Origin of the sequence: Cerasibacillus terrae, from assembly GCF_008039555.1 — a bacterium.
Taxonomy (GTDB): Bacteria; Bacillota; Bacilli; order Bacillales; family Amphibacillaceae; genus Cerasibacillus; species Cerasibacillus terrae.
This window is the reverse complement of sequence record NZ_VDUW01000010.1, coordinates 1-102,900: the sequence shown is the minus strand read 5'-3', so window position 1 is coordinate 102,900 and position 102,900 is coordinate 1. Positions and strand designations below refer to the sequence as shown.

General features: G+C 34.9%; 104 protein-coding genes, 11 tRNA genes and 1 other annotated feature. Of the genes, 76 read left to right on the top strand and 39 right to left on the bottom strand.

Annotation, left to right across the window (positions count from 1 at the left end; all coding sequences use genetic code 11):
- Positions 1-141: 141 nt before the first annotated feature.
- The gene (gene lipA, locus FHP05_RS12895; RefSeq protein ID WP_147668901.1) at positions 142-1,092 is read right to left on the bottom strand and encodes a lipoyl synthase; all 951 of its coding nucleotides are present in this window, start codon (positions 1,090-1,092) and stop codon (positions 142-144) included.
- Positions 1,093-1,130: 38 nt separating this feature from the next.
- Positions 1,131-1,943: a lipoate--protein ligase family protein gene (locus tag FHP05_RS12890; RefSeq protein WP_407923441.1), complete on the bottom strand. Its 813-nt coding sequence runs from the start codon at positions 1,941-1,943 to the stop codon at positions 1,131-1,133.
- 260 nt (positions 1,944-2,203) lie between these two features.
- Here FHP05_RS12890 and FHP05_RS12885 point away from each other — a divergent pair, with 260 nt between their 5' ends.
- Positions 2,204-2,479, top strand: coding sequence for an SHOCT domain-containing protein (locus FHP05_RS12885; protein WP_147668896.1), 276 nt, complete (start codon positions 2,204-2,206; stop codon positions 2,477-2,479).
- Positions 2,480-2,667: 188 nt separating this feature from the next.
- Here the strand turns inward: FHP05_RS12885 and FHP05_RS12880 are convergent, their stop codons facing one another.
- Together FHP05_RS12880 and FHP05_RS12875 are read right to left on the bottom strand one after the other, a co-directional pair.
- Positions 2,668-4,776, bottom strand: a complete 2,109-nt coding sequence (locus FHP05_RS12880; protein WP_147668893.1) for a heavy metal translocating P-type ATPase — start codon at positions 4,774-4,776, stop codon at positions 2,668-2,670.
- Between the two features lie 2 nt (positions 4,777-4,778).
- Positions 4,779-5,153: an ArsR/SmtB family transcription factor gene (locus tag FHP05_RS12875; protein ID WP_147668891.1), complete on the bottom strand. Its 375-nt coding sequence runs from the start codon at positions 5,151-5,153 to the stop codon at positions 4,779-4,781.
- A 194-nt stretch (positions 5,154-5,347) separates the two neighbouring features.
- Between FHP05_RS12875 and FHP05_RS12870 the strand changes: the two genes are divergently transcribed.
- Both FHP05_RS12870 and ddlA read left to right on the top strand, forming a co-directional pair.
- Positions 5,348-5,551 (top strand): hypothetical protein, encoded by a 204-nt coding sequence (locus tag FHP05_RS12870; RefSeq protein WP_147668888.1) that lies wholly within the window; start codon positions 5,348-5,350, stop codon positions 5,549-5,551.
- Positions 5,552-5,653: 102 nt separating this feature from the next.
- Positions 5,654-6,754 (top strand): D-alanine--D-alanine ligase, encoded by a 1,101-nt coding sequence (ddlA, locus tag FHP05_RS12865; protein WP_147668885.1) that lies wholly within the window; start codon positions 5,654-5,656, stop codon positions 6,752-6,754.
- A gap of 66 nt (positions 6,755-6,820) precedes the next feature.
- Here ddlA and FHP05_RS12860 read toward each other — a convergent pair whose 3' ends face one another.
- The gene (locus tag FHP05_RS12860; RefSeq protein ID WP_147668882.1) at positions 6,821-7,135 is read right to left on the bottom strand and encodes a DUF378 domain-containing protein; all 315 of its coding nucleotides are present in this window, start codon (positions 7,133-7,135) and stop codon (positions 6,821-6,823) included.
- Positions 7,136-7,527: 392 nt separating this feature from the next.
- Positions 7,528-8,088: a nitroreductase family protein gene (locus tag FHP05_RS12855; protein ID WP_147668879.1), complete on the bottom strand. Its 561-nt coding sequence runs from the start codon at positions 8,086-8,088 to the stop codon at positions 7,528-7,530.
- Positions 8,089-8,375: 287 nt separating this feature from the next.
- On the opposite strand from FHP05_RS12855, the gene FHP05_RS12850 reads away from it, so the two are divergent.
- From FHP05_RS12850 to FHP05_RS12830, 5 genes are all read left to right on the top strand, one after another.
- Positions 8,376-9,413, top strand: a complete 1,038-nt coding sequence (locus FHP05_RS12850) for a PTS transporter subunit IIC (RefSeq protein ID WP_147668876.1) — start codon at positions 8,376-8,378, stop codon at positions 9,411-9,413.
- 93 nt (positions 9,414-9,506) lie between these two features.
- Complete coding sequence (locus tag FHP05_RS12845) at positions 9,507-9,797, top strand: cupin domain-containing protein (RefSeq protein WP_230974006.1); 291 nt, start codon at positions 9,507-9,509, stop codon at positions 9,795-9,797.
- A gap of 151 nt (positions 9,798-9,948) precedes the next feature.
- Positions 9,949-10,401 (top strand): DUF2269 family protein, encoded by a 453-nt coding sequence (locus FHP05_RS12840; RefSeq protein ID WP_147668870.1) that lies wholly within the window; start codon positions 9,949-9,951, stop codon positions 10,399-10,401.
- Positions 10,402-10,774: 373 nt separating this feature from the next.
- Entirely contained in the window at positions 10,775-11,326 is a 552-nt protein-coding gene (locus tag FHP05_RS12835) for an HD domain-containing protein (RefSeq protein ID WP_147668867.1), read from the top strand.
- A 123-nt stretch (positions 11,327-11,449) separates the two neighbouring features.
- Positions 11,450-11,830, top strand: coding sequence for a rhodanese-like domain-containing protein (locus FHP05_RS12830; protein WP_230974005.1), 381 nt, complete (start codon positions 11,450-11,452; stop codon positions 11,828-11,830).
- 67 nt (positions 11,831-11,897) lie between these two features.
- Here the strand turns inward: FHP05_RS12830 and FHP05_RS12825 are convergent, their stop codons facing one another.
- The gene (locus tag FHP05_RS12825) at positions 11,898-12,941 is read right to left on the bottom strand and encodes a D-alanyl-D-alanine carboxypeptidase family protein (protein WP_147668864.1); all 1,044 of its coding nucleotides are present in this window, start codon (positions 12,939-12,941) and stop codon (positions 11,898-11,900) included.
- An 81-nt stretch (positions 12,942-13,022) separates the two neighbouring features.
- Positions 13,023-14,255, bottom strand: coding sequence for a peptidase T (gene pepT, locus FHP05_RS12820; RefSeq protein WP_147668861.1), 1,233 nt, complete (start codon positions 14,253-14,255; stop codon positions 13,023-13,025).
- A 692-nt stretch (positions 14,256-14,947) separates the two neighbouring features.
- On the opposite strand from pepT, the gene FHP05_RS12815 reads away from it, so the two are divergent.
- From FHP05_RS12815 to FHP05_RS12805, 3 genes are all read left to right on the top strand, one after another.
- On the top strand, positions 14,948-15,796 hold the full coding sequence (locus FHP05_RS12815; protein WP_147668859.1) for a sulfurtransferase: 849 nt from the start codon (positions 14,948-14,950) through the stop codon (positions 15,794-15,796).
- On the top strand, positions 15,780-16,358 hold the full coding sequence (locus FHP05_RS12810; RefSeq protein ID WP_407923442.1) for a DNA-3-methyladenine glycosylase I: 579 nt from the start codon (positions 15,780-15,782) through the stop codon (positions 16,356-16,358). Before FHP05_RS12815 ends, FHP05_RS12810 begins: the two co-directional genes overlap by 17 nt.
- Positions 16,359-16,542: 184 nt before the next feature.
- On the top strand, positions 16,543-17,478 hold the full coding sequence (locus FHP05_RS12805; RefSeq protein ID WP_147668853.1) for an MBL fold metallo-hydrolase: 936 nt from the start codon (positions 16,543-16,545) through the stop codon (positions 17,476-17,478).
- Positions 17,479-17,498: 20 nt separating this feature from the next.
- On the opposite strand, the gene FHP05_RS12800 is transcribed toward FHP05_RS12805, so the two are convergent.
- Positions 17,499-18,698 carry a DUF4129 domain-containing protein gene (locus tag FHP05_RS12800; protein ID WP_147668850.1) on the bottom strand — a complete coding sequence of 400 codons (1,200 nt, stop codon included), beginning with the start codon at positions 18,696-18,698 and terminating at the stop codon, positions 17,499-17,501.
- The gene (locus tag FHP05_RS12795; protein WP_191126348.1) at positions 18,688-19,899 is read right to left on the bottom strand and encodes a DUF58 domain-containing protein; all 1,212 of its coding nucleotides are present in this window, start codon (positions 19,897-19,899) and stop codon (positions 18,688-18,690) included. The genes FHP05_RS12800 and FHP05_RS12795 overlap by 11 nt, the downstream gene beginning before the upstream one ends.
- Positions 19,900-20,137: 238 nt before the next feature.
- On the opposite strand from FHP05_RS12795, the gene FHP05_RS12790 reads away from it, so the two are divergent.
- The 9 genes from FHP05_RS12790 to murB all read left to right on the top strand — a co-directional run bounded on the left by FHP05_RS12790 (position 20,138) and on the right by murB (position 29,649).
- Positions 20,138-21,073, top strand: coding sequence for an AAA family ATPase (locus FHP05_RS12790; protein ID WP_230974004.1), 936 nt, complete (start codon positions 20,138-20,140; stop codon positions 21,071-21,073).
- A 141-nt stretch (positions 21,074-21,214) separates the two neighbouring features.
- Positions 21,215-22,270, top strand: a complete 1,056-nt coding sequence (fni, locus tag FHP05_RS12785) for a type 2 isopentenyl-diphosphate Delta-isomerase (RefSeq protein WP_147668841.1) — start codon at positions 21,215-21,217, stop codon at positions 22,268-22,270.
- A 163-nt stretch (positions 22,271-22,433) separates the two neighbouring features.
- Positions 22,434-23,162 carry a DsbA family oxidoreductase gene (locus tag FHP05_RS12780; RefSeq protein ID WP_147668838.1) on the top strand — a complete coding sequence of 243 codons (729 nt, stop codon included), beginning with the start codon at positions 22,434-22,436 and terminating at the stop codon, positions 23,160-23,162.
- 246 nt (positions 23,163-23,408) lie between these two features.
- Positions 23,409-24,362 carry an ABC transporter permease gene (locus FHP05_RS12775; protein WP_147668835.1) on the top strand — a complete coding sequence of 318 codons (954 nt, stop codon included), beginning with the start codon at positions 23,409-23,411 and terminating at the stop codon, positions 24,360-24,362.
- Positions 24,352-25,302 carry an iron chelate uptake ABC transporter family permease subunit gene (locus FHP05_RS12770; RefSeq protein WP_147668832.1) on the top strand — a complete coding sequence of 317 codons (951 nt, stop codon included), beginning with the start codon at positions 24,352-24,354 and terminating at the stop codon, positions 25,300-25,302. The genes FHP05_RS12775 and FHP05_RS12770 overlap by 11 nt, the downstream gene beginning before the upstream one ends.
- Positions 25,296-26,051, top strand: a complete 756-nt coding sequence (locus FHP05_RS12765) for an iron ABC transporter ATP-binding protein (protein WP_147668829.1) — start codon at positions 25,296-25,298, stop codon at positions 26,049-26,051. Before FHP05_RS12770 ends, FHP05_RS12765 begins: the two co-directional genes overlap by 7 nt.
- 285 nt (positions 26,052-26,336) lie before the next feature.
- Complete coding sequence (locus FHP05_RS12760) at positions 26,337-27,308, top strand: siderophore ABC transporter substrate-binding protein (RefSeq protein WP_147668827.1); 972 nt, start codon at positions 26,337-26,339, stop codon at positions 27,306-27,308.
- A gap of 173 nt (positions 27,309-27,481) precedes the next feature.
- The gene (locus FHP05_RS12755) at positions 27,482-28,177 is read left to right on the top strand and encodes a SurA N-terminal domain-containing protein (RefSeq protein WP_191126347.1); all 696 of its coding nucleotides are present in this window, start codon (positions 27,482-27,484) and stop codon (positions 28,175-28,177) included.
- Between the two features lie 551 nt (positions 28,178-28,728).
- Positions 28,729-29,649, top strand: coding sequence for a UDP-N-acetylmuramate dehydrogenase (murB, locus tag FHP05_RS12750; protein ID WP_407923440.1), 921 nt, complete (start codon positions 28,729-28,731; stop codon positions 29,647-29,649).
- 57 nt (positions 29,650-29,706) lie between these two features.
- On the opposite strand, the gene ehuA is transcribed toward murB, so the two are convergent.
- The 4 genes from ehuA to ehuB all read right to left on the bottom strand — a co-directional run bounded on the left by ehuA (position 29,707) and on the right by ehuB (position 32,864).
- Positions 29,707-30,471, bottom strand: coding sequence for an ectoine/hydroxyectoine ABC transporter ATP-binding protein EhuA (gene ehuA / locus FHP05_RS12745; protein WP_330998094.1), 765 nt, complete (start codon positions 30,469-30,471; stop codon positions 29,707-29,709).
- Positions 30,472-30,545: 74 nt separating this feature from the next.
- Positions 30,546-31,253 (bottom strand): ectoine/hydroxyectoine ABC transporter permease subunit EhuD, encoded by a 708-nt coding sequence (gene ehuD, locus FHP05_RS12740; RefSeq protein ID WP_147668819.1) that lies wholly within the window; start codon positions 31,251-31,253, stop codon positions 30,546-30,548.
- On the bottom strand, positions 31,250-31,900 hold the full coding sequence (gene ehuC / locus FHP05_RS12735) for an ectoine/hydroxyectoine ABC transporter permease subunit EhuC (protein WP_147668817.1): 651 nt from the start codon (positions 31,898-31,900) through the stop codon (positions 31,250-31,252). Before ehuC ends, ehuD begins: the two co-directional genes overlap by 4 nt.
- Before the next feature lie 85 nt (positions 31,901-31,985).
- Positions 31,986-32,864 carry an ectoine/hydroxyectoine ABC transporter substrate-binding protein EhuB gene (ehuB, locus tag FHP05_RS12730; RefSeq protein WP_147668815.1) on the bottom strand — a complete coding sequence of 293 codons (879 nt, stop codon included), beginning with the start codon at positions 32,862-32,864 and terminating at the stop codon, positions 31,986-31,988.
- A 439-nt stretch (positions 32,865-33,303) separates the two neighbouring features.
- Here ehuB and ytzI point away from each other — a divergent pair, with 439 nt between their 5' ends.
- Positions 33,304-33,465: a YtzI protein gene (gene ytzI / locus FHP05_RS12725; RefSeq protein ID WP_147668813.1), complete on the top strand. Its 162-nt coding sequence runs from the start codon at positions 33,304-33,306 to the stop codon at positions 33,463-33,465.
- 522 nt (positions 33,466-33,987) lie between these two features.
- On the opposite strand, the gene FHP05_RS12720 is transcribed toward ytzI, so the two are convergent.
- Entirely contained in the window at positions 33,988-34,962 is a 975-nt protein-coding gene (locus tag FHP05_RS12720; RefSeq protein ID WP_147668811.1) for a ring-cleaving dioxygenase, read from the bottom strand.
- A 187-nt stretch (positions 34,963-35,149) separates the two neighbouring features.
- Here FHP05_RS12720 and FHP05_RS12715 point away from each other — a divergent pair, with 187 nt between their 5' ends.
- Positions 35,150-35,632: a DUF456 domain-containing protein gene (locus tag FHP05_RS12715; protein WP_147668809.1), complete on the top strand. Its 483-nt coding sequence runs from the start codon at positions 35,150-35,152 to the stop codon at positions 35,630-35,632.
- Between the two features lie 28 nt (positions 35,633-35,660).
- Positions 35,661-36,500 carry a bifunctional hydroxymethylpyrimidine kinase/phosphomethylpyrimidine kinase gene (gene thiD, locus FHP05_RS12710; RefSeq protein ID WP_147668807.1) on the top strand — a complete coding sequence of 280 codons (840 nt, stop codon included), beginning with the start codon at positions 35,661-35,663 and terminating at the stop codon, positions 36,498-36,500.
- Positions 36,501-36,598: 98 nt separating this feature from the next.
- Here thiD and FHP05_RS12705 read toward each other — a convergent pair whose 3' ends face one another.
- Positions 36,599-37,234 carry an NUDIX hydrolase gene (locus FHP05_RS12705; RefSeq protein ID WP_147668805.1) on the bottom strand — a complete coding sequence of 212 codons (636 nt, stop codon included), beginning with the start codon at positions 37,232-37,234 and terminating at the stop codon, positions 36,599-36,601.
- A 233-nt stretch (positions 37,235-37,467) separates the two neighbouring features.
- Between FHP05_RS12705 and FHP05_RS12700 the strand changes: the two genes are divergently transcribed.
- The 11 genes from FHP05_RS12700 (at position 37,468) to FHP05_RS12650 (ending at position 48,868) form a co-directional block, all read left to right on the top strand.
- Complete coding sequence (locus tag FHP05_RS12700) at positions 37,468-38,010, top strand: GNAT family N-acetyltransferase (RefSeq protein ID WP_147668803.1); 543 nt, start codon at positions 37,468-37,470, stop codon at positions 38,008-38,010.
- A 50-nt stretch (positions 38,011-38,060) separates the two neighbouring features.
- Positions 38,061-38,297: a binding site (T-box leader), on the top strand.
- Positions 38,298-38,346: 49 nt separating this feature from the next.
- Positions 38,347-39,786 (top strand): proline--tRNA ligase, encoded by a 1,440-nt coding sequence (gene proS, locus FHP05_RS12695; protein ID WP_147668801.1) that lies wholly within the window; start codon positions 38,347-38,349, stop codon positions 39,784-39,786.
- A 204-nt stretch (positions 39,787-39,990) separates the two neighbouring features.
- Positions 39,991-41,100 carry an ABC transporter ATP-binding protein gene (locus tag FHP05_RS12690; protein WP_147668799.1) on the top strand — a complete coding sequence of 370 codons (1,110 nt, stop codon included), beginning with the start codon at positions 39,991-39,993 and terminating at the stop codon, positions 41,098-41,100.
- Complete coding sequence (locus FHP05_RS12685; RefSeq protein ID WP_147668797.1) at positions 41,097-42,035, top strand: carbohydrate ABC transporter permease; 939 nt, start codon at positions 41,097-41,099, stop codon at positions 42,033-42,035. The genes FHP05_RS12690 and FHP05_RS12685 overlap by 4 nt, the downstream gene beginning before the upstream one ends.
- Positions 42,032-42,850: a carbohydrate ABC transporter permease gene (locus FHP05_RS12680; protein WP_147668795.1), complete on the top strand. Its 819-nt coding sequence runs from the start codon at positions 42,032-42,034 to the stop codon at positions 42,848-42,850. Before FHP05_RS12685 ends, FHP05_RS12680 begins: the two co-directional genes overlap by 4 nt.
- Before the next feature lie 15 nt (positions 42,851-42,865).
- Positions 42,866-44,236 carry an ABC transporter substrate-binding protein gene (locus tag FHP05_RS12675; RefSeq protein WP_147668793.1) on the top strand — a complete coding sequence of 457 codons (1,371 nt, stop codon included), beginning with the start codon at positions 42,866-42,868 and terminating at the stop codon, positions 44,234-44,236.
- A 162-nt stretch (positions 44,237-44,398) separates the two neighbouring features.
- Positions 44,399-45,241, top strand: a complete 843-nt coding sequence (locus FHP05_RS12670; RefSeq protein ID WP_147668791.1) for a glycerophosphodiester phosphodiesterase — start codon at positions 44,399-44,401, stop codon at positions 45,239-45,241.
- Positions 45,242-45,503: 262 nt separating this feature from the next.
- Positions 45,504-46,691, top strand: a complete 1,188-nt coding sequence (locus FHP05_RS12665) for a M20 family metallopeptidase (protein ID WP_147668789.1) — start codon at positions 45,504-45,506, stop codon at positions 46,689-46,691.
- Positions 46,688-47,470, top strand: coding sequence for a transporter substrate-binding domain-containing protein (locus FHP05_RS12660; protein WP_147668787.1), 783 nt, complete (start codon positions 46,688-46,690; stop codon positions 47,468-47,470). The genes FHP05_RS12665 and FHP05_RS12660 overlap by 4 nt, the downstream gene beginning before the upstream one ends.
- Positions 47,471-47,493: 23 nt before the next feature.
- Entirely contained in the window at positions 47,494-48,153 is a 660-nt protein-coding gene (locus FHP05_RS12655; RefSeq protein ID WP_147668785.1) for an amino acid ABC transporter permease, read from the top strand.
- Complete coding sequence (locus FHP05_RS12650) at positions 48,146-48,868, top strand: amino acid ABC transporter ATP-binding protein (RefSeq protein WP_147668783.1); 723 nt, start codon at positions 48,146-48,148, stop codon at positions 48,866-48,868. Before FHP05_RS12655 ends, FHP05_RS12650 begins: the two co-directional genes overlap by 8 nt.
- A gap of 258 nt (positions 48,869-49,126) precedes the next feature.
- Here the strand turns inward: FHP05_RS12650 and FHP05_RS12645 are convergent, their stop codons facing one another.
- Positions 49,127-50,014, bottom strand: a complete 888-nt coding sequence (locus FHP05_RS12645) for a LysR family transcriptional regulator (protein ID WP_147668782.1) — start codon at positions 50,012-50,014, stop codon at positions 49,127-49,129.
- A gap of 215 nt (positions 50,015-50,229) precedes the next feature.
- Between FHP05_RS12645 and FHP05_RS12640 the strand changes: the two genes are divergently transcribed.
- Entirely contained in the window at positions 50,230-51,198 is a 969-nt protein-coding gene (locus FHP05_RS12640; RefSeq protein WP_230974003.1) for a DMT family transporter, read from the top strand.
- A 119-nt stretch (positions 51,199-51,317) separates the two neighbouring features.
- Here the strand turns inward: FHP05_RS12640 and trhO are convergent, their stop codons facing one another.
- Positions 51,318-52,298 carry an oxygen-dependent tRNA uridine(34) hydroxylase TrhO gene (trhO, locus tag FHP05_RS12635; protein ID WP_147668780.1) on the bottom strand — a complete coding sequence of 327 codons (981 nt, stop codon included), beginning with the start codon at positions 52,296-52,298 and terminating at the stop codon, positions 51,318-51,320.
- 218 nt (positions 52,299-52,516) lie between these two features.
- Between trhO and FHP05_RS12630 the strand changes: the two genes are divergently transcribed.
- The gene (locus FHP05_RS12630; protein WP_147668778.1) at positions 52,517-52,867 is read left to right on the top strand and encodes an ASCH domain-containing protein; all 351 of its coding nucleotides are present in this window, start codon (positions 52,517-52,519) and stop codon (positions 52,865-52,867) included.
- Between the two features lie 124 nt (positions 52,868-52,991).
- Here FHP05_RS12630 and dhaM read toward each other — a convergent pair whose 3' ends face one another.
- The 5 genes from dhaM to FHP05_RS12605 all read right to left on the bottom strand — a co-directional run bounded on the left by dhaM (position 52,992) and on the right by FHP05_RS12605 (position 57,449).
- On the bottom strand, positions 52,992-53,372 hold the full coding sequence (dhaM, locus tag FHP05_RS12625; RefSeq protein WP_147668776.1) for a dihydroxyacetone kinase phosphoryl donor subunit DhaM: 381 nt from the start codon (positions 53,370-53,372) through the stop codon (positions 52,992-52,994).
- 6 nt (positions 53,373-53,378) lie between these two features.
- Entirely contained in the window at positions 53,379-53,996 is a 618-nt protein-coding gene (gene dhaL / locus FHP05_RS12620) for a dihydroxyacetone kinase subunit DhaL (protein ID WP_147668774.1), read from the bottom strand.
- Between the two features lie 14 nt (positions 53,997-54,010).
- On the bottom strand, positions 54,011-55,009 hold the full coding sequence (gene dhaK, locus FHP05_RS12615) for a dihydroxyacetone kinase subunit DhaK (protein WP_147668772.1): 999 nt from the start codon (positions 55,007-55,009) through the stop codon (positions 54,011-54,013).
- Positions 55,010-55,093: 84 nt separating this feature from the next.
- Positions 55,094-56,587, bottom strand: a complete 1,494-nt coding sequence (glpK, locus tag FHP05_RS12610) for a glycerol kinase GlpK (protein ID WP_147668770.1) — start codon at positions 56,585-56,587, stop codon at positions 55,094-55,096.
- A 19-nt stretch (positions 56,588-56,606) separates the two neighbouring features.
- Complete coding sequence (locus FHP05_RS12605; RefSeq protein ID WP_147668768.1) at positions 56,607-57,449, bottom strand: MIP/aquaporin family protein; 843 nt, start codon at positions 57,447-57,449, stop codon at positions 56,607-56,609.
- Positions 57,450-57,852: 403 nt separating this feature from the next.
- Between FHP05_RS12605 and FHP05_RS12600 the strand changes: the two genes are divergently transcribed.
- The 4 genes from FHP05_RS12600 (at position 57,853) to FHP05_RS12585 (ending at position 59,764) form a co-directional block, all read left to right on the top strand.
- A complete protein-coding gene (locus tag FHP05_RS12600) occupies positions 57,853-58,137 on the top strand; it encodes a hypothetical protein (RefSeq protein WP_147668766.1) in 285 nt (94 codons plus the stop codon).
- A gap of 311 nt (positions 58,138-58,448) precedes the next feature.
- A complete protein-coding gene (gene cspD, locus FHP05_RS12595; protein WP_147668764.1) occupies positions 58,449-58,646 on the top strand; it encodes a cold-shock protein CspD in 198 nt (65 codons plus the stop codon).
- 128 nt (positions 58,647-58,774) lie between these two features.
- A complete protein-coding gene (locus FHP05_RS12590) occupies positions 58,775-59,464 on the top strand; it encodes a class I SAM-dependent methyltransferase (protein WP_230974002.1) in 690 nt (229 codons plus the stop codon).
- Between the two features lie 15 nt (positions 59,465-59,479).
- Positions 59,480-59,764 carry a hypothetical protein gene (locus tag FHP05_RS12585; RefSeq protein WP_147668912.1) on the top strand — a complete coding sequence of 95 codons (285 nt, stop codon included), beginning with the start codon at positions 59,480-59,482 and terminating at the stop codon, positions 59,762-59,764.
- Positions 59,765-59,827: 63 nt separating this feature from the next.
- On the opposite strand, the gene FHP05_RS12580 is transcribed toward FHP05_RS12585, so the two are convergent.
- Positions 59,828-60,700, bottom strand: coding sequence for an NAD(P)-dependent oxidoreductase (locus tag FHP05_RS12580; RefSeq protein WP_147668760.1), 873 nt, complete (start codon positions 60,698-60,700; stop codon positions 59,828-59,830).
- Positions 60,701-60,860: 160 nt separating this feature from the next.
- On the opposite strand from FHP05_RS12580, the gene FHP05_RS12575 reads away from it, so the two are divergent.
- Positions 60,861-61,544, top strand: coding sequence for a TraR/DksA C4-type zinc finger protein (locus FHP05_RS12575; RefSeq protein WP_147668758.1), 684 nt, complete (start codon positions 60,861-60,863; stop codon positions 61,542-61,544).
- Positions 61,545-61,631: 87 nt separating this feature from the next.
- On the opposite strand, the gene FHP05_RS12570 is transcribed toward FHP05_RS12575, so the two are convergent.
- Positions 61,632-62,945, bottom strand: a complete 1,314-nt coding sequence (locus tag FHP05_RS12570; RefSeq protein ID WP_147668756.1) for a S1C family serine protease — start codon at positions 62,943-62,945, stop codon at positions 61,632-61,634.
- Between the two features lie 196 nt (positions 62,946-63,141).
- On the opposite strand from FHP05_RS12570, the gene FHP05_RS12565 reads away from it, so the two are divergent.
- The 3 genes from FHP05_RS12565 to typA all read left to right on the top strand — a co-directional run bounded on the left by FHP05_RS12565 (position 63,142) and on the right by typA (position 67,204).
- Positions 63,142-63,831, top strand: coding sequence for a response regulator transcription factor (locus tag FHP05_RS12565; RefSeq protein WP_147668754.1), 690 nt, complete (start codon positions 63,142-63,144; stop codon positions 63,829-63,831).
- Positions 63,828-65,171, top strand: a complete 1,344-nt coding sequence (locus FHP05_RS12560) for a sensor histidine kinase (RefSeq protein WP_147668752.1) — start codon at positions 63,828-63,830, stop codon at positions 65,169-65,171. The genes FHP05_RS12565 and FHP05_RS12560 overlap by 4 nt, the downstream gene beginning before the upstream one ends.
- Positions 65,172-65,377: 206 nt before the next feature.
- Positions 65,378-67,204: a translational GTPase TypA gene (gene typA / locus FHP05_RS12555; RefSeq protein WP_147668750.1), complete on the top strand. Its 1,827-nt coding sequence runs from the start codon at positions 65,378-65,380 to the stop codon at positions 67,202-67,204.
- 15 nt (positions 67,205-67,219) lie between these two features.
- On the opposite strand, the gene FHP05_RS12550 is transcribed toward typA, so the two are convergent.
- The 3 genes from FHP05_RS12550 to FHP05_RS12540 all read right to left on the bottom strand — a co-directional run bounded on the left by FHP05_RS12550 (position 67,220) and on the right by FHP05_RS12540 (position 69,368).
- Positions 67,220-67,411: a hypothetical protein gene (locus FHP05_RS12550; protein ID WP_147668748.1), complete on the bottom strand. Its 192-nt coding sequence runs from the start codon at positions 67,409-67,411 to the stop codon at positions 67,220-67,222.
- 81 nt (positions 67,412-67,492) lie between these two features.
- Positions 67,493-68,446 (bottom strand): ABC transporter permease subunit, encoded by a 954-nt coding sequence (locus FHP05_RS12545; RefSeq protein WP_147668746.1) that lies wholly within the window; start codon positions 68,444-68,446, stop codon positions 67,493-67,495.
- Complete coding sequence (locus FHP05_RS12540; RefSeq protein WP_147668744.1) at positions 68,439-69,368, bottom strand: ABC transporter ATP-binding protein; 930 nt, start codon at positions 69,366-69,368, stop codon at positions 68,439-68,441. The genes FHP05_RS12545 and FHP05_RS12540 overlap by 8 nt, the downstream gene beginning before the upstream one ends.
- Before the next feature lie 141 nt (positions 69,369-69,509).
- Here FHP05_RS12540 and FHP05_RS12535 point away from each other — a divergent pair, with 141 nt between their 5' ends.
- Positions 69,510-70,667, top strand: coding sequence for a CapA family protein (locus FHP05_RS12535; protein ID WP_147668742.1), 1,158 nt, complete (start codon positions 69,510-69,512; stop codon positions 70,665-70,667).
- 101 nt (positions 70,668-70,768) lie between these two features.
- Positions 70,769-71,581 (top strand): DUF368 domain-containing protein, encoded by an 813-nt coding sequence (locus FHP05_RS12530; protein WP_147668740.1) that lies wholly within the window; start codon positions 70,769-70,771, stop codon positions 71,579-71,581.
- Positions 71,582-71,771: 190 nt separating this feature from the next.
- Here the strand turns inward: FHP05_RS12530 and FHP05_RS12525 are convergent, their stop codons facing one another.
- The gene (locus FHP05_RS12525; protein WP_147668738.1) at positions 71,772-72,413 is read right to left on the bottom strand and encodes a VOC family protein; all 642 of its coding nucleotides are present in this window, start codon (positions 72,411-72,413) and stop codon (positions 71,772-71,774) included.
- A 124-nt stretch (positions 72,414-72,537) separates the two neighbouring features.
- Between FHP05_RS12525 and FHP05_RS12520 the strand changes: the two genes are divergently transcribed.
- From FHP05_RS12520 to FHP05_RS12510, 3 genes are all read left to right on the top strand, one after another.
- Positions 72,538-73,233 carry a response regulator transcription factor gene (locus FHP05_RS12520; protein ID WP_147668736.1) on the top strand — a complete coding sequence of 232 codons (696 nt, stop codon included), beginning with the start codon at positions 72,538-72,540 and terminating at the stop codon, positions 73,231-73,233.
- Positions 73,230-74,567: an ATP-binding protein gene (locus FHP05_RS12515; protein ID WP_147668734.1), complete on the top strand. Its 1,338-nt coding sequence runs from the start codon at positions 73,230-73,232 to the stop codon at positions 74,565-74,567. The genes FHP05_RS12520 and FHP05_RS12515 overlap by 4 nt, the downstream gene beginning before the upstream one ends.
- Positions 74,568-74,655: 88 nt before the next feature.
- The gene (locus FHP05_RS12510; RefSeq protein ID WP_191126346.1) at positions 74,656-75,276 is read left to right on the top strand and encodes a PepSY domain-containing protein; all 621 of its coding nucleotides are present in this window, start codon (positions 74,656-74,658) and stop codon (positions 75,274-75,276) included.
- A 33-nt stretch (positions 75,277-75,309) separates the two neighbouring features.
- Here the strand turns inward: FHP05_RS12510 and FHP05_RS12505 are convergent, their stop codons facing one another.
- The 5 genes from FHP05_RS12505 to phnD form a co-directional block, all read right to left on the bottom strand.
- Positions 75,310-76,884 carry a bifunctional metallophosphatase/5'-nucleotidase gene (locus tag FHP05_RS12505; RefSeq protein ID WP_147668730.1) on the bottom strand — a complete coding sequence of 525 codons (1,575 nt, stop codon included), beginning with the start codon at positions 76,882-76,884 and terminating at the stop codon, positions 75,310-75,312.
- Between the two features lie 77 nt (positions 76,885-76,961).
- Positions 76,962-77,762 carry a phosphonate ABC transporter, permease protein PhnE gene (phnE, locus tag FHP05_RS12500; RefSeq protein WP_147668728.1) on the bottom strand — a complete coding sequence of 267 codons (801 nt, stop codon included), beginning with the start codon at positions 77,760-77,762 and terminating at the stop codon, positions 76,962-76,964.
- Positions 77,763-78,578, bottom strand: a complete 816-nt coding sequence (gene phnE / locus FHP05_RS12495) for a phosphonate ABC transporter, permease protein PhnE (protein WP_230974001.1) — start codon at positions 78,576-78,578, stop codon at positions 77,763-77,765. It abuts the gene before it with no gap.
- Positions 78,565-79,350 carry a phosphonate ABC transporter ATP-binding protein gene (gene phnC / locus FHP05_RS12490; protein WP_147668727.1) on the bottom strand — a complete coding sequence of 262 codons (786 nt, stop codon included), beginning with the start codon at positions 79,348-79,350 and terminating at the stop codon, positions 78,565-78,567. Before phnC ends, phnE (FHP05_RS12495) begins: the two co-directional genes overlap by 14 nt.
- Positions 79,351-79,531: 181 nt before the next feature.
- Positions 79,532-80,470 carry a phosphate/phosphite/phosphonate ABC transporter substrate-binding protein gene (gene phnD, locus FHP05_RS12485; RefSeq protein ID WP_147668725.1) on the bottom strand — a complete coding sequence of 313 codons (939 nt, stop codon included), beginning with the start codon at positions 80,468-80,470 and terminating at the stop codon, positions 79,532-79,534.
- 149 nt (positions 80,471-80,619) lie between these two features.
- Here phnD and FHP05_RS12480 point away from each other — a divergent pair, with 149 nt between their 5' ends.
- The 4 genes from FHP05_RS12480 to FHP05_RS12465 all read left to right on the top strand — a co-directional run bounded on the left by FHP05_RS12480 (position 80,620) and on the right by FHP05_RS12465 (position 84,078).
- Positions 80,620-81,324, top strand: coding sequence for an ABC transporter ATP-binding protein (locus FHP05_RS12480; protein ID WP_230974000.1), 705 nt, complete (start codon positions 80,620-80,622; stop codon positions 81,322-81,324).
- Positions 81,321-82,730, top strand: a complete 1,410-nt coding sequence (locus FHP05_RS12475; RefSeq protein WP_147668721.1) for a hypothetical protein — start codon at positions 81,321-81,323, stop codon at positions 82,728-82,730. Before FHP05_RS12480 ends, FHP05_RS12475 begins: the two co-directional genes overlap by 4 nt.
- Positions 82,731-82,767: 37 nt before the next feature.
- The gene (locus FHP05_RS12470) at positions 82,768-83,232 is read left to right on the top strand and encodes a YppG family protein (protein ID WP_191126345.1); all 465 of its coding nucleotides are present in this window, start codon (positions 82,768-82,770) and stop codon (positions 83,230-83,232) included.
- A 105-nt stretch (positions 83,233-83,337) separates the two neighbouring features.
- On the top strand, positions 83,338-84,078 hold the full coding sequence (locus tag FHP05_RS12465; protein ID WP_147668717.1) for an alpha/beta hydrolase: 741 nt from the start codon (positions 83,338-83,340) through the stop codon (positions 84,076-84,078).
- 20 nt (positions 84,079-84,098) lie between these two features.
- Here the strand turns inward: FHP05_RS12465 and FHP05_RS12460 are convergent, their stop codons facing one another.
- Both FHP05_RS12460 and FHP05_RS12455 read right to left on the bottom strand, forming a co-directional pair.
- Entirely contained in the window at positions 84,099-84,953 is an 855-nt protein-coding gene (locus FHP05_RS12460; protein ID WP_147668715.1) for a DegV family protein, read from the bottom strand.
- 207 nt (positions 84,954-85,160) lie between these two features.
- Positions 85,161-86,072, bottom strand: coding sequence for a DMT family transporter (locus FHP05_RS12455; RefSeq protein ID WP_147668713.1), 912 nt, complete (start codon positions 86,070-86,072; stop codon positions 85,161-85,163).
- 357 nt (positions 86,073-86,429) lie between these two features.
- Between FHP05_RS12455 and FHP05_RS12450 the strand changes: the two genes are divergently transcribed.
- Positions 86,430-87,896 carry a DEAD/DEAH box helicase gene (locus tag FHP05_RS12450; RefSeq protein ID WP_147668711.1) on the top strand — a complete coding sequence of 489 codons (1,467 nt, stop codon included), beginning with the start codon at positions 86,430-86,432 and terminating at the stop codon, positions 87,894-87,896.
- 50 nt (positions 87,897-87,946) lie between these two features.
- Here FHP05_RS12450 and FHP05_RS12445 read toward each other — a convergent pair whose 3' ends face one another.
- The gene (locus tag FHP05_RS12445; protein ID WP_147668709.1) at positions 87,947-88,738 is read right to left on the bottom strand and encodes a rhomboid family intramembrane serine protease; all 792 of its coding nucleotides are present in this window, start codon (positions 88,736-88,738) and stop codon (positions 87,947-87,949) included.
- 235 nt (positions 88,739-88,973) lie between these two features.
- Here FHP05_RS12445 and acpS point away from each other — a divergent pair, with 235 nt between their 5' ends.
- The 10 genes from acpS (at position 88,974) to FHP05_RS12395 (ending at position 98,224) form a co-directional block, all read left to right on the top strand.
- A complete protein-coding gene (acpS, locus tag FHP05_RS12440; protein ID WP_147668708.1) occupies positions 88,974-89,327 on the top strand; it encodes a holo-ACP synthase in 354 nt (117 codons plus the stop codon).
- A 305-nt stretch (positions 89,328-89,632) separates the two neighbouring features.
- Positions 89,633-90,658 carry a LolA family protein gene (locus FHP05_RS12435; protein ID WP_147668706.1) on the top strand — a complete coding sequence of 342 codons (1,026 nt, stop codon included), beginning with the start codon at positions 89,633-89,635 and terminating at the stop codon, positions 90,656-90,658.
- Between the two features lie 153 nt (positions 90,659-90,811).
- A complete protein-coding gene (gene alr, locus FHP05_RS12430) occupies positions 90,812-91,951 on the top strand; it encodes an alanine racemase (RefSeq protein WP_147668704.1) in 1,140 nt (379 codons plus the stop codon).
- A gap of 175 nt (positions 91,952-92,126) precedes the next feature.
- A complete protein-coding gene (locus FHP05_RS12425; protein ID WP_147668906.1) occupies positions 92,127-92,411 on the top strand; it encodes a CopG family ribbon-helix-helix protein in 285 nt (94 codons plus the stop codon).
- Positions 92,412-92,415: 4 nt separating this feature from the next.
- Positions 92,416-92,784 carry a type II toxin-antitoxin system PemK/MazF family toxin gene (locus tag FHP05_RS12420; RefSeq protein WP_147668702.1) on the top strand — a complete coding sequence of 123 codons (369 nt, stop codon included), beginning with the start codon at positions 92,416-92,418 and terminating at the stop codon, positions 92,782-92,784.
- 263 nt (positions 92,785-93,047) lie between these two features.
- On the top strand, positions 93,048-94,049 hold the full coding sequence (locus FHP05_RS12415) for a SpoIIE family protein phosphatase (RefSeq protein ID WP_147668700.1): 1,002 nt from the start codon (positions 93,048-93,050) through the stop codon (positions 94,047-94,049).
- A gap of 82 nt (positions 94,050-94,131) precedes the next feature.
- The gene (locus FHP05_RS12410) at positions 94,132-94,476 is read left to right on the top strand and encodes an STAS domain-containing protein (RefSeq protein ID WP_147668698.1); all 345 of its coding nucleotides are present in this window, start codon (positions 94,132-94,134) and stop codon (positions 94,474-94,476) included.
- Complete coding sequence (gene rsbW / locus FHP05_RS12405; protein WP_147668696.1) at positions 94,463-94,945, top strand: anti-sigma B factor RsbW; 483 nt, start codon at positions 94,463-94,465, stop codon at positions 94,943-94,945. Before FHP05_RS12410 ends, rsbW begins: the two co-directional genes overlap by 14 nt.
- Positions 94,914-95,699: an RNA polymerase sigma factor SigB gene (gene sigB, locus FHP05_RS12400; RefSeq protein ID WP_147668694.1), complete on the top strand. Its 786-nt coding sequence runs from the start codon at positions 94,914-94,916 to the stop codon at positions 95,697-95,699. Before rsbW ends, sigB begins: the two co-directional genes overlap by 32 nt.
- 359 nt (positions 95,700-96,058) lie before the next feature.
- Entirely contained in the window at positions 96,059-98,224 is a 2,166-nt protein-coding gene (locus FHP05_RS12395; RefSeq protein ID WP_147668693.1) for a Tex family protein, read from the top strand.
- Positions 98,225-98,552: 328 nt separating this feature from the next.
- On the opposite strand, the gene FHP05_RS15775 is transcribed toward FHP05_RS12395, so the two are convergent.
- The gene (locus FHP05_RS15775; RefSeq protein WP_147668904.1) at positions 98,553-98,711 is read right to left on the bottom strand and encodes a helix-turn-helix domain-containing protein; all 159 of its coding nucleotides are present in this window, start codon (positions 98,709-98,711) and stop codon (positions 98,553-98,555) included.
- Between the two features lie 55 nt (positions 98,712-98,766).
- Complete coding sequence (locus FHP05_RS12385) at positions 98,767-100,236, bottom strand: catalase (protein ID WP_147668691.1); 1,470 nt, start codon at positions 100,234-100,236, stop codon at positions 98,767-98,769.
- 168 nt (positions 100,237-100,404) lie between these two features.
- On the opposite strand from FHP05_RS12385, the gene FHP05_RS12380 reads away from it, so the two are divergent.
- From FHP05_RS12380 to FHP05_RS12325, 12 genes are all read left to right on the top strand, one after another.
- Positions 100,405-100,866, top strand: coding sequence for a SprT family protein (locus FHP05_RS12380; RefSeq protein WP_147668689.1), 462 nt, complete (start codon positions 100,405-100,407; stop codon positions 100,864-100,866).
- 373 nt (positions 100,867-101,239) lie between these two features.
- Positions 101,240-101,314, top strand: a tRNA-Asn gene (locus FHP05_RS12375).
- 3 nt (positions 101,315-101,317) lie between these two features.
- Positions 101,318-101,408 (top strand) — tRNA-Ser (locus FHP05_RS12370).
- A gap of 8 nt (positions 101,409-101,416) precedes the next feature.
- A tRNA-Glu gene (locus FHP05_RS12365) sits at positions 101,417-101,488 on the top strand.
- Between the two features lie 22 nt (positions 101,489-101,510).
- Positions 101,511-101,587, top strand: a tRNA-Asp gene (locus tag FHP05_RS12360).
- A 6-nt stretch (positions 101,588-101,593) separates the two neighbouring features.
- Positions 101,594-101,667 (top strand) — tRNA-Gln (locus tag FHP05_RS12355).
- A gap of 149 nt (positions 101,668-101,816) precedes the next feature.
- Positions 101,817-101,889 (top strand) — tRNA-Lys (locus tag FHP05_RS12350).
- Between the two features lie 85 nt (positions 101,890-101,974).
- A tRNA-Leu gene (locus FHP05_RS12345) sits at positions 101,975-102,057 on the top strand.
- Between the two features lie 50 nt (positions 102,058-102,107).
- Positions 102,108-102,184, top strand: a tRNA-Arg gene (locus FHP05_RS12340).
- A gap of 13 nt (positions 102,185-102,197) precedes the next feature.
- Positions 102,198-102,274, top strand: a tRNA-Pro gene (locus FHP05_RS12335).
- 57 nt (positions 102,275-102,331) lie between these two features.
- Positions 102,332-102,405 (top strand) — tRNA-Gly (locus FHP05_RS12330).
- A gap of 6 nt (positions 102,406-102,411) precedes the next feature.
- Positions 102,412-102,485, top strand: a tRNA-Ile gene (locus FHP05_RS12325).
- Positions 102,486-102,900 lie beyond the last annotated feature (415 nt).

The window sequence follows — 102,900 nt, the reverse complement described above, 5'->3', positions numbered from 1 at the left end:
AGGTTACCGCCATAAAGAACAAATCCATGATAGATGATGGAAATAACCATACAAAAAAATGGTTCCGAGCAATTTTTAATGCTTGGAACCATTTTTTATACTATTTTGAGCTAGTTTTGTCCCAGCCCCAATTTTAAATTATTAAGAAAAAATAGAAGGGTCTACTTCAGTATTCTCTTGTTTTTCATAACCCTTCATATACTTAATTCTACGTTGTGCACTTGCTTGGCTTACTTGTTCATCGGCATGGTAAGAGGAACGGACAAGTGGTCCTGATTCACAATGCTCAAAGCCCTTTTCAAGCGCAATTTCTTTTAATTCAAGAAATTCATCTGGATGGTAATACTTTACAACATCAAGGTGTTTTCTTGTTGGTTGTAGGTATTGGCCAATTGTCATAATGTCAACATCATGTGCTAAAAGGTCATCCATTGCTTGGATAATCTCTTCTTTTGTTTCTCCTAATCCGACCATAATACTTGATTTTGTTGGTGTATTTGGTGCGATTGATTTTACACGTTTTAATAATTGTAAAGAGCGATCATATGTTGCACGTGCACGTACACGTTTTGTTAGTCTTCTTACTGTTTCAATATTATGGTTAAAAATATCTGGCTTACTATCCATTAACGTATGTAGACTTTCATAGTCACCTTTCATGTCTGATGGAAGTACTTCGATTGTACAAGCTGGGTTCTTTCTACGGATAGCACGAACAGTTTCAGCAAAAACAGCTGCACCACCATCATTTAAATCATCACGAGCAACAGCAGTAACAACAACATGACGTAATCCCATTAGTTGAACAGAATCGGCAACTCTTTCTGGCTCGTTCCAGTCCAGCTCATTCGGTAAACCTGTTTTAACAGCACAGAAGCGACAACCTCTTGTACAGGTATCTCCTAAAATCATAAATGTCGCTGTTTTTCGTTCACTCCAACATTCATAAATATTTGGACATTTTGCTTCTTCACAAACCGTATTTAAATTGTTTTCACGCATTATTTTTTTTAAATCATTATATGATTTATTCGTATTAATCTTCGTTTTTAGCCACTTTGGTTTTCTTGAAATTTCTGTTTTGTTTTTCATGGAATTCGCCCCTTTATGGTCAATGATAAACGTGCAAATTAATGTTGAACAGGAATTGTTTGTTTATATTTTTCCTTTGCTAATTGATACACTTCTTCCCACTGGTTATCATCCAATTCAAATGGCTTAAAAGATACCCCAAGTGAGGATTGAAAGCCATTATAAAATGCTTCTTGAACTTCTTTATATGTATATCTTTTTCCAGTGATTTGCTCAATAGTAGTTGCTTTTTGGCGAAATGCTCGTCTATTTACTTCACGTTTTCTTTCTGATGGGAATGCAAATAAATCAAAAAGCATATCTTCATTCATCGTAATTGGAATGGAACCGTGCTGTAAGAGGACCCCTTTTTGTCTTGTCTGTGCATTACCAGAAACTTTCTTTCCATCTACAACAAGTTCGTAAAAGGCTGGTTTTTCGAAACAGACAGCTGTTCGATTCTTACCTTTTTTCCGCTCAGGAATAAAATATTCTGCCTCAATTCCTAAGTTTTTATAACCTACCTTGATTCCTTGTGATAACACATGGTATGCTTCACGGATTGTCTTAGGTATTTTTGGATGACTTTCTGATACAACAATACTATAGGTTAGTTCATCATCATGTAAAACAGCACTACCACCAGTTAATCTTCGGACAAGTTGACATCCATGTTTTTCAAGACCTGGAAAATGAATGGACTTTTCTTTTTGGAAATGCCCTAAGGATAAGGTGGGAGTTGACCAACCATAAAAACGTAATGTTGGTGGAATCTTTCCCTCACTATGCCAACGAAGTAATGCTTCGTCAAGTGCCATATTAATAGATGCTTCGTGAAAATCAGTTTTTAGAATGTTCCACGTTTCTTGCAACATATTTCCCCCTCGAGTATATGTGACATTTATCGCAGGTTAACTGGCTGTAAGGTCCCTGCTAATTGAAGTTTCACTTTAATTGGCTCCCCAGTGCTTGACTCCTACTTTAGTACCTACATATATAGCTCTATCTTAACGATGATTTTATGGATTGTAAAGCGATACAAGAAAGATAAATATGAGTTGAGTTAGTTTCATTTTTCATGTAATCATGGTTAAATAAATGTAAGTAAATGAATGGAAATGGGGGCATTTGGATGCAAGGTGGAGATCAATTTGGGGTTTTATGGCTTGTCATGATTGTGATTACCATTCTTGCCGTCGTTATCATCATTCGTAAAGATAAAAGGCAGGAAAAGAAAGGACTTAATATGCTTCAAGCTAGTCTTGAAAAAGGTGAAATAACAAAGGAAGAATATAAAGAATTATATTTAAAATTTAAAGATGATACGTGTGACACTTGTCCAAATATTAAAGCATATTTAAGTGAAATTCGCAGAAATGCATATGATGCAAACAATACAAACAAGTAAAAAGGAGTTTGGACATAACTAGTCAAATATAACTTAAAAATGGTTCCAATCATCATCTTTTAATGATTGGAACCATTTTTTTTCTAGATTATTTTTATTAGTTGTAGTTAGATTGCTGTTTATGGCGATATACTTTCTCAAGTTTACCACCGTAAATACAAACCCTAATTCATTTCTCCTTTCCATCTTTAACTATTTGTTCGAATAAGTCTTAAAGAGTTCATTGTAACAAGAAGGGTCGCTCCCATATCGGCAAAAATAGCAATCCATAGTGTGAGCCACCCTGGAATCACTAATAATAAGGCAATGAGTTTTAATCCCAATGCAAAGGAGATATTTTGTTTAATAATTGTTAATGCTTTCCGGCTAAGGGCAATCGTAAATGGAAGCTTTTCTAAATCATCTCCCATTAACGCGATGTCTGCTGTTTCTAAGGCCGCATCTGTACCAGCTCCACCCATAGCAATTCCGACAGATGCTCCAGCGAGAGCGGGTGCATCATTAATTCCATCACCGACCATAGCAGTTTTACCATGTCGTTGTTCAAGCTGTTTTATAATATTTAACTTCTCATCAGGCATGAGCTCTGCCTTTACTTCAGTTATACCCAACTGATTTCCAATAGCTTTTCCTGTTTTATGGTTGTCACCCGTTAACATAATGGTGTTTTTAATTCCTAATTGGTGTAATCTTTGAATAACATCTTTACTACTTGTTCGTACCTGATCTGCAACAGCAATTAATCCGAGGATATCTTTTTTTGTGCCAAGTAATGTTACTGTTTTTCCGTCTCCTTGCATGGCTCTTATTTTTTCTTGGATTGTAGTAGGTATCAATTGATCCTTTTCAAAAAATGCGGGACTCCCAACAAAGTATTCCGTGTCATTAATGGTTGCTTTTGCTCCTTTACCAGTAATGGATTGGAATTTTTCAGCAGTATAATATGTTGCTTTTTCTTCTGTTGCTTTATGTGTAATAGCTGTTGCTAATGGATGCTGGGAAAAAACTTCAATAGCATTGGCAATTGATAGAATTTTCTTTTCTTCACCATTTTTTATTGAAATTACATCTGTTACATGTGGTTTTCCTTCTGTTAATGTGCCAGTTTTATCAAATGCAATTGCTTGTAAATGTCCAGTTTCTTCTAAATGTACTCCACCTTTAATGAGTACACCTTTTCTAGCGGCATTTCCAATTGCTGTAACAATTGCAACCGGGGTGGAAATGACCAGTGCACAAGGGCAACCTACAACAAGAACCGCTAACCCACTATAAATCCACGTATTCCAAGATGCTCCAGCAATTAATGGTGGTCCAATTGCAACAAAAAAGGCAATCAGCATAATCATTGGCGTATAATACTTTGCAAATTTATCCACGAATTTCTGTGAAGGAGCACGCTCTGCTTGAGCTTCTTCTACAAGATGAATGATTTTGGCAATAGTAGTATCTTCTACATGTTTCGTTACTCTTACCTCTAAAAAACCCTCTCCATTAATAGAGCCAGCAAAGATTTCATTTCCAGTCAATTTATGAACAGGAATGGATTCTCCTGTTATAGCTGCTTCATTGATAGAAGATTCACCGCTTATTACTTCTCCATCCATGGCAATACGTTGTCCGGGTTTAACAAGCATTATGTCTCCAATTTGAATTTCCTCAACATCTAGTTCTACTTCACTGTTTCCTCTTCTAATCAGCGCCTTATTTGGGGCGATATCTATTAACGAACGAATGGAGTCGCGTGCTTTATCAATGGAGTAGCTTTCTAATGCCTCGCTAATAGCAAATAAGAAAACGACGACAGCAGCTTCTCCCCATTCTCCAATAATTGCTGCTCCAATAATGGCAATTGTCATCAATGTTTTCATATCGAAGTCTAATTTAGTTAAATTTTTAAATCCTTCTATAAAAATATTGTACCCACCAATAACAATTGCAAGAAGAAATAAACTAATTGTTAGAATATGTTTCTCCCCGATTAGAAAATAAGATAAATAACCAGTAAATACAAAAATAAGAGAAATCATTGCAGGTATATTATCTTTGTTTTTCCAAAAGGGTTCTTTTTTGCGTTCTAATTGCTGGTTTTCGGTATATACTTTAATTCCATCGAAAGCACCGGCTTTTTCTAACTGTTCTATAGATGCTTCCCCTTGTACGGTTATTTTAGATGCACCGAAATTTAATTCCACATCTTGAACACTATCAATTTCACGAATGTTTTTTTCAAATTTAGCTGCACAATTTGCACATGACAAACCTTGGAGTCGATACGTATGTTGTTGTTTAGACATGTTTATCCCTCCTCATTAGCGTGAATGATTGCGATATATATTAGCTGCCTAACATGATCATCTTTTAAAGAATAAAAAACGAGCTTTCCTTTTTTTTCACTTTTCGCAAGGTCCATATTTCGTAATAAACGTAGATGATGAGAAGCCGTGGCACTAGTGGCTCCAATGATATGTGCGACATCACAAACACATAATTCCTTTTCTATTGTTAGCGCATAAGCGATTTTTAAACGGGTGGGGTCTGCTAATGCTTTGAAAATTTGTTCAACCCCATTAATTTGTTCTATTTTTGGCTTTATTTTATTAACGATCTCTTCATCATAGCAAAACGAATCACAAGTATGTTTTGAATCATCAATGGTTTGCCTTTTATTCATTTTAACACCTCACTCAAATATTCATTTGATTATATTGTATGCTGTGTATTTTTTTATGTCAATCAAATAGTCATATGAATGTTTGAATGTCACGGTATTATTCCACATTTTAGATAAGATTTTGAAGGTAGAAACTTCTTATTGATTATGCTTAAATAAATACAATGGAGAAAAAATGAAATGAGGTGATATACATGTTGGCTCTTTGGTCTATTCCACTTCCACTACAAATATTATTAGCCGTTCTTGTTTTTGCTGTTTTGATTTATATCCTCATTCGTTTTCGTGCAGATAAACATCCATCCCCAGATTCCTTACAACTTTTAGAAGAGCGCATGGAAAATGGAGAAATTAGCTTTAAAGATTATTTACAAGCAAAAAGAAGTAGAGGAAAATAACTTTTCATGATATTTTAAAGGTAGATGAATTTTAATGGTTACTTTTTGCTTCCTATTGAATAGGATGGCAATAAGCCTAGTTTTAAAGAGAGGATAAAGAGAATGAAGAAAATACGGGTAGGAATTATTTTTGGTGGAAAGTCAGCAGAGCATGAGGTTTCATTACAGTCGGCAAAGAATATTGTAGATGCAATTGATAAGGAAAAATTTGCTGTGACATTACTTGGAATTGATAAAAATGGAAATTGGCATGTATATGACGAAGATTCTTATTTAAAGAATGCAGATGATCCAAAACGGATTGAGTTGAACGAGTCAGAAGATGTTGTTGGTATTGTTCCAGGTTTAACAGAAGAGTCATTTATTCATGCTAAAACAGCGGAAGTGATGCAGAAGTTAGATGTTATCTTCCCGATTGTCCATGGTACATTAGGTGAGGATGGAAGTTTACAGGGGATGTTGCGTTTGATAAATCTCCCTTTTGTTGGTCCAAATGTCCTTAGTTCTTCTATTTGCATGGACAAAGATATTGCCAAAAAACTACTACAGATAGCTGGAATTAAAGTAGCAAAAGGATTCGTTTTTACAAAAGCGAAAAGAGATTACATTGATTATTCAACCGTTGTAGAACAGTTAGGGGAAACTGTATTTGTTAAACCAGCAAACCAAGGTTCCTCTGTTGGAATTAGTAAAGTATCTACAGAAGAGGAATTTATGACAGCAGTTGATTTTGCTTTTCAATATGATCATAAAATTGTTGTCGAAGAGACAATACAGGGAAGAGAAATTGAATGTTCTGTGTTAGGAAATGATGAACCAATGGCATCTTTACCTGGAGAAATCTTACCGAAGACAGATTTTTATTCTTATGAATCGAAGTATATCGATGAAAAAGGTGCAGAGTTATCTATACCGGCAAATCTTCCTGATGAACATATCAAAATGGTACAAGAAACAGCAATCCATGCTTATGAAACTTTACAATGTGAAGGCCTAGCACGAGTAGACTTTTTCTTAACAGAGAACAATGAACTTTATGTTAATGAAATTAATACATTGCCAGGATTTACGAAAATTAGTATGTATCCAAAGCTTTGGGAAGTAAGTGGTATTTCTTATACTGATTTAATTACAAAGTTAATTGAATTGGCAATGGAACGTCATCAGGAAAATAAAGCATTAAAGGGTTCTGTTTGGGAATAATTATTTTTACAAAAACAACTGTCCCATCCTAGTTTATATAAAAGGATGGGACAGTTGTTCATTTGGTTATATGTCTTCACGGTTATTCTCCACTGTGTTTTCTCCTGTTAATGATTTGTCTTCACTAAACTCCGTACCATATTTTAATGTATGATTTGCATCTAGATAATCGTCATCGGTTACATTATTGGCACGTTCAAATAATAATGGAATGACAACCAAGCCACTTAGCCCAACAATACCATATAAAATTCGTGCTAAAGCAGTATCTTGTCCACCAAAGGCTCCAGCAATAAAATCAAAATTAAAAAATCCAATCAATCCCCAATTTAATGCACCAATGATGACAAGGATTAAGGCAATACGTTGGAATGCAGTCAATTTTTTCCACCTCTTTCTTATTTGATATAGGAATATATACATGTTAGTTTTGTGTTTTTTATCAATTTTATACGGTACTTAAGATAAAGAAAAAAATGGAAAATTGTATATCTATTTTATTAAGTAATTCCTTTTCAAGGGATGAATAAATTATCATAAGGGGAATGAAGGACGAAACTAGCATGGTGTCGGTGGAAGGGTCCATCTTGTTATTTGAAATATATATAAGTAGGCACTACATATCTGAAATCAATTGTTAAATAAATCGTAATCATTCATGTTATTTTTAAACAAAAAATAGCATGTGAATGAGAAAACTTCCACATGCTATCAGCTGTTTTGATTAGGGTAATTGTATTCTTTTGCTATTTCAGAAATGTATCTACAGGTTTCTATCCTTTGTATACGGTGAATTTTTCTTCGGCTGAAACTCTCCCTTTATCAGCTGGTATTTCATCAAAATAGCCTAGGTGTATGAATCCTACTATTTTTTCATGTTCTTGCACATCTAATAACTCTTTTACTTTTTCGTTATAAATATGTGGGTTTGTTTTCCAAACCATACCAAGTTGTTTTTCCCATGCTAAAAGCCATAAATTTTGAATCATGCTTGAAACGGCACCGAAGTTTTCGTCCCATTGTTTTGGTAATGGTGGTGCTTCCATAATAACGACTAATATGGCATTTGGCTCCATTAAGTATTGCCTACGATTTTCTTGACTTTCTTCTGGATAGGTGCGAGATACTTTTTCAGCGAAATAGGGTAATTGATCTTGCCCGACAAAAATAAACCGCCATGGTTGTCTGTTTCCATGGGTAGGTGCATAAATAGCATCATTTAGTAAATCCAATACAAGTTCTTTTTTTACTTCTTTATTCGTGTATCCTTTTTTAACGGAACGCCTTTCCCGAATAATTTCAGCAATACTGGATTTTTTTTCCGTTGTATCCATCTTTTTTCTCCTTTCATAACATGTCTTCTAATTGATAATCGTTATCAAATAGTATATATGATATGACAGGTTATTGCAAAATTACTAACTCGGTGGGTTTACAGAGGGGATGTCTGTTGGGGAGTATCATACATTATGATTTGAAAATCCCCTTATTTCAAAACGAAACAATTATCTAGTCATTGGAAATTTCTTGATTTTTTAAACAAATTCACCTATAACTATAAATAGTTCTAATAATTTCATGGTATATATGTGAAAAACTTCACAATGGAGGAGTGGATAATATGAAAGAATTTCTAAAGAAAAAAGGGGTCTCTTTGTCTGCAAAGGAATATCTCATCACAGCATTAAGTTATATGGCATTAGGATTGTTTTCCTCCCTTATTATCGGATTAATTATTAAAACACTTGGAGAACAATTGGTTGCTTTGGATATTCAGACCATTGGAACCTATTTTATTGAGATGGGTGCCTTTGCCATGGATAATAAAATAATGGGTGGAGCGATTGGAGTTGCTATTGCCTACGGATTAAAAGCACCACCACTTGTTTTATTCTCCACTTTATTTGCAGGAGCTTTTGGAGCAGAACTAGGTGGTCCTGCGGGAAGTTATGTTGCCGCCTTATTTGCTACGGAATTTGGAAAAATGGTCTATCAAACAACACGGGTTGACATTATTATCACCCCATTTGTTACTATTTTTATTGGCTTTTTCACAGGGACAATTATTGGAAAACCAATTAATACTTTTATGACGGGTTTTGGGAGTGTCATTAATTGGTCAACAGAACAACAACCATTTATCATGGGAATTCTTGTTGCTGTGTTGATGGGGTGGGCTTTGACTGCTCCTATTTCAAGTGTGGCGATCGCACTTATGCTTGGATTAGACGGACTTGCTGCGGGTGCTGCTACTATCGGTTGTTCTGCCCAAATGATTGGATTTGCTGTTTCCAGTTATCGGGAAAATGGAATCGGTGGCTTAGTTGCTCAAGGTTTAGGAACATCCATGTTACAAGTAGCCAATATCCTTAAAAAGCCGATTATTCTTATCCCACCAACAATCGCGGGTGCTGTTTTAGCACCATTTTCCACTGTTATATTCGAATTAACTAATAATCCATCTGGAGCTGGGATGGGTACAAGTGGATTGGTCGGTCAGATTATGACATTTGAATCAATGGGTTTTTCTCTCGATGTTTTCTGGATTATTATTGGTTTACATATTATCGCACCAGCAATTATCAGCTGGATACTTTCTGAATGGTTCCGGAAAAAGGATTGGATTCAGTCAGGGGATATGAAGATCATGTATGAATAGATAGGATAAAAGGATGATTCCTTGAAAAGTGTATTGCTTATGGTATAAGTAATAGGGAGACGTATGAAAATCTGGATGAGGGTTGTGAATAAAATGGAAATGATTTCTGTCAGTCACACGTTTGAAAAACTAATTCAAGCAAAAAAGTTGTTTAGCCAACATGATAAGGAAATTGTACAGATTAAATTAAAAGCGGGAGAAGTCATTAAAGAGCATCGCTCCCCAAAACATGTATTTATATTTGTTGCACAAGGTGAAGTTGAATTCACGGTAAATGGTGAAGAAGTGGAAGTAAACCAAGAACGTATTTTATATATGGAACCAGATGAATTACATGCACTAAAGGCAATTACGGATGTATCCTTATATGTAGTTAAATGCTAATGAACAGAAATCGTCGCTGAATTACTAGCGGCGTTTTGGTTTTTTATTTCATTTGTAAGTGATTTATTTCATAGCATATGAAGAGATGTTTCTTTAAAATAGAGATAGAAAAGGAATACGTTAAGGACTGTCCACCAAGGGGAGAATTTATATGAGTTTTTACAGCTTTTTATTATTTATCCACATCATTTCTGCAATTCTAGGATTAGGTCCAGGATTTGCTATGATCCCGATTGTCAAAAATGCAAAAAACATGACTGAGCTTCGCCATGCCTATTTTATTAGAAATCGAATTCATATATTTGTAATGATTGGTGGAACTTTATTATTATTAACAGGGCTTGGGATGGGGATATTACGACCATCTTTATTTACAACTGGCTGGTTTGTCGTGAGTTTAATCCTATATTTACTTGCCTTAGCTATTGGGCCGATTGTACTTTCGCCCAAATCAAGACCAATTAAGGAATTGTTAAAGGAACATCCAACAGAAGAAATACCCGATACGTATTATGAGCTTGCTAAACGGTTATTTTTCTACGAGCGAATTGAAAATGGTATATTTTTACTTGTCATTATATTGATGATTATAAAACCATTTTAAAAGAAATGCGACCTGTTTTGAAAGGAACTGGGTCGTTTTTCTATTACCGCAGATTAACTGGCCGTAAGACCTCCACATCAAAATTCGAGATACTGAAGAATTATAAGTGGAGGTTCAACAGCCAGTAAAGGCCCGATTCGTTCAACTAACAACCAGTGGGAAAAGAAAAAAGGCTCCCACTGGTTGAAGTTTCACTGTATTTGTAAACAGGGTTTTAACTTTTTAAAAAATATCGAATTATTGTTGCAATTAAGGTTATGACATGCTATATTCAATCAAAGATTTATTTATAATCTGTATGTACGAAGGGAAATTCGCTCTTGATAACAGTTTTGTAATGTTGCGGAAGTAAAAAGCGAAAGGGGGATATAATATGCGAACCGTTACATTGGAAGACGTGTTTACACATCCAACAACACAGAAATATTTACGACGCTCGGGGATAGCGCATGCTATTCAAGTTGCAGAAAATGCTTACTTAATATCGAAGCGTTTTAAAGTAAATCCAGATCTTGCTACGAAGGCTGCACTGCTTCATGATGTAGGACATTATACATGGTATAAAAATGGACAATGGGATTATAATTTGTATAAGGAAAATGATATTCATGCCATTAAAGGTGCAAATCGAGCGCATAAGTTATTAATTGAAATTGGTGAAGAACCTCGACATGCAAAGGAGATTGCGATAGCAATTTTACTTCATACTGATTCCTATTTGCCAGATGGCTACTTACATTTAAATCCATTACAACAAGTCGTAACACTTGCCGATGAAGCGGATGAAGAAGTGGGAGGCAATCATCATTATAAACAAATAGATGATACCATTGCACTAGAGCGAATTCGTGTCTTAGATATAAAAATAGATGAAGTATTACATGAACCTGTCAAGCAATTAAACAAAATGAAACAAATCTTCTAATCCTATCCAACAGCCTTGTATATCCTCCAGTAATATTCGAAACAAATCAGTTGACGTTTGAATCTATTATCATATATCATACCCATGCATGTCAGTTTTTTTACAAAAGGGAGTTATATGAGAATGAAAATATATGCATTTGCATTTTTAGTGTTATTAGCGATTGCTTTACGAATGATTTATAAACGGTATGTTCCTGTATACGGAATTAAGAAATTAGATAAAATGCTTCTATCCGAAGAAATTACCCTTATTGATGTAAGGGAATATAATGAAGTATATTATACAAAGGATGCCTCTGTTCTTCATATGCCGATTCCTTATTTAGGTAGAAATTATCGCGATATTCCAACAAAACAAGTAGCCATCATTGCTTCGGATCGTATCTCACGCAATGTTAGTATTCGTGAATTACGTAAATATGGTTTTCAGGTTATTGGGTTTTACTGTGTGGCTGAAAGGGAAGTAATGACTAAACGAGTTGCAACATCTACCTGTTCTTAAAAGGAAAAAAGGCGAAGAATCCTAAACCTAAGGATTCTTCGCCTTTACTATTTATACTAGAAAATAACTATTGTTTTAACGTGGCTAAATACTCTTCCAATGTGATGTCATTGTTCATAATTTCTTTTGCAGCTATTTTTCCAACATAACGAATATGCCATGGTTCATATTGGTATTTCGTGATATTTTCTTTTCCCTTCGGATAACGGATAATAAAGCCATATGTACTACAGTTTTCTTCCAGCCATTTACCTTCCTCTGTATCACCAAAGCTTTCATTTAATAGAAATTCAACAGCCGGACTAGTAACATCCATTGTTAACCCACTCTGATGTTCACTTTCCCCGGGTTTTGCACTATACTTATTTGCAGCCTCTTCCCCGTCACGTTCTATATAAGAAGTAAATAATGCTTCTTGTCTTTCATAGGAACGATAGCCAGATTGGGCAAATAGTTCTAGCCCCTCATTTTCTGCTGCTTGAAACATTTCTTCCATTGCAATCGCCGCTGGTTTACGCATCATCTTTTTAGGTAAATCTTCTGTGAATGGAAATGGAACATCAGGAATAACAAGATCTTCAGGGATGAAATCTGCTGGTAATGCATGTTCTTTATTAACTAAAACGAGCATGTCATATGGATTAGATGTAATAGTAGAGTGATCTTCCGTCTGTTCTTCTTTTTCTGTATATGGAATATCTTCACCTGGTGTGATATCTATGTTATCTGCTAATACTTCTTCTAATGCACGCTTTGTTTTTTCTTCATAGGCACCTGTAACAAATAAATCTTCCTGTTGCATTTGAAAATCGGTTACTGCCCAAGTTGTATCTTTATCATATGTTCCAGATGCAGTGATAGAATAACCAATATTGTTGAGGATGTTTTGTAATGCAATCACTTCTTCCCCTTGACTTCCCTTTTGCAAGGTTTTATCAGGCAATTCATTTTCCGTCGGCTTTGTACTTGCTTTTGTTGTATCACTTTTATTTGTCGTTTCGTTTGATTGATCTACTTCATCCGGTTGGATAGAGTCTTTATCTTGGCAAGCAGTGTTTGAAAGTAAAATAATCATAATGAAAATAAATAATCTTTTTTTATGTGAAAACATGATTGTCTCTCCCTAAATACTTTAAAAAACAATATATTTTTATCGAAAAGGCTAAGAACATTCCATCTTTTCGGCAAAACATTATACTCTTTCAGCAAATCGTTGGCAAATAGATACAATGACTTGAACAGCCTTTTCCATATTATTTACAGAAATATATTCATATTTTCCATGGAAGTTTTCTCCACCTGTAAAAATATTAGGAGTAGGTAGTCCCATATAAGATAATTGTGAACCATCTGTTCCGCCACGGATTGGTTCAATAATTGGGTCGATGTTTAGGTCTCTCATTACTTTTTCTGCAATATCAACAATTTCCTTTACAGGTTCAATTTTTTCACGCATATTATAATATTGGTCGTGCATCTCTAATACGACATTAGATTCTCCATATTTTTCTTGCATTTCGCCTACAAATTGTTGAATGGTTTCTTTTCGTTTTGCAAAAGCGTCTTTGTCAAAATCGCGAATGATATAATACACTTCTGCCTTTTCTACATCCCCTTGAACAGAAATGAGATGATAAAAACCTTTATATCCATCTGTGTGTTCTGGTGCTTCTTGTTTAGGAGCTTTTCCGATAAACTGTGCAGCCATTTTTCCAGCGTTAACCATTTTGTCTTTCGCTGTTCCTGGATGAACACTATTCCCTTTAAAAGTAACTTTCGCTGCAGCTGCATTAAAGCTCTCATATTGTAATTCTCCAAGTGGTCCACCATCGATTGTATAAGCGAAGTCTGCATTAAATCGTTTGACATCAAATTTTTTCGGACCACGTCCAATTTCTTCATCAGGAGTAAAGGCAACTCTAATTTTCCCATGTGGTATTTCCGGATGATGGATCAAATATTCCATTGCTGTCATAATTTCTGTTACTCCGGCTTTATCATCCGCTCCCAGTAATGTCGTACCATCGGTTGTAATTAGTGTGTGTCCTTTGTAATTAGATAGTTCTGGGAAATCTTTTGGAGACAGAACGATTTGTTTTTCTTGATTAAGTGTTATATCATTTCCATTATAATTTTTTACGATTTGAGGATTGACATTTTTTCCTGTAAAATCTGTTGCGGTATCCACATGGGCTAAAAATCCAATCGTTGGAATGTCCTTATCTGTATTGGCGGGAAGGGTTGCCATTAAATACCCATTTTCATCAATAGATACCTCTTCCATTCCAATTTCTTTTAATTCCTTTTCAAGAACATGTAGTAGATCCCATTGTCCAGGGGTAGAAGGGGTTGTTTGACTATCTTCATTTGATTGTGTATCAATTTTGGCATATGTAGTTAGACGTTTTATTAAAATATCTTTCACCATATTCATCTCCTTATCTATTTTTTATCGAATATATTGAATCTATATGAATGAATTATTTATACCCTTTATTTTATCATTATTCCTTTAAATAATGTAGATATGCTCTACATGTAAAAAGACATTTCATATGTAATCGTGACTAAAAATAAGGAAGTTGCGGAAAGTGGTCATGATTAATGACTAATTGTACCTATAAATTAGGAATATACGAAAAGATGTCACGAATAAGGGCTAATCGTTACTGTGTACCGCAATATCTCATAAATTGGTCATGAATAAGAGCTAATCGTTACCGTGTATCGCAATATCTCATAAACTGGTCACGAATAAGAGCTAATCGTTACCGTGCATCGCAATATCTCATAAACTGGTCACGAATAAGAGCTAATCGTTACCGTGTATCGCAATATCTCATAAACTGGTCACGAATAAGAGCTAATCGTTACCGTGTATCGCAATATCTCATAAACTGGTCACGAATAAGGGCTAATCGTTACCGTGTATCGCAATATCTCATAAATTGGTCATGAATAAGGGCTAATCGTTACCGTGTACCTCAATGTCTCATAAAATAGTCACGAATATAAGACTTATCGTAATTTTTAGCGAGTTTAGTTACAGGTTATAAGGATAAGTTTATATTGATATGAATCTATGGCAAAATGATATTAAAGGAATGGGGGATTAAGATGAAAACTATTATTAAGGTAGAAGAATTAAAACAAATGTTGGAAAAAGATGAACAGATTGTTCTTATTGATGTACGTTTCGATTTATCAGATCCAGCATATGGAGAAAAAGCGTATCATAATGGTCATCTTCCGGGGGCAGTACTTTTAGATATGGACGAAGATTTATCAGGAACAATCCAACAACATGGTGGGGCACATCCATTACCAAACATAGAAAAATTCACGAAGACATTAGGAAAAATAGGTGTGGATACAAAAACAACGGTAGTGATTTATGATCAAAGCAACGATATGTTTGCTTCGAGGTTGTGGTGGATGTTAGATGCGATTGGTCATGAGAAGGTATTTATGTTAGATGGCGGTCTTGAAGCATGGGTGAATGCAGGCTATTCTCTAGAAACAGAAATTCCACAACCATTAACAAAAGAATATATAGCAAAACAAGCTTTCGCTCCTATTGTGTCTATAGAACGAATGAAAGAAAAAATCAGGAAAGACGAAGCGATTTTAATTGATTCACGAGCAAGGGAACGATATTTAGGGAAGATAGAACCACGTTATCATAAAGCAGGCCATATCCCAGGAGCAAAGAATTATTTTTGGAAAGATGTTTTTTCAACAGAAGGTACTTGGAAAACTGCAGAAGAATTAAAGGATCACTTTGCGACTTTACCAAAAGAGAAGGAAATTATCGTTTCTTGTGGGTCTGGAGTTTCTGCTTGTCCAAATATATTGGCTTTAAAGTTAGCTGGGTTTAATAACATTACCTTATATCCAGGTGGATATAGTGACTGGATTTCCTATGATGATAATCCAGTTCAAACAAAGGATGAAAACGATGGATAGTAAGCAGCGCTGTTCTTGGGTAACTGATGATCCGATTTATATAGAATATCATGACAAAGAATGGGGAAGACCGGTATATGATGACCGAAAATTATTTGAAATGCTCTGTTTAGAAGGTGCACAAGCTGGTTTGAGTTGGATAACAATCTTACGGCGCCGAGAAAATTATCAGGAAGCTTTCAATTCTTTTCAGGTTGAAAAAATTAGCCAGTACGATGCATCAGATGTAGAACGATTGGTTAAGAATGAAGGAATTATCCGTAATCGAAGGAAGATTGAATCGGTTATTAAAAATGCAAAAGCAGTATTACAAATCCGTGAACATTATGGGACTTTCAGTGCGTATATATGGAAATTCGTTGACGGTAAGCCGATTATCAATCAATGGAAAGATGATGAGGAAGTTCCGAATCAATCAGAACAGTCCATTGCAATGAGTAAAGATTTGAAAAAACGTGGCTTTTCCTTTGTTGGCCCTGTTATTTGTTATGCTTTTATGCAGGCGACAGGGATGGTTAATGATCATACAAGTGATTGCTTTTTACATAATCATCAGAAATAAAATTAATGCAGGCTGTCGAGAAATATCCTTCAGCCTGCATTAACTTTATTATTCCACAATAACTGCTGTTTTCTGGTGAAGTTGTAAAATAAAAATGGCCGTTTATGGGTAATCTGAATTATAATAAAGAGAAAACATTCTCTTTACTATTTGAAATGCTGAATGAAAAAGGGATTGATCATATATGAAACGAACACGTTATCAAAATCTAAATCAAGTTCAAATGAATAATTCGTGGAAAAACCTTTTATTATGGTATAAAGAACGGATGAAAAAACAGAAGGATTTATCTTTTCAAGTTCCACATGTAGAGCAACCGAATATGTCTTATTTAAATCAGAATCGAAACGAACCAACCATCACATGGGTTGGACATTGTACATTTCTCATTCAATTAAAAGGGATAAATATCATTACAGATCCTGTTTGGGCAAATCATTTATTTACATATAAACGACTATCTCCACCAGGTTTACCTCTTCATGAAATGCCTCCAATTGATATTGTATTAATTTCACATAGCCATTATGATCACTTACATGCCAGAACAATAAAAAAACTGCCTGGTAATCCACTTTATCTTGTTCCAGTTGGTTTAGGGAAATGGTTTTTGAGAAGGGGCATACAACATGTTGCCGAATTTAATTGGTGGGGGACATGGAAAACAAAAGGTTTGGAATTTACCTTTGTTCCAGCACAACATTGGACAAAGCGTACCCTATTCGACACGAATACCTCTCATTGGGGTGGTTGGGTGATCGAAGGAAAAAACAGTCCATCTATTTATTTTTCAGGAGATAGTGGCTATTTTAGAGGGTTTTCAGAAATCGGAACGCGTTTTCAGCTTGATTATGCATTGATGCCAATTGGTGCTTATGAACCAGAGTGGTTTATGCACTTGCAACATGTTAGTCCAGAAGAAGCGGTGCAAGCATTTATTGATACAGAGGCAAAGTACATGATTCCAACACATTATGGGGCATTTATGTTAGCAGATGATACACCGAAAGAAGCATTGGACCGATTGTATACGGAATGGCAACGTCGTGAAATAAATAAGGATAAATTATATGTTCCAAAGTTAGGGGAGATTATCATTTTAAGAAATAAGCCAAAGTAACACTCTATGAGAGAGGGGTGTTATTTTGGCTTATTGTCATTTTCTATTTGCGCGGACATCTTTTTTAGTTGGTTTTTTAATTGTCTTTTTTCTATTTCGGTTACCGTTTCATTTCCGTAGCGTACCTTTTGGTAAGTATTTAAATATGTTGTAAAGCCGATTCGTGTTAGCCATTCTTCTAATGTTTCAAATGGCTTTCTTTCTTTTCCGCTTTTTGCTGCTCGTTTTTCAAATTGATGTACTAATTTCCGGATAGGATGATTTGGGGCATGGAAATATCGTTTTGAGAAAAACACCCCTTTCCTGTTTTTCTGCTTATCTAGTAAATGTTCATAAGTAATATTATGATGGGAAACATACTCAGGTCGATCAGGGAGCTTCTTTTTAAAATGGCGAACGATCAGTAAGGTGACTGCTATGAAGGCTAGGATAGCAATAATCCAATAAAAAAAATCCACATTATTTTCAATAATAGATGAATCCATGGCCGGTTGTTGCTCGTTCATCCTTTCTTCTTTTATTTGCTGATTTTCTGGTGGTTCATAATCCGTATGATAATCAAAATTTAAAAATTCTAGTAAGTACAATGGTAAGCTAAGAATAAACGCGATAATGGAACTGAGTATCCACCAGATTGTCTGAAAAGCTGTTTTTATATAGTTAGAAACAAATAACAATCCCCCAGCACCAATTACAAAAGTTAACAGAATATATATCCAGATACGAAAGTCTATCCGTTTTCTATCTTTCTTTTCTACTGTTATGAGATCTCTAATCATCTGAACCGTAATACCAAGTAATAATTGCAAAAAAGGAAAAATAAGAACAATATTTTCCGCGTAAACTAGTATATGGAAAATGCTTAATAACAGGATTAGTTTTACATATAATCGGTCACGCTCAATATCTTTTTTATTCTGTATATGAATATACCTCCAAGTTAATAGAACAGTGAAAAGGAAAGATAATGCGAAAGGAAAGCCACATAAGGAAAATAATACTAGAATACCTACACCTGCAATCATGAAAATGGCGTATCGCTTTGTTCTCATATGGATAAGGGAGAATAGAACCGTTATAACGATTGCTAATGCTAAATAAAGTAGATATGGTTTCCATTGATAAAAGGTATTTATGATTGGCAAGATGATTAGAAAGCTAATGATAGCTTCACTATAAAAGTAGTATCCATACGTAATGGTTAGTTGTTTATTCTGCATGACCTATCACCCCTTTGTTCCAGAGGTTGATAAAGGCTCCATCTGTTGTCATATGTGTGTAAAAGATATGGTGTTGTTTACTCCATAAATACAACATCTTTCTATCCTTTGGTTGTATGTCGCCAACAATAATAACTGTTCGTGGCTTTCCTAAGCGTTGTCCCACTTGGTAGATCATATGATCAAATGGATAAATAAGTGTATACTTCCGAACTCTAGCTAGCATTTCGAGTGAATGAGCATAATGAGGTTTTCCTTCTCCTTCAGGTAAATGAGCGTAATTAGCTTTTCCAAGTCTCCTATCATTCATATAGATTTCATAGAGATGCCCTTCTTTTGTTGCATGGTGACATAAATATGCAGTATAGGAAAGTATATCTTCTTGATATTGACTTGTTTTCATAGAATCCCAACGACACTTTGATTGCAAATTTACAATAAACAAGAAGGAATGTTCTACTACCTTGTCGTAAACATTCGTTTGTAGTTGTTGTGTTTTAGCAGTAGCTTTCCAATTAATTCGTTGAAAGGAATCACTAAATTCATAATTTCTAGTTCCAATTGGACTTAAGATATCTTCAAATGGAGAATAATACGTACGCTGATTACCATCTTGTACTTGAGTCAATTCTTCTAGTCCCTGAACCGGTTTTAATTTAGGGTACACAATGATTTCTTGATGATAATAAGGTAAATAATGTAAACGAACGATATTAAAATTAAATAAATGTGGAAATTCATAGGAAATCCGTGTTATTGTGACTGTCCCTCTTCTAATTGCAGTGATTGGTAACTTTAAGGTTGTTTTTCCTTTTCCAGTTATTGAAAAGGGAACCTTAACTGACCTCAATTTTTCTTCCGTTTTATGCCCATCTATTTCTATCTCAGAGCCTATTTGAAATTCGAATACCCCATTTAAAAAAGGGATCCTTGCATGATTCTCAAATTGAAACATGATTTCGTCATGCTCACCTTGAAATAGGCGAATATTATTCTTCTTAGTATTATATAGAAATAAATTACGTGCTAATACGGCATCATACCATTTACTTAGTAAAAGATATGCCGTAAATAAACCAATAATCGCAAATAAATATATCTTCTTTGAAAAAATACTGATGATGAGAAGAAAAGTCATCGCATATAAGAGGAAGTTAATATAATGGGTATAATTTGAATCAAACTCTTTACGCCATTCCATACCTTTCACATCCTTCATTCGCGTCAATCACTAACTATCGTTATTATGACATATTTTCACAGGAATCGGTAGTAGTAAATTTATTAAATTAATAATTTTCAGTTTATAATTGAATGATTTTTGATATAGTTAATGTAAATAAGTTTGCCTAAAAAATATATGGATAAGAAAAATCCAACAAGGTTCTCATCAAATGTAAATGAAAAAGGAAGAAAATAAGTACAATGGGGGGATCAACTTGGAAGAAATACAACATGCAAAACAGTCATTAAATAACGTAATTTTTGGCAAAGAAGAAGTAGTTGACTTACTATTTATCGCACTTTTAGCAGAAGGTCATGTTTTATTAGAAAGTGTGCCTGGAACTGGAAAAACAAAATTAGCCAAAAGCTTCGCTAAAGTCATCGATGGGGACTTTAATCGGATTCAATTTACTCCTGATGTGTTACCTAGTGATGTAACTGGAATTCGTTTTTTTAATCCGAAAACACAAGAATTTGAACTACGAGAAGGTCCAGTAATGGCAAATGTTCTGCTTGCAGATGAAATAAATCGTGCCACACCAAAAACGCAATCCAGTTTATTAGAGGTTATGGAAGAATATCAGACAACAGTAGATGGAGAAACAATGGGGATTAGTAAACCATTTATTGTCCTAGCTACACAAAATCCAGTAGAAAGTAATTACGGAACATTCCCATTACCAGAGGCACAACTAGACAGATTTTTATTTCGTATTGATTTAGGCTATCCCTCTAAAGAAGAAGAAAGACGTATTTTACAGACGTATCGTGTGGATGATCCGTATGATGACATCATTCCAATACTTTCGTTGGATAAAATTCGTTCACTCCTGGAAGAAATAAAGGAAGTAGTACTGTCAGATGTTGTTTCTGATTACTTACTAAATCTCGTTCATGCATCAAGGGAGCATCCAGATGTAGAGTTAGGTATCAGTCCTCGTGGCTTATTGGCTCTTATGCGTGCTGCTCAAGCAAAGGCTTTTATCGAAAATCGGAAATATATTCGTCCTGATGACATCAAATCTTTAGTACCATATGTGTTTCCCCATCGTTTAATTTTGACAATGGAAGGGACGATTAAAAAAACACCAGAAGAGGTGGTGGAAGAAATTATTCACAATGTTCCTGTACCAGTTGAGGAAGGTTCATAACTTTGACATCTCTGTAATTTCACTTTCAGTTAATTTTTGATATGATGTAGGTACTTAAAGAAGTTATATTTAATATGAAAGATATAGATAAAATGAATTTTTACAAGAAGTATATTTGAAAAAATCATAGGATGTGAAAGTATGTCAGAATCGGGAATTAATAAACGAAAAACAGAGCATATTCGCCTTTGTTTAACAGATCAGGTGGAAGGTGTTAATAAATCCACAGGGTTAGAAGGAATATCTTTTATTCATAATGCACTACCTGAAATTAACTTTCATGATATTACATTAAGAACATCTTTTTTAGGAAAAACAGTCCAAGCTCCTTTTCTAGTAAGTTCAATGACAGGTGGTTCTAAATTAGCAGCTAAAATCAATCAAAATCTAGCAATTGCTGCTGAAGAAAAAGGATGGGCAATTGCTCTAGGTTCAACGAGGGCATTATTAGAAAGTACAGCACATCAAGAGTCGTTTCTCATTCGCAAACAAGCTCCGAACTCACCACTCATTGCCAATTTGGGTGCTGTTCAATTGAATTATGGTTATGGGGCAGAAGAAGCAGAACGTATTGTGGAAATGACAGAGGCAGACTCGCTTGTACTACATTTAAATAGTTTACAAGAAATTTTTCAAGATGAAGGCGATGTAAATTTTGAAAATTTATTACCTAAAATAGAAGAAGTATGTAAAAAGGTATCTGTTCCTGTTGGTGTGAAAGAGGTTGGTTTTGGGATTGATGGTCATATAGCAAAACAATTACACCAGGTAGGTATTTCTTACATTGATGTTGCGGGAGCCGGTGGAACATCATGGAGTCAGGTTGAAAAGCTCCGTTCAAATGATCCATTACGAAAGGCTGCTGCTGAAAGTTTTAATCAGTGGGGAATTCCAACGAAGGATTGTCTTGTTTCTGTCCGTAGTCATCTTCCGGATGTTCCTTTGGTTGCAAGTGGTGGAATGAAAACAGGTCATGATGCCGCAAAAGCAATCACAATTGGTGCAGACATGATTGGATTTGCTCGGGTTTTATTAGAAGCTGCTACGGAATCTGTTGAATCGGTCCTACAAGTGATGGAACAGATTGAATTAGAGTTAAAAATTACGATGTTTGGAATCGGTGTTAAAACACTAACAGATTTAAAAGAAACAAACCGTGTAGAAATTATGGGAAAATCATTAATGGAAAAAAGCTAGAGAGCACTCTCTAGCTTTTTTAGTGGTCATGTTTTACAAAGTAATTTCTACTGTATAAATAGTGTAAAGTTATCAAATCAGGGAATGATTTCCTTTATAAGCACAATATTATAAAACTAGGCATCTCTATGCTAAAATACATGAAAGAAAAGAGGTGCACAAAATGAAAATTGAAATTTGGTCTGACTTTTCTTGCCCGTTTTGCTTTATTGGGAAACGTCGTTTAGAAAAGGCATTAGAAGATTTTCCTCATAAAAATGCTGTTACTATTAAATTTAAAAGCTACGAACTAGATCCCCAAGCAAAACATATTCCTGGAAAGAATTATGCGGCCCTCTTGGCTGGAAAGTATGGAATGAGCTTGCAAAAGGCAAAAGAAATGATAGAACAAGTTAAACAGCAAGCGAAAGAGGTTGGCCTTACGTATGATATGGATAATCTCCAGAACACGAATACATTTGATGCTCACCGCTTAGTTAAATTTGCAGAGAAAAAAGGAAAAGGAAAGGAAATGGCTGAACGCTTATTTCATGCCTTTTTCACAGAAGCAAAATTAATTAGTGACCATCATACTTTAGAAGAGCTTGCTCATGAAGTTGGCTTAAATCGCAGGGAAGTATTAGACACGTTAGCATCTTGTAAGCATTCTAAGTATGTTCGAGAAGAGGAAGAACTAGCACGAGAAATAGGTGTTCAAGGTGTACCTTTTTTTGTATTTAATGAAAAATATGCCGTATCAGGTGCACAACCTTCACAAGTATTTCTTGATGTGCTTCAACAAGTTTGGGAACGAGAAAATGAAAAACCAATATTACAAACACTTACACCTGAAAATCCAGAAACAAGTTATTGTACGGATGAAGGGTGTACAATAAAAGAAAAGGATAAATAAAGCCGGGGGCATCCGGCTTTATTTTTTTTGGATTTCCATTTATGAAGGCCAATATCTTTTTATGATAAATAATCATCACTGAACTTGAAAAAATAAAAGAAAATGATTGACGTAACTATAGACTATGATATAATTTATTTAGCTCACCAAGTGAGAATGAATCTCATTATCACTTATTTAAAAAGAATTTAATCAAATAATAATTATAAATTATCTGAATACTAATGCGGGAATTAGGGGAATTCTATGAAACTACGCTATTTAATCACATCATTAATTATTTTTTCAATTGCATCTTTATTTATTGGGGTATCCGATATATCCCCATTAGATATTTTCTCGTTATCAGCTGATCAAAAGGAAATCTTGTGGACCAGTAGAATCCCTCGACTTATTAGTATTCTAATTGCGGGTATGAGCATGAGTATCGTAGGATTAATCATGCAGCAGTTAAGTAGGAACCGTTTTGTATCACCCACAACTGCTGGAACACTAGACTCTGCCAGATTAGGTATCCTTGTCTCACTTATTGTATTTACGAGTGCAAGTCCTTTACAAAAAGTGTCCATTGCTTTTGTATTTGCTTTACTAGGTACTCTTATTTTTATGAAGATTTTAGAGAGAATTAAATTTAAAGACACGATTTTCATTCCATTGGTTGGTTTAATGTTTGGGAATATTATTAGTTCCCTTTCTACATTTTTTGCTTATAAATATGATTTAATTCAAAACATGAGTTCTTTCATGTTAGGCGATTTTTCCATGATTATGAGTGGCAATTACGAATTAATGTTTATTACCATCCCTATTCTAGCATTAGCCTTTTTCTTCGCAAATAAATTTACCATTGCTGGAATGGGGGAAGATTTCGCAAAAAACTTAGGGTTGAATTACAGGCAGGTTGTTAATCTCGGTTTAATTATTGTTGCACTTGTAACGGCTTCCGTTGTGTTAACAGTAGGCATGATTCCGTTTTTAGGATTGATTATCCCGAATATCGTTACGATCTATCGAGGAGATCATTTGAAGAAGAGTTTAGCACATACTGCAGCACTTGGTGCCGTGTTCGTCTTAATATGTGACATTATCGGAAGGGTCATTATTTACCCATATGAAATACCAATTAATTTAACCGTCGGAGTGATTGGTAGCGGAATCTTCCTCTATTTATTACTAAGGAGAAAGAAATATGGACTATAAGAAAAAAACAATCACCCTATTCGTCATTGCCATTGCACTTATCTTCCTATATGTCTTTTGGGATTTAACTGGAAATATTGATTATGTTTTACCGCGTCGATTGATTAAAGTTCTTGCCATTATACTGACAGGTGGAGCCATTGCTTTTGCTACGACGGTCTTCATGACCATTGCGAATAATAGAATTTTAACACCCAGTATTATGGGGCTTGATTCGTTATATTTACTCGTACAAACATTTATGATCTATCTTTTTGGTTCGAATTCACTCGTCATGATGAATAATAATGTCAACTACTTAATCTCTATTGGCGCAATGATATTATTTTCATTAGTGTTATATCGGTTATTATTCCGTGGTGAAGACAGTAATATTTACTTTTTACTTTTAATTGGTTTGATTTTAGGTACATTTTTCAATAGTGCATCATCCTTCATGCAAGTATTAATTGATCCGAATGAATTCATGGTTGCACGAGATAAAATGTTTGCCAGTATCAATAATGTCAATACAGATTTAGTTTATTTATCCATTATCTTGCTTATTTTGGTTATGATTTATTTCTTTCGATACTATAAGTACTTAGATGTGTTGGCATTAGGGAAAGATTTATCCATTAATCTTGGTGTTCCATATAACCATGTTGTCAAGCATTTGCTAGTAATCGTAGCAATTATGATTTCAATTGCAACGGCATTAATTGGCCCAATTACCTTTTTGGGATTACTAGTTGTTAACTTAGCCCATGAATTTTTAAAAACGTATCGACATGCGTACTTAATTATGGGGTCTACATTGATTAGTATCATTGCTTTAATTGGTGGACAATTTATTGTGGAGAAAATATTTACGTTTGAAACAACAATCAGTGTCATTATTAATTTCATTGGTGGAATATACTTCATTTATCTATTGTTAAAGGAGAATAAATCATGGTAAAAGTAAAACATCTTTCGAAATCGTATAATAATAAAAAGGTAATCGATGATGTGTCGTTAAACATTCCTAAGGGAAAAATCACATCATTTATCGGTCCGAATGGTGCAGGAAAAAGTACATTGATTTCCATGATTACGAGGTTAATTGCTCAGGATAATGGTGAGATTTCTATAGATGGAGATAATATTTCTAAAATTAAAAACAAAGATTTAGCAAAAACCATTTCCATTTTAAAACAAAGTAATTCGATTAATTTAAAGTTAACCATTCGAGAACTTATTTCATTTGGACGTTTCCCATATTCTCAAGGAAAGTTAACAAAAGAAGATTGGGAAAAGGTTGATGAGGCTATTGAATATATGGAGTTAGAAAGTATCCAAGATAAATATCTAGATGAATTAAGTGGTGGTCAACGACAAAGAGCACATATCGCGATGGTTATTGCACAAGATACAGAATATATCATGCTTGATGAACCACTAAATAACTTAGATATGCGTCATTCTGTCCAAATTATGAAAATACTACGTCAACTTGTAGAAGAATTAGGGAAGACGGTCGTTATTGTCATCCATGATATTAATTTCGCATCTTGCTATTCTGACAATATTGTTGCATTAAAAGATGGGAAAGTTGTTAAACACGGTCAACCATGTGATGTGATTGATTCATGTGTATTAAAGGAAATTTACGAAATGGATATTGATATCAAAGAAATCAATGATAAAAGAATTTGTGTTTATTTTTGATCACTAATGCTGCATGGAGTATGACGGCATGTGCTTTTACGGAGCAAGAAGGAATATGTTATATAAAAAAATAGAAATAAAAGACATAAAAAAAGCTTTGCAAGAATGTAAGGTACACCCCTGCAAAGAAAACATCTGTATAAGTAATTGTACATCAAATACATTCGATAGTAAAATATTTAAATTGTAAGGAGGGTTTATGGCGAACTCCGTAAATAATGCCAAATTAGAAACCTCTTTGCAACATTAGTGACAGAAAATAAAGTAAAAAAAGGAGTTAGATTAATGAAAAAGTTTTTAACATTTATACTTATAACATTACTTGCGCTATTTATGGTGGCTTGTGGAGATACAGATAAGGATAGTGCATCTGACGATAATAAAGGTACAGACAAAGAAAAAGAAGAATCAACTGAAACAATTAAGGTAGAACATGAATTAGATACAACAGAAGTGAAAAAGAATCCGAAGAATGTTGTTGTGTTTGATTATGGCTTATTAGATACATTAGATAAACTTGATGTCGATGTAGCAGGTGTTGCTCAAAGTAGTAATATTCCGAAATACTTAGACAAATATACAAGTGAAGATTATGCAAATATCGGTAGTTTAAAAGAACCAGACTTTGAAAAAATTGCTGAAATTGCTCCAGAATTAATCTTAATTACTGGTCGCCAAACTGAAGTCTATGAAGAATTAAGTGAAATTGCTCCAACTGTTTATTTAGGTGTTGATCCAGCTCGCTATATGGATTCATTTAAAGAAAATATGGAAGTAATCGGAGAAATCTTCGACAAGACTTCTGAAGTAGAAACAGCCATTAATGATATTGAAGAATCTATTGTCACATTAAAAGAAAAAAGCAAGGATATGGATGAAAAAGCACTTGTTATCTTATCCAATGATGATAAAATTAGTGCATATGGTCCAAAATCAAGATTTGGTTTAATCCATGATGTATTTGGTGTAAAACCAGTTGATGAAAAGATTGAAGCATCTACACATGGTATGAGCGTTTCATTTGAATATGTTGTTGAGAATGATCCAGATATTCTGTATGTAGTTGACCGCAGTGCTGTTGTTGATGGAGAGTCTTCTGCAAAACAAGTAGTAGAAAATAAATTAGTAGAAAAAACAAAAGCATATAAAAATGACCGGATTGTTTATCTAAACCCAGAAATCTGGTATCTATCAGGTGGCGGGCTTATTTCCGTTGAAATGATGGTAGATGAAATTGCCGAAAGTCTTGAAAAATAATAAATTTAGTAATTTTATCCCTTTTATTTAAAATATATAGAAAACCTCCAAATAGAAATCTGTTTGGAGGTTTTCCATTTCTATAAAATGAACATCATATAAAGGATATTTTTTGATTCTATACTTTATCTATGGTTGAATAGTAATAACATATAGGAAATGAGGATTTTATGATGAAAAAAACAAGGATTTTTTATATAGGATTGTTGGTGTTCTTAGTATTGGCAATGACTGCTTGTGGTGATAAAGATAAAAGCGAGAAGGAAGCACAGAAACAAGAGGGTATCGAAATTACAAAAGATGAAAAAGTCGCTGATGATAAAATTGTCGCACAAGTAAATGAACATGAGATTACTGGACAGTATTATAACTCCTTTTACATTCAAACAAAAATGAAACTACATCAATTTGGAGAAGATACAGACGATAAAGAAGTGGTTAAAGACCAAACATTAGAGGAGTTAATTGCACATGAATTATTAAGACAGGAGGCAGAATCAAAGGGAATTAAAGTGACCGAAGAAGAATTGGATTCTGAATTTGAACAATTGAAAATAGAGAGTGGAGAGCAATTAACAGATTATCTAAAAGAATTCGATTTAACAGAAGATGCTTTTAAAGACCAGATGGAATACAGCTTAGTATTAAATGAATATTTGACAAAGGAATTACCTGTTGAGGAAGTTCCAGATGAAGATGCAAAAGAATTATATAAAGAACTAACAAAAGATGATAAAAAGGAAGTTCCAGAATTTAGTGAGGTAAAAGGTGTTTTAAAAGAGCAAATTGCCCAACAAAAACAACAAGAAGCATTACAGGGGAAATTGGCAAGCTTAAAAAAAGATGCGAAAATAGAAAAGAAAATTTAAGTGAAAGATACACTGTCCTTAACATTTGAATGATGCGGGACAGTGTTTTTTTGAAAATGTATTTTTGGAAAAAAATAGGTAGTTAAAATGCACGAAAACTTTTAGAAAATTCATCTGCATCGTGGGGCATATGTTCGAAGAGGGATTGTGGATAGCTTATATTCGTACCCATATTCTGCGATGTCCAAATTTATGGTCATGCTTATCGTTTAATTATGCCCACTTTTTATAATTTTGCAGTTCGTGGTCATGATTAGTTCTTAATCACGCCCATTTTCCTTAAAATCCTGGTTCTTGGTCCCGAATACGATGTGTAAATTGTTATAAACTGTGTTGGTATTAATAAGAAAACATATAGATATTATATGAAATAGGCATACACGATTTCACTAAAAAACAATATACTAAAAAGAAAGATCCAAACTGATTCGCTTGAGGGCAAAATAATGATTGGAAGGATTACTAGTGGAAAGGAAGTCTTTTTTTTCGTACAATGGAATACATAGGTTTATTATTTATTGAGAAGTATATCTAAAGGGATGAGACACATGATGAATCATGATTTATATAAGAAGCTAGCTGAAATTCTTCCAAAAGAGGATATTTTGTTAGATGAATACTTAAAAAATCATATGTACACACGCTTAGGAGGAAAAGCGGATTATTTTGTTACACCTGAGTCGTATGAACAAGTGCAACAGATTGTAAAGTTAGTGAACCGAGAAAACATAGCTTTTACTTTATTAGGTAATGGGTCTAATTTGATTATTAAAGATGACGGTATCCGTGGTATTGTGATGAATTTGAAACGACTAAATAATATTCATGTAGATGAAACATCACTTGTTGCCCAAAGTGGGGCAAGAATTATTGATGCCTCACGCAAAGCTTTAGAAGCTAAACTAACTGGTCTTGAATTTGCCTGTGGTATTCCAGGGTCTGTTGGTGGTGCATTATATATGAATGCAGGAGCATATGGTGGTGAAATAAAAGATGTTCTCGAGCACGCTATAGTTGTAACGAAGGAAGGAGAACTGCTTAAATTAGCAGCTGATGAATTAGATTTATCTTATCGTACAAGTAATATTCCTACGAATGGATATATCGTATTAGAAGCGAACTTTTCCTTAGAAGCAGGGGATTATGAGGCAATTAAAACAGTGATGGACGATTTAACGTTTAAGCGGGAATCGAAACAACCACTCGAATACCCATCTTGCGGTAGTGTCTTCAAACGGCCACCTGGTTATTTTGCGGGAAAATTAATTCAAGATAGTGGTTTACAAGGAACGCAGATTGGTGGTGCAGAAGTTTCCACAAAACATGCCGGCTTTATTGTAAATAAAAATAAAGCAACAAGCCAAGAATATATTGATTTGATTCATTTTGTTCAAAAGACGGTAAAGGAAAAATTTAATGTTAATTTAGAACGTGAAGTTCGAATTATTTGTGAAAATGGGAAGTACATGTGATTTTGAACAAAATTAAGAAAGCTTCATGGATGTGACTGCACACATCCATGAAGCTTTTTAGTTACCATTACTACTACGGAAACGATGTAGAAAGCTTTGTAAACGTTCATTCGTTGATTGCTCTAATACTTCTGTTGGTGTTCCTTCTTCTGCGATAACACCATCTTCCAGGAAGACAATGCGATCAGCAATTTCTTGAGCGAAGTCCATTTCATGTGTTACTAAAACCATTGCCATTTCTCCATCCTGTGCGATATCACGAATCACTTCTAGAACTTCTCCAACTAGTTCAGGGTCCAAGGCAGATGTTACTTCATCAAACAACATAATTCTTGGTCGCATAACAAGAGCTCTAGCCATGGCAACGCGTTGTTTTTGTCCGCCGGATAATTGATTAGGATAGTTATCTAATTTATCACCTAATCCTACTTTTTCTAGCATTTGAATCGAACGTTCGCGTGCTGAAGCTTTACTTTCCTTTTTAACTTGGACAGGTCCTGTCATACAATTTTGCAAAATGGTCATGTGTGGAAAAAGATTAAAGTGTTGAAAAACCATTCCAATTTCACCACGTACTTTTCTGAGATGCTTTTCATTGGCACGTTTGAATTCACCATCTTTTTTCACTTTCCATAGATTATTATCACCGACAATAATATTACCTTCTGTTGGTTCTTCTAAAGTCATTAACATCCGGATAATCGTTGTTTTACCGGAACCACTCGGTCCAATCAAAGCTAGTTTTTCACCTGGCTTTATTTGCAAATTAATACCCTTTAGCACCTCGACATCACCGAATGATTTATGCACATCTTCATACATAACAATCGGTTTTTGCTTTATTTTATCCGATTGGGGTGTTTGTTTTATTTTAGAAACTTCTTTTGTCACTGACATTATGATACAGCTCCTTTATTTTCCTCTAATAACTCATTCTTATCAAAACGACGATTCATTTTCTCTTCTAATTTACGAACAAGAATTGCAGCTGGATAGCTTAGTACTAAGAAAATAATCGCAACAATTGTCAATGCTTCTAAATATCTAAAATGATGGGATCCATACGTGTTCGCCATATGCAATATACCAGTTACTCCTATCGTAGATGCTAGTGGTACTTCTTTAAACATAATAATAAAGTAATTTCCTAGCATTGGGATTGTTGGTGGGATTGCTTGTGGCAAAATAATTTTTGTCCACTTTTGTCTTCTTGTAAAATTAAGTGCTGTCGATGCTTCCCATTGTCCTTTAGGAATACTTTCTATTCCAGAACGATATACTTCTGCAATATAGGTACTATAGTGTAAACCAAGTCCTAAAACAGCACTTAAAAATGCATTTAGCGATATTTCAATAACTGGAACCATTGGCAATGCATAATAGATAAAAAATAGCTGCACAAGAGGTGGGGTAGAACGGATAAATTCCATCACCCATGAAACAAGCCAATGAACGGATTTAATAGGAATACGTTTTAAAAACGTCCACACAAACCCGAAAACAACAGCAAATATATAACAAGCGATGGTTAGAGCGACTGTAATGCCCAATCCTTGTAGAACAAACGGAAAGGCATCAAAAAACATATCCCATTTCCAATTCATGATTGAGCAACCCCTTTCTTCGAGATGCTTTCCATTTTACGTGTAAGAAAAATCAATGGTAAAGCAAGGATGAAGTAAAATACAAGAATGAGTAGATAAATCGTTGGAGCCATCGCCAGATTTGTACTTCTTAAGATGTTTCCATGGTATAAGATATCTGTCATACCAATCAGGGAAACAAGTGACGTTGCTTTTAAAATTTGAATGAGATAATTTCCAAACTCTGGAAGCATCATACGGACTGCTTGTGGTAAAATGACATAACGCATTCGTTGAAAGCGTGTCATATTTAAAGCAATGGCAGCCTCTGTTTGCCCTTTGTCAACAGCAATAATGGAGCCTCGAACAATTTCCGACATATATGCCCCGTAGTTTAAAGAGATAGCGAGAACACCAGCCATTAATTCATTACCAAGATTAACATTGAAAAGCATCGGAATAGCATAGAAAAACCAGAAGAGCTGCACAATTAAAGAGGTACCTCGGAAGATTTCTATATAAAATCCTGTAAATTTTCGGATGATCCAAACATTTGATAATCGGCCAAATCCTGCAATAAAGGCGATCAAATAGGCTAATATCGCTGAGAGTACTAATACGATTAGCGTCACATTGATTCCTTTTAGTAAGACTGGGAAAATTTCCATTAATGCACTAATTCCAATCACACTCTTTCTAATTATTTATGGGGACAGCCCTTTTCAAGGGGACTGTCCCCATTTAGTTATCTTCTTATTTTATTTCACCACTACAAATCTTTTCAGTAGTAATATCATCAGGAACACTGTTTGTTTCACCGTTGAAATAATTATTATCAAGAATTTCAGCAACAGTTCCATCTTCTTTTAATTTAGCCAATGCTTCGTTATAAGCCTCACGTAATTCTACATCATCTGGATGGAATGCTGCAGCACCATAGCTTGGTACTCCATCCACATCTGGTTGCTCGAAGTCTTCTACAAATTCTAACTCTTCCTGATTAGCTGATTCTAATGCCATACGGACGGTAGCTTCTGTTCCTGTTGTTGCATCTGCACGACCAGATTCAACTGCAGCAAATGTTGCTGGGATATCTGGTGCACTTTGAATTTGATCAGGGTCTACACCCTCATCTTTCACAAAAGCATGTTCTGTTGCACCTTCCATAATGGATATGGTAGCATCCGGATTATCAGCAATATCCTTATAACTATTTAAATTTAGTGGATTACCTTTTTGTACAATAAGTCCTTCTCCATATTGCATTTCAGGTTCACCAAATGCAACGTTTTCACAGCGATCGGGATTGATTGCCATTCCAGCAGTAACGACATCAAATTGTCTTGCATTTACACCAGAAACTAGTTGTCCGAAGTCAGAAAGTTTTCCTTCTACATCTTCAATACCGAGCTCTTTAAATACAGCTTTTGCAATATCAACAGCTGCTCCTTTTAATTCACCGTCTTCCTCATAGGCATATGGTTTCTCATTAGCAAATCCAACTGTTACCTTGCCTTTTTCCTTTAAATTCTCTAAAGAATTATCTCCAGAGCCATCTGTTTCTTCTGAACCACATGCACTAACTAATAGCATGACAAATAAAAAGCCAATCGTTAAAACTATTTTTTTCACAAATGAACCTCCCAATAGTATTTAAACCGTGATATCTACTTCCTTCGTTTGCTAAAAAGTGTACTCGAGTAACCTTTTTTCACGGACATAGTTTTATGGTATAACTTTCGGAAATTTCTTTCAAACGCAATAAAACGTGATTATTCAGAATTAACCTGTATATAGTCGTCTCTCGTATTAAGAGCTTGTGTATACGAAAACATCCTCTATCATAGTCCGTATTCCTTGTATATCCCATAAAAATACCAAAAGGAAACAAATAAAGTGAAACTTCATTCAGGAGGGTAGCCTTTTATTACCTACTTTCATTACTCACTTTAAACTTGTCGATATTAGTGCTTGTTAAACTTGTAATTTTTTTGTTTCCATGTCCAATTAGAAAGTAACTATGGTATAATTATCGCTTGGAAGATTAGTAAAGTTATAAGGAGAATGGGAAATGACTTTATATGTGATAGGAATGGTTGCGATTGTCGTAATCGTGTTAATCATGTCATTGGTTTTAATAACAAAAGCGTATTCTTATGAACATAAAGTAGATCCAACACCAATAAATGAGTGGAATAGAGAATCTAATAAGAATAGCAATGAAATCTTGTAAAAAGCCTCTGAATGGAAATGATACGCTCCCTTTAAAGTAGACAGTTAAAAATAAAACTACTTTAATGGGAGTATTTTTATGCATTCATAAAAAACAAAAGGTTTCTTACAATAATATTTATTCAAGGGTTCAAAAGTATAAAGAACATGGTTCGGCTGGACTTATTGATGGGCGAGGGCGAGGTATGCCAGATACGATTCAAAGCGTGTCACGTTAAAAATGGGATTAAGTATACCAGCATAAGCAAATATAAGGTGTTTTCGACTCAGCGGAGGAAACCTACGAAGACTCCTGCGGGAAAAGCAACAGCTGAAAATCCACTTACTAAGTTTGCCAAAGCAAACTTAGTAAGTTAGTTGAAGCGTTGCCCGCGGAAAGCGAAGTAGGTTTCTGGAGCGATTTAGCTGCTAAGTTATTTTAAAACAAAAGGTTTCCAGCAATAACTTCTTGCCGAAACCTTTTATTTACCTGTCTACTTGACAGGGGACAGTTTAAAATGTCCATCCAAAGGATTTTATTCTTTTAGTCTCTTTTTGTATGCAGGGGTGTTAATTTTGCTTCAATTTCAGACCGGCGATCTTCTAGAAATGGTGGTAGTGCTAGTGTTTCTCCTAAATGGTTAACATCTTCATCTGTTGTAAATCCAGGTCCATCTGTAGATAATTCAAACAAAATTCCATTTGGTTCGCGAAAATATAATGCCTTAAAATAATATCTGTCAACAATACCCGAATTAGGTATACGTACTTCTTGTAGTCGGGCATGCCATTTCAACAATTCGGTGTCATCTTCTACACGAAATGCGACATGGTGAACACCACCACGACCTAATCTTTCTCGGGGCAAGTCTGTTCGTTCTTCTAGATGTACCTCTGCACCGGCTCCACCTTCACCTGTAGAAAACACCCGGATATCCTTTTGCTTGGAGTGGGAAGAAGGGTAGTTTGTTCCTTCTTTAAATGTTAATACATTGGTTAGGATAGCTACTGTTGGTGTAGCATCATGGACGGTTAATGTAACTGGCCCAAGTCCAATAATGGCATATTGCGCTGGTACCGGACTATGCTCCCACGGTGTTCCTCCTAAAACACCTGTATTGTTCTCGTCAGAAATAAGGATGAGCCGTTGTCCTTCTGGATCACGAAAGGGAATCACTTTTCGATTTCCTTGTTCGGTAATGCTATCATGATCAATTCCGTGTTGCTGGAAACGATTTTTCCAATACGTAAGAGCTGTATCATTTGGGACACGTAAGGATGTGGTTGAAATACTTGAAACCCCGTGAATTGTTCTTCCAGCATGAGGTATTTCAAAAAAGGTAAAATCTGTTCCAGGGTTCCCAATTTTATCTGCATAAAATAAATGATATACAGTTGGATCGTCTTGATTAACCGATTTTTTTACAAGTCGCAGCCCTAATAAATTGGTATAAAAATCATAATTTTCTTTTGCTTTTGCTGTAATAGCGGATACATGATGTATTCCTTTAATAAGCATATATTTTCCTCCTGTGGGGATTATAGGTACATATTTTAAGTGTAGGGAATAAAAGGGGAAAATGTCTATATTATTGCCTATTTTTTAAATTACTCAAACGTCATAGTTGAACCTGTCATAACGGGAGCGTATGATAAAATTATTAATGTTCGCTATCTCATTGAGTAGAAAGTAGGAAGGAGGAAATATGGCTGACTTTTATTTGTGGATACTCATTATTATTTTATTTATAGGTAGTTTTCTTGGGCTAATCTTTCCAATTATCCCTTCATCTTTATTTATCTGGATAGGATTCTTTGTATATCAATTTACAATAAATGGAGATGCATTAGGCTGGATATTCTGGACAACGATGATTGTATTTACTGTTATTTTATTATTAGCTGATTTAATTGCCAATAGTTATTTTGTGAAACGATTTGGTGGGAGTAAGTTAGGAGAAAATATTGCGGCACTTGGTGTAATTATTGGCTCTTTTTTTCCACCATTTGGTATTCTTATTGTCCCATTTTTATCGGTGGTTGTCGTTGAACTGGTACAACGTCGTACAGTACAAGAAGCCATTCAAGCGGCTATTGGTTCATTAATTGGTTTTCTAGGTGGGACTCTGGCCAAATTTATGATACAAATTATAATGATTCTTTGGTTTATTTTAGCTATTGTTTTTTAATATTTAAAAGAAGAGGAGTTTTTATAAAATGAAATATCCATCACGTGTTATGACAATTGCGGGGTCAGCCTCGGGAGGAAGTGCTGGTATTCAAGCAGATTTAAAAACATTTCAAGAGTTAGATGTTTATGGAATGAGTGTAGTTACAGCTATTGTTGGTAGACACCCTAAAACAGATAAAAATGTACATCCGATGACAATGGAGGCTATTGAAGCACAATTCGATACGGCGATGAAACAAGTTGGAGCAGATGCGCTAAAAACAGGGATGCTTTTCTCAACAGAAGTGATAGAGCGTTCGGCAGAGCTCATTGCTAAGTCTGGCATCGAACATATTGTTGTGGATCCGGTTATGGTTGGAAAGTTAGACTCGAAATTACTAGCAGATGATGCGATTGAGGTATTACGAGAAAAACTCATTCCACATGCAACAATCATTACCCCGAATATGCCAGAAGCATCTGTTTTATTAAATGATCGACCTTTAAAACATGTGGATGATTTAAAACTGGCGGCAGTTGATTTACATACATTAGGAGCAACCTATGTTCTTGTGAAAGGTGGTCGTTTATCTGGCCCTGCAGTAGATGTATTGTATGATGGGAAAACAATTACAACTTTTGAGGCCCCAAGAATTGATACAGTGAATACAAGTGGTGCTGGTTGTAGTTATTCAGCAGCTATTGCCGCTTACTTAGCAAAAGGCGAGCCTATTGAAGAAGCTGTACGATTAGCGAAATCATTTGTAACGACAGCCATACATTATGGTTTTTCCTATAATGATTATGTCGGGCCAACTTATCATGCTGCTTTAGGGAAATTTGGTGAAGCACATGATATTAAGGTTCAGTCGTATGAAGTAAAATGAGTGGTTGTTAAGGAAGGCACATTTTGAAAGGCAACGGGACAAAATAGTTCAAAACTGATCAAACCCGAGCAGTTGTATTGTGCTCGGGTTAATCTTATTTATATTCTGTTAGGGTGGTGTTTGTGAAGTATGTCAACAAAGTGTTTGATAATTTTTGCTGTTAATCCCCAAATCACTTTTCCATCATATTGATAAAAAAGCTCATCCATTTTAGGAGCCCGCCATTTATAATCTTTACCCCCCATAATTAATTCAAAAGGAAAATTATCTTCAGGGATGACTTCAAAATTCACTTCATATTTTTTCGGTTTTGCATGTAAAAAATATGCTAACGGGACTGTGAATACTTCTGCTACTTCTGATTTATTTGGGTAAAGTTGTTTATCGTGAGGAATTCTCCCAACAAATGGATAGATCATGCTATTTATGTTTGACATCAGGCAACCAAGGGGAACGATATCATGGATGTCGGATTGTCGGATACCGAGCTCTTCCGATGTTTCACGAATCGCACAATGGAAAGCATCTTTATCCTCTTTATCTTGTCTACCTCCAGGAAAACAAATATCACCTGGCTGACTTCGTAATTTCATTGAGCGAACTTCAAATAACACATGTGTTTGGTTTTGTTTCTCAATTAGTGGAATTAATACAGCAGATTTTTTAAAAGACTCCTGTCCAATAAAAGAAGGTCTACGTCCCTTTAATTGTTCAATAATATTTATGGGGTTCAATGCTCCACCTCCGAAAGAATTCTCTCTTTCTATTATATAAGCATCTAGGGGGAAAATTCCAATAGATTATTTTTATTTGAGATAAGTGGGTGAATCAATGAAATTTAATGGGAGATATTTCCTGTGTAATGAGAGGGAAAGGTTGTACCCATGTAAATATTTGTGTTGATGGACATTTTCATATTAAAATCAACCATACATAAGGGACGATTTTGGGGAATGGGGGAGGACTGATGTCATTTGCATTTAAAACCAATCAATTTGCTAATAGTATAGTAAGAAAAGCGACTGAAAAGGATATATATCCTATTTTTCAAATGCTTCATGATATCGCGGTGATTTTGGAACAAAAGGGGATTTGTCAATGGACGAATTTTCTAGAAAAAGAAGCAATTACAGAAGTTCGAGCTGGTGTATTAGCAAATACGACATATATTGTAGAAGACAAGCAGAATAAATTAGTTGCAACCTTTAATTATTCCAATAAACAAAATGACTGGGATATGGCTTTGTGGGGAAAAAGACAGGACAATGCATTTTATATTCATCGATTGGCTGTTCATCCAAAGTTTCGTCATCAACAAATTGGTTACAGGCTCCTTCAATGGATGGATAAAAACCATGCATTAGAAAATGGATATATTCGTTTGGATTGTGTAAGGGATAATCAAGTATTGAATCAATTTTATAAAAAAGCTGGATATGTGTTACAAGGTATAAAACAACTAGAGGGAGTTACCTTTTCATTATATGAGAAAGATTTCACTGTTTACTAATGTGAAATCTTGACTTTCTATATCAATCCAAATATAGTAAGAATAGAATAGATGAAACGATGATAAGGGATAGTACAATTTTTTTGACTTTTTTAGAGAGGAAAGGGTTGGTGCAACTTTCTAAAGCATGAAATTGGAACCTGCCTTGGAGTTCGCCATCAGAAAAGCATGTGCTAGAAGATGTGCGCGGTTAGTGACCGTTATCATGTGGAGTGTGCAAACATTCATATGGGGATTCTTATGAATGTTGCAAACAAGGGTGGTATCACCAGTCCTCGGTCCCTTTTTGGATGGAGGTTTTTTTTGTTTCGAAAAATAAATAAATGAGGTGCACAAATGGGTAAAAAAAATAAAGACTTTGTAGAAAAAATTACTTCGATGGAAGATGATTTTGGACAATGGTATACAGATGTTGTGAAACAAGCAGAATTGGTTGATTATGGTCCGGTACGCGGAACAATGATTATTAAGCCATATGGATTTGCAATTTGGGAAAATATTCAAGGAGAATTTGACCGTCAATTTAAAGAAACAGGTCACACAAATGTTTATTTCCCGTTATTTATTCCAGAAAGCATGTTACAAAAGGAAAAGGATCATATTGAAGGATTTGCTCCAGAAGTTGCTTGGGTGACACATGGAGGTGACGAGGAGTTAGAAGAACGTATTGTTGTTCGTCCAACATCAGAGGTTCTATTTGGTGAATATTACTCTAAAAACATTCATTCTTATCGTGACCTACCAAAATTATATAATCAGTGGGCGAATGTGGTTCGTTGGGAAAAAACAACACGTCCATTCTTACGTTCATCCGAATTTTTATGGCAAGAAGGACATACATGTCATGCAACAAAAGAAGAAGCAGAAGCAGAAACAAATCAAATGTTAAATGTATATGCAGATATATGTGAGAATTTCTTGGCAATCCCAGTCTTAAAAGGAAAGAAAACAGAGAAGGAAAAATTCGCAGGTGCTGAATATACATTAACAATTGAAAGTTTAATGCATGACGGAAGAGCACTTCAATCCGGAACATCTCATTATTTAGGTACAGGTTTTGCTGAAGCATTTGATATTCAGTATCTAGATAAAGGTGGTAAACAACAATATGTGCATCAAACGTCATGGGGTGTGTCAACAAGAATTATGGGAGCATTAATTATGGTTCATGGTGATAACCGTGGATTAGTTGTACCACCACGTGTTGCTCCAACACAAGCAATGATTGTTCCAATTGCTCAACATAAAGAAGGCGTACTTGATAAGGCATATAAATTACGTGATCAATTAAAAGACATTGTTCGTGTAAATATTGATACAAGTGACAAAATGCCTGGTTGGAAATTTAATGAATATGAAATGAAAGGAATCCCAATTCGTATTGAAATGGGACCTAGAGATATAGAGAAAAATCAAGTTGTTCTTGTTCGTCGTGACACAGGAGAAAAGGATTTTGTGCCAATGGATGAATTACAAGAACGCTTACCAGCTTTATTGGAAGAAATTCAGCAGAATCTATATGATAAAGCATTTGCACACCGCAAGGAAATGACATCCACAGCTAAAACAATGGATGAATTTAAACAAACCTTAGAAGAAAAAGGTGGATTCATTAAAGCAATGTGGTGTGGTAAATTAGAATGTGAAGAGAAAATAAAAGAAGAAACATCAGCAACATCACGTTGTATTCCATTTGAACAAGAGCAAATAGCCGATACATGTGTATGTTGCGGAGAAGAAGCAAAAGAAATGGTTTACTGGTCAAAAGCATATTGATGATTGAAAAGCGATATTTAGAATTGTTGAAAAGATGATTCCTGTCTTATGCAGGGGTCATCTTTTTTATATACATGGAATCTGTATATTATATAAAAAATAAATTCAAATCTTAAGTGGGAGTTAAAAAATTGTAAAGATTAAGTAAAATACCGTTTTTTTATAATAGTGTGTGTTTAAATATAATTAAAAGGAGGGGGAATTGTGAACCAAGTAGAATTAATAAATGTTTCAAAGTCATTCGATAAGCAACAAGACATTTTAAATGATATTAATCTATCTATTAAGAAGGGAGAATTCTTTGTACTTGTTGGACCATCTGGATCAGGAAAAAGTACATTACTTAGGATGATTGCAGGACTTGAGGATATTACAGATGGAATAATCAAAATCAATGAGCGAGCAGTGAATCATCTTCCACCAAAGGATAGAAATTTATCTATGGTTTTTCAGAATTATGCATTATATCCACATTTAACAGTGGAGCAAAATATTCTATTCGGTTTGCGAGCTAAAAAAGTAAATAAACAAGAACAGCAGAAAAGGTTAAATGAAACATGCCAAATGATGGAGATAAGTAATCTTTTGAAACGGAAACCAAAAGAACTATCAGGAGGACAGAGGCAACGTGTAGCGTTGGCAAGGTCTGTCGTTAGTGAAGCTCCTCTTTGTTTAATGGACGAACCATTATCTAATCTAGATGCAAAGCTACGAGCACATATGCGGATAGAAATTAAACGATTACAAAAACGTTTAGGGCTTACGATGATTTATGTAACCCATGATCAAGTGGAAGCAATGACAATGGGAGATCGAATCATGGTATTAAATAATGGAAGGATTCAGCAAGTTGGTGACCCGATTACATTGTATAATAAACCAGCTAATTTATTTGTGGCTTCTTTTATAGGGTCGCCAAAAATGAATATGGGAAAAGCGGTGTTTTCTGATCAACATTTAATTATTGAAGATGATCTTCATTTACCTAAAGAATCAATCAAGTCTGCAATGATATCGGAAACAAAAAATATTACAGTAGGAATTCGTGCTGAGCATATTCTTCCAGCTGAAGACAGTGGTGTAACCCATGAACTAACAGTAGTTAATGTGGAACAACTTGGAAACGAAACATTAATATCCTTTGAAATTGGGAAAGAACTTTGGACAGCTAAATGGCTTGGGCAATGGAATGTGCATACTGGCGATAAGTTACCTGTACATATTTCAGCGGATAATATAAGTTTCTTTGATTCAAATTCTGGCCGTCTGCTTGAAGCATCTTCAACAGAAAAAGAAGAGGTATTAGCAATATGAATGAAGTAGCAATTCAATCTGATGGAGTAGCAACACCTGATTTTAAAAAAATAAAGAAAAAGCAGCAACTAATCCGTTTTTTAAAAGGGATATTATTCCTAATGCCATCCATTATTTTATTTGCTGTTTTTTTATTTTATCCATTGATTCGAACGATTTATTTAAGTTTCTTTCTAACAGATGCGAGTGGTTCAACAACTGTATTTGTTGGTTTGGATAACTTTATTAATATGTTTTCGTCGCCAGTATTTAGAAAAAGCATGCAGTCAACATTCCTTTTTGTAATTTTTACAGTTCCCGGAACAGTTTTAATTGGGTTGTTCCTTGCAATCCTTGCTAATGAAAAACTAAAAGGGATTGGTTTTTTTCGTACGATTTATTCCTCAACAATGGGAATTTCTGTGGCTGCTGGTTCTGTTTTTTGGTTATTTTTATTTAACCCCACAATGGGCTGGTTAAATGAGATTTTAAATTTCTTTGGAATAGAAGCAATTGGTTGGTTAACAGACCCTAGCTGGGCACTACTTTCTGTTTCTATCACAACAATATGGATGAATCTAGGATTTATCTTTCTGATCTTATTAGGTGGTCTTCAATCGATTGATTCGTATTTGTATGAAAGTGCAGAGATCGATGGGGCAAGTTATTTTTACAAGTTAAGACGGATTACAATCCCGATGCTTTCTCCGACTTTGTTTTTTGTCATAACGGTATCTTTAATTAATGCGTTTCAAACCTTCGGACAAATTGACATGCTTACTAGTGGTGGTCCGCAAAACGAAACCAATTTAATTGTCTATTCGATTTATCAAGAAGCGTTTATGAACTACCAATATGGTACAGCAAGTGCTCAAGCTGTCGTGTTATTCGTTATTATTCTTGTATTAACGTTTATTCAATTTAAATTGGGTGAGAAGAAGGTGCATTATCAGTGAAAATACCATTAAGAAGAAAGGTTATCTTTTATATTCTATTAGTTGTATCAGCATTTCTTGTGTTTGCACCTGCTTTAATCGCCTTTATGATGAGTTTTATGACAAATCAAGACATTATGTCGGGTAAATTAATACCGACTACAATTACGTTTGATAATTATCTCGCTGTATTTGAACGGTTTCCTTTATTAAATTATTTATTAAATAGTTTTATCGTTTCGATTGTAATCATGATTGGTCAGTTAATGTTGAGTAGTCTTGCTGCATATGCATTTGTTTTTATGGAGTTTAAAGGAAGGAACTTTTTATTCTTTGTTTTTATTTCTACGATGATGGTTCCTTTTGAAGCTTCTGTAATTCCCAACTTCCAGACTATACGAGATTTAAATCTAATTGATTCTTATGCAGGCTTAACACTTCCTTATTTCGCTATGGCTTTTGGCACATTTTTATTACGGCAAAACTTTAAACAAATTCCAAAAGAATTAAAGGAAGCATCTGAAATAGCAGGAATGGGCCACTTTAAGTTTTACTTGTCGGTTGTCCTTCCAATGGCAAAAACCAGTTTGATTACACTTGGTGTCTATGGATTCTTAACGTCATGGAATATGTATTTATGGCCACTTCTTGCAACAACAAATGATAGTGTGCGTACGGTACAAATTGGCTTGAAGCAATTACAAACACAAGAGCAGTTAAATGAGTGGGGAGTAATTATGGCTGGCGGCATTATCGTTGTTATCCCTACATTAATTCTTTTATTTCTAGGCCAAAAACGTCTGCAACAAGGTTTAGCAGAAGGTGCAATCAAATAACAAAGGAGTGAAAAAATGAAAAAATTATTGTTTATTTGTATCACAATCATTTCTATATTCATGATTACAGCTTGTGGCAATGGAGAATCAAAGGGAGAAGAAACAGCATCGGGTGAAACGGAGTCGAAAGAGTCAGGAGAAAAAGGCTCTGATGAAAAACAGGAAGTTATATTTTGGCATGCAATGGGTGGAGCTGGGCAAGAAGCATTAGAAAGTACTGTAGATGATTTTAATCAGTCACAAGACAATATTCAGGTTAATGCAGAGTATCAAGGTTCTTATGATGAAGCGTTAACTAAGTATCAAAGTGTTGCAGGAACAGATAGTGCTCCTTCTATGATGCAGGTCTTTGAGATTGGAACAATGACAATGATTAATAGTAATAGTATTGTTCCAATTCAGGAATTTGTGGATTCAGATGGCTATGATATGAGCGGTTTGGAAGAAAATATTATTAACTATTATAAGATTGATGACCAATTTTACTCAATGCCATTTAATTCTTCTACTCCAGTAATGTATTATAATAAAGATGCTTTTGAAGCAGCAGGACTTGACCCAGATACTCCACCAGAAACATTTGAAGAAGTAGCAGAAGCTAGTAAAATTATTGCAGATAAAAACCCAGAAATGAAAGGTTTTGCACTACAGGCATATGGCTGGTTAGTTGAACAATTATTAGCTAATCAAGGTGCCTTGTTAATGAATAATGATAATGGACGTACAGATACGCCAACTGAAATTGGTTTTACAGAAGAAGAGGGGAAGTCCATTTTTAAATGGGCAGAAAAAATGATTGCAGATGATACATTTGCAAACTATGGAACAAACGGAGATGATATGGTTGCTGGATTTATAGCAGAAGATGTCGCTATGTTCCTACAATCCTCAGCCAGTGCAAGAGATGTTATTGATAATGCTCCATTTGAAGTAGGTATTGGATTTTTGCCACATCCAGAAGATAAAGATCGTGAAGGAGTAGTAATTGGTGGTGCAAGTTTATGGATGATGGATGGAAAACCGGAAGAAGAACAGAATGCTGCATGGGAGTTCATGAAATATTTGCAAACTCCGGAAGTTCAAGCGAAATGGCATGTTAATACTGGGTATTTTGCCATTAACCCGGAAGCATATGAAGAACAAGTAGTAAAGGATGCCTATCAGGAAATGCCACAATTACAAGTAACCGTTGACCAGTTACAGGCAACAAAATCTTCTTATGCAACACAGGGTGCCATTATGGACATGATTCCTGAAGCACGCCGTATTACGGAAACAGCTTTAGAAACGGTTTATAACGGTGGAGATGTTAATGAAACCTATCAAACAGCTGTGGACCAACTAAATCAAGCAATTGAACAAGCTAACGCAGCTAGAGGAAAATAGTCCTATATTGATTCATATAAAATAATTATGATGTTCATAGTATAAAGATTGAATAAATACATTAAATACATTAAAAGCAAGTATATTCAAAGGGCATGTAGATAAATGTATGTAAGCTTTATCTGACATGCCCTTTTTATAAAGTGAGTGAGTGCCAATCTTATGTTCAAAAGAATAATCTTGCCTACTTTCCTAATCATTATGATTTGTTTTATCGCAATATACTTTCAAGTCAGAAAGGAAAAGGTTGTGGAACCTGCTGTATTGGAAGAACCAATGATTATTGCACATCGTGGTGCAAATGATCGAATGAATGAACATACACTTTTAGCCTATAGAATAGCAGCACAAGATGGAGTAGATTCCTTAGAAATAGATTTACGAATGACAAAAGACGGAGAACTTGTAGCAATGCATGACAAAACGATTGATCGGACAACAAATGGAACAGGGATGGTTTCTGATTATGATTTAAAGGATTTAAAGAACCTTCAAACCATAGAAGTATTTAATAATAAAACAAATGTAGAACCAATACCAACATTAAGACAAATTATAGAAACATTTACAGATACTGAGCATTACTATATTGAGACAAGGTTAATTAATGGTGAAGCAATGATGGAGGATACTTTAATAGAAATATTACGTGAATACGATTTAATTGATAAAGGACTAGTCATTATCCAATCATTCTCTAAAAAAAGTTTAGAAAGAATTAAAGAATTAGAGCCAAATGTCCCATTAACTCTCTTATTTAGCAAGGGAAAGTTTGATCTCAAAGAAGCAGAAACATCAGAATTTCCAATTATTGGGATGGAATCAATGGATGTTAACATAAAAAATATTAATGCATTACATCGTAAAGGAAAACAAGTTCATGTTTTCTTTAATGACTTAGATACCCAAAAACAAGAACAAAAGCGAATAAATCAATTTAATGTAGACGGTTATTTTACAGATGATATCTCTTATACAAAGGAATTACTTCGTATAGAAAAATAAATTGATTTTCTAATAGAGGCGCTGGGACTGATAAAAATTAAGCTTGAATGATTTCATTTATAAAAAAAGTCAGATAGTACAACTTCCAATGGACTATCTGACTTTTTTTATTTTTTTATTTTTTTCTAATCCTTTTTCCTAATTACATCATGATAATTTATGTCTATTATTATATAATTTTATAAAATTAACTTGCATTTATATGCATAATTATGGTATAAATATACATATAAACTAATAAATATTCGGGAGGGTGTATATAATGAAAGCAAAACTACAGTTGGAATTGGATAAATTGGAGCAGGATCTTATTCATATAAGTGATTATTTGTATGAGAATCCGGAACTTGGGGATGAAGAATATAAATCAATGGCTTTACTTACTGATTTGTTAGAAAATCATCATTTTCAAGTGGAAAAGGGAGTGGTTAATCGCCCAACTGCTTTTAAAGCTCAATTCCAATCTGAAAAACAAGGACCAACGATAGCTTTTCTTGCTGAATATGATGCCCTTCCAGTTGTAGGACATGGTTGCGGACATAATTTAATAGGTACAATGAGTGTTGGTGCAGGAATTATTCTAAGTAAATTGATTCATGAAACAGGAGGAAAGGTCATTGTATTAGGTACTCCTGCTGAGGAAACAAACGGTGCAAAGGTGGCAATGAGTGAACAAGGAATTTTCGAAAATGTGGATGTAGCATTAATTGTTCATCCGGGTGATCAATCTTATAAAAGCGGTGAATCCTTAGCAATGGATGCCATTCAATTTCAATATAATGGAAAAAGCGCTCATGCTGCTGCATCTCCAGAAAAAGGAATCAATGCATTAGACAGTGTCATCCAATTATTTAATGGTATTAATGCATTACGTGAACATCTACCAGAAGGTGTAAAAATTCACGGAGTTATTTCAGAAGGAGGAAAAGCAGCAAATGTTGTACCAGATTTAGCAATTGCACAATTTTATATTCGATCTGAAACACGCTCTCTCTTAGATGAAGTGGTGAAAAAGGTGAATAATATTGCCGAAGGAGCAGCCCAGATGACAGGTACCAAATTGACCATTTCGAACTATGAACTAAGTTACGATAACATGATTACAAACCAAACCCTATCAGATATTTTTACAAAAAATTTACAAGACATATCATCACAGAAGATTCAAGATGAAAGAATTGCTTCTGGTTCCATTGATATGGGGAACGTGAGTCATGTGGTACCAGCAATCCACCCATATATTGGATTGAATAAAGTGGGATTGATTGCACATACAAAGGAGTTTGCAAATCAAACAATAACTAAAGACGGGCATCAAACATTGGTAGATGGTGCACTTGCGTTAGCTTGCACTGGCTATGATGTATTAACAGATAAAGATTTATTAGAAGCAATTAAAAAGGAGTTTCAAACAATAAAAAATACAGCAGGTAAAGGGGTAGAACAATGAAAAAGGCTTTATTAAAATCAATTATTTTTATGTTTGTGATTTTGAGTATTGTGGCATGTGGTACAGAAGATGGTGGAAAGGAAACAACATCAAAAGATGAGACAAAAGGGGATAAGGAGATCCTTACGATGGTTACTGCAGCAGAGTTTCCACCATTTGAAACACGTAATGAAGCAGGAGAGATTATCGGATTTGATATTGATTTAGCGAACATGATTGCAGAAGAATTAGGAATGGAGTTACAAATTGAAGATATGAAATTTGATGGAATAATCGGTTCACTTCAAGCAGGCCGTGCAGATATGGCGATTGCAGGAATGAATGCGACTGAGGAACGTAAACAAAACGTTGAATTCTCAAAGGATTACTATAGTGATGGGCAAATATTTATTAGTCAACCAGACAGTGAGATTAAGAGTTTAGAAGATTTGAAAGGAAAAACGGTTGGTGTTCAATTAGGATCCATCCAAGCTGAGGGAGCCGAAAAACTAGCGAAGGAATATGACTTCGAGGTTAAAACACTAGATGATGTGGGGATTGTTGTTCAAGAAATTCTATCTAATCGTGTGGATATTGGTTATATGGATAAGGCGGTTGCTGAAGGGTATATTGAGTCACAAGATTTGGTAGGATTTACTGATCCAACAGAAAGTGCTCCTGGAATGGCGGTTGCTTTTCCAAAGGATAGTGAACTTGTAGATAAAGTAAATGATATTATTACAGAATTAGAGGAAAACGGTGAAATAGCGAAACTAGAAGAAAAATGGTTGTCTGAATAAATAAGAATGAGGAGGTGTAAGGCATGAATTTGGATTTCAGCCAAATCGTGCCTTATATTCCTTTTATGCTAAAAGGAATATGGGTTACACTAAAATTTGTATTTTTTTCAATTTCTGTTGGGTTTGCGTTAGGAATTTTAATCGCTTTATGTAAAATAACGAAAGTCCGATTTTTAAAATGGCTTGCAGATGCATATACATCTATTTTCCGTGGAACACCACTTATACTGCAATTAATGATTATTTATTATGCTGTACCACAATTATTTGATTATGATATATCAGCCTTTCTATCTGCAATTTTAGCATTTGGTCTGAATTCAGCTGCATATGTATCGGAAATTATCCGAGCGGGAATCTTAGCGGTTGACCGAGGTCAGGTAGAAGCAGCACAAGCACTAGGTGTACCATATCCTAAGATGATGTTACATATTATTTTGCCGCAAGCATTTAAAAATATTTTACCTGCATTAATGAACGAATTTATTACGTTAACGAAAGAATCTGCTATTGTGTCTGTTATTGGTTATTTGGATATCATGAGACGGGCACAAATTGTTGGTTCTAGAATTTTCCATAACTTTGAACCACTACTATTCGCAGGTGTTATTTACTGGGTGATGGTTTTTCTTTTAACACAAATTGGGAAATATATGGAACGGAGGCTGCGTCAAAGTGATTAAAGTAGAACAACTGACAAAGAAATTTGGAGATAATACCGTTTTAAAAGGGATATCAACAACAATTAAACAGGGAGAAGTTGTTGCAATCATTGGACCCTCTGGTTCAGGGAAATCTACCTTTTTGCGTTGTTTGAATCTTTTAGAACAACCAACAACAGGTGATATTTGGATTCAATCAAAAAAAATAACTAATCCTAAAATAAACAAACTATCAATGCGTGAAAATATTGGAATGGTCTTTCAACATTTTCATTTATTTCCTCATATGACTGTTTTGGATAATGTAACATATGCTCCACAAAAAGTGAAAGGAATTAAGAAAGAAGAAGCAGAGAAAAATGCTATGGAATTATTGGAGCAAGTGGGATTAACGGAGAAAGCTAAAGCATATCCAAATAAACTTTCTGGTGGGCAAAAACAACGGGTTGCTATTGCGAGAGCACTTGCCATGAATCCGGAGATTATGTTATTTGATGAACCAACATCAGCACTCGATCCTGAAATGGTAAAAGAGGTATTGGATGTTATGAAAGATTTAGCGAAATCAGGAATGACAATGGTCGTTGTTACACATGAGATGAATTTTGCAAAAGAAGTTGCTGATCAAATATTATTTCTTGATGATGGAAAGCTCGTTGAAAAAGGAAACCCGACGCAATTTTTCAAGGAACCAAAAACAGAACGGGCAAAAGACTTTTTGGATAAAATTTTATAATCTATAGGACCGTTTACTTTGGTGAGTTATGAAGACCCGAACGAAGAGAATGATTCGTTGCTCGGTCACTGACAGGGCTTATGAAGACCCGAATGAAGAGAGTAATTCGTTGTTTGGTCACTGACGAGGCCTATGAAGACCCGAACGAAGGGGATAATTTTTTGCTCGGTCACTGACAGGGCTTATATAATAATAATAGTAAAAAACACCCGCCAAGAAATCTGTTTTCTTGACGGATGTTTTTATATAAAGCTTTTTTTAAATAAATGGAAGTGGGTAGCGTGTATCTTGTTGGCATTCTTCCAGTGTATCGATGAATTTTTCTAATGAAGCAGTTTGATATGCTTCTTTACGACAAATAAATACGGTATCAATTTTACTATATTTATCTGGTAATTTGTGACATTGTATCAGTCCTCGTGCTTCATGGTGTTGTACAACGGAATGGGGGATAAAAGTGACTCCTAATCCAGAATAGACGCTTCCTAAGATGGTTTCTAAAGTTCCTAATTCCATTACTTTTTCTGGAACCACATGTTCATCTCGTAACCATTCTCTTAATTTGGAACGATAACCACAACCCGACCGAAAAACTAGTAGTGGTTTTCGTTTAATTTCCTCAATAGTGGTAGGTGTATTGTCCGTAACAAGGACAAGTTCTTCCTCAAACACTTTATATTGCACTAAGTCGGGATGATTACTTTTATGGTTTCCAGTTACAAAAGCGCCGTCTAATTTATAATGAAGGACCTGGTCAATTAAATCTTTCGTTACTCCAGAAGTCAAGGATAAATCGACACGTTCATATTGCTTATTATATTTTGAAAGAATAAAAGGTAATTTTATCACTGTTTCGACTGTACCTATTTCTAGTTTTCCTACTGGTTGTTCAGAATCCTGCATTACTTTTTTCATTTCATTTACCATAGAGATGATTTTATCAGCATACGTAATTAATTTTTTCCCTTCAGGTGTTAGAACCATTCCGCGATTATGTCTATGGAAGAGGGGAGTTTGTAACTCTTCTTCTAGTCTACGAATTCGAGCAGTAACATTAGATTGTACATAATTCAGTGTGTTTGCTGCCTTACTGATATTTTTCTTTTCCGCTACTTTTTGAAAAATATATAAATCTTTTAAATCCATTGATTTCCTCCTAACTCTAGTATCATATAAAATGATTACTAATTACAGTAACTATCATTTTATAAGATATCGAGTAAGATGTGAATTATTATGCATGTCCCCATAGATATCACAAAAAGTGATTTCAATTATCACTTTTAATCATTTTACATGATGTCTATTTTATAGTTTAATGAGGATGATGTTTAAAAGCATGACTAAGGAGGATTATTAGATTGCAAAAGAAAAATATCGTATGGGGTGCTATTCTTGCATTAACAGCAAGTATTTCGTGGGGAGCGATGTTTCCTGTTGCAAACCACAGCTTTCAATATATTGATTCATTTTATTTCACTATTTTCCGTTATATACCAGTAGCAATTATTTTAGTTATCTTGCTTTTGATAAAAGAAGGAAAACAGGCCTTTGAGACGGAAGGAAAAGGATTTCTCATTTGGTTTTTTGGAACGATGGCTTTTACTATCTATAATTTATTTATTTTTTGGGGACAAGAAATGCTTGGAGAAACGGGTACATTACTCGCTTCAATTATGGAATCATTAAGTCCTATGATTTCAGTGTTAGTTATTTGGGCATTAACAAAAAAGAAGCCGAGTTCTTATACCTTGGGATTTATTGGTTTAGCATTTGTTGGAGTACTTCTTGTAGTTACGAATGGAGATATCGGTTTTTTATTTACGATTCATAAGCAGTTTTTTCCTTTAATAATTTTATTTATTGGTGTTGCGGGTTGGGCTGTGTATACGATGGGTGGAGACCGTTTTCCAGACTGGTCCATTTTACGATATTCTACACTTACATTAGTGTATGGTACACTCACAGCCACTATTGTTGTACTTTTAACAACTGCAGCCGGCTGGACTCAAGCACCGACACTCGCAGCAATGTATGCCGTTCGTTATGATATGATTTTTATGGTTATTTTCCCAGGATTAATTGCTTTGCTCGGATGGAATGAAGGGGTACGCATTTTATCACCAATCAATAGTTTGTTGTTTCTTAGTTTTGTTCCAGTAACTACATTAATAATCGGTTTTTTCCAAGGATATCAATTGACAATATATGATACAGTTGGAACGATTTTTATCGTACTTGCTTTATTATTAAGTAATCTTTATCAGCGTTTTGTAGTTAAAAGACGAGTGATTAAACATCAAAGAAGTTATGAACATCCAGTGGCATAAAATACTATAATAAAAGACGAGCAACTCTTTATATCGAGTTGCTCGTCTTTATTCATTCGTACAGGCGTTGCCACAGGACGTGACGTTTTTATCCTGTAAAATCGCTTTTGCTTTTGATTTTACATTGCCTGGTTGTTTAATCTTTCTTCTTCTTGGATCACTTTTAACCGGTGATTAACTTCTTCTTCAGAAAGATTATGTTCTTTAATATATAGGTTACGTGGATGTACTCGACATTCATGTGTACAACCGCGCATATATTTATGCTCATTTTCTTCTGAGCATAGAATTTGTTTGTTACATTCTGGGTTAGCGCAGTTCACATATCTTTCACATGGTGTACCATCAAAATAGTCAGCACCTACAATGACATGTTCTTTACGGTTAACCGGTACAGAAATACGCTCATCAAACACATAGCATTTTCCATCCCATAATTCACCTTGAACTTCAGGGTCATATCCGTATGTGACAATTCCACCGTGTAATTGGTTTACATCTTCATGACCTTCTCGTTTTAACCAGCCAGTGAATTTCTCACAGCGGATTCCACCTGTACAGTAGGCGAGGATTTTTTTATCTTTTAAAATCTCCTCATTCTCTCTAATCCATTCAGGTAGTTCACGGAATGTACGAATGTCCGGACGAACCGCACCACGGAAGTGTCCAAGGTCATACTCATAGTCGTTACGAGCATCAATGACAATCGTGTTTTCATCTTGCATTGCTTCATAAAATTCAACAGGCTTTAAATGTTTCCCTGTTTGTTCTAATGGATTAATATCGTCTTCCAAACGAAGTGTAACTAATTCTGGACGATGGCGTACATGCATTTTTTTGAAGGCATGTCCATCATGTAGATCCATTTTGAAAACAATATCTTTAAATCGAGGGTCTTGACGCATTTTTTCCATATATGCATCTGTTTGTTCAATGGTTCCAGAAAGTGTGCCATTAATTCCCTCATGAGCAACTAAAATACGTCCTTTGATTCCTAAATCCTTGCAATATTGAAGATGTTCCTTGGCATAGCCTTCAGGGTCTTCCATATGCACATAATGATAATACAATAAAACGCGATAACTCTTTCCTTTTTCCATTATTTACCACCTATTCCATTTATATTTGCAAGATATAAATGACTTCCTGTGGTTAACACTATTATTACCTTGCAAATGTATATTTTATCATGTTTTTGAGTGTTTCTCCAGTAATTATTTTTACCAGTTTGTTAAAATGTCTACATTTTGTCTACAATTTTTTTAAAAAGAAGTGATATAATAATAGACATTAGTATAAAAATTGGAGGATTGAAGTTATGCGTCATGAAAAAAATTTCGAATCATTGCCTGAGAAAACTTGTACAATAGAAAAGCTTGTGACAATACCAGAAGATGTTGAAAAGGTTATAAATGGACAGAAGACTGCTACACGTCGAAATGGTATCTATGCTGATATTGGTGAGGTTATGACATTAAAAGGTAAAAACTTCAAGGTTGATGCCATATATCCGCAATACTTGGGGGATGTGACAGAAGAAGATGCCAAAAAGGAAGGCTATAATAATCTTGAAGAATATAAGCAGGCGATTCTAGGTATTCATCCTGGTATGCGTTGGGTACCTAAAATGCGAGTATGGGTACATGAATATTCTCCGGTGAATGCATAAGTTTACTGGATTTTAATAATTATAAAAAATAAACCTGATTCTGAATTGGATGATGAATCAGGTTTATTTTATTTCTGAAAACTTCATTTGATAACGCTCCAATTTACTACATATTCCCAGATGATTACTTAGTTGGAAAATGTTTTATGATGCTTTTTTGAATCTCCGTGATTGATTTTCCGATACTTGATTCAACAGTTGCAACATAAGCACCTTCTAAAAGCGGGGCTTCGATCAGGAATATATTTTCCTTCTCACTTATTTCTATTGCTAGTTCGGCATTCATTTTTGCACTTCCGAGATCATAAAATAGTAAGACACCTTTATCAGTATAGGCAGTATCTATTGCAGCAGAAATCTTATCGATGCTTGTTCCAATTTCTCCATCATCTGTTCCGCCAGCAACCTCAACAGGAACATCTTTTATGACCTGACGAATGATTTCTTTAATTCCCTTTACAACATCAGGACTATGTGAAATTAACACAATGCCGACATACTCCATTTACGATTAAACCTCCTCCAGTACTTCAGCCATTGCTAGAAATATATAATAAGAAGACATTGCACCTGGATCTATATGACCTTTTGATTTTTCCTTAAAATACGCAGCACGTCCTTTTGTTGCGATCATGTTTTTTGTTTTTTCCATTGCATGTTTAGCTGTATCTGCTAGTGCTTGGGGTTGGAAGGATTCTCCTTCTTCTAAAAATAGGACAACTGGCTCCCAAACATCTAGTATCGTTTTCTCACCTGTTGTAGCTTTTCCTCTTTGTTTCATGCCTTGTAATGCATCGTCTAGTCCTCTTGTAAATGTTTTATAATCAATGGATACCTTGTCCTTAAAAGCAAGTGACATCCTTAAAAATGCTGTTCCATATAGTGGTCCAGCTGCTCCACCAACTTTAGATATTATGGTCATTGCTGCGTCTTGCATGATATCGCCAACTGTTTTGTATTCCTTTTCATTCACTTTTTTTACTACTTCTTTAAACCCACGTGCCATGTTAATTCCGTGATCCCCATCACCAATAGCTTGATCTAACCGAGTTAATTCTTGTTTATGTTCTTGCATATGGTCATTTATTTGGAGTAACCATTCTTTTGCTTGTTTTACTGTAAAATGCATGGGATCCATCCTCCTTATTTAACAATAAAATGTGGTGCTTCAGAAGGATGGTCAAGCAGTGATTTCAATTCATCATCTAACTTTAATAATGTAAATGAACATCCTCCCATCTCTAAAGCAGTCATATATTCACCGACAAATGTTTGATAAACATGAATTTCTTTTTCTTTTAAAATTTGTTGTACTTCTTTATTGAGAATATATAATTCCATATCTGGGGTAGATCCTAATCCATTAATTAAAACAGCTACTTCATCATTTTTTTGTAAATTTATATCAGCTAAAATTTTCTGTGTGAGTTCAGTGGCAATTTCTTTTGCTGTGGCAAGTGGCTTTCTTTCAATTCCTGGTTCACCATGGATTCCGATTCCAATCTCCATTTCCTGCTCTGATAATGTAAAGCTAGCCTCTCCTGCAGCTGGTATCGAACAAGGAGTGATGGCCATTCCCATCGACCTTACATTTGCAACGGCCTTTTCCGCAACTCGCTTTATTTCTTCTAATGATCCGCCAAGGTTTGCCTTTGCACCTACAATCTTATGAATGAAGATTGTTCCTGCAATCCCTCTTCTACCGGTAGTAAAAGAACTGTCTTCTACAGCTACATCATCGTTGACAATAATTTGTTCGACTTGAATACCTTCAGCAGTGGCTAATTCGGCTGCCATTTCAAAGTTAAGTACATCTCCAGTGTAGTTTTTAATGACTAGAAACACACCTTCACCACTATCAACAGCCTTGATTGCTTCATAAACTTGATCAACAGATGGGGAGGTAAATACTTCACCAATGACAGCAGCATCTAACATGCCACTTCCAATATAGCCAGCATGTGCTGGTTCATGGCCACTACCACCACCACTTACAATCCCGACTTTCCTTTTAATTGGAGCATCTTTCCTCATGATTACAGTTGTGTCTTTTAATTGTTTTAATTTATTAGGTGCTGCAAGTAGCATTCCTGTAATCATCTCTTGGGCGACTTGTTCTGGGTCATTTATTATTTTCTTCAAAATGATTCCTCCTATCCATTAAAAACGGTTTGAAAAATAGATATATGAAAGAGGAGACTTGTCTGTAGTCCCCTCTATTCTACATTATTTAAATGTTCTTGTTGCTTCGACTGCTTTTTTCCAACCTTCATATAATTCATCACGTTTTTCAGTGGCTAATTTGTTTGTAAAGGTTTTTTCGTTTTTCCACTGTTTAGCAATCTCCTCTTTGCTTTCCCAGAAACCTACAGCCAAACCTGCTAAGTATGCCGCACCTAAAGCCGTTGTTTCTTGCACAACAGGACGTTCTACAGGTACACCAAGCATATCACTTTGGAATTGCATTAAGAAGTCATTTCTAACGGCTCCACCGTCAACACGTAAAGATTTTAAGTCAATATCAGAATCAGCAATCATGGCATTTAAGACGTCTTTTGTTTGGTATGCAAGTGATTCTAACGTTGCTCGAACAAAATGTTCTTTTCTTGTTCCTCTTGTTAAACCGAATATAGCTCCACGTGCTTCACTATCCCAATACGGTGTACCTAATCCAACAAATGCTGGAACCATATATACACCATCTGTTGAGTCTACTGCTGTTGCATAATCTTCACTTTGTGGGGCATTATCAATGATTTTTAAACCATCGCGAAGCCATTGAATAGCAGATCCTGCTACGAAAATACTTCCTTCTAATGCATATTCTACTTTTCCATCCACACCCCAAGCTAATGTAGTAAGTAATCCGTGTTTAGAATGAACACCTTTTTCCCCTGTGTTCATTAACATAAAGCAGCCTGTTCCATATGTGTTCTTAGCCATTCCGGATTCAAAACAAGCCTGACCAAATAATGCGGCTTGTTGGTCCCCAGCAATACCAGCAATAGGTACTTCATGACCAAAGAAGTGATAATCAACTGTATTCGAATACACTTCAGACGATTGTTTTACTTCAGGTAACATACTTTTTGGTACGGTTAGGATGTCAAGTAGCTCATCATCCCATTTTAAATCATAAATATTAAACATTAATGTTCTAGAAGCATTGGAGTAATCGGTTACATGGGCTTTACCACCTGATAATTTATAGACTAGCCAAGTATCAATTGTTCCAAATAGAAGGTCACCATTTTCCGCTTTTTCTCTTGCACCTTCTACATTATCTAGAATCCATTTTACTTTTGTACCAGAAAAATAAGGATCTAGTAACAATCCAGTACGATTTCGGAACTTTTCCTCATATCCTGCTTCTTTTAATTCTTTACAAATATTATCTGTTTGACGTGATTGCCATACAATTGCTTTATAGACAGGTTTTCCAGTGTTCTTATCCCATACAACAGTAGTCTCACGTTGGTTAGTAATCCCAATACCAGCGATTTGATCTGGTTGTACATCTGCTTTACGAAGAACTTCGGCCATACATGCAAGCACAGAAGTCCAAATCTCATTTGCATCATGTTCTACCCAACCTGGCTGTGGAAAAAACTGCTCGAATTCTTGCTGTGCTACATTGACAATCTCACCTTGATGATTAAAAAGAATAGCACGTGAACTTGTTGTTCCTTGGTCTAATGATAAAATATACTTTTCACTCATGTCTATTTCCCCTTCCTTTTTAAACCATTTTATTCTTTACGTTTGTATTTGATGCTTTTTGTCCTTTTAATTCATTCACTGCTGCTCCAATCATCAAGATAGCAACAAGAGCAGATGTTATCCAAAAAGCGATTGTAAATTCGTTCATCGTAAACGCCTTGTAAAATAAAGCACCATATATTCCACCAATAATTGGGCCAATGACAGGAACCCATGCATACCCCCAGTCTGATCCACCTTTACCAGGAATAGGTAATAGGGCGTGTGCGATTCTTGGCCCAAGGTCACGAGCAGGATTAATCGCATAACCTGTTGCTCCACCTAAAGATGTACCAATAACAATAATTAAAAGCCCGACAACAATTGGATTTAATCCTTCTGAAAACGCATTCGCTCCAATAAATAATAACCCCATTACAAGAATAAAAGTACCAATTATCTCACTCACGAGGTTTTGTAAGGGCTTTCTTACAACTTCTGAAGTTCCCGGCGCTGTTGCGAAAACATCTAATTTTGTACGTTTACTTTCTGTCTCTCTCCAATGAGGTAAGTAGTTGAAAAATACTATAGCGGCACCAATTATAGCACCAATCATTTGTCCGGCTATATATGTTGGTACTTTACTCCAAGGAAATTCTCCAATAGCAGCAAATCCTAGCGTAACTGCTGGATTAATATGAGCATCTGATGCAGTACCTGCTACATAAACTCCCATCACAACAGCTAAACCCCAACCAAGTGTAATGACGATCCAGCCTGCACCTTCTGCTTTAGACCATTTTAACAGCACACCGCCAACTACGCCAACACCTAAGATGATTAAAACCATGGTACCTAATAATTCACCCATAAATTCTGTCAAGATAACCACCCCTTTTATAATATTGTGTTAATAACATTCCCTACATATACAAAAAGCCCACACTGCAGTGGACATACTTATAGTAAGTATATTCCAATGTAGTGTGGGCTCCATATCTCCATCACATGTTTATGTTATTAACTTACTTTTACTATAATGAAATTCTTCATAAGAGTCAATATCATTTGTTAGAAAATATGAAAATTACCATTAATTTTTGTATGCGTTTACACTAAATGTTGACAAAAGAATGGTATCATACTATAATCGAGATAATAGAAATGATAATCATTATCATTTAATATATTTTGTGGTCCAAATAAATTTAAAATAATCCATGTATTGCTAATAAATTTTTTTAAGCACGATTGAGAATGCCTATCAATCAGAAAAGGTGATTAAAATGAAAAAAGCTCTTGTGTTTTGTATCCCTTTGTTAGTTTTAAGTCTTTTATTTGCTCCTCAAGTATTTGCTGAATCAACCGTAGAAAAACAACCAATGGAGCAAAATACTGATTCACAAGTTGTTTTAAGTGCAGATCAAGAACAAGCTGTCTCTACTAATTCCTACATATCGGAACAACAAGCCCCATTGGGAGAAAAAGTATTAATTAGTGGTATGATTATATTGATGGCACTGTCCGTTGTCTTTGTAGTTATTTCAGAAAAAAGAAAGACCTACGTTTAAAATAATAGAAAAACCCCCAAGCATTTTGTGCTATGGCAAATAGCAACAATATATACACTTGTTGGAGGCAAGAAAATGAATATGATTTTCATAATATCCAATAATATGGGGGAGGAAATAAATATCTAAAAAAGAATCTAAAATTTATTTTCCTTATTACTTGCAATCAACACCACAAAGAGGTAAAGTTAAAGATAGCAAAAGGAAATTGAAGGTTGAATAATTTTTTACGATCTCTTTACCAAAGTGGTGTAAAAGTATTCATGATTCAATTACTTTGCAACACTATGTTTGATAAGGAGGTTGTTCGAATGACTGGAAAAGTAAAATGGTTTAACGCTGAAAAAGGTTTCGGTTTTATCGAGCGTGAAGACGGTGACGATGTTTTCGTACACTTCTCAGCGATCGAAGGAGAAGGTTTCAAAACTCTTGAAGAAGGTCAAGACGTTGAATTTGAAATCGTTGAAGGTAACCGTGGCCCACAAGCTGCAAACGTTACAAAATTATAATTTATAAATGAAGAAGGTTTATCCTCATATTGGGGATGAACCTTTTTTATTTTGGAAAAAGTAGTGGAAAAGGGATATAATAAAGTTTAAATAATGAAATAATGATAAATCGAGAGGGGGGCGATTATTTGCGAGGGAGATTTGATTGGCAAACAGAAACAAAAAAACAATGGAATAAAGAAGCAACACAATGGAACGAACGTAGTGAAAACATGTGGAATCGTGGAAGTAGAAAAGAAATTATTCCTTTTATAAAGACTCATTTACAAAAAAATGATCATATATTAGATATTGGTTGTGGTGATGGTTATGGATCCCATCGATTATCATTAGCTGGATTTGATGTTACAGGGATGGATTTGTCAGAAGAAATGATTGAATTGGCGAGTAAACAACATAAAGACATCTCTTTTCAGCAAGGGAGTATTCATGAATTAATTTTTCAAGATAGCATATTTGATGGAGTCATGGCGATTAATGTATTGGAATGGTTAGAAGATCCACTCCATGGATTACAGGAAATTCGCCGTGTATTAAAAATAGACGGTCTACTGTTTACAGGTATCTTAGGTCCAACGGCGGGTCCACGAAGAAATAGTTATCCAAGAATATACGGTAAAAATACCATTTGTAATACGATGATGCCATGGGAATTTGAAAAAATGGCACTAGAAAATGGCTTCACATATATAGATGGTTTTGGAGTATACAAAAAAGAAGTAAAAAGCAAACATTATGAAGGTTTATCTGAACAATTACAGCAAGCATTATCATTTATGTGGATTTTTTGTCTAAAGAAAGCAGATAAGGTGGAATAGAGATTGGATAAAGAAATGAATGAAAAAGTGATTGAAAATTATCAGCGAGATGAAAAAATGATGATTCTCATTTATGCACAATGGTGTGTAAACCACAATTTGGATCCAGAAGCACTATATCACGAGGCTTACCCAGAACAATTGAAAAACGAAGTCTTACAAGAAGTTATTTTATTAACGGTAGATAAAGAAGAGGCAGATGAAATTCCGGATACTACGCTCTTACAAGTATTACAGGCTTTTGGCAATTATGATTTAGCATTTATTGTTCAAAGGGAAATAACGAAACGAAAAAAGTAAGATGACATCATTTGTGAAGATGTCATCTTTTAGGTTGGGAATTATCCCCATGGTTTCAATCACCTATTCAAATAATTTAATTAATGCTTGCGTTCCGCGATCTTCATTCCCTTTTTGTGCAAGCTCTTGATACAGCTCAAGTGATAGGGCTAGTCCAGGTGTTTTAAGGCCCATTTCTTTTGCTGATTCTAGGGCGATTTTCATATCTTTAATAAAGTGCTTCACATAAAATCCAGGTTCTTCGTCACCTGCAATCATTCGTGGTGCTAAGTTAGATAGTGACCAACTTCCTGCAGCTCCAGTTGTGATACTGTCAAGAACACGTACTGGATCAAGTCCAGCTTTTTTAGCATACATAATTGCTTCCGAAACACCAATCATATTAGAAGCAATTGTGATTTGATTGGTTAACTTTGTATGTTGGCCAGCACCGGCTTCTCCCTGTAAAATAACATTGTTTCCCATTACTTCCAAGATAGGACGTACTGCCTGAAATGCTTCTTCGTTTCCACCAACCATAATCGCAAGTGTTCCATTTTGTGCTCCGATATCCCCACCAGAAACAGGCGCATCTAATGCATGAACACCTTTTTCAATGGCAGCATCATATATCTGAGTGGCAAGCGATGGCTTGGATGTTGTCATATCAATAATATAAGTACCCTTTTTCACATTTTTTAATATTCCCTTTTCGCCAAAGTAAATGTCTTCTACATCCTTGGGATATCCAACCATCGTAATAAGGACATCTGCTCTATTGGCGAGCTCTTCAATACTATTTTCCCAAGTTGCTCCTTGTTCTATAAGTGCTTTTGCTTTCTCTTTTGTCCTAGTAAAGATATGTACATTATAACCAGCTTTTTGTAAATTATGAATCATTCCGGACCCCATAACGCCTGTACCGATAAATCCAATGATTGTATTTTTTTTATCCATTTATATCATCTCCCTACCCTATATATACGCGGTAATTACACAATAATCCTTTAAAATTTGGGAATAAAATACTTGCATGAACTATATTTTTTAACACAAAGTATCAATAATCATTAATTGCGTAAATGATGTTTTATGGAAGTGAGGAGGCAGAAAAGTCTTGCTATCACAATCACAAAAAAGTCAATTAAAATCGTCACTAATCGACCGCCAGAATGAATTAATACCTCAGGTAAGGGATCATTTTGGTTTGGATTATGCTATTCGGCAAACAACTGGTGATTTGTCCAATTATGATAACCACCCAGGGGATCAAGGAACAGAGTTATATGAACGGGGAAAAGATATTGCCTTAAATGAACACGCAGAAAAGGAATTAGAAGATATTAATAAAGCACTTTACGCATTTGATGAGGGATCATATGGTATTTGTACAGAATGCGGAAAAGATATACCATACGAACGATTAGAAGCCATTCCTACAACAGCACGCTGTATTGATCATGCAAAGGATACTATCTATGAAAACGATCGGCCAATTGAGGAACAAGTATATAGTCCTAATATAAATCCAGATGATACCACAGAAGAAACACAAGTAATATATGATGCAGAAGATGCATGGCAAGAAGTAAGTCAATATGGAACAAGCGAAACACCTTCAGACTTCTTTGGTGACAGGAAAGATTATAATGAGATGTATCCAAATAAAGATGAGCATGTCGGGCATGTAGAAGCAATTGAGAATATGTCATCAGACCAATTAGATGGAATGAACATTGAAGATTCATTAAATCAAACAAAATTAGAAACGCATGAAATGATGGAAGAAGACAATATATAATTGGGCTGTAACAATCATTGAAACTAACGGTACAATAATAAACCCCCCAACAACAAGCAATTCCTTGTTGTTGGGGGGGTAATTGATTTAGACACTTCTTTTAACCAGTTTCAATTGGACGTTTTGCTTTTTTCCATCTCGATATAATTCTACTTTTATTTCCTCACCTGCATTTGCTTCAGAATAGAGGAGTTTTCTTAATTCTAAAATGGATGTAACATCATTACCATTAATTTTTGTAATGATATCAAATTGTTGTAAGCCAGCTTTATCTGCAGGAGATCCTGCTTCAACACTTGCAATAACCATTCCACCTTCAATATCATTTGGTAAGACGATTTGATTTCTATATTGTGGTGGGACTTGACTAAGTGGTGCAGAACTAATCCCGATATAAGGCCTGGACACTTCTCCATTTGTTTCTAATTGGTTCATAATTGGTAGTGCTGAATCAATTGGAATTGCAAAACCAATTCCTTCTACAGCTTGGCGGGCTACTTTCATCGAATTGATTCCAATTACATTTCCATCTGCATCAACTAAAGCACCACCACTATTTCCAGGATTAATGGCTGCATCTGTTTGAATGACTTCTGTTATCCAATCAGGTTGACCATTTCCACTCGTATCCACGCTAATAGAACGATTTAATCCACTAATTATTCCTTTTGTTAAGGAGTTAGCAAATTCAATACCTAATGGGTTCCCAATGGCATACACTGTTTCTCCTACTTTTAAATCCTCCGATGAACCAAGGTTAGCCACTGTATCGACATGTTTTCCGTCTATTTCTAAAACAGCTAGATCTGTTAATTTGTCTGTACCTAGTACTCTTGCATTAACACGTTTGTCATCATAGAATACAATCTCCACTTCTTGAGCATCTTGAACAACGTGTTCATTTGTAACAATATAGGCTTTCCCATCTTTCTTTTTATATACAATTCCGGAACCACTACCAATTTCTTCACTTGGTTCCCAAATATTTGCTTGTTGGAGGTTCACGACTCCGACTACTGCTTTAGAAACCTCAGAAATATCAGATGATGTTTGTGCATCTTCTTTAGCAGTTGTCGTTATGACTTCTGTCTTTTCTGTGTTTTCTTTATTTGTCGTATTTGAATCTTCAATGTCTGAGAATGGAAGTGGGATTATATTGTTCATCATAAGTACGACCACAACTACTATAGGAACTAGACCACCAAGCATACCACTGAAAAATGCTGACCAAGTAAAGCCTTTCTTTTTTTGTGTATCTCCTTCATTATTACGTAACGGAGCACCAGGCTCATCCGTCTGTTGATTCGCAGTAGGATTTTTTTCGGTTTCTTCTGTACTTCCGTCTATATTCGGTTGCTCTTCTGTAGATTGTTCAAACGATTTATTATCATCTTGATTCATAAAAAATCCTCCTTCATAAAAAATCATACTATATACTATTATTATCTACTATATACTTAATTTACATCAAGAAGTTTGTATTCGTTTGGTATAATTGTGGCAGACCTATGTAAATTGAAATTTGTAAAACATTGTTCAATATATAATAATTATGAGAAAATAGAGATAGGTGAACAAGGATGGGGGTTTGAAAGAGATGAAACATATCGGTATTGTAGAAGATGATTCGAATATCCAAAATATTGTTGCAGCATTTTTAAAACAAGAAGGTTTTCAAATTTCACTACTAAGTTCTGCAGAAGATGGTTGGGAACTATGGAAGAAAAATCCCCCAGATATGTGGATATTGGACCTTATGTTACCTGGAATGGATGGCTATGATTTTTGTAAAAGAATACGAAAAGAAAGTAATGTACCGATTATTATAATATCTGCCAAAGATGAAGAGATTGATAAAATCCTTGGACTAGAATTAGGTGGGGACGACTATTTAACAAAACCGTTTAGCCCCCGTGAATTAGTTGCCAGGGTCAAACGTTTGTTTAAGCGAGTAGATGTGATGCTAAAACACCAGGATGTGGATGATGATCGCCTTAAAATAGGTGATTTACTCATTTATAGAAATGATCGGCGTCTATTTTGGAATGGAGAAGAAAAGGAAGTAACAACAAAGGAGTTTGATATGTTACTTCTTTTAGCAGAGAATATGAATCGAGCATTTTCACGAGAAGAGCTTCTTATAAAAGTATGGGGAGATGATTATTTTGGAAGTGATCGTGCAGTGGACGATTTAGTTAAACGAATTCGCAAAAAAATCGATAAAATCCCCTTAGAAACAGTTTGGGGTTATGGTTATCGTTTACGTGATAAAGAGGAAGACAAATGAAACTGCAAGATCAACTAAATGCCGCATTTACTATGTTACTTATCATTATTATGACAATTACCGGCTTTGTGATTTATTCTTTAATCATGGACTTGCTTATCTCCAATGAACAACGTCAATTAGAGCAAAAAGGAGAAATTATTGTAAAGGTATTAAATGAACAATATCAGACAAGAGATAATATTGAGCAGTTTAATACATTTCTTAAGCAACAAGATCTCCAGCTTTTTTTATATGACCGTGAAACAGATACTGTACGATATTCTACCATGTCAAATGAAGTTGTTGAAGGATTTCTAAAAGCAAATGACTTTTCGAATATGCATTCGAATCTAATGGAATATAGGAAGGATAAATATGTTCAATCCCGAATCTTATTTTATCCACGTACAACAGGATTAGAATTAATTTTGTTAACTCCTTTACATGACCTAAAACTTGTTCAACATGATTTCTTTACCCGTTTATTATTAGTATTTCTAATTGGGGCAATTGTAGCGGTTATATTAAGCTATTTTTTAACACGAAAAATGGTTACACCATTAACCCATTTAAAATATCAATTAAAGAAAATTGAACAACGAAAATTTGACGAAATAGAACCAATTGAGGCAACTGGTGAAATCCATGAGGTTGCTAAAAGTGTGTATGAAATGGCAAATGAATTACAGCGCTACATTAATTCTCAGCAAACATTTTTTCAAAACGCAAGTCATGAATTAAAAACACCACTTATGACAATTCAAGGGTATGCTGAAGGAATAAAAGAGGGTGTTTTTGATCAGGACGAGACCGAAAAGGGTCTAGAAGTAATGGTCATGGAAGTAAAACGCTTGAAGAAAATCATTAATGAAATGACCATCTTGGCGAAATTAGAAAGTGAAAAAACGGTGTATCAAGAAACATCTGTTGACCTTGCGAAAATAGTGGAACAAGTCATTGATCGAATGGTGCCACTGGCAAATGATAAAGACATCACATTGGATTATAGTGTAACACCAAACTTAGTAGTGACAGCAGATCAGGAGAAATTATTACGAGCAATGTTAAATTTAACATCTAATGGTATCAGACATGCAGCAACCGTTGTTCGTATTCGTTTATTTTCGAAAAATCAATTCATATATTTGACGATTGAAGATGACGGAAGAGGTATTTCAAAAGAGATTATTCCACATATTTTTCAACGATTTGTGAAAGGTAAACATGGAGAAACAGGTTTAGGATTAGCTATATCACGAGCGATTATTGAACGTTCAGATGGGAAAATCGAAGTAGGTGATTCTGACCTTGGTGGGGCAAAATTTACAATTGTTTTTCAGCAACTAGAAAAAAAGTAAGATTGTTTTTGAATTATGTTGTTATTGGAGTTTTTTCCGCAGGTTAATGGGCTGTGAAATGCCACTGACTAAGGGAAAATTTGACACAACAACAAAGTTTATAAAAGTAGTTAAAGAAAAAACGAAAAAAATTTATGAAAGATATCCTAACAAAAAGAATGTTATGCTATACTAGTTAAGTTGTTATGTAGAGAGGAGCGTTGCCGATGCAACGAAGAGAAAACATACGAAATATTGCTATTATTGCACACGTTGACCATGGAAAAACGACGTTGGTTGACCAACTATTAAAATATTCAGGAACATTTCATGAACATGAGCAAGTTGATGATCGGGTAATGGATTCAGATGATATTGAAAAGGAACGTGGAATAACAATTCTGGCCAAGAATACGGCTGTAAAATATAAAGATACAACAATAAATATCTTAGATACACCAGGCCATGCTGACTTCGGCGGAGAAGTGGAACGAATTTTAAAGATGGTAGATGGAGTTATCCTTGTTGTAGATGCCTATGAAGGTACAATGCCACAGACCCGTTTTGTTTTAATGAAGGCGTTGGAACAGAAATTAACACCAATTGTTGTGTTGAATAAAATTGATCGACCAAATGCAAGACCAGATGAAGTTATTGATCAAGTCTTAGATTTATTTATTGATCTAGGGGCAGATGATGAACAAGTAGAATTTCCAGTTGTTTATGCCTCCGCATTAAATGGTACATCAGGATTAGAACCAGAAAAACAAACAAATACGATGGACCCTATATTTAAGACAATCTTGGAACATATCCCAGCTCCTGAAGAAAAAAGTGAAGAACCGCTTCAGTTTCAAGTATCTTTACTTGATTATAATGACTATGTTGGCCGAATTGGTGTTGGAAGAATCTTTCGCGGGAAAATCCGTGTTGGTGAACAAGTCGTTGTCATGAAAAACGACGGCACAACCAAATCTTTCCGAGTGACTAAATTATTCGGTTTTATCGGTTTAAAACGAATTGAAGTTGAAGAGGCAAAAGCAGGCGATATTGTTGCTCTATCTGGAATGGAAGATTTAAATGTAGGAGAAACCATTTGTCAACCAGGCCATTTAGAGGCATTGCCACCAGTTCGAATTGATGAACCAACATTACAGATGACATTTTTAGTAAATAATAGCCCTTTTGCTGGAAAGGAAGGGAAGTATATTACTTCCAGGCAGATTCGTGAGCGCTTGATGAAACAGTTGGAAACAGATGTTAGTCTACGTGTTGAACCTACTGAATCACCAGATGCTTGGACAGTTTCCGGACGTGGAGAATTACATTTATCCATTCTAATTGAAAATATGCGCCGGGAAGGATTTGAATTACAATTATCCAAACCGAAAGTAATTATAAAAGAAATTGATGGGGTAAAATGTGAACCAGTCGAACGGGTACAAATTGATGTACCAGAACAATTCACAGGAGCTGTAATGGAGGCACTTGGTTCTCGAAAAGGCGAAATGTTGGATATGATTAATTATGGAAATGGACAAGTTCGCCTAGAATTTAAAGTCCCATCTCGTGGGTTAATAGGTTATGCGATGGAATTTATGACTCAAACCCATGGATATGGTATTTTTAATCATACATTTGATTCATATCAGCCAATTGTACAAGGTCAGCTTGGAGGCAGACGTGAAGGTGCGCTTGTCGCACTTGAAAATGGAAATGCTTCTACGTATGGCATCATGCAATTAGAAGATAGAGGAGTCATCTTTGTTGAACCTGGTACAGAAGTATATGCCGGGATGATTGTTGGTGAACATAATCGCGAAAATGATCTAACAGTGAATATTACTAAAGAAAAACACTTAACAAATATGCGTTCTGCCAATAAAGATCAAACTGTCTCCATTCGAAAAACAAGAGATATGTCATTAGAGGAAGCATTGCAATATTTAAATGATGATGAATACTGTGAAGTAACTCCAGATTCCATTCGTTTACGTAAGAAACTTTTAAATAAAACAGAGCGAGAAAAAGCAGCAAAACGTAATAAAAAGTAATAAAAAAGTGGGGGATTATTCCCCACTTTTTTTATCTTCTTGCTTTTTGTTACTTGGAATATACTTAGTATAATAAGCAGCAACTGATAAACAGATAGCTGCTAGCCCCCATGTAACAATACCACTCCATTGAAAATGAAGTTTGGAGCCAAAAACTAAAATAATAGCTGTTACTAAAATGAAAATAGATGTCATATGTCGCTTCATGCGAAACACTCCAGTATTATAAGTTAGACGGAATAACTCTATCTTATTTATATCATATTGCTTTATCCTTTGGAAAGAATATCATGTACCCGCTACATCTCGCTTTGTAAAAGAAAACCATGTAAGGGTAATGAAAATGAGATAATAGACAGCTAAAACAGTTATGGAAAAGGATAATGTCATCCCCTCGAAAGGAGGACTCCCATTAGCATATTGTTTTAAATTTGTATTGGCAAATAAGATATATTTAGCCCATTCGCGATCAGATAAAAACTGAACAATGGCACCTCCAGTTAATAATAGAAAAATGGAAACACCAATCGCAAGGGCATTACTACGAAACAGAACAGAAATCATAAATGCAAGTGTAGCAAATATAATCACATTAACAAAATAATAACTATATTTTAAGATTGTCTCTTTGATTAATGATACATGTGTAAAACCATCTTGTTGCTCTAAAACGATTTGTGGCATTTCTTCTATTCCGAAGAAGATGGCCCCAATTCCGAGTGATAGGAAAAGCAAGATGATTGTTGTAAAGAGACCAAATAACAAGACAGTTAGATATTTTGATAAAAGAATGGTTGAGCGTTGGATTGGCCGAATGAGTAGTAATTTAATTGTTCCATGATTAAATTCATTAGCAACAATGCCTGCCGCAATGATAATCGTGAACATACTGACTAATCCTAATATAGTAGATCCATCATGTGCAAATGACCATGCCCCGTTTTGAAGTGGCATGATATCGTGTTCAATATGATAATTATTCCTTTCAATCTCTGATAATGCAAATTCCTTAAAAAAGTCATCTGAACCTTCTTTGGCTTCATCAAGTTCTTTTTGTAGTTCCATATTTTCCTGATGCAGTTTATCTTTCCAATTATCTTTTGTATATTCCTCAACCAATGTGTTATTGAGAAAGGCAAATCCAACTAAGATAATAGCCAGGAGGGCAAACATGATCCAAGTAGACTTTTTAATAAATATTTTAAGTACTTCATTATAGATTAGTTTTAAAAAGTTACTCAATGGTATTCTCTCCAATCAAATCAAAGAATTTGTCTTCTAATGTTGTTTTGGAAGTTGCTACTTGATAGATAGAAATATCCTGTTGAACTAATGATTGAATAATGGAAGGTATTTGTTCTCGTTCACTTTGAAAGGACAGAAAACCTTCTCGCTTTTGTACTTCAATTTGAAATGTTGTTTGAATAATTTCTTCTGCTTTTTCAATAGGGTGTGCATCAAGTAAGATTGGGACGTTATTGGTTTTCTGTTCACCTTCATTTGACTCATGGACATCTTGAATGGCAATTAGTTCTCCATTTTTTATTATCCCGATTCGATCACACATTTGCTCTATTTCCGATAGTAGGTGACTAGAAATAATAACAGCAATTTCTTCTTCCTTAGCAAGTTTCCGAATGTATTGGCGGATTTCTCTTATCCCAGCTGGATCTAAACCATTTGTAGGTTCATCAAGGATTAAGACAGCAGGTTTATGTAGAATAGCTTGGGCAATTCCAAGTCGCTGTCTCATTCCCAGAGAATAACGCTTTACTTTCTGATGTATCGGTTTTTCCATTTTAACGATTGAAACGACTTCTTTAATCCGTTCATCTGTTATATTGGGAAACATTCTTGCGTAATGTTTTAAGTTTTGCCACCCAGTCATATAAGGATATAATTCTGGATTTTCAACAATTGCCCCTACTTTTTCAATTGCCCCTTTAAAATTGCTTTTAATACTATTACCAAGAATCCGGATATCTCCTTCTGTTAATTTCATGAGACCAACGATCATTCGAATAGTTGTTGTCTTACCAGCACCATTCGGCCCAATAAATCCAAAAACTTCCCCTTTATTTACCGTAAAATCAAGCCCTTTAATGATCTCCTTGTTACGAATTGTTTTTTTAACTTTTAATAATTCCAATGCAGGTGTTGACATCTGAAACCCTCCTCTAATGTGATATACGTTTTAGGGAAGAAAAGGTTTCGGAGAATGGAAAATTTCATCTATTTCACATCTGTCTTCTTAAATAATGGTATATGGTATTATAGTAGAAAAGACTCAAGAGAGGAATACAACATGAAGAACAAATTAATTTTATTGTTGATTTGCTTTGTATTGATTGGAATTGGTACTGCTTGTGGAAATGAAGCAAAGAATAAACCTGATCAAATGAGCGCATCTAATCATGATATGAAAACGCTCGCCATAAAGGAAAAACCTCCTGCAGAAAGGAAAAAGACAATTTCATTAGCAGCGATTGGAGATATTTTAATTCATGATCGTGTATATAATGTAGCAAAAACAAAAGAGGGTTATGATTTTAAACCTTTCTTTAAAAAAGTAAAACCAACATTACAGGCTGCTGATATTACATTTGCCAATCAAGAAACAATGATTGGTGGAGAAGAAATTGGTTTATCATCCTATCCTTCCTTTAACAGTCCCTATGAAGTTGGGGATGCACTAAAAGATGCAGGAGTCCAAATCGTATCCATGGCAAATAATCATACATTAGACAGAGGAGAAATGGCAATCCAAAATGCTATCCATCACTGGGAGAATATCGACATGAAGTATGTTGGGTCCTATAAAGATGACTTAGACCGTAGTGAATTACGGGTTATCGAAACAGATGCAGGAATTTCTGTTGCTTTTTTAGCGTATACATATGGTACAAATGGAATACCTGTCCCAGAAGGAAAGGATTTTTTAGTAAATCTCATTGATGAAGATAAGATTGCGAGTGAAATTGAATTAGTAAAAGAACAAGCAGATGTCGTTGTTGTTAGTTATCATTTCGGAAATGAATATGAACGAATGCCAAGTGAAGAACAAAAGTATCTTGTGCAATTAGCAGCAGATCATGGTGCACATCTTGTCATTGGTCATCATCCACATGTTTTACAACCGATTGAATGGATTGAAGGTAAAAATGGAAATCATATGTTAGCTGTTTATTCTTTAGGGAATTTTTTATCTGGTCAAGACGGGTTGTATAAGCAAATTGGTGGTATCTTTGAATGTGAAATTAGCAAAACATTTGGGGAGAACGAAAGAATAGAAATTCACTCACCTAAGTTCATGCCTACTTATGTCCCGTATGGGGAATGGATAGTTACTCCAATGCATGAATTAACAGATGATGAATTGCCAAATGCGGATACACATTATAAAGAAATAAAACAGCATCTATCTCAGTATGTTCCAGAATTGGAATTTAAAGAAGAACAATAAATTGGATAGTCAACGAATTTCATATCATGTACAATAAATTATTGTCATGATATTCAATCAATAACTTGTAAGCAGAATGAACTTTTAAAGGGGATTGAATTATGGAATGGAAAAATATATATCGTGGATTTTTAATGGGTGCAAGTGATCTTATTCCAGGTGTGAGTGGTGGAACGATTGCATTAATTCTTGGAATCTATGATCGCTTTATTGAAGCAATCAATGGCTTCTTTAGTAAGGAGTGGAAGAAGCATCTAGCCTTTCTTATTCCTTTAGGAGCAGGGGCAGCAATTGCAATTATTTCTTTAAGTAGAGTAATTACCTGGTTGATTAAGTATCATCCAGGACCACTGCAATTCCTTTTCTTAGGCTTGATTGCTGGGGTACTTCCTTATTTATTCCATAAAGGAGATGTGAGAAATAGCTTTAAAACAAATCATTTTCTACTTCTCTTCGTTGGAGCAGTATTAATTGGTTCGATTGTATTTTTAGGTACGAATGAAACTGTTATTGAAAGCCGTTCATTAACCGTTTATTTATTTTTGTTCTTCTCTGGAATCCTTGCAAGTGCTGCTATGATTTTACCAGGAATTAGTGGATCCATGATTATGGTAGTTATCGGTGCCTATAATACGATTATTTACGCACTTAAAGAGTTTCAATTTGATATTATTATTGTGACTGGATTAGGAATCGTCATTGGTATTGTTGTAATGAGTAAAGTCATTCATTATTTTTTAGAAAATTATTATACAGCTACCTTTGCATGTATCATTGGTTTTGTTATTGGTTCTTTAGTGATTGTATTTCCGGGCTGGCCGGGAGAAACATCACAAATTATTGTCTCAGTCGCCACATTTGCAATTGGATTGTTTGCCGCGTATGTCTTAGGAAAAGTAGAGTATAAAGCATAGGACAGACTCAAAGAAAAGCCCTCTACTACTTGGTACAATAAAAAAGAGTATGAAGAGAGGTAGGATGGTAGGAATAGAACAGATTCGCATCAGATATGAGGCGAATCTGTTTTTAGTCTAGTCCTAACTTGTTAAATCACTAGTTAGAATATAAGAAATAAATGACATCTTTCCATGCAATTAATAGATATTATGTTAATTTATAGGAAAAAGGCTTATCTTTAGTGAAATATAATTTTGTATTTTGTAACCGTAAGTAATTTTTTTGGATTTTACGTGGTTTTAATTGGTAAATATGAGCGAACTTTTCTTTTGATAGATCACCGTACTTGATACTTGTAATTGCTTGTGGATTATCTAATCCTGGCACTTTATTTGGTGTATCCCATTGAATAAGAAAAGGCAGCATCTCTGTCTCTATATTATATTCAGGAAAAAGCATTCGCCATTTTAAAGTAGTACCATCAGGCTTTGTTCTTTCTCCATGGATGGGACCTTTAAATGGAATTTGCTTGGCTTTAAAATGCTCTATATATCCATCCAAATCATCTGTCCGGAGTGCAAATTGAAAAGGAAAAGGTTCCTCCACTTTTTCTTGTATATAAAGTAAATGCTGGATTAGTGGATTATCAGATTCCTGTGCTTTCGTTTTATCATTAATGGATAGCCATTCTAAATAACTATCGTTTGCAAAGTGAGCTAAATAATTAAATGTTCCCCATTCCTCATGATTGCCGCCTTTAATCGCTTTTATGGATAGACTTCCACTCTTTTCTTCACTTGTTTTCTCAGCATCTTTTACAGATACAACAATATGATCTAGAGCTAACATGTCATTCTCCTCTCCGTCATGATATTCTTATATTATCCACCTATTATGGTTGAATTTGCAAATAATTGATCGTATGTAAGATAATGTAGACAAACTTAAATGTTTCAAAAAAGTGGTGATAACGATGGATAAAAATCAAATCTTAATTGTAGAAGATGAAGAAAAATTAAGCCGTGTATTAGAATTAGAATTAACCTATGAAGGCTATGATGTAGTCACTACAGCTAATGGTAAACAGGCCTTGCAATTCCTTAAAGAAAAATCATGGGATTTAGTTTTATTAGATATTATGTTACCTGAAATAAGTGGGTTGGATGTGTTACGTGAATATAGAAAAGTGAATCAAGAGACTCCCATTATCTTATTAACCGCACGTGATCGTGTGCATGATAAAGTGAGGGGGCTTGACTTTGGGGCAAACGATTATGTTACAAAGCCGTTTGATATTGAAGAATTACTAGCACGTATTCGCTCCCAATTACGGCAAAATTATAAAGTACGAGAAGAGGATCAACAACTACTTCATGTTGGGCTACTCCAAATTGATGTAAAAAAAAGAGAAGTAACACATAACGAAGAGATAATTGATTTAACACGTCGGGAATTTGACTTACTAACATTTCTTGTCCGAAATAAAAACATGGTCTTAACACGTGATCAGTTAATGGAACATGTATGGGGATTTGATTATATGGGAGATACGAATGTGGTGGATGTATATATTCGTTATTTACGGCAAAAAATCGATAAGAAATTTTTTGTTTCCTATATTCAAACCATTCGTGGTGTTGGATATATGATAGAGGATATAAAGCCATGAAATTAAAAACAAAAATTCAATTGTTTTCTAGTGTTTTTATGCTTCTTTTACTTCTTATTATTAATACAGCCATTTACTTTATGTTCTATAAAGTTCAAGCAGATAGTGAGTTAGAAGAGTTACATGCCCATACAGAGTCTGTCATGTCCGCTTTAAATGAAAATCCGGATGTTGTAGAAAAAGAATTATTAAGGGCCTTTTTACCAAACGATGGAATGATTCGGATTGTTTCAGAGGATGGTTCTTTTCTTCATCAATTAACGAAACGAAAAGCATATTTAGAACAAGACTCCATCTCTACCCCCTCCGAAATAAAAAAAATATATACAACAAAAAAATTGGGCAAAATGGCTGTTGTTGCCAAACCAATGATTTGGCACGATGGGGAAGTAGTAATATTAGAGGTTACGAAAGAACTGGTAGCATTGCAGGAAAACATGCAGACATTATTATATGTATTAGTGATTGCAGCAATACTCATGTTGACTCCAACACTTCTTGCCAGTAAGATGTTGAGTCAATTTTTATTAAAGCCAATTCATGCACTTATTCAGGCAATGAAGGAAAACACAACTGCTAAACATTGGCAGAAAATAGACATGGATCATCGTTCAAAAGACGAAATATATGAAATGGAACAAACCTTTAACCAAATGATAACTGCGCTAGAAGAGAACTTCCAAAAGCAAGAAACATTTATCTCTGATGCTTCTCATGAATTAAAAACGCCAATCGCAATTATCAAGAGTTATGCTCAATTATTGAAGCGCCGTGGTTTGGAAAATCCAGAAGTATTCTCAGAATCGGTAGATGCCATCCATTCCGAATCAGAACGAATGCAACATTTAGTTGAGCAATTGTTATTACTCGCTAAAAATGAAGTGGATACAACAAGAGAGGTGATGGATTTCTCAGCTGTTTGTCAAGGGACCATTCAAACGATAAAGGGCGCATATCATCGTGATATTCATTACCAAGTAAGTGGGACAAATAATGTTTACGGGAATAAAAATCAGTTACAACAAATCGTTTATGTTTTAGTAATGAATGCAATTAAGTATAGCGAAACGCCAATTGATATTAGGCTTTTTTCAGAAAAGAATCAAGTCGTGCTTCAGGTAAAGGACTATGGTGAAGGAATAGATAAGGAAGATCAGAAACGAATTTTTGATCGCTTTTATCGTGTGGATAGAGCAAGAAGCAGGGAAACAGGTGGTACAGGGCTTGGACTTCCTATTGCAACATCAATTGCCCATGCACATGGAGGACAAATTACAGTGGAAAGTAATCTCGGGGAAGGCTCAACGTTTACTGTCTATTTACCGAAAAAATAATTTCTCATCAAATTCTAATCTTCATCACATTGTTCCCTCATAATCGGTTGATATGATGTATTTAGAAAATAAAAGGAGGAACAAAAACATGAATAAAAAAAGATGGATTACAATTAGTGCTGCTGTTTTAGCAATCGTATTTGGCTTTGGTGTCTACCAATCCAGCGCATCACAGGATGAACCAAAGCTATCATCAGAGGATATTGAAAACTTAGTAATGGAACAGTATCCAGGAAAAATTACAGAAATGGAATTAGAGAAAGACCATAATAAGGTTGTTTATGAAGTAGAAGTAGAAGTGAAAGATAAAGAATATGATTTAGAATTAGACGGAAACACTGGGGAAGTATTAAAATTAAAAGAAAAAATTATCTCACCAAAAAAATCAAAAGAAACCACTGATGATAACAAATCGAAAAAAATAGTGATCGAAGAAAAAGATGATGATGATGTTGTAGAAGGAAAAGAGACAGCGAAAGAAAATAACACAAATAATAAGACCACAAAGGATAAAAATACCGTTATTGATGTAAAAGAAGCATCTAATATTGCATTAAAAGAATTCTCTGGGACGATTACAAGTGTTGATTTAGATGAAGATGACGGACGTCTTATTTATGAAATTGAAATTGACAAAGGACACCAAGAAGCAGAAATAGAAATTGATGCATATACTGGTGAGATATTAGTTATTGATATAGATGATTAAAATAAGAAGGGCCTGCCTTTGAGCAGCCCCTTCTTATTTTATAATGTGGAAGTTATCTGTAGTTTTAGCAGTAATGATCTCGTGTCTTTCAATATATTCACGAATCAATGTGACCATATCCCGCTGAATGTCTTTGACTACTGGCTTTCCTTTAAACATATCAAAATTCCCACCGCTACCTGCACGGTAATTATTCATAGCGACATGATAGGTTTGTTTTTCTTCTAATGGTTTCCCATGATAGGTTACGTTTTCTACGCGTGAACCAACTGGTTTAGATATATTTAAGGTGTATTCGATTCCCTCCCACATATCATAATTATAATGTTGTGGTTTCGGGGTGATATAGCTAGGATTTACAGCAATTTCTTCCTCATTATCGATAGTGAAATATGTCGCTGTTTTTTCTAAAGCCAAGAGGATATCTTTTCCGGTTAAGGCAAGTACAGTAAGTGTGTTTGGATAAATATAATTAGAAACGATATCACGCATTTTTACATGTGTGGAAAATCCGGTTGACTCATTATTTAATAAAGAAGTAACAGAAATATCTACCCCGGTTGCATCCATTTGGACGTGTTGGATAAACTCAATAAATGGATGTTTTTTAATCCTTACTTGAAAGGGGTCAGTGATTGTCATATCGCCATCAATAGTTCCAATTGGTTCATCTAACCACTTTTGTGTAGATGTTTCAAAGGCTTCTATTCTATTGATTAATTCTTGATCAGCTTGAATATTTTTTAGATCTTTTACTTCAGCATGTTTATCCATAATCATCCATTCATCTTGTTGATATTGTAATGTAATATCAATTTCTCCATAGGTGTGGGCATGTTTTCCGGGTTGAATAACAAGGGAGTCTCCAATCTGCCCTGTTAACTCACGATGTTGGTGTCCAGTAAGTAAAATATCAATCCCGTCTATTTCTTTAGCCATTTGGTATCCTTGGTTTTCTCCAGTTAATGGTTCTGTCGGTTTACCTGTTTCTAAATTTCGTTCGAGGCCACCATGATAAGATACGATTAATATATCAGGCTTTTCTTTTTCATGAATATAGGGAACCCAAGACTTTAGCGTTGTAAAAGCGTCCCGAAAGCGTATCCCTTTAATATGTTCAGCTGCTTCCCAATTAGGAATGAAATGGGTTGTAACACCAACAACTACAATCTTTATTCCATTGGTAAATGTTTTCGTTATATAAGGTTTTCCGAACAGTGGGTCATCTGTTTCGTCATTTAAAATATTTGCAGAAAGCCATGGGAATTGTGATTGTTGAACAGATTTATTAAGTAAATCCCTTCCAAAGTTAAATTCATGGTTTCCAATGATTGCTGCATCGATTCCAATATGATTCATTAATGTAATGACGGGATTTTCCTTATCTGTATGTTCTTTAAAATAATGAGTCATAAATGGTGTCCCTTGAATTAAATCCCCATTATCTAACACAAGCAAATGTTCATGTTTTTCTCGTGCCCTTTTAACAACGGTTGCATATGTGGTTAAACCAATCGGTGCTTTCTTATTTGTCCCATATATAATTGGTAAGGCATTTCCATGTACATCACTTGTATATATTATTTTGATTACTTGTTTGTTATCCAAAAAGAAATCATCCTTTCTATTATGTAAAGAAAACGAAATGAGATACCCCACCCCATTTCGCCTCTTTTTTACTAGTATTATACTATTTTACGCCTAATTCTTGCAGAGAAAAAGTCAATCACAGTAACAACAATAATAATTGCTAATAAAATCAAACCCATTTCATTCCATTCTCGGTTATTTGCTGCAAATAGAATCATTGTACCAATACCACCTGCACCAACAAGGCCGAGAATAGAAGAAGCACGAATATCGATTTCAAAACGATAAATTGCATAGGATAAAAATTCCGGAATTATCTGTGGTAGATATCCGTAAAATAAGATTTGAATCTTATTTGCACCTGTTGCTTCCATTGCTTCAACAATTTTCATATCAATTGATTCAACTACTTCGGAATATAGTTTTCCTAGCATTCCAATGGATCCAATTGCAATGGCAAGCACCCCAGCAAAAGCGTTCACTCCAACAGCAACAACGAATAAAATAGCTAGAATTAAATTTGGAAATGCACGAATTGCTGATAAAATCCATTTACCAATTCCAGCGATGAATTTACTTCCTGACATATTTTGTGCTGCTAAGAAACCTAAAGGGAGGGCTAATATGGCGGCCATAAATGTTCCAGCAAATGCAATAAAGATAGTTTCTAACATGCTTGCACTAACTTTTCCTAATTGTGACCAATCTGGGCTAAGCAATTTTGGAATAACGACACCGAAGTTTCTACTAATTCTTTCTAAAGCACGGTCCCATTCGATTTCAATTCCAACAAAGGTCCAAACATAAATAGCAATGATAATCAATACGATTAAGGCTCTCTTAATCTTTTTCCATATCGATACTTTCGGTTTCGGTGGGAGTGTTTGTGTATTCATTTAAATCAATGCCTCCCTTATTTTATTACTAATATATTCTATCGTTAAGACAACGACAAAGATGACTAAAATAATGGTCATTGCATTTGGATAATTATAAAATCCAAGCTGTTGGTCTAAAATTAGTCCAATACCACCTGCACCTACTAAACCTAGAACGACAGATGCACGAATATTAAGTTCTAATACGTACAAAACAAAAGATGTAAATTGAGGTAGAACTTGTGGGACTAATCCATATGCAATCATTTGAATCGAATTAGCACCAGATGCACGCATTGCCTCTAATGGATTCATATCTACCGCTTCAATGGTCTCACTAATTAATTTGGCTAAAATACCTAAAGAAAAGACAATCAGAGCTAAAATCCCTGGTAACACACCGATTCCAAATAACCCAACAAAGATAACGGCTAGAACCAAATCAGGAATCGTACGCAAAATATTAAGTATGGTTCTTGTTGTATAATAGAGTGGTTTAGATGTTGTAATATTTTGCGCAGATAGTAGTGCTAATGGAATCGTTAAAATAGTAGCAATAGTTGTTGCAATAATTGCCATTTGAATGGTTGTCGCCATTGGGGGCCATACGGCACCAATAACTTCTAAATTCGGTGGAAAGAATTTCAACATCACATTCCACATATTACTGATAGCGTTGTTAAAGCCACCTACCATTTCTTGTTGTGTTTTCACCATACTATATAAATAAAAACCAATAACAATAAAAAATATAATGGTTATTTGTGCCTTTGTTTTCGTAGGATATATGGAAGGTGTTTTTACCTGCGCTGATCTATGATCATGGTTGTTCAACTTTCTCAGCCTCCCCACGCAAATCATCCTCACGAATTGTTCTTCCATAAATTTGTTCAAATGTCTTTTCATTTACTTCTGAAGCAGGACCATCAAAAACAATTTCACCCGCACGCATCCCAATAATCCGATCAGCATATTCCATAGCCATATCGATAAAATGTAAATTGACAATCGTTGTGATATTGTCTTCTTTATTAATCTTCTTTAAATATGTCATTACTTGGTGAGATGTAGGTGGATCTAAAGATGCTACAGGTTCATCTGCTAGAATATAGGATGGTTTTTGTGTTAGTACACGAGCAATACTTACTCGTTGCTGCTGACCACCACTTAATTCATCTGCACGATTATAAATTTTATCAGCAATATTCACCCGTTTAAGGCTTTCGTATGCAAGTGCAATATCTTCCTTTTTATACATACCAAAAATAGATCGTAATGTTCCTGTATGTCCAAGGCGACCTGCCAGTACATTTTTTAATACATTCGAACGCTTTACTAAATTATAATTTTGAAAAATCATTCCGATTTTTGTACGAAGTTCGCGCAGCTTTTTACCGCGATATTGGAGGATGTCTTCATTATCTACAAGTAAAGTACCAGATGTAGGGGTTACTAATCTGTTAATACTTCGAATAAAAGTTGATTTACCTGCACCGGATAAACCAACAATAACTACAAATTCTCCATCATTTATTTTAACATTAATATTTTTAAGACCTTCCGTCCCATTTGGATAAACTAACCCAACATTTTTAAATTCAATCACATTGATTCCTCCATTATGTATCATCAACAGAATATAGATAGTACTTTTACTTTCTTAAAGCAACTTCTATTATAGTATAATGGATATTTGTAAGGGTTAAAAGTCTTTCTAAATAAATTAAATTCTGTTAAAAAAAGGATAAAAGAGAAGATGGCTCCATCTTCTCTTTTTCCTCATTACTTTATAAACTAATATCATCTTGGAATTTTTTATATGTTTTTCTTACTACTTCATATTCTTCATCTGTTGCCTCTTCAATGGCATCCCAAGTGTATACATCATGCATGATTTTAATCATTTCTTCATCGTCGTTAAACGATAGGAATACTTCTTTAATCTTTTCAACCAATTCAGAATCAAGTCCTTTTGTAACAGAAATGGTGTCATTTGGGATTTCATCTGTGTAATCAATAACCTTTAAATCCTCTTTAATCTCTGGATAATCTTCTTCTAAATTATCACGAACATCATCAAAAGTAGTAGCAACATCTGCTTCACCATCTAATACGGCAAGTGCCGCTGTGTCATGTCCACCAGCAGGTTTGGAACCACCGAAGAATTCACTTTCCAATTCTGGGCCATTTTCATAGTCGAATTTTTCCATCAATTGGCTTGCTGGGAATAAGTATCCGGAGGTAGATCCTTTATCTGCATATGCCCAAATTTTACCTTCCAAATCTTCTAAACTATCAATTCCAGAATCGCTACGAACAACGTATTGAGCTTTGTATGATCCAGAACCATGGCGAATGGATTTTAAAATAACTTCAGTATCGTATTGCTCATTTGCGATTACATAACCAAAAGCAGGGATAAACCCGATTTGGACTTGTTCAGCCCCCATTGCTTCTATTAAAGCATTGTAGTTTACCATTACTTTTCCTTCTACTTCAATTCCGAGTTCCTCTGATAAACGCTCTGCCAAAGGTTCAACAGTGCTAGCAATATTTCCAGAATCTTGTGATGGTACAAATCCCATAACAAGTGTATCTGGTGTTTCCGCACCTTTGTCTTTATTATCTGCATTGCCATCATCCTTGGCTTCGTCTGAATCTCCACCACATGCTACCAACGCAAGGGTTAAAGCAACCATAAGTATGAGACTATAAAGTCTTTTCATTTTCTTCCCCCTAATATGTAAATAATAAGAAGATCAAATAAGACCCTCTAGCTATATTAAATACTATTTCAAAAGAAATTGCTAGAATAAAATAAAGTGAAACTATTATGTATATCATTCGTATGGTAGATAGATAATCTTTAAAAAAGGTGATTACTTTGAAAACATTACAAGTACATGACGTTACAACCGTTTTATCCAATAAAAAAATATTAGATGGAATTACATTTGATGTAAATAGTGGAGAAGTAATGGCTTTAGTTGGCCATAATGGTGCAGGAAAATCAACATTAATTAAAACCATCCTCGGAATACTAGAAAAAGCGTCTGGACAACTAACAGTAATGGAAAAATTTGATCAAGATGAAGATTTCCTTAAGTTTAAACAACAAATTTCATATTTGCCAGAGGAACCATTGCTTTTAACAGAGTTCACTGTTATGCAGCATTTCCAATTATATGGAAAAAGTTATCATATCGAAGAGGAAATTTTACATGAGCGGATAGAAAGATATTTAAAAGGGTTTGAACTGACTGATAAGCAGAATGAATATCCAGAAGCATTATCAAAAGGGATGCGGCAAAAAGTTCAAACAATCTGTGCCTTTCTTCCTGATGCACCACTTTTGGTTATTGATGAACCGTTTATGGGTTTAGATATATATGCCATTCAATATTTTGAGGAAATTCTTCGTGAAAAAATAGCAAATGGTACTAGTGTTTTATTAACAACCCATCAATTGGACCGTGTAAAAAATATAGCCCATCATTATATTATGTTACAAGAAGGTAAGATGATTCAAACAGGTACGATTAATGAATTTAAAACTATAAAGAGGCGGCGAGAACAATGAATCATTCACCGTCTACCTGGAAAGCGTATCTATTTTTAAGGGAAAATCGGTCCAAGAAAAAAAGACGTATTTATAAGATGGGTTTCCAAACCGTCATCGATAAAACAACTAGTGCCTACCTAATTGTATTATTTGGTTATGTCTTTTTAAGTTTCTTTATTTTTGGTGATATATTAGCTGCTTATGAAAGCGAGTTTATCTGGATAGAAAGACAAGCACAAGAAAGACTTCCTCTTATTTTAACGATTTTACCAATCCGATATATTACGCAATCATTCCGAAATCCAGGAGTGATTTTTACCAATTCAGAATATCAGTTAAGTATTCTCCCTTATTCACGGAAAAAACTTTGGTTGTTGACTGCTTTGGAAAAAGTATTGAAACGGTTATTAATATGGAGTGTGATTGGATTTTTCGTCATAATCCTTACACCTATTGCAAGTTCGGTTGTTATTTCGTATATTTTACTATTTCTTTTTGTAGAAATATGTATGACCATTCCACAGTGGAAATTATTTCAACAAAAATGGTACATCAAATTAGTATGTCTTATTTTCCTTTTTATCTTGAATGGATATAGTGTATTAATCAACAGCCAACAGTTGATAGGTATCATTGTTTTTACAGGAATCATACTTATCAATATATGGTTGTTACCAGTATTATTTCAACGTATTAAATGGAGCAGAGTAACAGAAGTAAGTGATTTTCATGTGTGGAATATCAAGTGGATTGGTGCTGTTTCGAAAACACGTTTTAAACGGCAGCGGAAATTTAGTATTTTTCAACATCTTTCCTATCGAAAAAAGCCATTTACCTACACAACAAAGAGTATCCATAACCGAATATGGCAAGTTTATTTCGCGAAAAATATGGAATTAATTGTATGGTTAATTGGAGCATTATTATTGATGTTAATTATTTTACCATTTACTCCGAAAAAGATTCTTATGTTTATTGGTATTGCTGTTGCTGTCTTTGTATATGCATCAAGTGTTGCATCATTTTTTATGGATCAATTTAAATCGGATATCGTGGAAGTTCTGCCTTGGGATTTACATGCATATAAACAATCATTTTTTAAATGGGTGGTGATTGGGAGTCTTCCGATTGTCATATGTATCATGACTTACTTTTCTTTTCATTTTACATATTGGACACCCTTACAATTGTTCCTGATTATTATTTCTTTTATGTATATGTATCATGTACAGATGAATCAAAGCATTGCGCTTTTAGCTAAAAAAAGCGTCCTATTTGTTAAGGAAAAGTGGTACAGTGGTTTGGCCTTTTTACTTATCATTGGAAGTGGATTTTACCCTATTTTATCATGTGGTGCTCTGTTTTTTATTTACCCTTTAAAACAACAGATCCATGCACAAGTTTATTTCTTACACATACAATAGAATTATAAGTATTGATAATAAAGGATGTGTTTCATCCATGTATAGAAATGCACATAATCATCCAACCTATAATCAGATACCAAGACAGGGATATCCATCTCGAATGGAAAGTCCATATATACAAGGGGCTTATCCAGCTAATTTACGCCCACCTGTACACCCACCTTTTAATCCGAATGAAGGTATGTACCATCCAATAAGTGAAGCATCTTCCGAGCCACATTACCAAACAATGTCTCCATTCACGCAATTCGCAAAGCCGATGCAACCTTCTTATTGGAATGAGGCACAAATGAACATGCAAGATATTCCACAAGATTATCAACAAGAAGGACAAAACATTCCGGCAAATAGTATTTTAAACTATTTTAATGATGAAAATGGCCAATTTAATTTAGATAAAATGTTGTCAACGGTTGGACAGATGGCGAATGTTTATCATCAGGTTAGTCCAATTGTAAAACAATTTAATGCGTTAGTAAAAAGTCTTACAGTCAAATAAGGTGTTTTGTGTGCTGGAAGGAAAAATAGAGGGAGTGCTTATATATATCTTTAAATGGGTGGTGTTGGTATACTGATAAGGAATAGGAAGTTAGGGGAATGAACGATGATTGGTTGCTTACTGATACACGGATATACAGGTAGTCCACATGAGCTTGAACCATTAACAGGCTATTTACAAAAACGGACGAACTGGGAGATACAAGTACCTATATTACCCGGGCATGGGAACCAGCTCGAATTAGAAGATGTATCTTATGAAGAATGGATGTCGGCAGCGGAAAAGGCATATGTTGAACTACGCAAAAGATGTGATATTGTTTATGTTATTGGCTTTTCAATGGGCGGAATGATTGCTGTCTATTTAGCAGCCAAATATGATGTCACGAAATTAGTGCTTCTAGCAACTGCGGGGAAATATTTGTCTTTTCGTAAACTTTTTGTTCATTTAGGAGAAGTAATTGAAGACGGTATAAAAGGAAACCTTCAAGAAAATGAATACTACTTAAACTATAAAGGAAAATGGGGAGAAGTTCCATTCAAGGCAAACATCGAATTTATGAAATTAGTTCGCCTTACACGGAAGTATTTAAAAAACGTGAAGTCGCCTGTTTTCATTGCACAGGGACAAATGGATGGTCTTGTACCATATCAAACAGCGTATTATTTAGATAAAGAAATTCCCTCTAAACAAAAGGAAATCGTCTTTTTTGAAGAATCGAATCATCTTATTTGCTTAGGAAGTGATAAAGAAACCTTAAATAAGATGGTGTACGATTTTCTCACAGAACCAATGAACATAGAAAGATCATGTTGTGATAGCAAAAATAAAATGTCCCATAATTGATTATGGGACATTTTTATCGTTTATTTATTGAAGAAGGATATAACAAGTGCCCCTTCTCCACCATAAGTAGAAATTAATGGACCAGTTTCAGATAAAATAGCATCTTTAAAGGGATACTTTTCCGTGATCATATCTAGGACCTTTTTTGCTCGGTTCTCATCATTACAATGGGTCATGGTGATAATTTTATCTTCAAATTGTTTGGCATGTATCCCAATTTGTTCAATGAAGCGATTGATGGCCTTTTTATTACCACGCACTTTTTCAATAACATCAATATCTCCACGTTCATCATTGGCCTTCATTAATAATTTAATATTTAATGTTTTGGCAATGGCACCTCTAACCCTGTCTAGTCTTCCACCAAGGATTAAGTTTTCTAATGTTTTTAAGACGAACAATGTTGTTGTTTGTTCCACTCTTTCTTCAAGATGGTTCACGAGTTCTTCATAGGAATAATTTTCTTTTACTTTTTGAAAAGATTCGTGAAGCAGTAAAGCAATACCACAGGAAGCTGTTTTCGTATTAATGACCGTAATTTTACGTTCTGGTTCCTCTTCTAATAGCATGTCTTTTCCAAGTACAGCATGGTCATATGTACTACTAAGTCCTTTTGTTAAACTAAGCATAATAATCGGCTTTGTTGGATCTACCTTTTTATACGCTTCATAAAAATCATGTGGACTTGGTGCAGCAGATTGTGGTAATTCATTTGTTTCTTTTATTTTTTGAAAGAAAGTGGTCATATCTATATTGCCTGTTTTATATTCTCCATCTTTAAAATGTAGGTAGAGGGGAACAATAATAATATCCATTATCTCATGAAAATGTTCTGGAATATCTGCTCCACCATCTGTCATAAATTGGATGTTCATTTGCGCTACACACCTACTTCTTTATCAATTAATTATAGTATAACAGGTTATCATCCGAATCGATAACGTTTTGTGGCTTTTGTGTATATTTTTTATCTTCGCGGTGTAACCAATCCGATCTCTTAAGGCGGGATTAGTTACGCCAAGCTTCGAAATAAGTGCGACTAAGGGTCAGGTGAAGTAAAAAACATCTGAACCAAGTCTTCTTTATGTATTCGTCTTTTTGGATATGGTTACTTTACGTTTTTTAGTTGTACTTAAAATAAATAAAAATAAACCAAAAACAACGATTGTTCCACCAAGCCACTGTGCCCAGGTAATTCTTTCATGTAGTATAAAATAGGCTAAAATCGATGCCCCTACAGGTTCAAAAACGATTCCCATAGATACAGTTGCTGTACTTAGCCATTTTAATGCCCAATTAAATAATGTGTGTCCGAAAAATGTAGGTACAATCGCTAAAGCAAGAAAAATAGCCCAATGACTAGTTGGATAACCAGTAAAGGAATGTTGTAGTAGGATATTGTAAATAATTAATGTAATTGTACTTACTCCATATACGATAAAAGTATATGTCATTAAAGATAGACGTTTACGAACATGTTGTCCAAGTAGAAAGTACGCAGTCATCATCATTGCGCCCAGAATAGCGAGAATATCTCCAAATAAAGCGACACCACTTATTTGGAAATCTCCCCAACTTATAATAATACTTCCGAAAAGGGCAATAATCATACTAATAACAGTCCCGGAAGTGAACCGTTCTTTAAAGAAAAGAAAGGTACCTAAAAATGCAAAGATGGGTTGTAATGTCACAAGTACAACAGAACTCGTAACAGATGTGTAATTTAATGACTCAAACCATAAAATAAAATGAAATGCTAAAAAAATTCCAGCAAAAATAGAAAGAATCCATTCTTTTTTTTCGACGCGTTGTAATTCATCACGGTATTTTAATAGTACGACTGGTGTCATAAGAAGTACCGCAAACAACAAACGATAATTAGCAATAATTGCTGCTGGAGCCTGATCTGCCAACTTTACAAGCACTGCTGAAGTTGATACAGAAATGACACCTATCGTGACTGCAATATATGGATTGAATGGAGGAAGTCTCATGTTTACACTCCCTTTAAAGTCATTTCTTTAACATATAATTGGCAATATTTCTACCAGTCATACATTTTGGGGCAAAAGAAAAGTTCTAATCTATATTACCATGCCATAATTCCTATGACAAAAGCAACTAGTAGATATCAAAGTTATGAGTGTGTTATTATGAATGAAAGTATTAAACCACTTTTAATTGTTAGGAGCTTTTGTGTTAGAAATAGTAGATACGTTTAATGAGTGAAGTGGAAATAGAATGGCAGCATTTCATAATGCCACGAAGATAAAATTTTTTACAAACATCGAGCATTTCTAATATATGGCAAACAACGAGAAATTTTATTTATCATAAAGGAGAATAAGAACGTGACAAAATTTAATGAACTGGGTATATCAACACCCATCTTAAAAGCGCTTGAAAGAGTGGGTTTTGAAGAAGCAACCCCAATTCAAGCAGAAACCATTCCATCAGCAATGGAAGGTAATGATGTTATTGGACAAGCTCAAACAGGTACAGGAAAAACAGCGGCTTTTGGGATTCCAATGATTGAAAAAATGAACACGAAGGACAAATCGATTCAAGGGTTAGTTATCGCTCCGACAAGAGAGTTAGCTATTCAAGTAGCAGAAGAATTGAACCGTTTAGGTAAAATCAAAGGTGTACGAGTGCTACCAATCTTTGGTGGGCAACATATGGGGCGTCAAATTCGCGCATTGAAAAACAGACCACAGATTGTTGTTGCAACACCTGGTAGATTATTGGATCATATCAGAAGAAGAACGATTCGGACACAAGATGTACAAGTGGCTGTTCTGGATGAAGCGGATGAAATGTTGAATATGGGCTTTATTGATGATATTCGCGACATATTAAAAAGTATCCCAGAAGAACGCCAAACTTTATTATTTTCAGCTACCATGCCTAAAGAAATTCGTGATATTGCAACAAATATGATGAAACAACCAAAAGAAGTAAAAATTAAGGCAAAAGAATTAACAGTTGAAAATATTGATCAATATTTTATTGAAATACCAGAACGTCATAAATTCGATACATTAACAAATCATCTAGATATCCATGACCCAGACTTAGCAATTGTCTTTAGTCGTACTAAAAAGCGTGTAGATGAAATTGCGGAAGGCCTGCAAGCAAGAGGATTTCGCTCAGAAGGGATTCATGGTGATTTAACCCAAGGTAAACGTATGTCTGTTTTAAATAAATTCAAGAATGGACGGATTGATGTATTGGTTGCAACAGATGTTGCAGCACGTGGATTAGACATCTCAGGAGTAACACATGTTTATAATTTTGATATCCCGCAAGATCCAGAGAGTTACGTCCATCGAATCGGAAGAACAGGAAGGGCAGGACGAACAGGAGAAGCTATATCTTTTATTACTCCAAGAGAAACAGCTCACTTAAAACTAATTGAACAATTAACAAAAAGTAAAATGAAGCGAATGGCACCACCGACACAACAAGAAGCAGTCCGTGGCAAACAGCAAGCTACTGCCGAAAAAATTGTCCAACATATTCAAAAAGATGATTTAACATCTTATCGGGAAACAGCTGTTGAATTATTAGAAGAACATGATTCCGTGACAGTGATTGCAGCGTCTTTAAAAATGCTGACAAAAGAACGGAATTCTGTACCTGTTCGTATCTCTTCTATTGCACCAGTTAGTGTGAAGAAAGCAGAAAATATGCATGATAAAAAAAGGAGAAACAATAAACGCTTTTATGGAAAAGGAAGAGGAAAAGGTAAAGGCCGTTATAAAGGGACTCGCAATCGTAAAGACAATTTTAAAAAGCGTCGGAATAGAGGAAAATAACAGGGTATAAAAAATACGCAGAGAATTACTCCTTTGCGTATTTTTTCATGCTATAAAATCCCTAACCTACCGAGTAAACCGAATAGCAGGAGAATTCCTAGGAAAACCCATGGGAGGCTTTTCTTTAATTTTTTCGGGATAATTCTTTTTTTGTTCCAGCGATTTGGATCAAACTTTATTTCGTTATTAGATTTATTAGTTGTAAACACATGTGCTTTTTTATTCCTCCAAGGAGAAAAGGGGAGAACATTTCTTAAAAATAATGGTGCTATTGCAAAACCACCAATAAATCCAAATACATGTGCTTTCGCATTAATGCCAGGACGTAAAAATGTCATCACAAGCCCAATAATAAAGATGACAACAATAATTTGCATACTTTGTGGGTCGATTAAATTCTTACGGAACAAAACCATGAAAATATATATACCAAATAAACCATATATAGCTCCAGAAGCACCTAAATGGGCATATTGATAATTGATTGGGTCTAAGGCATATGTTGCGAAATTACCGATAAAACCAGCAATAAGAAATGCCACAGTAAATTTCACCCTTCCGAGCATCTGTTCTAGTGCTGGGCCAAATAATACAAGAGAGAAGGAATTGAATATAGCATGCATGAAATCTCCATGTAAAAACATCGCTGTAAATAAACGCCAATACTCTCCATCATGAATGAGGCCATTTACCGCAATCCCCCAAAAATAAATATCTTGCCCAATCGGAAGTTGCATGAAATCAATCACAAACCATAATGCAAGATAGATGATTACCAATGCAGAAACAACTGGATAAAACTGAATGAATTCCTTTACACTACGTTCATTTCTTAAGAACATAAAAAGTCCCCTTTCTTATATTTACTCCCGGTGTTAAAGTGGAAAAAAACATCATTGAAACCAATATTTCTTTATAGGATGCCCAAATCTGACTTGTGGTAGCACTAGTTAGAAAGTATACGAAGCCATCTTTATAATATATATGAATTACCGTATGATTAGATTTAATATGCTGGATTGATTATAGTATGAAAAATAGGATAATACAAAAGATTTATAAGGGAAGGGTTTATTTATGATTAAAGGGATAGGTATTGATGTAATGGAATTAAATCGAATAAAAAAGCATATACATCATCAACGTTTTATTCAGCGAATTCTTACGAAAAAAGAGCAGAAAATTTTTTCGCAGTTGAAGAATGATACACGAAAAAATGAATTTTTAGCAGGAAGATTTTCTGCTAAAGAAGCCTTTTCCAAAGCAGCAGGTACTGGAATAGGTAAATTGCGGTTTAAAGATATAGAAATTTTACCAGATGAATTAGGGGCTCCGAAAATACACGTTGTTGGTTTTGAATCATACCGTATCTTTCTTTCGATTTCACATAGTAAAGAATACGTTGTTTCTCAAGTAGTGATGGAAGAGTAGAATTAAAATGTTTTTCTTGCTTGTCTGCATAAATGGATAGGTTGTCACATATATTTTTAGCAGGTGGAAGGGAACAAGGTGTTTGCTGTCGCTAACAAATAAATGAATACCTCTAAGTGAAATGGCCATAATCACAATGTATATGAAGCGTAAGATAATCATCTTGTTCGAAGTATGGTTTCTTGCATGCAGGATTGTTCCCTTTATCCTAGTTTACAAGAATACTATATAAACGATGAATCCATTCAAAATAACCTTGGGTGACAAGATTTTGAACGGATTTTGGAGACAAGGGAGATATGTACATGTTAAAAAAACTATCAGTTGTTTTTGCAGTCGTTATTAGTATTGTTTTCTTACTTTCGGCTTGTGGGGGAAAATCTCAAGAATCTGTGATGAAGAAGATGGATAAACAATTGGAGAAAATGGAAGGATATAAAACAAAAGCCGAAATGAAAATGAATACTGGGCAGGAAGAACAAGTATATCAGATTGATGTATGGCATAAGAAGAAAGATTTCTACCGGGTAGCACTTTCAAATGACATGGATGAAAATAAAGACCAAATCATTTTAAAAAATGAGGACGGTGTCTTTGTCTTAACACCTGCATTGGAAAAGAGCTTTAAATTCCAAACAGAATGGCCAGAAAATAGTAGTCAGTCCTATTTATATCAATCACTTGTAAAGGATATTCACGAAGATGATGAGGCAACATTCCAGGTAACAGATAATCATTATATTTTTACTACAAAAACGAATTACCAAAGTAATAATAATTTACCATACCAAGAAATTTACGTAGATAAAAAGAATTATACCCCTGTTCTTGTAAAGGTATTGGATAAGGATAAACAATCGGTTGTAGAAGTTTCATTTGAACAATTCCAGCTTGATCCAGAGTTTAAAGAAAAAGATTTTGTTTTAAAAGAAAATATGAATAAAAGCGTTGCAGATGTCCCGACATCATCAGATACAACAGAAGAAACAGAACATATATTTTCTGTTATGTTTCCTGAATATACTGCTGGTGCAGAATTGATGGAAGAGAAGGAATTAGATTTAGACAATGGAAAACGAATGATTTTAACATATGGTGGGGATAAAAAATTTACTCTTATTCAAGAGCATAAAGAAGTAATTCCATCTGCTTCATCTGTTACAGAAGTTAAAGGGGAAATGATTGATTTAGGACATTCTATTGGAGCTTTAACAGATAATATGATTGAGTGGACAAATAATGGGGCAAATTTTTATTTAGCAAGTGATCAATTAACAAAAGATGAGTTGATTGAAGTAGCTAAATCTGTTGTCCAAAAAAATGTTAAATAAAGAAATCCATGCAAGGCAGGCTCTACATAGGAGGGGTCTGCTTTTATTTCTTCAAATTCCTACTGCAAAAGACATAATGATGATTGACAGCCCCTTTTGAAAGAGAAATAATAGATAAAATAGAGATATTTATAGGAAGAGGGGTAGCCCGAAATGATCACATCTAAATTCCGTAATACATGGATTGAAATAGATTTGGATACAATTGGTTATAATATAAAACAAATAAGAACAAAACTACATGAAAAGACAAACATTATCGCAGTTGTAAAGGCGAATGCTTATGGTCATGGGAGTATTCAAGTAGCTAAAAAAGCGCTTCAATCAGGAGCAAGTGCCTTAGCTGTTGCTATGTTAGAAGAAGCACTTGTATTACGTAAAGCAGAGATTTCTGCTCCGATTTTAGTATTAGGATGGGTTCAACCAGAATATGCAAAAATCGCAGCAGAGCAAGATATTACGTTAACCTTTTTCCAAAAAGAATGGTTAGAACAAGTTAACTTTAAATCTCTTATGAAACCATTAAAACTTCATATGAAATGGGATACAGGAATGGGCAGAATAGGTATCCGTACGGAAGAGGAATTAAATGAGGTGATTTTTAAGCTGAGACAAATGGAGAAAATCCATTTAACAGGGATTTACACACATTTTTCTACAGCAGATGAACAAGGCACTGATTTTTTTCTGAAACAAAATGAGCGTTTCAATCAATTACTACAAGCTTTTCAAAAAAAATGGCCTGATTCAGTATCTATTCATACAGGAAACAGTGCTGCTGCTATTCGTTTTCCGGAAAAGATGCATCATTATATCCGCTTTGGAATATCATTATATGGTCAGTATCCGTCTAAATGGATGAAATCGATGCAGTTCATTTCATTGAAACAGGCATTCTCGCTTCATAGTACACTTGTTCATGTGAAGAAAGTGAAAGCTGGAGAAACAATTGGCTATGGAAATACGTATATGTTAAAACAAGATGGCTGGGTAGGAACGGTTCCGATTGGATACGGAGATGGATGGAATCGTAAATTACAAGGTTTTCCTGTTCTTATAGAAGGTAAGCGAATGCCCATTATTGGTCGTATTTGCATGGACCAGATGATGGTATTGTTGGATCAAGCATATCCACTTGAAACAAAAGTTACATTGATTGGAAGTCAATATAAACAAATGATAGGCACAGAGGAAGTGGCAGAGTACCTAGATACTATTCCATATGAAGTGACATGCATGATTAATGAACGAATTCCTCGTTTTTATAGAAGTGTAACTGGCTGTAAGAATTGAAATTTCATTTTATGTAGAAAAAGGTAAAAAGATGTAGCATTATTCCTTTTTTTAGGGTAGACTAGACAATATATATGACAATGTATACAAATTTGCTTTGCAATTCATTCTTTGTAATGATATTATTGAAATGATTTTATAATGGTCGTTCAAATGTCGGTGGAGGTGCATGGTTTTGTCAGAAGGCTTGCAAGAAGTTTTGGTGAAAATGCCGAAAAACCTACTAAATGAGGTGGATGGAGTTATGCAAAATGAAAACAGAGATCTCAATGATTTCATCTGTAAGGCGACAAGAAACTATTTGGAAGCAAAAAAACAGGAGCATTTTCATAATTTTTATGAATCCATGCAAAAAGGTTATATAGAAATGGCAAGGATTAACCTTAAAATTGCTTCAGAAGCTTTTCAGGCTGAAGAGGAGGCAGAAGTCACCCTAGAACGAACAGTGATTGGGGTGTAGTAATTTGGGTGTAAAACGTGGTGAGGTTTATTTCGCTGACCTATCTCCAGTAGTTGGATCAGAACAGGGAGGAGTTCGCCCGGTCCTGATCCTACAAAATGATATCGGCAATCGATTTAGTCCAACAGTTATTGTTGCAGCAATCACTGCGCAAATTCAAAAGGCTAAATTACCTACACATGTTGAAATAGATGCGAAAAAGTATGGATTTGATCGTAATTCTGTTATATTATTAGAACAAATCCGGACATTGGATAAACAACGTCTAACAGATCGGATCACAAAGTTAGATGGCAAAATGATGAAGAAAATTAATCATGCCTTGGAAATTAGTCTCGGATTAAAAGATATGTATGAGAGTCATGGTAATTAAATATAAAATTCTTCTTCCCCCTTGGTTATTGGCTACGGGGTTTTTTTTGTATGGAAAATTTCAATGTCGGGCTTGTTTTCTTATATATATATCTTTATAATAGGTATAATTATTAGAATTATTCATAAATTATCCACAGTTAATAAAATATGTCACATGCATGATTTAAACGGCTTACTCCCTTAAAGTCAGAAATAAAAACAGTTCAATGAAGAACGAAAACGTAATTAAAAAGAGAAATTAGAGTAGAGGGAGAGAATCTTATGAATATAAAAGAACGTAAGAAGTATTTTTATAAAAATCTTTTAAAACAATATGCCCAAACACGTGACGAAAAAGTCTTAGGTCATGCGAAAAAACTGACAAAATTCCTTATTGAAAACTGTGCACAGCCAGAGGAAATCGTTCGTACACATATTAAAGCTTTGGAAGAGTTATATCCAGAGTTTTATAAGGAAGCAGAACCATTACTAAACTTCTTATTAGAAACAATGGTATATTATGGACTTTCTATAGAAAAATATAAAACATTACAAAAAAAGCAACTGGAAATTGACAATGAAATTGCATTAGCATCTAATGTACAACAATCACTATTAGCGACAACTATTCCTACAACTTCATATTTAGATATAGGTGTGATTAGTGTCCCTGCAAATCAAATGAATGGAGATTATTACCATTTTATAACAGGAGAAGATGATACAATTGGAGTAGCGTTAGCAGATGTAATCGGTAAAGGTATCCCAGCTGCATTATGTATGTCTATGATTAGGTATGCAATGGATAGCTTCCCGGAAAATATTATAAGCCCTCCTGAAATTCTTCGCAGATTGAATCACGTTGTAGAACGTAATGTTGATTCAAATATGTTCATTTCTATGTTCTATGCAAGATATAGTATTGTAAATCAAACTCTTGTTTATTCTTCGGCAGGGCATGAACCAGGTCTTTACTACCGTGCTGAAACAAATACATTTCATAGTATAAAAACAAAAGGACTTCTTCTTGGCGTATTACCATCTGTCGAGTATCCACAATATGAACAACATTTAAATAAAGACGATATGATTATTTTATTAACAGATGGAGTGACAGAATGTCGGAAAGAGCATCAATTTAAAAAGCGAAAGGAACTTTTAAAAGTTATTAAAAGGTCTATGCATTTAAGTGCTCAACAAATAGTGGAAAAAGTCTATTGTCATTTTGAGCAAAGATTTGATCAACAGGATGATTTTACGCTAATTGTTATGCGAAAAAAATAAACAGAAATGATTGTGGCATGTTTGACTTGGAAATACTTGGGGATTTTCAATATATATTTAATCGTATAAAGGAGGAATTTCATTGAATTTATCTATTGATATTCAAGAAAGAGAACATCACTCCATTATATTTGTACAAGGTGAAGTAGATGTGTATACTGCTGAACAATTAAAAAAGTCGCTCATACCACTAACGGAGGAAACGGAAAATCTTGTGGAAGTAAATTTGGATGGGGTGCGCTATATGGATAGCACAGGACTGGGAATTTTAATCGGTGCATGGAAGTCAGCAAAGAAACATCACAGTCATTTAAAATTAGTTCAATTAAATAATCGTTTAATGCGCTTATTTAAAGTAACAGGCTTGGATCAAATGATGGATATCCACCCCATCAAACAAGGCGGGAACCAGTATGAAAACGTTTGATTTTATACAAATGCGATTCCCAGCAAAGGCGGAATATGTTGGTATTATACGTTTAAGCATTTCAGGAATTGCGAGTCGTATGGGATTTAATTATGAAGAGATAGAAGATTTAAAGATAGCTATATCAGAGGCTGTTACAAACACGGTAACACATGCATATAAAGAGGATGAAATAGGAGAGGTTTCGATTGGTTTTGGTGTCTACAGTGATCGATTAGAAATCATGGTCTCTGACCGTGGCGAAAGCTTTAACTTTGAAGAAATAAAGGAAGAAATTGGACCATATCATCCGAGGGAGTCACCTATTGAAAATTTACGTGAAGGAGGTTTGGGGCTGTTTTTAATTGATGCATTGATGGATAAAGTGGAAATTAATAATGATTATGGTGTTATCGTATTAATGACAAAATACATACATGAAGCAGAGGTGGACTCTGATGACAATGAAATCTCAACCACCCAGCAATGATTTCATTTATCAATGGATAGAAAAAGTACAAACAGACCCAGAAGATAAAGAAACACGAAAAAGAATTGTATTACATTATAAAAGGCTTGTTGAATCACTTGCTAGGAAGTACTCAAAAAATCAGATGATTCATGAAGACCTCGTTCAGGTTGGTATGGTCGGGTTATTAGCTGCAGTGAATCGGTTTGATGCTTCGTTTGGTAATTCTTTTGAATCATATGCAATCCCAACCATAATTGGTGAAATTAAACGATTCATTCGTGACAAAACATGGAGTGTACATGTACCGAGGAGAATTAAAGAATTAGGACCAAGAATAAAAAGAGCGATCGATGAATTAACAAATCAATATCAACAGTCACCAACGATACAACAAATCGCCATATATTTAGAAGTATCTGAAGAAGAAGTGTTAGAAACAATGGAAATGGGAAGGAGTTACCATGCTCTTTCTGTAGACCGACAACGTGATGCGAATTCTGATGGAAGTACAGTTTCCCTATTAGATATTCTTGGAGAAGGCGAGTCAGGATTTGAAGAAATTCATTTGAAAATGCTAATTGATAAGCTTTTAACTTCCCTTACAGATCGGGAACAAAAGATTTTACATTATACTTATTTTGATAGTTTAAGTCAAAATGAAACAGGGGAAATTTTAGGCATATCACAAATGCATGTGTCCCGTTTACAACGTCGCGCATTAAGAAAAATGCGTGCAGCATTGCAGGGGACGGAGACAAGAATATTTGATTAAAAATGTTTTATGTAAAAATACAACTACCATTAGGTGGACTTGCCAATGGTAGTTTTTTTATTTATCGCAGAATAACTGACTGTAAGACCCTACTTCAGGATTCGAGATATTCAAGAATTATAAGCTAGGTCGAACAGCATGTCAAATGCCCAATCCATTCAAGGGCCTTCATTGTCATTCCTGCAGTGATAATAATCAGTGGAATGAAGAAAAACTACTAATTGAGGTTTCACTTGTAGGAAAAAATCACTGATTATCCGTATGAAAGTTAGTGTATGAATGATAATAAACGAATATGACATAGTGAAATATCATCTATTCTCTGATAAAATTGATTGATAAGTGAAGGAGGAGAACATATGGCTAATCATATAGAAGCAGAACTAAGTCAGTGGGTTGCTAATGATGTAAAAATAAGCACACAGATTGTCAACAAGGTAGTTGCTTTATTAAATGAAGGTAACACTGTGCCATTTATTGCACGTTATCGAAAAGAAATAACTGGTGGACTTGATGAAATACAAATAAAGTTGATTCAGGATAAATGGGAATACGCTGAAAACCTTAAGAATAGAAAAGAAGAAGTCATTCGTTTAATTGAGGAGCAAGGGAAGTTAACAGAGGAACTTGAAAAGGAAATACAATCCGCTACCAAACTGCAACGTGTTGAAGATCTTTATCGACCATATAAACAAAAACGAAGAACGAGAGCAACCATTGCCAAAGAAAAAGGCCTAGAACCTTTAGCGGAAAAAATTTGGAAACAAGAATCGCCTGTCTTAAGTGAAGAGGTACCGACATATTTTTCGGAAGAACATGAATTACATACGAAAGAAGATGTACTAGCAGGAGTAAATGATATTTTAGCTGAGTGGATTTCTGATGATCCGAAATATCGTGAGTTTATACGAAAAGAAACATATATGAAAGGCCTTATTCAATCAGAAGGAAAAAATGTTGAAAAAGACGAAAAGAAAGTATATGAAATGTACTATGAATACAATGAAAATGTCCGTTCTATCGTATCTCACCGAATTTTAGCGTTAAATCGTGGTGAGAAAGAAGAAATATTAAAAGTTTCTATTGAAGCCCCGGTGGAACGCATATATGAATACTTACAAAAGGACCTTATATCGAAAACAGTGAATGAAGATAGTGAAAATCTATTCCTCGCGGCCGTAGAAGATAGTTATAAACGATTGATTCAACCATCTATAGAACGCGAAATTAGGAACGAATTAACAGAGAAAGCGGAGAACCAAGCAATTGCGGTTTTCTCAACTAATTTAAAAAATCTTTTACTTCAACCTCCACTAAAAGGAAAAACTGTTCTTGGTGTTGATCCAGCGTTTCGAACTGGATGTAAGCTAGCGGTCATTGATGAAACTGGTAAGGTACATCAAGTAGGTGTTATGTATCCAACAGCACCAAGGAATGATATAGAGGGTGCTGAAAAAATAATCCTAGATTTACTGAAATATGATATTGAGTTAATTGCAATTGGAAATGGAACGGCCTCTCGTGAGACAGAACAATTTATTGCTAATGTTATAAGAAAAAATAATCTTGATTTACAATATATTATTGTTAACGAAGCGGGTGCAAGTGTATATTCAGCATCAAAGTTAGCTAGAGAGGAATTTCCTGATTTACAGGTAGAAGAAAGAAGTGCGGCCTCCATCGCTCGTCGTGTTCAGGATCCATTAGCTGAACTTGTTAAAATTGATCCGAAATCAATTGGTGTGGGTCAATATCAGCATGATGTCAGTCAAAAAGCTTTAAATGAATCATTGAACTTTGTTGTAGAAACAACGGTTAACCAAGTTGGAGTAAATGTGAATACCGCATCGTCTGCTTTATTGCAACATGTCTCTGGTTTAAATAAAACAGTTGCAAATAATATTGTAAAATATCGTAATGAAAATGGGAAATTCATCAATCGAAAACAATTGAAGAAGATTCCACGTCTTGGAGCTAAAACATATGAGCAAGGGATTGGCTTCCTTCGTATTATTGATGGTAATCATCCATTGGACCGCACACCCATCCACCCGGAAAGTTACCAACAAACAGAAATATTTCTTGACATGCTAGATTGTGACCTTTCTGATATAGGTACAGAAAAGTTACGGACGAAATTAAACACAATAAATAAACACCAAGTTGCAGAACAATTGGAAATCGGTTTACCGACCTTAGAAGACATGATGGCTGCTTTAGGCCGACCTGAGCGTGACCCAAGGGATGACTTTCCAACACCTATTTTAAAAAAGAATGTTTTAACATTAGAAGATTTAAAACAAGGAATGGAAATGCAGGGAACGGTCCGAAATGTAGTTGATTTTGGAGTGTTTGTCGATATAGGAGTAGGACAAGATGGTTTAGTACATATATCGAAAATGACAAACCATTATGTAAAACATCCGATGGACATTGTTTCAGTTGGTGATGTAGTAACTGTATGGGTGGAGAACGTAGAAGTAGAAAAGGGACGAATTTCATTATCAATGATTGGAAATGAATAAGAATTGAAAAATTGTTGCATTTAAAAAAATAACCCCACTAGGTTTGTGAACTGCCCCCTGTGAAGTAGACAGGTAAATAAAGGGTTTCAGTAAAAAAATATTGCTGGAATCCTTTTGTTTTGAAATAATATCTTAGCGGCTAAGTCACTCCAGAAACCTACTTTGCTTTCCACGGACAACGCTTCAACTAACTTACTATGTTTAATTTGGCGAACTTAGTAAGTGGATTTTCAGCTGTTACCTTTCCCGTAGGAGTCTTCGTAGGTTTCTTCCGCTGAGTCGGAAACTTACCTTATATTTGCTTATGCCGGTATACTTAATCCCATTTTTAACGTGACACGATCTGAATCATATCTGGCTTACCACGCCCATCAATAAGTTTAGCCGGACCATGTTCTTTATACCTTTGAACCCATGAATAAATATTATTGTAAGAAACCTTATGTTTTTCATGAACGCATAAAAATACTCCCTTTAAAGTAGTTATATTTTTTGCTGTCTACTTTAAAGGAAGCATATTAATGTCCAAGTGGGGTTGTTTTTTATTCTTTTGTATTCACTTCACTCATAGATATACCAAGTGCTTTTGCGACACCTTCTCCATATGCTGGATCTGCTTGGTAGCAATGGGAGATATGTCTTAATTGAATATGTTTTTCAACATCTTTCATATCTCGAGCTGTATTATCAAATAACTGCTGTTTTTGTTCATTACTCATTAAATTAAATAAACGACCAGGCTGTTCAAAGTAATTATCGTCATCTTCACGGAAGTTCCAACGATCCCCATCACCATGAATTGGAAGAGATGGTTCTTTATATTCTGGTTGTGCATTCCATTCGCCATAACTATTTGGTCCGTAAGATAATTTACTGCCGTGATTACCATCTACACGCATTGCACCATCACGATGAAAACTGTGTACTGGACATTTTGGCTGATTCACAGGGATTTGGTGATGATTGACCCCTAAACGATAACGCTGTGCATCGCCATAAGAAAATAACCTACCCTGTAACATTTTATCCGGTGAAAAGCTAATTCCAGGAACAACATTTGCAGGTGTAAAAGCAGCCTGTTCTACTTCTGCAAAATAGTTTTCTGGATTGCGATTTAATTCAAATTCTCCTACTTCTATTAGAGGAAACTCATCTTTATACCATACTTTTGTTAGATCAAATGGGTTATAAGGCATTTGGTTGGCCTCTTCTTCTGTCATTACTTGAATATACATTTTCCATTTGGGGAAATTTCCCTTTTCGATACTCTCATATAAATCACGTTGATGGCTTTCTCTGTCTTTTCCTATCAATTTTTCCGCTTCATGACTTGTTAAATTTTTGATTCCTTGTTGTGTCTGTAAGTGAAACTTTACCCAGACACGTTCATTCTCTTCATTAATCATACTAAATGTGTGACTACCAAATCCATGCATGTGTCGATAGGACTTAGGAATGCCACGGTCACTCATCACAATTGTTACTTGATGTAATGCTTCTGGTATAGAAGTCCAGAAATCCCAGTTGCTATTATGATTTTTCATATTTGTACGTGGGTCTCGTTTTACGACGTGATTTAAATCTGGAAATAGTAACGGATCTCTGAAAAAGAATACAGGAGTATTATTACCAACTAAATCCCAATTTCCTTCTTCTGTATAAAAACGCATTGCAAATCCACGTATATCTCGCTCGGCATCAGCTGCTCCTTTTTCACCAGCGACTGTTGAGAAACGAACAAACATATCTGTCTTTTTACCAATCTCGGAGAAAATTTTTGCTTTTGTATATTTTGTAATATCATTTGTCACTTTAAAGGTACCATACGCTGCAGAACCATTTGCATGCATACGTCTTTCGGGAATTACTTCTCGATCGAAATGAGCAAGCTTTTCAAGAAACCATACATCTTGTAGTAACATAGGTCCCCTTGGTCCTGCAGTCATGGAATTTTCATAATCAGAAACAGGTGCCCCTGCTGCTGTAGTTAAATTTTTTTTCTTTTCTGTCATATAAACCACCTCATTTATTTTGTCTAATTACTATTATATTGAATATCAGTTAAAAGTCAATACTAAATTATAATAATTATAAATAACAAATCGCCACCATAATCTAGCATTATATTGTTTTATATCTATGGTAGACTATATTGAAAAAGAAATAGGAGGTAGTTTAAAGTGGAATTATTTAATAAAAGGGAATTACAAATTTTTGTTGATAAAATATCAGAGCAGTATTTTGAAAAGCCTTTTGTTGATGAAGTTGTTTTTAATAATCGATTGCGAACAACTGGGGGAAGATACATTCCATCTAAAAGAGTGATTGAATTGAATCCAAAATATTTTCTTGAAATGGAACAAGATGAATTTATAGGCATCATTAAACATGAGTTATGTCATTACCATCTTCATATAGAAGGTAAGGGTTATAAACATGGTGATCAGGAGTTTAAAGATTTATTAAAACGTACTGGTTCACCTAGATATTGTAAAACACTTCCATCACAAAAAAACAGAAGGAGGCATTTATATACATGTCAATCATGTAATATGAACTACTATCGATTAAAAAGAATGAATGTGAAAAAGTATCGATGTGGAAAATGTGGTGGTAAAATAAAATACATCAAACAACTATAGTTAATTAATGCCTTATAAGGTGACATGAAAATACGTGACATATAATATAGGTAAATAAATATATAAAAAAAGTTGACTATTTTTAAATACCATGTTACATTATATAAGCTCACTTTTACGAAATAGCTTTGATAGTTTTGTACAAAAAAAGGTTCTAGAAAAAGTTGAGAAAAACATTGACAAAAATAAAAAAATGTTGTAAGATATTTTTTGTTGTCATAATTACCGATGTTCAATAGTAGAGAGACAAACAAACTATCTACGAATTGACTGCGAGTGCCCTTGAAGTATAAATAACCTTGGAAAATCAGAAGGTGCAGGGGTTATCTTGAAAAATTAAATACTTAAAAAAGAAGAAATCATTATTAAACATTCCACAGTAGCTCAGTGGTAGAGCAATCGGCTGTTAACCGATCGGTCGTAGGTTCGAATCCTACCTGTGGAGCCATACGGAGAAGTACTCAAGAGGCTGAAGAGGCGCCCCTGCTAAGGGCGTAGGTCGCATTAGTGGCGCGAGGGTTCAAATCCCTCCTTCTCCGCCATTTTACATGGCCCGTTGGTCAAGCGGTTAAGACATCGCCCTTTCACGGCGGTATCAGGGGTTCGAGTCCCCTACGGGTCATTTTTTTATTGGAAAATGGTGTGGTCTGGTAGTTCAGTTGGTTAGAATGCCTGCCTGTCACGCAGGAGGTCGCGGGTTCGAGTCCCGTCCAGACCGCCACTAAATTGGGCTATAGCCAAGCGGTAAGGCAACGGGTTTTGGTCCCGTGAGCCTAGGTTCGAATCCTGGTAGCCCAGCCATTTTTCTTTAATTGAAGTTGATGATTTAGAAATCTACCTATTAAATTATCCTATTCTTTTATATAGAATCATAGGTAATCATGAGTGCGTTTAACCGTTTTAATGAAATGGCTATAACACCATGAATGGGTTTATACAATCATTGTGAAGAGCCATTAGCTCAGGCGGTAGAGCATCTGACTTTTAATCAGAGGGCCGGAGGTTCGAGTCCTCCATGGCTCATAAGTTCCATTTAAGAAAAAAATTCGTGTTCCTTGACTTAGTGAAATTGCTTAGTGTTGAATGTAACTATTTAATACTACTTCATGCGGCCGTGGCGGAATGGCAGACGCGCTAGGTTGAGGGCCTAGTGGGGGCAACCCTGTGGAGGTTCAAGTCCTCTCGGCCGCATTTTTTTAAAAAATCTACTTTACTTTTAGTATGATTAGGTGGTCGTTTTAGCGCCCGTAGCTCAATTGGATAGAGCGTTTGACTACGGATCAAAAGGTTAGGGGTTCGACTCCTCTCGGGCGCGCCATTTAAATGAGTTGCGGGAAGTAGCTCAGCTTGGTAGAGCACATGGTTTGGGACCATGGGGCCGCAGGTTCGAATCCTGTCTTCCCGACCATTTGACCAAGAAAAGAAAATGTGATAAAATAAAATATCTAATCTCCCATTTCTTGATGCGGGTGTAGTTTAGTGGTAAAACCTCAGCCTTCCAAGCTGATGTCGAGGGTTCGACTCCCTTCACCCGCTCCATTTTATGGGCCTGTAGCTCAGCTGGTTAGAGCGCACGCCTGATAAGCGTGAGGTCGGTGGTTCGAGTCCACTCAGGCCCACTTTCCTTTGTAAGGAACTCTCTTATTAATAGTTCTGGAAGGATAGATACAATATTCAATGATAATGATTTGGTGTTAAAAAAGAGTTGACAGCGAAAAAAACGGCATGATAATATAAACATCGTTTCAAAAAAATGAGTGATACCGTTTGTTTTATAATGTTGACATTAACAACCAGATGTGTTATGATTAATGAGTTATTTTTTAAACACCTCAAATGAAAACCGAAAAAACATATTGACATTTCATTTTGAAGATGTTACACTAGAAGAGTTGCTTCAAAAGCAACGAGTTAAAAATTGCTCTTTGAAAACTGAACAGAACGACCAGTATGTCAAGAAAAACGTACCTCGTTTTTCATTTAAATTGCTAAGATAAACTTATCTAATAAGTGCTTACTTATTAGAGTTCATAA

What these genes read in the sequence shown, in the direction of transcription:
- FHP05_RS12685 (WP_147668797.1), top strand. Translation starts at nt 41,097, where the DNA reads ATGAATGAAGTAGCAATTCAATCTGATGGAGTAGCAACACCTGATTTT.
- FHP05_RS12775 (WP_147668835.1), top strand. Translation starts at nt 23,409, where the DNA reads ATGAAACTACGCTATTTAATCACATCATTAATTATTTTTTCAATTGCA.
- FHP05_RS12850 (WP_147668876.1), top strand. Translation starts at nt 8,376, where the DNA reads ATGAAAGAATTTCTAAAGAAAAAAGGGGTCTCTTTGTCTGCAAAGGAA.
- sigB (WP_147668694.1), top strand. Translation starts at nt 94,914, where the DNA reads ATGACAATGAAATCTCAACCACCCAGCAATGATTTCATTTATCAATGG.
- FHP05_RS12435 (WP_147668706.1), top strand. Translation starts at nt 89,633, where the DNA reads ATGTTAAAAAAACTATCAGTTGTTTTTGCAGTCGTTATTAGTATTGTT.
- FHP05_RS12885 (WP_147668896.1), top strand. Translation starts at nt 2,204, where the DNA reads ATGCAAGGTGGAGATCAATTTGGGGTTTTATGGCTTGTCATGATTGTG.
- FHP05_RS12880 (WP_147668893.1), bottom strand. Translation starts at nt 4,776, where the DNA reads ATGTCTAAACAACAACATACGTATCGACTCCAAGGTTTGTCATGTGCA.
- FHP05_RS12465 (WP_147668717.1), top strand. Translation starts at nt 83,338, where the DNA reads ATGATTGGTTGCTTACTGATACACGGATATACAGGTAGTCCACATGAG.
- FHP05_RS12395 (WP_147668693.1), top strand. Translation starts at nt 96,059, where the DNA reads ATGGCTAATCATATAGAAGCAGAACTAAGTCAGTGGGTTGCTAATGAT.
- FHP05_RS12445 (WP_147668709.1), bottom strand. Translation starts at nt 88,738, where the DNA reads ATGTTCTTAAGAAATGAACGTAGTGTAAAGGAATTCATTCAGTTTTAT.
- FHP05_RS12855 (WP_147668879.1), bottom strand. Translation starts at nt 8,088, where the DNA reads ATGGATACAACGGAAAAAAAATCCAGTATTGCTGAAATTATTCGGGAA.
- dhaL (WP_147668774.1), bottom strand. Translation starts at nt 53,996, where the DNA reads ATGCATTTTACAGTAAAACAAGCAAAAGAATGGTTACTCCAAATAAAT.
- FHP05_RS12565 (WP_147668754.1), top strand. Translation starts at nt 63,142, where the DNA reads ATGAAACATATCGGTATTGTAGAAGATGATTCGAATATCCAAAATATT.
- FHP05_RS12665 (WP_147668789.1), top strand. Translation starts at nt 45,504, where the DNA reads ATGAAAGCAAAACTACAGTTGGAATTGGATAAATTGGAGCAGGATCTT.
- FHP05_RS12415 (WP_147668700.1), top strand. Translation starts at nt 93,048, where the DNA reads ATGAATATAAAAGAACGTAAGAAGTATTTTTATAAAAATCTTTTAAAA.
- FHP05_RS12810 (WP_407923442.1), top strand. Translation starts at nt 15,780, where the DNA reads ATGAAAACGATGGATAGTAAGCAGCGCTGTTCTTGGGTAACTGATGAT.
- FHP05_RS12660 (WP_147668787.1), top strand. Translation starts at nt 46,688, where the DNA reads ATGAAAAAGGCTTTATTAAAATCAATTATTTTTATGTTTGTGATTTTG.
- acpS (WP_147668708.1), top strand. Translation starts at nt 88,974, where the DNA reads ATGATTAAAGGGATAGGTATTGATGTAATGGAATTAAATCGAATAAAA.
- FHP05_RS12840 (WP_147668870.1), top strand. Translation starts at nt 9,949, where the DNA reads ATGAGTTTTTACAGCTTTTTATTATTTATCCACATCATTTCTGCAATT.
- FHP05_RS12700 (WP_147668803.1), top strand. Translation starts at nt 37,468, where the DNA reads ATGTCATTTGCATTTAAAACCAATCAATTTGCTAATAGTATAGTAAGA.
- typA (WP_147668750.1), top strand. Translation starts at nt 65,378, where the DNA reads ATGCAACGAAGAGAAAACATACGAAATATTGCTATTATTGCACACGTT.
- FHP05_RS12780 (WP_147668838.1), top strand. Translation starts at nt 22,434, where the DNA reads ATGAAAATTGAAATTTGGTCTGACTTTTCTTGCCCGTTTTGCTTTATT.
- FHP05_RS12670 (WP_147668791.1), top strand. Translation starts at nt 44,399, where the DNA reads ATGTTCAAAAGAATAATCTTGCCTACTTTCCTAATCATTATGATTTGT.
- FHP05_RS12570 (WP_147668756.1), bottom strand. Translation starts at nt 62,945, where the DNA reads ATGAATCAAGATGATAATAAATCGTTTGAACAATCTACAGAAGAGCAA.
- FHP05_RS12475 (WP_147668721.1), top strand. Translation starts at nt 81,321, where the DNA reads ATGAATCATTCACCGTCTACCTGGAAAGCGTATCTATTTTTAAGGGAA.
- FHP05_RS12675 (WP_147668793.1), top strand. Translation starts at nt 42,866, where the DNA reads ATGAAAAAATTATTGTTTATTTGTATCACAATCATTTCTATATTCATG.
- FHP05_RS12805 (WP_147668853.1), top strand. Translation starts at nt 16,543, where the DNA reads ATGAAACGAACACGTTATCAAAATCTAAATCAAGTTCAAATGAATAAT.
- proS (WP_147668801.1), top strand. Translation starts at nt 38,347, where the DNA reads ATGGGTAAAAAAAATAAAGACTTTGTAGAAAAAATTACTTCGATGGAA.
- FHP05_RS12460 (WP_147668715.1), bottom strand. Translation starts at nt 84,953, where the DNA reads ATGAACATCCAATTTATGACAGATGGTGGAGCAGATATTCCAGAACAT.
- FHP05_RS12825 (WP_147668864.1), bottom strand. Translation starts at nt 12,941, where the DNA reads ATGTTTTCACATAAAAAAAGATTATTTATTTTCATTATGATTATTTTA.
- dhaM (WP_147668776.1), bottom strand. Translation starts at nt 53,372, where the DNA reads ATGGAGTATGTCGGCATTGTGTTAATTTCACATAGTCCTGATGTTGTA.
- FHP05_RS12770 (WP_147668832.1), top strand. Translation starts at nt 24,352, where the DNA reads ATGGACTATAAGAAAAAAACAATCACCCTATTCGTCATTGCCATTGCA.
- FHP05_RS12715 (WP_147668809.1), top strand. Translation starts at nt 35,150, where the DNA reads ATGGCTGACTTTTATTTGTGGATACTCATTATTATTTTATTTATAGGT.
- FHP05_RS12760 (WP_147668827.1), top strand. Translation starts at nt 26,337, where the DNA reads ATGAAAAAGTTTTTAACATTTATACTTATAACATTACTTGCGCTATTT.
- ytzI (WP_147668813.1), top strand. Translation starts at nt 33,304, where the DNA reads ATGACTTTATATGTGATAGGAATGGTTGCGATTGTCGTAATCGTGTTA.
- FHP05_RS12795 (WP_191126348.1), bottom strand. Translation starts at nt 19,899, where the DNA reads ATGGAATGGCGTAAAGAGTTTGATTCAAATTATACCCATTATATTAAC.
- FHP05_RS12765 (WP_147668829.1), top strand. Translation starts at nt 25,296, where the DNA reads ATGGTAAAAGTAAAACATCTTTCGAAATCGTATAATAATAAAAAGGTA.
- murB (WP_407923440.1), top strand. Translation starts at nt 28,729, where the DNA reads ATGAATCATGATTTATATAAGAAGCTAGCTGAAATTCTTCCAAAAGAG.
- ehuA (WP_330998094.1), bottom strand. Translation starts at nt 30,471, where the DNA reads ATGTATGAAGATGTGCATAAATCATTCGGTGATGTCGAGGTGCTAAAG.
- FHP05_RS12535 (WP_147668742.1), top strand. Translation starts at nt 69,510, where the DNA reads ATGAAGAACAAATTAATTTTATTGTTGATTTGCTTTGTATTGATTGGA.
- FHP05_RS12875 (WP_147668891.1), bottom strand. Translation starts at nt 5,153, where the DNA reads ATGAATAAAAGGCAAACCATTGATGATTCAAAACATACTTGTGATTCG.
- FHP05_RS12600 (WP_147668766.1), top strand. Translation starts at nt 57,853, where the DNA reads ATGAAAAAAGCTCTTGTGTTTTGTATCCCTTTGTTAGTTTTAAGTCTT.
- lipA (WP_147668901.1), bottom strand. Translation starts at nt 1,092, where the DNA reads ATGAAAAACAAAACAGAAATTTCAAGAAAACCAAAGTGGCTAAAAACG.
- FHP05_RS12550 (WP_147668748.1), bottom strand. Translation starts at nt 67,411, where the DNA reads ATGAAGCGACATATGACATCTATTTTCATTTTAGTAACAGCTATTATT.
- FHP05_RS12515 (WP_147668734.1), top strand. Translation starts at nt 73,230, where the DNA reads ATGAAATTAAAAACAAAAATTCAATTGTTTTCTAGTGTTTTTATGCTT.
- FHP05_RS12385 (WP_147668691.1), bottom strand. Translation starts at nt 100,236, where the DNA reads ATGACAGAAAAGAAAAAAAATTTAACTACAGCAGCAGGGGCACCTGTT.
- FHP05_RS12540 (WP_147668744.1), bottom strand. Translation starts at nt 69,368, where the DNA reads ATGTCAACACCTGCATTGGAATTATTAAAAGTTAAAAAAACAATTCGT.
- FHP05_RS12720 (WP_147668811.1), bottom strand. Translation starts at nt 34,962, where the DNA reads ATGCTTATTAAAGGAATACATCATGTATCCGCTATTACAGCAAAAGCA.
- alr (WP_147668704.1), top strand. Translation starts at nt 90,812, where the DNA reads ATGATCACATCTAAATTCCGTAATACATGGATTGAAATAGATTTGGAT.
- FHP05_RS12525 (WP_147668738.1), bottom strand. Translation starts at nt 72,413, where the DNA reads ATGTTAGCTCTAGATCATATTGTTGTATCTGTAAAAGATGCTGAGAAA.
- FHP05_RS12655 (WP_147668785.1), top strand. Translation starts at nt 47,494, where the DNA reads ATGAATTTGGATTTCAGCCAAATCGTGCCTTATATTCCTTTTATGCTA.
- FHP05_RS12510 (WP_191126346.1), top strand. Translation starts at nt 74,656, where the DNA reads ATGAATAAAAAAAGATGGATTACAATTAGTGCTGCTGTTTTAGCAATC.
- FHP05_RS12470 (WP_191126345.1), top strand. Translation starts at nt 82,768, where the DNA reads ATGTATAGAAATGCACATAATCATCCAACCTATAATCAGATACCAAGA.
- FHP05_RS12755 (WP_191126347.1), top strand. Translation starts at nt 27,482, where the DNA reads ATGAAAAAAACAAGGATTTTTTATATAGGATTGTTGGTGTTCTTAGTA.
- FHP05_RS12645 (WP_147668782.1), bottom strand. Translation starts at nt 50,014, where the DNA reads ATGGATTTAAAAGATTTATATATTTTTCAAAAAGTAGCGGAAAAGAAA.
- ddlA (WP_147668885.1), top strand. Translation starts at nt 5,654, where the DNA reads ATGAAGAAAATACGGGTAGGAATTATTTTTGGTGGAAAGTCAGCAGAG.
- FHP05_RS12580 (WP_147668760.1), bottom strand. Translation starts at nt 60,700, where the DNA reads ATGGATAAAAAAAATACAATCATTGGATTTATCGGTACAGGCGTTATG.
- FHP05_RS12870 (WP_147668888.1), top strand. Translation starts at nt 5,348, where the DNA reads ATGTTGGCTCTTTGGTCTATTCCACTTCCACTACAAATATTATTAGCC.
- ehuD (WP_147668819.1), bottom strand. Translation starts at nt 31,253, where the DNA reads ATGAATTGGAAATGGGATATGTTTTTTGATGCCTTTCCGTTTGTTCTA.
- FHP05_RS12560 (WP_147668752.1), top strand. Translation starts at nt 63,828, where the DNA reads ATGAAACTGCAAGATCAACTAAATGCCGCATTTACTATGTTACTTATC.
- cspD (WP_147668764.1), top strand. Translation starts at nt 58,449, where the DNA reads ATGACTGGAAAAGTAAAATGGTTTAACGCTGAAAAAGGTTTCGGTTTT.
- FHP05_RS12815 (WP_147668859.1), top strand. Translation starts at nt 14,948, where the DNA reads ATGAAAACTATTATTAAGGTAGAAGAATTAAAACAAATGTTGGAAAAA.
- thiD (WP_147668807.1), top strand. Translation starts at nt 35,661, where the DNA reads ATGAAATATCCATCACGTGTTATGACAATTGCGGGGTCAGCCTCGGGA.
- trhO (WP_147668780.1), bottom strand. Translation starts at nt 52,298, where the DNA reads ATGGAAAAAGGAAAGAGTTATCGCGTTTTATTGTATTATCATTATGTG.
- FHP05_RS12800 (WP_147668850.1), bottom strand. Translation starts at nt 18,698, where the DNA reads ATGCAGAATAAACAACTAACCATTACGTATGGATACTACTTTTATAGT.
- glpK (WP_147668770.1), bottom strand. Translation starts at nt 56,587, where the DNA reads ATGAGTGAAAAGTATATTTTATCATTAGACCAAGGAACAACAAGTTCA.
- FHP05_RS12585 (WP_147668912.1), top strand. Translation starts at nt 59,480, where the DNA reads ATGAATGAAAAAGTGATTGAAAATTATCAGCGAGATGAAAAAATGATG.
- FHP05_RS12455 (WP_147668713.1), bottom strand. Translation starts at nt 86,072, where the DNA reads ATGAGACTTCCTCCATTCAATCCATATATTGCAGTCACGATAGGTGTC.
- FHP05_RS12830 (WP_230974005.1), top strand. Translation starts at nt 11,450, where the DNA reads ATGAAAATATATGCATTTGCATTTTTAGTGTTATTAGCGATTGCTTTA.
- FHP05_RS12630 (WP_147668778.1), top strand. Translation starts at nt 52,517, where the DNA reads ATGCGTCATGAAAAAAATTTCGAATCATTGCCTGAGAAAACTTGTACA.
- ehuC (WP_147668817.1), bottom strand. Translation starts at nt 31,900, where the DNA reads ATGGAAATTTTCCCAGTCTTACTAAAAGGAATCAATGTGACGCTAATC.
- fni (WP_147668841.1), top strand. Translation starts at nt 21,215, where the DNA reads ATGTCAGAATCGGGAATTAATAAACGAAAAACAGAGCATATTCGCCTT.
- FHP05_RS12520 (WP_147668736.1), top strand. Translation starts at nt 72,538, where the DNA reads ATGGATAAAAATCAAATCTTAATTGTAGAAGATGAAGAAAAATTAAGC.
- phnD (WP_147668725.1), bottom strand. Translation starts at nt 80,470, where the DNA reads ATGAAAAGACTTTATAGTCTCATACTTATGGTTGCTTTAACCCTTGCG.
- FHP05_RS12835 (WP_147668867.1), top strand. Translation starts at nt 10,775, where the DNA reads ATGCGAACCGTTACATTGGAAGACGTGTTTACACATCCAACAACACAG.
- phnE (WP_147668728.1), bottom strand. Translation starts at nt 77,762, where the DNA reads ATGAATACACAAACACTCCCACCGAAACCGAAAGTATCGATATGGAAA.
- FHP05_RS12530 (WP_147668740.1), top strand. Translation starts at nt 70,769, where the DNA reads ATGGAATGGAAAAATATATATCGTGGATTTTTAATGGGTGCAAGTGAT.
- rsbW (WP_147668696.1), top strand. Translation starts at nt 94,463, where the DNA reads ATGAAAACGTTTGATTTTATACAAATGCGATTCCCAGCAAAGGCGGAA.
- FHP05_RS12845 (WP_230974006.1), top strand. Translation starts at nt 9,507, where the DNA reads ATGGAAATGATTTCTGTCAGTCACACGTTTGAAAAACTAATTCAAGCA.